Consider the following 112,250-nt stretch of genomic DNA (forward strand, 5'->3'; position numbering starts at 1 on the left):
CGCGTTTCGGGTAGCTCTGCACGGCTGAGCTTTTTGCGCACGCGCGCATGAATCTGGTCGACCCAAGCCAATCCCAATCGCCTGATGCGACCTTTCGGACACCTTAAGAGGAGAAAGTGTTCGATGCGAGACACCACAAAAAGCAGAAGGCGGATCCGAAGTGGCGGAGGCCAATGCGATAGTTGATTACTCATTGTTTTGCGTCTCCTTTGAGAAAATCTGCCACGGCTTTTTTTTGTTCGATGAATCTCAGGCGCTGGCACGCTATCCTGGCGTGCGCTTCGGCGGCCAGATCAACATGTTTGGAAGTGTCGGATAAAGGCGCAGACGCTCAAACGCCGCGGCTAAAGCCATCTCTCGGCGTCGAGCCGTCCAGCGGATATAATTTGCGATGAGCGCATAGGCGACAACGGGCAGCCTTTCGCCGCGTTGGACAAGGATAGCGATGCAACGTTCTAGTCCGTCATGGAGAGCACGCGTTGCAAAATAATGAAACGTGAACGGATCGCTGCGCGCTTTGGCAAAAGCGATCAGCATAGCGGCGATCAATCCGCAAGCATCGATCTCGCATTGAGAATCGCCGAAACAGCTGTCGACAAAAGCGATAATCTGAAAGCCCTTGGTCTGCTCGACTGAGGTCAGCGAAAAAGAACTACAAGAAGTTGCATCGGAAAGCGCCTGGATGCGTTCGGGAAGAGTCTTGAATTGTTCAGACATGAGGCGCCCCCATCAGCTAGTTAGAACAAAAGAGTTTTGTCTATTCAGATTGTTTCCTTTTCGTTTTGGTTGGCAGGCGACGACGCGGGGTATAGCAACGTCCGCGAGGCTATTGCGGACATGTCGGTGCTCGCGCCCGTGCGTCAACGTCGTCACCCGCCTTCTTGCGTGCTACTTCGAGCCGGTATTGCTTGTAGCAGCGTCGTTGCTGGTTGGCGTTCCGCCGATCTGGGGGATGCTGACCTCGACGCCGGTCGCGGCGACGAAGACCTTGAAGCCGATCAGCGCGACAGCAATCAGAAGATAGCCGCGTAGCACGCCCATCCAGACCTTCGTCATCAACGTCATATGCAGGGCAGGCAGCCGATTAAGCGGCGGCATGCGCCAGTTCCGGCGCTCGAGCATCGTCATCTTGGCGAAGCGGTGATCTTGATCGTTGCCATATGCGGCAGCGGGCACGTCATAACTACGCTTGCGTGCTGCGAACGAAAAGACGAACCCGCAAAGCCCCAGCAAAGAGCCGCCAATCAGTATTTTCAGAATTGTGCTGTCAGCCACATCTGGGAAGACGGTCGCCACGGTGAGGATGATCGAGAGCAACACAAGGGACCAGATTATTGCTCCGGTGAATACATTGAGCTTAGGACCGTTGGACCAGGGGCCGACAACCGCCTTGTCGTTGCAAAGGAGGAGCAGGAAGACCGTGGCACTTGGTAGCAGCACGCCAGCGAGAGCCTGCACGGCACTGACAAAGAGGCCCAGCAGCGCATCACTTGCGAAGGCAACAAGGCCTGCGGCAATGAATATGAGAATCCCGTAAGCAACGTAGAATCCGATGGCATCCGTGACTTTGCGATGCAATGAGTGCCTCACCCTGAGGACGTCGGCGATCGCATAAGACGTCGAGAGCGAGACGGCTGCTGCGCCGATGAGGCAAGCATCCAAAAGAGCGATTGCAAAAATCGTCGCCGAATATGGACCCACATATTTGTCCAGCGCCGTAAGCACCGCACCTGTATCCGTGAAATTGCCGAATTCCGGCCGTCCGGCAAACAATGCGGCACAGAACGCCATCATGGCAACGGCGCCGATTACTACCAGGAGGATCCCGAGGCAAAGATCGACTTTCTCGTAGCCGTTGAAGGCGGGCGTGATCCGCTTATCGACAACATAGCTTTGTTGGAAAAAGAGCTGCCAAGGTGCGACGGTCGTGCCAACGATGCCAATGACAAGCAGCATGACTGCCGCCATGTCGGAGTGAGCGGGCCATTGCGGCACGAGCAGTCCATGGGCGATCTCACCGATTGGTGGATGGATGGCGAGGAGCACAGGTATTAGCAACAGACTGCCAAAGACCAAAACCATCGCGAAGCGTTCAAACCGCTTGAAACTTCCGGTGCTGACGGCGGCCACTATGAGCACCGCCGCGACAATCAGTCCCGGAACTCTTGGCAAACCAAAATATTGGAGTGCGAATACGATGCCGATGAACTCGGTTACAATGGTTAGTCCGTTGAGAAGAACTAGGTCTATAAGGCTGAAGGCACCCCAGAACTTTCCGAAACGTTCGAATATCAGTCGTGCATGGCCAACGCCCGTCACAGCACCTAGCCGTGACACCATCTCCTGATTCACGTAAATCACCGGGATCAAGAGCATCAACGTCCACAGCAGAGAGGTGCCGTAGTTCTGACCTGCCTGCGTATAGGTTCCAAAAGCGCCGGCATCATTGTCGCCGACCATGACAATCAGTCCCGGGCCGACGATTGCCATCAAGGTCGCCAGCCTAGCCCGCCAAGTCTTTCGTACACCGGTGTCGTGCTGCCGGATGGTGCCGAACGCGCCGTGGATGTCGCCAATATGCGCGCTATCCAGGACAGCGGGCGCGCTTGAGGCCAATTCGATTTGTTCAAGCGATGTCGCAGAGGTATCGGACATTTCAAACTCCGTTGAGTTTTGCTCGTTTTTGGGTGAATTCACTGGATCAGAGCGAAGCGGTTGTTGGCTGGCCCCGCTGCGGCGGATGCTTTGCGACTGGGCAAGCTCCAGCCGTGTTGGGCGGAATGGCGAGCACGGCGAGCCCGACGTTGATTGCCCGTTGGACGAGATCGGCGGTGTGGCGCCCCCCTGGGAAAGCCACGACAAAGTCGGGTCGGCTGTCTGTCAGCATGAAATCGCTGCGCAGCCCTTCGGCCTTCTTGCCGTAAAACTCCCAATTTGGCGGGTAACGCACCACAGCGATCCCATGGCGACGCGCCCACGCCTCAGCGATGATGCCGACGCCTGCAATGCTGCCGTGGACCACAACGCTGATTGGCTTTCGCCAATGCAGTGCAGTTAGTTCGTGATGCACCATCTCGGCGTCCTCGAAGTGACGTCCTCCACAGACTAGGAGGCGCATGGCCGTGTCCTTTCGGGCTGCTCTTCGGGACACGGTGCTGGTGCGCGCGAGTTGGCGGTGATGCAGGGCGCAGGTACGCGATTTCCTTCCGAGCTGTCGTTGACCGGGGCGGGATCAGTCGTTCCCCGACGCGGCTTAGGAAGCTTTTCGGCAATGCCCATGCTTTCCACGCGGCGCCGCATCTCGGCCCAGACTTCGCTGGGTTCAATATTGAGTGCGTGCCACAGAACGACCAAGTGATAGAGAAGATCGGCACTTTCGCTGACCGTCTTTTGGGTCCGCTTCCTCAGGTCGTGTCCGTCAATGTGGTGTAAATTCGGGTGTGGCCAGCGGGCGGCATTTTCAGGCGGCCTTTTGTGTAACCTGTAGCGGCTGAGCCTCCTCGATTGTTGGTGTGGCGAGCGCCGCCATGCCCTCGATCTGCATGTAGCGGTGCTGGAGCTGGTATTCGTCGTTTTGCTCGAGCAGGACGGCGCCGACGAGGCGGATGATGCTGTCCTCGTTGGGGAAGATGCCGACGACATCGGCGCGGCGCTTGACCTCCTTGTTCAGCCGTTCGAGCGGATTGGTGCTGTGGAGCTTGACCCGGTGCTGCTCAGGGAAGGTCATGTAGGCCAGCACGTCATGCTCGGCTTCATCCATGCAGGTGCCAAGCTTCGGCCAGCGGGCGCGCAGCTGGTCGGCGACCTGACGCCAGACCTGTGTCGCAGCGGCATGATCGGGCTGGAGGAAGACCTGACGGATGGCGGCGGCAACGACCGTGTTCTGCCCCTTGGGAACGTAGGCCAGCGCATTGCGCATGAAGTGGACGCGGCAGCGCTGCCAGGTGGCGCTGAGCACGCGGGTGATCGCGGCCTTGAGGCCCTCGTGGGCGTCCGAGATGACCAGCCTGACCCCCGTCAGCCCGCGGCGGGCGAGGTCCTTGAGGAAGTCCGACCAGAACACCTCGGCCTCCGAAGGGCCGATATGCAGGCCGACGATCTCGCGCTTGCCTTCGGTGTTGACGGCAACGGCGATTATCGCGGCAACGCTGACGATCCGGCCGCCCTGGCGCACCTTCAGGTAAGTGGCATCGAGCCAGAGATAGGGCCAGTCGCCTGCGAGCGGACGCTTGAGGAAGGCATGGACGCGCTCGTCGATGTCCTTGCACAGCTTCGAGACCGAGGATTTGGAGATGCCGGTCATGCCCATCGCCTGCACCAGATCATCGACGCGCCGGGTGCTGACGCCGGCGATCCATGCCTCCTGGATCACCGCGACCAAGGCCTTCTCCACCGTCTTGCGCGGCTCCAGGAAGCCCGGGAAGTATGCGCCGGTCCGCAGCTTGGGGATCTTCAGATTGAGCGTGCCGAGCCGGGTATCGAGGCTGCGGTCGCGGTAGCCGTTGCGCCAGGTCGTGCGCTCGCAGGAGCGCTCGTGCCGGGCGGCGCCGACCAGGCCCTCGACGTCGGCCTCCATGATGATCTGCAATACGCTCTCGGCAATGGTGCGCAGAAAATCTCCATCTCCGCTCTTCGCCAAAAGCTCGGCAAGCGGTAGTCTGTCTTCGGTCATCGGGATCAACTCCTTGGTTGGTGTGAAGTCTGGAAACTCCACCTTACCAATGAGCCCGGTGGCCACCGAGATCGAAATCGCATGGGGTGGGGCATGCCCCACCCCATGCGATCACCTCAATCTACACCAGAAATTACACCACGAGCGCGGACGCTAGCCTTCCTCACCGCCTCGAGAGCGACCTCGGCAGCCTCCTCGACAACCTTCTGCGAGATCTTCCGCAATCCGGCATTCATCAGCTCTGCCGTGCGAGCATGCTCCGTCAATGTCACATCATTCAGCGCGTTGTAGAGCTGCTCTAAATCGTTGGCGAAGATAGTATTCGCGCAAGTCGTATTAGTGCCTGCGGGGCGCGCAGGCAGCAAAGCCACCACTGCATTCATTAGTTAATCCCTTCGTTTGAACTTTGCTGCCAACAGCAGCGCTACGCTGCGCACGGCATTGCCGTGTGTCGCTATGATCAATCGTCAGGATTCTTCAGAGTGGCGGATGTCTCCAATTGCCAGCCCCTAATCAGCCGGCCATCGGATTCCTGATGCCAATGGGCAAGAAGCTTTGGTCTCGCCAAGTTGCGAGCGCCCAATTTCAAGCCGGGAAACACCCCGGCGAATTGAATATCATCATGGGCGACCACCGGTGGCGCCCGACGTGTGTCGATGTTGAGATGAGCGGCCATGGCCACCTCCGTCTGTTCAAGCAGTTGCTCGAACCCGGGTGGCCTGGACGGACGGTGCTCAGCGTCGAAGTGCTGGCGCAGTTACGTCGGCAGAACCGACCCGAGCGATGATGCAACCCAGCGGAGCGTCGATAGCAGGTGACTGACGCCTACTATCTCCCTCCGAGGGGTCGTTGCTAGATCGCGGGTTCATATGATCCTCTGCTGTGCCAATCCGGATCCAATTCACGACGAACTGGACCACGACGCGAACAACCCTGCCGGTCTTCACTTCGCGCGACATTCATATATACTCTGGGGGGTATATTACAACTATACCCGGGTATAGCGGAGGGACGCGATGGCGCATGCGGTGGCTGAGAAGCAGAAGCTGCTGAATAGGGTCCGACGCCTTCGAGGTCAGGTCGATGCGATTGAACGGGCCCTCATCGCGGATGAGAGTTGCGGCGACGTGATGCGGATAGTCACGGCCACGCGCGGTGCGATCAACGGAATCATGGCCGAAGTCGTCAATGGGCACATTCAAGCGCATATGGTCGATGCGAACCGCACGCCCACAGAAGCTGAACGTAATGCCGCGCTCGAATTAGTCGACGTTTTGCACACCTACATCAAGTGAACTGCGATGGCTCCACAAAAAACACCAGTCAATCAGCCTGCCCACGTCGATCCTATAGATCACGAGGCAAACTTGACGCATCGATACCCGCTCGGCACCCGTTCAAGGGAACTACTGACGTTCATCGATGGGCTATGGCGCCTCGTTAGGTCTGGAACGCTTCCCTTGCTGATCGGCATCCTCACTATCGGCATCTTCATCATCGACACCATAACCCCTTACGAGATATCCGCTGCGACGTTTTATGTGATTGTCGTTCTATTGTCGGCTCGCTTCAGCCACACGCGGGGCATGGGCACGGTCTCTGGAATATGCATCGCGTTGACGATCGCGAGCTACATCCTGACGCCGAGTGGAAGCTTCGGAACCGGAGTCGTCAACACCTCGATCAGCCTGCTGGCGATCGCGGCAACGACCTATCTCGCTGTCAAGATGGAGACCGCTCGTGTGGCGGCCGAACAGGCGCAGACCCGCCTTGCGCACGTCGCTCGGATCACGACTCTCGGCGAGATCGCTGCCTCAATCGCCCATGAGGTCAATCAGCCGCTCGCCGCAATCGTGACCAACGCCAATGCATGTACACGCTGGATTCACGGAGATCCCGCGAACCTAGAAAAAGCCGCGTCTTCGATAGATAGCATCGTCAGCGACGCAAACCGAGCAAGTGAAATCATCAAGCGCGTCCAAGCGCTGTCTATGCGTGCAGAACCAAAGAGGTCCTGGATTGAGATCAACGTCGTAATCAGAGAGGTGCTGGGGCTTTTGCAAAGCCGTTTCCGAGAAAGCCGAGTTTCCGTTTATACGAACCTGTCGAGTGATCTGCCCATGATCTTCGGTGATCGTATTCAACTTCAACAGGTTGCACTCAACCTTCTCGTGAACGCGATAGATGCGATGGGTACGCTGCAGAGCAGTGTTCGTGAGATTCGAATAAACTCCGCTAAATCAAGCGCGTCCGGCGTGATGATCACGATAGAAGACACGGGAGGCGGTATCGATCCTGGCTTCGTAAGGCATCTTTTCGATGCCTTTCACTCCACCAAGAGCGATGGCATGGGAATTGGACTTTCAATATGCCGATCAATTATTGAATCTCACGGCGGTAATATTTGGGCTGAGCCGACCAATCCGCGCGGCGCTACCTTTTGTTTTACTCTGCCTGGCGACAGGGAGAAAATACTATGAGACAGTCGAAACAGCCCGTCGTTGTGGGCGGCACGGTAGCCGTCGTCGACGATGATCTTTCCGTGCGTGAAGCGCTCAGAAATCTCCTGAGTTCTGTCGGACTTGATATTCACACCTTTGCGTCTACGCACGAGTTTTTGGCGTGGTCGATTCCTGATACGCCGATTTGCTTGGTATTGGACGTTAGAATGCCGGGTCAGAACGGCTTGGATTTCCAACAAGAGCTTTTCAGAACGCGTGTGGAGATCCCGGTCGTGTTCATTACGGCGCACGGGGATATCCCGATGTCGGTCCGGGCTATGAAGTTTGGCGCGATCGAATTTCTGACCAAGCCGTTTAGGGACCAAGACCTACTTGATGCGATCTATCTCGGTCTCCAGACTTCGCAAATCCGACGAAACGAGAAGACAATGACAGCTGATCTTCGCGCGCGGTACGATTCGCTTTCTGTTCGCGAGCGCCAAGTTATGGACATGATACTTGATGGAAAACTCACAAAGCAAATTGCTGCGAAGTTTGCACTCAGCGAAATCACGGTGAAGGTGTGTCGGGCGCAGATCATGCGGAAGATGGAGGCGGCATCCTTGCTTGAACTCGGGCGGATGTCCGAGAGATTGGAAAGAATAAGGGATTGAGAGGCAGTCGATTATTGCTGACTTCAATGCGGCCTTGGAGAGCAGCTTGGGCTCACGCAGGAGCGTGCGCGATCTGACGAGCTATTCTGCCTCGCCATCAACGTCCTCAGAAATCTCCTGATGAAGCTTCGGGCCCTTCGCGAGACGGCGGCCGAGAGCTGTGACAAACTGATCATAGCGTTCGCCAGCTGGAGACCCGCAAAAACCGGTAGCGTTTGGACGGCTATAATGATTCACTGAGGGCGCGCGATCACGGAGGCCAGCTATGGATCCCAAGTCCCTGTTCAGTTTGAGCGATCACCTTGAGGCATTGAGCAAGGAGGGCGATCCGCTTGAGGTTTTGCAGGAGACGGTGGATTTCGAGTATTTCCGGGCGTGGCTGGTCGAAGGACTTGGTTATGGCGATGGAGCCAAAGGCGGACGCCCACCCTTCGATCCGGTGATGATGTTCAAGGCCCTGATCCTGCAGGCGCAGCATAATCTATCAGACGCCCGGATGGAGTTCATGATCCGCGATCGGCTGAGTTGGCTACGGTTTCTGGGACTGTCGCTTGGGGATCGCACGCCGGATGAGAACACGATCCGGCATTTTCGCAATCGCCTGACCGAGACGGGAACGCTCAAGCGGGTGATGAAGGCCTTTGACTGGCAACTCCAGAAGAAGGGCTACATTCCAATGTCCGGGCAGATCGTGGACGCCTCGCTGGTGCCTGCACCAAGACAGCGGAACACCGAGGGCGAACGTGAAGCGATCAAGTCGGGCAAGAGCGCCAGAGATATCTGGCCGGACGAGCCGAACAAGGCAGCACAGAAAGATACCGACGCCCGCTGGACCCTCAAGGTCGGCGGGAAAGTTCGGTATCGGGCGGATGGGACGCCGCTCCCCATGATCGCCCTGCCGGTCTTCGGCTATAAATCTCACATCAGCATCGACCGACGCTTCGGCTTCATCCGAGGCATGGCGGTGACTTCGGCGTCAGCGGCGGACGGGCGTCTTCTCCGACAGGTCGTCAGCACGGACAATACCAGTTCCGAGGTATGGGCTGACAGTGCCTATCGATCCAGGCGCAACGAGAAGTGGTTGTCGGATCAGATGCTCACGTCCCGCATTCATCGCCGCAAACCCATGGGCAAGCCGATGTCGAAGGCAACCGCACGGGCCAATGCCGCCAAATCCTCGATCCGTGCACATGTCGAGCATGTCTTCGCGCATCAGAAGAACCGGTTCAACCTGTTCATCCGCACCATCGGCCTGGCCCGCGCTGAGGCAAAACTGACCCTTTGCAACCTGGCCTACAACTTCAACCGCCTGATCTTCCACGAACGCCGGGAATGCAGGGGCTGACTCTGTCTGCAAGCCAGCCAAACCGGCGAAAACAACGCCAGGCATCGTGGAAATCGCTCCGAACGATGCCGTTCTTGCGCCCCGAAGCCTCGACGTCATCAAACCAGCCCGCTTCGCCAGAAATTACCCGGTTTTTGCGGGTCTCCAGCTTTGGCGCGCGCGGCCTGCGCAGCAGGTTCTGGCAAACTCGGTGTGGTGGTCACCCAGAAGCGCACGAAGACTGCGAGCATCTCGACCGATATTCCGATATCGCGCTCCATCCGCGACATGCGTCGGTCGAGCTGGTCGAGGCGTTTCGTGATGACGGCCTCCTGGCGTTCGGCGGCATCGGGTGAGAGGAATGACTCGATCGCCGCCTCCGCGACCAACGATCGCGAATGGTCGCGGCGCGCGGCGTGATCTGCGAGCCGGTTCATGACAGAGGGGTCGAGATAGACGGAGAGGCGTTGCTTGCGGGGTGGTTTCGTCACGGGCGTCTCACAGCTCCATGCCGTCACCGGGGTCGAGCGAGACCTGGCGCGCGACGCCCTGCATGAGCCGGTTCATACGGCTGGTGCGCACGGCATCGTCGTCAGACTCGTCCCGATCGGTATCGATCTCGAACGGGTTGTCGATTGGCACTTTCTTCTCGACGGGGTTCACCCGATTGAGTTCCGGTTGCTGGCGGCGTTCCGACTCGGTTGGATCTTCATCGGCGGGCTGCGCTAGCAAGGTGGCCTCGGCAATCTGTGGTCGGGCTGGCAACTGGTGCGTGGTCCAATCGTCGGGCTGTCCTTGCTGCGACGTTGTGAGCGCGGGCGGCGGCAGCAGGCGTTCCTTGAACCGAGCATCCTCGTAATAGCGCGCCTTCTTCGCACGAATCGGCGGCGTGCCCGCCGCCATGACGATCTCGTCGGTGGGAGGGAGCTGCATGATTTCGCCAGGTGTGAGCAGTGGCCGAGCTGTTTCCGAGCGCGAAACCATCAGATGGCCAAGCCAGGGGGACAGCCGGTGGCCGGCATAGTTCTTCATGGCCTTCATCTCGGTGGCGGTGCCGAGGGCGTCCGAAACGCGCTTGGCGGTACGCTCGTCGTTGGTCGCGAAGCTGACGCGCACATGGCAATTGTCGAGGATCGAATTGTTCGCCCCGTAGGCCTTTTCGATCTGGTTTAGGGATTGCGCGATCAGGAAGCTCTTCAGACCGTAGCCGGCCATGAAGGCCAGTGCTGACTCAAAGAAGTCGAGCCTCCCCAGCGCCGGAAACTCGTCCAACATCAGCAGGAGACGATGGCGTTCGCCCTTTGCTTGCAGATCCTCGGTCAGGCGTCGGCCGATTTGATTGAGGATCAGTCGGATAAGCGGTTTGGTGCGGTTGATGTCGGATGGTGGCACGACGAGATAGAGTGTTGCCGGGTATTTTCCGCCCACGATATCGGAGATCCGCCAGTCACAGCGCCGCGTCACTTCGGCGACGACGGGATCGCGATAGAGTCCCAGGAACGACATGGCGGTAGAGAGCACGCCTGAGCGTTCGTTGTCGGATTTGTTGAGGAGCTCGCGTGCGGCGCTGGCGATCACGGGATGCGGTCCGGCGTCGCCGAGATGCGCCGTCTTCATCATCGCATCGAGGGTGGATTCAATTGGTCGCTTCGGATCAGAGAGGAACGCCGCGACGCCGGCCAGAGTCTTGTCCTTTTCCGCATAGAGGACGTGGAGGATCGCGCCGACTAGCAGCGCATGGCTCGTCTTTTCCCAATGGTTCCGCTTGTCCAACGACCCTTCTGGGTCGACCAGGATGTCGGCGATGTTCTGGACGTCGCGAACCTCCCATTCGCCGCGGCGCACCTCGAGCAGAGGATTGTAGGCAGCGGATTTTGTGTTGGTCGGGTCAAAGAGCAGCACGCGGCCGTGCCTGGCGCGGAAGCCGGCGGTGAGCTGCCAGTTCTCGCCCTTGATGTCGTGAACAATCGCCGAGCCCGGCCAGGTCAACAGCGAGGGCACAACGAGGCCAACACCCTTGCCGCTTCGGGTGGGCGCGAAGCACAGAACATGTTCAGGCCCATCATGGCGCAGATAAGCGTGCTCGTAGCGTCCCAGCACGACACCATCGGGACCGAGAAGGCCGGCCGTCTCCACCTCCTTCTTCTCGGCCCAACGCGCCGAGCCATAGGTCTCGACCTTCTTGGCCTCGCGTGCACGCCAGACCGACATGCCGATGGCGACGGCGATCGAGATGAAGCCACCGGACGCCGCGATGAAAGCGCCTTCGACGAAGATCGCGGGTGCGTAGGCGTCGAAGCCGTACCACCACCAGAAGAAGGAGGGTGGCAGATAGAAAGGAAAGCCGAACAGCGTGAACCACGGCGCGCCCAACTCCGGCTGGAACGCCAATCGCCAAGCCACCCATTCCGTTGCGCCCCAAGTGGTGGCGAGGACGATCAGGAAAACGGTGAGGATCTGGCCCCATAGGATCTTCGTGGCGGACATTGGAACGGTCCTTTCGGAGAGAGGTTAGAGGCCGAGCCCTCGTTTGCGGCCAAAGCTCCAGTCGATGCCGCCATCATCGCGGGCGACGCCGGAAACATGCTTGCCGAGGTGCTTTTCCAGAGAGGGTGACCAGGGCACGAGTTGGAAGCCGAGGCCGTCGTCCAGCATGGCAAAGCGGCCGGAGGCGAGTGCCAAACGCTGGCGGTAGGTGCCGGCAACATACTCGCCGCTTCCCGCGCGATTGAACGGCTGGCCTGTTTCGGCGGAGAGTTTTTCGCCGGCCGCTTCCAGCTCGCGACGGCGCAGCGTGTCGATCAGCCCGCGATTGAAGGTGACACGCTGGCCGTGTCGCTCGCCGAAGCCCTGTCCGACCAGATGATCCGCGCGTCGATCCAGCGCCTGCCGTACCTCGGCGCCGAAGCCGGCCTCGGACAGGGCGGCAGGTTCGCGCGCGATGTTCTGCCGATCGAGCCAAGTCGCGCCGGTTGCCGTGACCTGACGATCGATATCGAGATCGGAGCGGACGGCGATTGCGACCCGGCGCTGTCCCTGTGCATCATCGAACGCACGCAACTCGACGATCGAACCCGCCGCGCTGTCACCGGCGGCTTCGAGATCGGGCAGCTTGATGTGATGGGTGCGGCCGTCGACGCCGTCGACCACGGCGTAGGCGGAGCCCTTCAGCTCGTCATCAAGACCGCGATCGACCAATCGGCCGATCACGGGCGCATCGAGGCTTTCGGCCGCGAGCACATAGCCCGCCGAGCCGCGTTCGATGCCGCGATCCGTCAAAGCCCGGTGCATGCGTTTGATGATGTCGCCGCGCTCGCCGAGTTCACGCAGAGTCGCCTCGGCCTTCGTGTCGATCGCCCATTGACCGGGGCCGACCTGCTCGGCGAGGCCGAGTGTTTCCAGCTTGCGGAGCCGTCCGACCTTCAGCGCATGAAATTCGTCGAGCCGGACGTTCGGATCGATCGCCGTCTCGATGACGCCCGTGGCATGGCCATCGCGGATAAGCTGGCGGTCAAGCTGCGTGAAGCGCTCGGCATCGACCTGGCGTTTCAGGCTGCGCTGGATGTCGAGGTCGGTGCGCGGCCCTAATTCCTGCGTGATGAGGTCACGCGCGCGGTCGCGCATTCCTTCCTTGATGTAGTCGCGTGAGATGACGAGGTCCTGCCCGTCGTCACGGACCCCGCGCACGATCAGGTGGACATGGGGATGCTCGGTGTTCCAGTGGTCGACCGCCACCCAATCGAGGCGGGTGTCGAGATCCTTTTCCATCTGCGTGACGAGATCGCGGGTGAAGGACCGCAGGTCGGCCATGTCGGGCGCATCGTCGGGCGAGACGATGAACCGGAAATGGTGGCGGTCGTCCTGGCACCGTTCCGCAAAGGCCTTCGGATCGGCGTCGTCGCCCCCGGGACCGAAGAGATGGGCCTTCTCCCCATCGCGGGTCACGCCTTCGCGGCGCAGATAATTGAGGTGGGTCGCGAGCGGCGCCGAGCGCGATGTCTGGCGCACGACGCGCGCCTTGATGACAGCGCCGCGCGTTCGCGCGGTGAGCAGCCGGTTCGCCTGGATGCTCGCACGCTGGCCCCGCCCGAAGCGCGAGCGGTTGCCGGACACGATCCGGCCGGAGCGTGAGACGCCGGCCCCGGCCTTCTTCGCCGCGGCGAGAGCCTGCGCGATGAAGGGACGAGCCTGCTGCGCACGGGTCGAGCGGATGCGGCCCGGCCGGATGCGGAAATCACTGTCGCCGGTCATGGCTGATGCCTCGCACATCGCGCCAAGCACAGGAAATCGCAGGAAAATCGGCGTAGTCGTGAGGTGCGGGGAAATCCCGCACATCGCGAAATCGCCTCATAACCTATTGAAAAACCACAACCGACCCAAGCCGCACCTCGCGGCCTTTTATCCTGCCATCGTCCGGTCGTGTTGCCTGCCTCTACCCTCAACGCACACCATGACGCGCTTGAGCACGCTATCGTGCGATCAGGAACCGGGCTGCTCATGGCGCATTCCTTTGGCCCGAACGCGGGACAAACAGCCCGCCCGACTGCGGCTCGATGGCGGAAACATCGCGCACGGACGATGTCGTCATCGCGGCATCGGAAGCGCGCTCGGCCGGTACGGGAACGGGTATCGATATGCGCTCAGCTTGCGCGATGAACAGCGGCGCGCGTGTCCAGGCGAGTGCATCGGCCGCGGCGGCCACGATCGGCCAAGTCGCATCGCCGCTGGTCACCGACGGCGCGACGATGGCGACATAGGCGCGCGTTTCCGCGGGCAGCGCCCGGCCCTTCAGCGAGTCCTCGTAACGACCAGGACCGGCATTGTAGGCCGCGATCCAGCCGGGCGATCCGTAGCGATCGAACAGCTCGCGGATGTAGCCGGCGCCGGCGATGATGTTGTCATGCGGATCATAAGGATCAGCGCCGAGACGGTGGCGAAGGCGCAAGCCTGCCCAAGTGGGCGGCATGATCTGCATCAGGCCCATCGCGCCCTTCGGCGAAAGGGCGCGTGGATCGCCTGCACTTTCGGCACGCATCACCGCCCTGATCCATGCGATCGGAACGCCGAAGCGCCGCGAAGCCTCGGCGATATGATCGCCATAGGGATCGCGTGGCGACGGTCGATCGGCGCCCAAGTCCTGCGCCATCGTGATCGCCGGCATGATGCTCGCGAGGCTAAGGCCGGAAAGGAGGAGGAGAGCCATGCGCCGGGCAGCGCAGCGCGGCCCGGACGCAATCGAACGGCTCCTCGGTTGACGAGAGCCAAGCATCGCTCAGTCCTTCTCGCCGCGATCGCGCGGACGCGACCAATGCAGCGACCAGGCCGAGCCGCCATCGTCGTCGCGGAACATGTTGGCGCGGATCGGGTGCGGGAATGTCGGATCGTCGATCAGCAGCGCGACGTATTCGCCGGCCTTCTCTCCGGAGCGTTTCCATCCGGCGCCGATCTCCGCGCCCGGCTCATTGTTCATGCCGTCGAAGACATGCACGCGATACTGCGGTGCGTTCTCAACCTCGGTCGGTTCGGCTGCGATGATTATGACGTCCTGGTTCAAAACCAGCGTCGTCAGATGCCCGACGAAGCCGGTCTCGTCGCGCGTGAATTCGCCAATCTGGGGCATGTCAGTCTCCTTCGCGGTGGGGATTGGGACAGCCATCGGCGAGCACCGCTCCCGCCGAATGGGAAGGCGGTCAGCGTGTCGGCGCACGCCATTCGAAGCGGCCGGTGCCGTCTTCATCGGTCCACAGTGGGACGGCACGGCCGATGATCTGGTCGGTCGAGATCAGGCCGAAGTAGCGGCCGTCGAGGCTGTCGCGGACCTGCCAGTTCATGAGGAAGACTTCGCCAGTCTGGACCCGGCGGCAGCCTTGCCAGACGGGAAGATCGCGGCCTGCGCGATCGCGCTCCAGTGCCGCACCGACCTCCACACCATCGACGGTGATAGTGAGGTTCGAACGGCAAACGGTCTGCCCGGAGACGGCGAGGATGCGCTTCATCAGCGGCACGCCCTTGGGCAGGTAGCCGCGCTCGGCGAGGAATGTCGCGAGCGGCTCGGGCGCATCGACCGCAACGAGATCGGTAACGTCGAGCGGCCCGTCGAAGTCGATCGAATAGAACCCGATGGGCGCGCTCGCCGATGCGTTCCAGATCAGCTTGATGGGCATCGGCGTGAGGCCGGGATAGCCGACGCTGAGCGCGGCGAGCGTCGTCGCCAGGAGAAGTCCGGCGCGGCTCACGACTCGGCCTTTCGGCGCAGCAGGAATGCGCGATGATGGTCGAGCGTGTAGGTGCGCGGCTCGTGTCCAGCAGCGAGCCGGTTGTGGACGTGACGCCAATGATCGGGCGAAACCGCTTCGGGATCGATGCCGATGCGCTCGATGGCGTCGATCGCCTGCAGCACGCGCTCGACCCTGGGCCAGCTCTCGACCTTCAGCAGGATTTCGCCGCCAGGACGAACGAAAGGCAGCGTCTGGTACGTCTCGCCGCGCGCAACCGAGCGCACGACGTCGATGCGCGAGATGATCGTTCCGAAGTCATTCGAGGCCCAGCGCACGAAGGCGAAGACCGCGCCGGGGCGAAAAGACAGGACACGCCGACGGCGATCGAGAATCTGTTCGTGGGCGTGCGTGCCGAAGCGGATCCAGTTCTCGATCTTCTTCTCAACCCAGGTCAGTTCGACATGGGTGAGATTGTCTTGGTGGCGTGCGGTCGGCGTCGGGCCGCCGCGCGCGCGGGGGGCCGCGGCGCCGGTCATGAGGGGTCTCCTTCGATGTGTGGGAATTCGCGCGCGAGCATCTCGCGCAGCATGTCGGCAACGGTAACGCCGCGCCGGAAGGCAGCGATCTTGATCCGTCCACGTAAGGCGGGCGTGACGTCGATCGTCATGCGGGCGGTGAAGGCTTCATCGTCCGGCGCGCGCGGCGCGGTGGCATCTGCGGCCTTGATCCAGGCCTCTTGATTGGTCGGACGTGCCGCAAAGCCGCGCCGTTCGGATCGCTCGCTCATGGTGAGATCCTTTCGAGCTCGGTGACGAGCGCCGCGATCTCGCGCGCGGCGGGTCCGTCGTCGTCGATCTCGAAAGCGAGCCGGCCCGATTGCGCGGCGTCGGCGTAGATGACGCGCTGTCCGATCGCCGTGCGCAGCACTGGCGGATCGTGGTCGGCGAGCGTCTCGGCCGTCTCGCGGGCGATCACGGTGCGCGCGCCGCAGCGATTGAGGACGAAGCGAGCGCGAAGCTCCGGCCGATAGATGCGCGCCTCCGACAGGAGCGCCAGCATCTCGGCCGAGGCCCAACCATCGAGCGGCGACGGCTGCACGGGGATCAGCACGAGGTCGGCGGCGAGCAGCGCGGATCGCATCAGCCCGGCGACGCGCGGCGGCCCGTCGATCACCACATGATCGACATCGCGCGCCAGCTCGGGCGCCTCACGGTGGAGCGTGTCGCGCGCCAGGCCGACGACGCCGAACAGGCGCGGCGCGTGCTCGCGGGCGCGTTGCTGCGACCAGTCGAGCGCCGAACCCTGGGGGTCCGCATCGACGAGCGTGACCCGCTTTCCCCTACCGGCCCATTCGCCGGCTAGGTGCAGCGCCAGCGTCGTCTTGCCGACGCCGCCCTTCTGGTTGAGGAAGGCCACGATCATCGGCGGCCTCCCGGGCGTGGACCGAAGGGAAGCTGCGGAGGGCCGGAGGTCCCGTTTCTCGCCGCGCCAGCGTTGGTAAGAGCGGCGCTGCTGGTGCGCCGCTTGCCAGCGGCGCTTAGCGCGTTCGCGGCCTGCCGGACGAGGTTTTCCACCTCTCGCGCGCGCTCTTCAAAGTTAGATTCTCTGTTAGATTCTAAGTTAGCGAGGCGATTTTCGGTTCTGCTGTCGTGGGTTAGGCCGTGTTTCGGTTCCCGTTGGCACGAGGGGCCGGTTCCTGATGGCACGCGCTTTCGGGTTCCCGATGGCACGAAGCCTTTCACAGCTTTTCCACAGGGCGGCGTCCGCTCGAAAGCGAGCAACGTTCGGCCGCCGGCCTCGATCTCGAGGAACAGCGTGTAGCCGGGAAGCGGCTGGCGACGGATGATGTCGCGCAGCTCGAAGGCGAAGCGTTTGTACGGTGACAACGCGCCGGATTTCTGGTGGAGGTGGCGAAAGTCGAATCGCCAGCCATTGCGCTGGCGCCCGCCGTGCTTGCGCACCAGGCGATAGAGCCAGCGATCGAGCCCGCCTGTGAGATCGAAATAGGCCCGGTCGATCGTCAGCACGAGCGCATCGTCGAGAACGGCCTGATAAAACCAGTCCGGGACGATCATCTCGATCCCGTCCGGCTTGCCGTTGCGGTTGGTGCGCTCCTTCCACTCGTTGATCCACGAGAAGCGATGACGCCGGCCCTCGGCGGATTGGCGGATCGAGGTGCAGACCGTCGTGGATTGCAGACGATCGAGCGCGGCCTTCAAGCGCTGATAGTCGCGTAAGGACGTGCCGCGGCCGATGAATTTGAGAATTTCATAGGGCGTGGCGACCATCAGGCGCGACGTGCGCAGGCCGGCGTCACGCGCCTCGACGATCTGGCTCGCCGCCCAGATCAGGATGTCGGCGTCCCAAATGGTCGCCATGCCGTGATCGGGCACGGCCTCGACGCGGATCGACACATTGCCGGCGGCGAAGTCGATCGGCGCGACGCGGTGCGATTTGGAGAGGGAGAAAAACGGATAGGCCATGAGATCCTGTGCGTCTCGTGCTGCGAACTCGCCGGGGAGCGCACGGAACAGATCGAGCTGCCCGCGCTCCGAGAGGGACTGGTGTCGCGCCGCCATTCGGGAATCCGGGGGCGATCAGCGCGCGTATCGTCCGGCATGTGCCGGCGGCGCAGGCGTATGGCGCTTGGCCGGAAGCACGCTGCCGCGCGGATCGGAGGTGGAGGTGACGGCGCCGCGCTCGGCCCAGGCCTCAAGATCGTCGACCGCATAAACGACGCGACCGCCGAGCTTGCGATAGGCCGGACCCGTTCCGTAAGTCCGATGCTTTTCGAGGGTGCGGGCCGATAGGCTGAGGAATTCGGCGGCTTCCTTGGTGCGCAGGTAGCGCGGCGGGAGAACGGCGAGATCAGGTCGCATGGGAGGGCCTCCGTGGGTTCGTTGGGGCCGCCGGGAAGCGGCGGGTAACGAAGGCCACGTTGGCGAAGCAGGGCCGGCGAGATGCAGGGCGAATTCAGGGGGGCCTAAATTCGCCCACCAAGAGTCGGATGGAGATCGGCTAAAGTTGCCGCCGATGACGAAGCAACGTGCGATACCCACCCACCATCATCGCGCGGGCATCTCGAAGCAGGGCTTTGGTGGCGTGGCGGGCGGAAGATGCCTGCCAGTCGTCGCGACCGAGAGCGCCGATCCGAAATATGACCTGCGCAATTTCTTGCTGGGTCGCGCCCGCGCGATGACCGTCGAAGGCCTGCAGCATCCGGAACAGCCGAGCACGTTGCTGCCGTGTCAGTCGGGTGTCGGGCGGTATGGCGCGGCCATGGAGGGCGGAGAGCAAGCGGGCGACCGATTGGAGCCGGTCGAAGCCTTCCAGGCCGAGCGGGATGAAGGCGCCAAGAGATTTGGCGGGTCGTGTCTCGGACGGATGAACAAGCGCTACGCGCTGACCGTTTCCGAGATCGAGAACCAGATGGGTCTCGCTGCCGACATCGACGCTTACGGCGGCGTCGATCGTCGGTTGGGGATCAGCGCTTGCGGACGGAATATCCGGAGGTGGGCCAAGAACGATGGCGCTTGTGTCTTCCTGGGGAAGCCAGATCACCTGCGCTTCGGGAGGTGCCTGCATCGGGTCTACGGGGAAATCGCAACCCCCACCGCTGCCCGATCCCGTCGGTCAGCGTGCGCAGATCACTTTCGCTGTCGCCGAGCGCTTGAAAATCCCTGTCGTAGGTTTCGTTGCGGCGCAGCCATTCCCACGCGACGTCGGACGCGGTCATGTCGGCGACGTGCGCATAGCGTTCCGATGAACGCCAGCCGGAAGCATCTGGTGTCATCGCGATCCTCCCTAGTCTTTGAATTTGTGGGAGAGTCAGGATTCCCGGCTGGGTTGTTCAGTGGAAGTCAGAGGGCCGGCAAAGGGTGGTGCCGAAACGGCATCGCGGCGATCACTGTGCGGAGCGGACCAAGTCTCGATAGCCGTGCTCGGTCATCCACTGCGCGCGGGCGAGATGCGTGTCATGGACCTGGCGGCACCGCTGCGGCTCACGTGCCGTATCGAGGCCAAAGAGAATCTGGACGGCTTCGCGCCAATCAGCTCCGTCGCGCGAGGAATCGAGCAGGCGCAGATAGAGAACCATATGCTCGCGGTCATAGGCCGTGAGGGTCTGGCTGATCGGAGGCGCATCGAGAAACGGCGGCATCGCGGATTCCATCAGGCGACTATATTCGCGCGGAAAGCATTCGTTAACACTCGTGCCCGGCATTACTGTGACAACGTGCGATGGATGGTGTGCGCCACGCGATCACGGCGCTGCTAACGCCTCGTCGGCCGGTCGTCCCGCTCATGGAGCAGCAGCACTCCTTCGCCCTTGTCGGTGGAAAGCAGGACGATACCGGCTGTTTCAAGCGCCCTTCGCACCTGATCGCGCGTCGACTCGTACACCTCTAATCCACTTTCGGACTCAAGGCGCTTGAGCGCGGTTAGCGATGTCCGGGCCTTGTCAGCGAGCGTCTCCTGTGTCCACCCCAGCAACGCGCGTGCGGCCCGCGATTGTCGGGCGGTGATCATGCATGATCACCTCCCACCGACGGACACACGCTTGCCAGAACTACGACTATAATAGTCGTTCTTTGCGCCCATTGCGAGGGTAATCGGCGTCTCAGGGCTGGCGGTGCCCTCGCCGGGCGGCCGAAGTGATTCGCGCTAGCAGTGGAAAGGCCCCGGCCTGTTCGGCCGGGGCCTTGCTCGGGGCTCAGTCGCCGCGGCGGGTCGGGCGGGACCAGATCAGCGAGTGGGTGTCGCCGTCCTCGTCGTCGAAGAGGTTGGCGTAGATGGGGGCGTTGAAGCTCGGATCGTCGAGCTTGAGGCCCAGATAGTCGCGGCCCTCGTTGGAGCGCTTGGACCAGGCGGCGCCGATTTCCGCGCGGCCGACCAGAACCCGGTGGCTGGGGGCGTTCTCGCCGGTGGCGCGGGTGTCGGGGACGATGCGCACGCCCTTGGCTTGGACGCTGAGGGTTACGATTTCGCCGGTGAACTCGTTCGAGCCGGTCTTCTTGAAGGTGCCGATGGTCGCCATTGTAAGTCTCCGTTTCGTTTTCGGGACCGCTCCATTGCGGCCTCGATGGCGATCGACAGGCCGGAGGCGACCGACGCCGCATCGCTTGCGACCGGAGCAACGCGGAGGATGGCAGGAACGACTTTGTTGTTTCGCGAGGAATGACGGCCTTGGCCGGCAGGGGAAGAAAGTCGGGACGCGCCGTTGCGGCATAGGCGGTCGAGGCGCAGCCGTCCTTCGGTCAGATCAGGCCATTGGAGAGGCCGTTCGGAGCGGTCTGGAGACAATCAGGAACGGAAGATCATGGCGACCCGGTCGCAACCAGCAGACGGCGCAAGCTGAAGATCATCTGCGACCCGTCCTCCCCTTGTACAGGCGAGGGTCGAGCTTTCGTTTCGAAGTCGGCCAGTGGAGATGACGCCCTCGACTTCGTGTTGCACCGTTCCCGCGCACAGAGGCGCCGAGCAGAAATCCGGGCGCTGTTGAGGCGGCCGCACGATGGGCTTCAGTCAGGTTCCGGTGACGCGGCTCCCTCTCCAACTGCACAACGCTGAGGGCTGAAACCCCCGACTGGTCGTCCCGGCGACGGTTCCGTCGTGGTGTCAGGCTGGTGCAATGCCCTGGCTGGACGGGCCGGTGCTTGCCATCCCAGCGACGCGCGCGAACGCGGTGACGCCGACCGCGACCGCACCGATGACGGAGAACACGAGCTGCCAGGTCTCCGACGGCATGGTGTGTTTCACGATGCCATGCGTGGCGTGGAAGCCGGCGATCGCCGCGGGTGCGACAAATGCCAGCGCGATCAGCAGGCGTGCCCAGAGCGGGCGGACAATTCCAAGCAAGAGCTGCCCCACGCCCAACGTCAGGCCGGCGCCGAGCATGCCGATAAGGATGGCGCCGAGCCAGCCCGCGCCAGTGTCATAGGCCCAGGTGCCGGCGGTCACGCCCGCGAAGAATGGCAGTGCGAACACCGCGAGCGTGAACAGCAACCAGCACAAGATGCCGATGGCTGCGAAGGATAGGACAATGCCGAGGATAATCATGGTGGTGTCTCCGAAAGAGCAAATTCTGACGGTCGCGCCTTCCACCACCACCACGGCGCATTCGGGAGCATAGCAAAAGCTGTGCTCCGTCGGGAGCGGAAACCGCAGGGGTCTCCGCGTCGCCTGGAAGGGTGGCGCGCCGTCATGGCGCGAAGGGATCGACCTCGTGGACGATCTCCGAGACGTCGCCGTCGTATTCGTTTGCGGGTGTCACCGAGAGAGTGCCGTCGCCCGCGCGGAAGATGACGATGACGGCCATCAGCGTGGTGGCGAGGCTGAAGGCGAAGGCGTGTGCGTCGGGGAAGGACATCGATCCGGCTCCTGTTTCGAGCGGAGGACCATCCCCCCGCTGACAGGCGCCCGATGTGTTCGGCCGATGGCCGCAATCACCGCGCAGGCAACGCCGGCGCGGCGGCACGCTATGCGTAGTCCGACCCTTTACGGGTTGATGGCGTCAGGCCATCGGCTGGACCAAGGACCAGCGCCATTCAGCGGGGAGTGGTCTTCTCCGGGCTGGAAGCCGAGTCGATGTGGCCGTGACGTTGGTGAAGCCGTACTGTCTGCGCGAGCTGCCGTGCGACCTCACCTGCGTCATCCGCAAAGCCTGGTGGCCATTTCCTCGACGGCTCGCGCTGAAACCCGCCACGCTGAAAATGCGGATGGAGGTGGCTGATAATCCACTCGATGCGTGAAGGAGGCACCAAGCCGGCTTGAGCCGAATAATGGAGTGCCTTGGCGAGATCGTGCCCGATGTTCGCGCGGTTCCAAACATCATCGGTCGCGACGTTAAGCAGATAGGATTTGAGGAGGAGTTCGATGGCAATTGCAATCGCATGAAGGGCTTGATTGTCGAATCCTTGATCCGCCGCCCATTCGGCGGCTGCAGCCTTCACGGTGGCATTCTCCAGGAAAACCGCAGCGAGAACGGCGTCCGAACGTGCCGGTTTCGGGAGTGGCTTCAGTCGCTGCATTCGTTGCGTTATGCCATAGGCTTGGCCGTTTAGCAGGTGCCCGATGCGGCGGCGCTTACGCGCCGCCGAATTTCCACACCGGGATGCCGAGCTTCTTGGCTTTGTCGGCGAGGTTGTCATTGATGCCGGTGCCGGGGAAGTGCAGCACGCCCTTCGGCAGGATTTGCAGCATCTCGTCATTGCGTTTGAAGGGTGCTGCCCGGCCGTGCTTCGTCCAGTCGGGTGCAAAGCCGATCTGTGGGACATTGCGATTCCTGGCCCAGAGAGAAGCGATCTTCTCGGCACCCTTCGGCGACTTGCCGTGGATCAGCACCATGTCGGGGTGCTTCTCGTGAACCTGGTCGAGCTTGGCCCAGATGAGGTGATGGTTGTCGAAATCGAGCCCGCCGGTGACGGCGATCTTCGGTCCAGGCGGCAGGAGCACTTCCTGCTCGGCACGCTTCTTCGCCATGATGAAGTCGCGGCTGTCGATCATCGCCGAGGTGAGGTTGCGATGATTGACCTTCGATCCTGACCGCGGGAGCCAGGCTTTGCCGACCTGGCGTTCGTAGTGCTCGGCGGCCTGGTCGCGCATCAGTTCGAAGGCGGTCTGGCGTTCGACCTGTGTCTTGCCCTCGGCGATCAGGCGCTCGAGATCGACCGACTTCACCTCGCTGCCGTCCTGTTCGCGTTGGGAGCGCTTTTGGGCCTGCTCGTTGTCGTCGAGCTCGCGGTTGATCCGTTCGGCGGCGCGATGAAAGACGTTCACGGTCGACCAGAGGAGATCGTCGAGGTCGGGTTCGAGGCGCGTGTCCTCCAGGGTCACGATCAGGGCGTCGAAGATGTCGGCGACCGCGCCCGCGACCGCGTTGCCGTCCGGCAGAAGCCGCTGATCGGGTTCGTCGGCGAAAGGCCGGTAGCCGTGGAGCTGCAATTCGTTGAGGACGTGGTCAGTCGGTGAGGATTCGTGGTGCGGTTCGTAGTCGTCGAGATCGCGCATCGGATGCTCCGTCGGATGGACCGCGACCGTCGCGGCCTTCATGGCGACGAAGCACACCGGCGGGGCGGCCCTGCACCCGGAGCGCGAGCGAGGGCCGGAGCGTCAGCGGAGGATGGCGGAGGCCGGCTATTTTGTTTCGCGATGGAAAGCGGCCCCTTGGGGCCGCGCCGGAAAATAGTCGGCCGCAGCCATTGCCGGGCCGGCCTGCCTGTGGGCCGATCGCCCTCTCGAAGGCCGAGGCGCGGTCCTCTCCGATCCGCTGCGTCTGAGCGAGTACGGCGGCGGGGCCGCTGCCGCTTCCTTACCGGCTATGCCGCCAGCGCCATGAAGCGTGCGACGTCCTGCGGCCCGAGCTGTACCCGAGTCTGACTGCGCAATGTCGCGATGCCGAGGGTGCGGAGATCCTCGTTGAAGTCCCCGAGCTGTGGAGAGATCACGATCGCCTCGATCCCGGCCGCGTTCGCCCGTTCGATCAGGCTGTCACGCGCACCATCGCCTGCCGGATCGTCATCGCGCAGGATGTAGAGCCGCCGCAGCGTGTCCGGGAACAGGATGGCGGCGAGATGTGCCGCGGAGAGCGCCGCCACCATCGGCATGTTGGGCACGACCTGGCGGATTGAAAGGACCGTCTCGATGCCTTCGCCGGCTGCCATCACTTCGCCACCAGCGCCAAAGCGGACCGCGTTGCCGAGGAGATCGCCCATCGCCCGGCGCGGGGTTTCGAATGGCGCCTTGTCGTGGCGTCGTGAGTCGAGCCAGGTGCGATGCGCCCCGGTGATCATGCCGTCGAGGTCAGTGACAGCGGCGATCATGGCCGGCCAAGTCTCGGTCGGCGCATGCTCGTCCGGGCGATAATAGCAGTGCGGGTGGAAATACAGATTTCCGGCTCCACGGAGATCCGTAATGCCGCGTTGCCGGAGATACGCCGCGACGATTGTGCCCGCAATCGGCTGCGACATGCGGATGAGGCGCCGTGCGGCTTCGGGCGATCCATGTGGTGCGGGCGCCAGCGGCTGGAAGGCGGAGGGTTCCGGCGCTGGTGGTGGCATGCTGAGGAAGAGCCGAGCCTCGTCGGCGACATCCTTGAAGTCGATGAGGCCGCAGCTCTCGCGGATGACGTCGAGGAGGTCTCCATGCTCGCCGGTAGCGGCGTCAGTCCATTTCCCGGCGGGGCCTTTGGGCGAGTCCTTGAGCCGGACGTACATCGAGCGGCCCTTAGTGTTACGGGCGTCGCCCACCTGCCAGTAGTTGCCCTGACGGTGGCCATTGCTGAGATAATGGCGGCACACCGCCTCGGCCTGTCGGCCGAGACGTTGCGCGAGATCGGATGCGTCGAGACGGGCCATCACGCTGCCTCCCGCTCGCCGACGCGCTGGATCGGGTAGGTGCCGATCAGCTTGCCGATGATGGTCGCGCCGTCCGCGCCGACGGGCACGAAGAAGCGGAGCTTCCACGAGATGATCTCGCTGAAGAGGCCAAAGGCGCGCAGGCGCTCGCGCATCGCGTCGGTGAAGCCGGAGAGTTCGATGCGATCGGCGCCCATGACGCGCACGCGACGGAGTTGGAGGCCTTCGGCGAGATCGAGGATTGTCTTGCCCTCGATGAGCGCGGCATAGGCATGGTCGGCGGACAGGTTCGTCGTTCCGACTGTCGTGGCGTTGGCGACCCATGCGGGCGACACGCGGCGGCCGATGATCCGTTCCCCGTCATCGGTCTGGAGCCGATAGACACGGCTCGACTCGTTGGGCAGCCGCTTCCAGATCGGCAGCAGCAGGCCAGCGACGATGTGGATCGTGGAATCGGAATAGGCTGGCACCTCCGCGATCTCGGCGTTCCAGGCGGCGGTGAACTCGGCGCGACTGGCGGCGATCCAATGGCTTTCGTCCATCATGCGGATGGAGGCGTGATGCTGCTCCATCGGCCGGATCAGCCGCACGCGGCGTTCGATCTCCCCGTCGTCGAGCATCAGCGAAGGCGCTGGAAGCTGAACCGCGGCGCGGTGGGAGCGCTCGTTGACCAGCAACTTGGCGACCGGATCGTCGAGCCAAGCCATCGCCTCCTCGGCGGTCATCGGCCGGTTGCGCTCGCGCTGTTGGATGGTCAGCAGGCTGGTTTCCGCGCCGGTGCCGGGATGGGTGTAGATGGTCTGGCGATCGGTGACGACGAAGCTCTCCGCGCGCAGCGTCTCCAGTCCGATGTCGTAGATGCCGGCGGCGATCGCGCCCTCGACCTTGGCGGTCAGAAGCTGCTCGAAGGCGGCGAACAGGACGTCCTGCAGGTCGATGGTGAGCGCGAGCAGGCGGTTGAGAAAGGTTGTGATCGGCGGGAGCTCGTCCTTGATGCCGTTGTCGTCCATCAGCTTCAGGCCGGTCGTGTCCTCGAACCGCTGGAGCGAGCACCCTTCGATCTTGCCGCGGACGATCAGGATGTAGAGCTGGCGAAGCGCATCGCGCGCATAGTGGCTCTCCAGATTGTCCTCGGGTCGGAACAGGCCCTGGCCGCCGGTCTGGCGCTGTCCGCGCGTGATCGCGCCCAGCGTGTCGAGCCGGCGCGCGATGGTCGATAGGAAGCGCTTCTCCGCCTTCACATTGGTCGCGATCGGACGGAAGAGCGGCGGCTGCGCCTGGTTGGTGCGGTGGGTGCGGCCGAGGCCTTGGATCGCGGCGTCGGCTTTCCAGCCCGGCTCAAGCAGATAGTGGACGCGAAGCCGCGTGTTCCGTGCCGACAGCTCCGCATGGTAGCTGCGGCCCGTACCGCCGGCATCGCTGAACACGAGCACGCGCTTCATGTCGTCCATGAAGGCCTGGGTCTCGGCGAGATTGGCGGACGCCGCGCGGGTCTCGACCACAAGGCGCTGTCCCTTGCGCACGATACGACGCGAGCGGCCGGTGACTTCGGCCACCACGTCCGCGCCGAAATGCTGGACGATCTGGTCGAGCGCGCCCGGCACCGGCGGAAGGCTCGCGAGTTTCTCGATCAGCTCGGTGCGGCGGGCGACCGCCTCGCGGCTCTCGACCGGCTGGCCGTCGCGAAAGACCGGACGCGAGGACATATTGCCCTCGCCGTCGCTGAAGGGCTCGTAGAGCTGCACCGGGAAGGAATGGGCGAGATAATCGAGGACATATTCTTTGCAGTCGCAGTTTATGTCGAGCGTGGCGGCGAGAGACGCAGGTTTCCTTCGGTTTTCCATGATTTCACTCCAGATAATTACGGTTCCCTCGACCTGAACAAGTCGAAGGAACCAACATGCGATCAAGATCATTATTGTCGTTTCGAGCGGCCCGGCTCCGGGTCGAAGACCCGCCCAGTCACGACGCTCTACTCACCGCATTCCTCTCCTCTCTGTCGCTCGACGAGAGGTCAGGCAGTGCGATTCTGTTTGGCGCTGCGGCCCGTCATTTCCTGCATTGGATGGAACTGCATGGGATCGCGATCCGCACGATCGACGATCGGACCGTTCGGCGGTTCGAGAAGCATCGGTGCCGTTGCCACCGGTATTCGGCGCAGCAGCCAGTCTATAAGGCGGACATTGCAGCGCGAGTCAGGCGCTTCGTCCGCTTCCTGGAGGATCAAGGCTACGTCGGTGTCGACGACGGGATCGACGATCTGCCACGGCACCTCGCCGACTATTTCGATGGGATCGATCGCTTGCAACTCGCGCAAGGACCGGCCCAGTCCTATCGATCCGAGGCCGAGCATTTCGCGGCCTGGCTTCGCATTGCGCGACGACAATGGGCCGATATCGATGACACGATCATCGACCAGTACGGCGCGCATGATTGTCGATGTCCGGTCTGGCGCAAGCGAGGCAAGCTTGTTGCCTCGGGCGCGAAGCGGCGGCGGCGAGGCGCTCGGCACTTCGTCGAGTTCTTGCGCGACCGCGGTGTCATCCCTTCAGTCGAACTGGTGTCGGATGACGACCCGCACATGGCGGCATATCTGGCATGGCTCAAGCAACACCGCGGCGCGACCGATGAGACGATCCGGCGCTACCGGGCCGATATCAGGCGGCTCGCGCCTATGCTCGGCGAGCCTTCACAATGGGATGCAGCCGTCCTCAGACGGGCGTTTCAACAACGAAGCAAGGAGACGCCGGGTTCGGCATCACTGCTCGTCACGATAATACGGAGCTATATTCGGTTCCTGGTCGTGCAGGGTATTTGCCGTCCAGCTTTGTTGCACGCGATCCCATCAGTGCAACGCTACCGTCTTTCGACGCTGCCCCGGCACGTTAACCCGGCAACGATCGAGCAGATCATCGGCGCATGTCCGACTGATCGCCCGGTGGAAGTTCGGGACAAGGCCATCATTCTCCTGCTCGCCCGGCTTGGCCTGCGTGCCGGTGATATTCGGGATATGCACCTCGACGATATCGACTGGCGCTCGGGCCACCTGACGGTCAAGGGCAAGACGCGTCGGCCTGATCGCCTGCCATTGCCTCAGGACGTCGGTGACGCGATCCTGGACTACATTGCCACGGCGCGTCCCAAGACCGCCGATCCGCATCTGTTCGTGCGCGCGCAAGCCCCGTTCCGTTCGTTCCGCTCATCGGCGGAGATCGCCGGCATCGTTGCACGCACGCATGAGCGCGGCGGGATCGAAGGCGTGCCGACCGGATCGCACATTTTCCGGCATTCGCTTGCCACCAACTTGCTGCGCGCGGGCGCAGGGCTGGAGTCCGTTGGAACGATCCTGCGCCACAGCTCGCCCGAGACCACCGCCATCTACGCCAAGGTCGACCTGCCGATGCTCATGAAAATCGCGCAGCCATGGCCGGGAGAACCGTCATGCTGAGCACGCAGATTGCCAGATACGTCTCGCTGTATCGCAGCTTGGGGCGGAAGTTCTCGGAACAGGAACGACTGCTGCGCCAATACGCCGCTTTCGCTGAACGCTTCGGTGACCGGCACACCCGAGTGCAGCGCATCTACGACTGGTGCCACACGGCAAGCTCGCAAAACGTGGCTCGCCATAGGTACGACGCTGCTCGTAACTTCAGCCTTTTCGCTCATGCCGAGGACCCAGACAACGAAGTCCCGCCTGTCGGCGTTTTCGGCCGGGGGAAGCGGCCACGTCCCACTCCGACCATAATCGAAGCGGACCAGGTGCGGGCGATCATGGCGGCGGCATTGAACGTTCCGCCCCATGGCACGATTAGCCCATACACGTACCATTACCTGTTCGGCCTGCTCGCGGCGACAGGTCTCCGGATTTCCGAGGCTCTCGCGCTACAGTGCAACGATCTGGTCGAGGATGGGCTGGTCGTCCGCAACGGCAAGTTCGGCAAGCAGCGACTGATCGCCTTGCAGCCATCGACGCGCCAAGCACTCGAAGCCTACATTGCGATCCGCGCGAAGCACCCGGCCAAGTGTAATGACCTGTTCGTCACTATCCGGGGGCGGGCGCCGCACAAGGTGCGCGCCCACGTCGTGTTCGTCAGGTTGGCCCGGCTTCTCGGATATCGTGGAGCAACCGGTACGGCAGGCATGCGACTCCACGATCTGCGACATACGTTCGCTGTTCGCTCGCTTGAGTCCTGCCCGCGTGACAGGGAGGCCATTGCCCACCACATGGCCGGTCTCAGTGTCTACCTGGGGCACGCGTCGATCGCCAACACGTACTGGTATCTCGAAGCCACGCCAGTGCTGCTGCGCGACATTGCGGCTGCAAGCGAGCAACTTTTTCAAGGAGAAGCGGCATGACGGCGCTTGCTCCCCATCTCTCGGCATATCTGCGGGAACATCTGCCGCGCGAACGCGCCGTCAGCCCGCACACGGTGAAGACCTATGCCAACTGCTTCGTCCTCCTCGTCCAGTTCGCTGCCGATCGGCTGAAGCGCCGACCGACCGATCTCGAGGTTGAGGATCTCGGCACAGACATGATCATGGCCTTCCTCGATCATGTGGAGATCGGCCGCGGCAGCTGCGTGCGGACCCGCAATGGCAGGCTCGCCGCGATCCGATCCTTCTTCCGATACATCGAGTACCGGATTCCAGCCTGCCTCGATCAGGCACTCCGTGTCAGAGCAATCCCGACCAAGAAGACAGACAAGGCGCTGATCGATTACCTCGACCGGGCCGAGATCAAGGCTTTGCTCGATACACCCGATCCCCGGACACGCCTCGGCACCCGTGATCGCGCGATGCTGCATCTTACCTATGCTGGCGGACTGAGGGTGTCGGAACTCGTAACGCTGCAACTGGGCGATTTCCCGGACCGCTCCCTGTCCACCATGCACATCATGGGCAAAGGGCGACGTGAACGGGTCCTGCCGCTGTGGAAGGAGACCCAGATCGCATTGCGCGCATGGCTTGCGATCCGGCCTCAAGTTGAGGTCACCGAGATTTTCCTCAATGCCAACGGGCAGCCGATGACCCGCGACGGATTTGCGTTCCGATTGGCCGAGCACGTCAAGACGGCAGCGACGAAGCAGCCGTCGATCCTTGGGAAGCGCGTCACACCCCACGTGCTTCGTCATTCTTGCGCGATGCACACGCTCGCGGCGACGGGGGACATTCGCAAGGTCGCATTATGGCTCGGCCACGCCAGTATCCAGAGCACCGAGACCTACTTGCGCGCCGATCCCGAAGAGAAGCTGCAGATTCTCGCAGCCCACGGTGCCCCTGCGATCAAGCCGGGGCGCTTCAAGCCGCCTTCCGACGCCTTGATCACAATGCTCACCGACGTTCGAAGGCGGGCCTGACCCGTCTTCGAACACTCCCTCTAACCCGCATATTATCTGGAGTGAAATCATGGAAAACCGAAGGAAACCTGCGTCTCTCGCCGCCACGCTCGACATAAACTGCGACTGCAAAGAATATGTGTAATGTGGAGCTCCACATTACACGTATTCGCGGGGCGTGATGTCGACGCGAATGTCATTCCACTCCTCGGTCGGAACTTCGGCCAAGCGCCGTTCCATCAGCGCCTCGCCGGTCGAGACGATCTGGATGACCGCGGAATGCCCGGCCTCCAGGTCCGCCGCGATCGAGCGGATCAACGTCGGCGTCTTCATCGATGTTAGCAGATGACCGAAGAAACGCTGCTTGGCGCTTTCGAAGGCGGAGCGCGCGGCGGATTTGGCCTGGCGGTTCAACGTCCCGGTCGAGCCGGTGATGTTGGCCGCCTGCATGGCCGCATCGAGATGGTTGTGGATGATGGCTTATCGCGAGGTCGCGATAATGCGCAGGAGCGCGGCGCGGCCCCGCAAAGCGGCGGCACACTTCGCCACGTCCTTCGCATTATTTCACAGGGTGTCGAGCCATTCCATCAGGCTGGCATCGCGTTTCCACGATGGTGGGACGTTGCTCGCCGCCGGCGCGCCTACCTGTTCAAGCGCCTTTCGTTTGGTCTCCAGATTGGCCTGTGCGTAGTGGTTGGTCGTATCGAGGCTGACGTGTCCAAGCCAACTGCGGATGACGGTGATGTCGACCCCGGCAGCGACAAGGTGAACGGCGGTGGCATGCCGGAAGCTGTGCGGCGTCACATGTTTGGACCGAAGCGTCGGCATGGATTTGGCGGCTTCCTCAACATAGGCGGCCAACTTGAACCGCACCCCGGAGGCGCCCAGGGGCTCACCGTATCGATTCACGAAGATTCGCTCTTCTGCCCCACGTGGTTGGCGTTCCAACAACTTCCGGAGCAACGTCACTGTTTCTGGCCAGAGCGGACAGATGCGTTCCTTGCGCCCCTTGCCGTAAAGACGCACGAAGTTCGGTGCGTCGAACCGGATCGCGTCGGTACAGAGGTCGAGAGCTTCCTGGATGCGCGCGCCGCTGTTGTAGAGGAACGAGAGCAACACATGGTCGCGCATCCCCTCGATTGTCGATCGGTCGGGCTGAGCAAGGATCGCCTCGACCTCCCCCGTCTCGAGATAGCAGGGTGCAGCGGTGGGCTCCCGCTTCAGCGGGACGGTCAGGACCTCGGCGCATTGCGCAATGTATTCGGGATCCTTGTCCGCCACGTAGCTGAAGAAGCTGCGGATCGCTGCGAGCCGGCAGTTTCGCGTGCCGATTGTGCTTTTGCGCCCATGCTCGGTATGATGGAGGAACGCGCGCACCTCGCCGGCCGAGACATCGGCCAGCGTGATCCGCGCAACCCCGCCGCCTTTTCGCTCCGCGATAAACCGAAGCAACAATCGCCAGGTGTCGCGGTAAGACCGGATCGTATGAACCGAAGCACTGCGTTGCTCGGCCAACCATTCCTGGAAGAACGCCCGCAACAACGCGGGGAACGGATTGCTCTTCGTCATGGCCGCGCCTCCATTGTGAGGCATCGGACGCCAACGGTACGGAACCGCTCGCTTGCCTCATGCAGCAGGTCCTGCGTGACAGTGATGTAGACCAGCGTGGAGTTGATGTCCCGGTGCCCCATATAGGTGGAGAGAAAGCGCAGTTTGTCCTGCGGATTGACGCCGGATCGATACCATTGAAGGATTCGGTTCACGACCATCGAGTGGCGCAGGTCATGAACGCGTGGTCCCGCCCGCCCCGTCGGGGGCTTGAACCCGGCGCGGCGCATGACGTTGGTAATCATCGTTGAGACCGTCACGGGGGTATAGCGATCATTGAAGTGCTCGTGCCAGAAGAGCCCGGACCGCGGATCCTGCGGGGCGCCGGCGCGCCGCCTTGCATCGATATAGGCCCGTAATTCGGCCATGACGCTGCCGGTTAGCGGCAAGATCCTGGTCTTGTAGAACTTCGTTTCCCGGATCGTGATCGTGTCCGATTGAAGGTCCACGTCACCCAGATCAAGCCCGGCGAGTTCACTACGGCGCAGTCCGGCACAATAGGCCAGAACCACCATCGTGTAGAGGACCATAGGCCGCAGCGGAGCATCCGGCGACGGATACGAGCGGGCAACATCGAGCAACCGCCGGACGTCGGCCGGACTGAAGATATGCGGCCGTCGATGCTCGCGCGCCACTTCCCGCTCTGGCCGGGCGTTGAAGCGTTTTGGCGGGATTCTGGGATCAAGGCGATACCGCGCCTTGGTCAGGATGCGCCCCAGCTTCTGACATTCAGCCGCGTGATTGCGGGTCGGCTTGGCAGTTGCCCAGCGCGCCAGCATTGTCTCAAGCGATGCCCCGGCAAGTTCGGGGTTCGCCTGGAGGAACCGATCGAACCGCAATAGCCAGTGAGCCTGGGTCTCATACTGATAGCCCCGGCTGCGCATCAACGCGACATGCTCGCGCATGAAGTCCCCCAGCACGCTGCCGTAGGGCGCGGGCCGTCGCAATGCGGCCAGGGCTTCGTCGGGATTGGGGGAAGCGAGAGCCCGCCAGATCGGCTTGTTTTGTTTGGCGTTGTACTGACGACGAAGCACAGCAACGGGATTCTCGGCGATCAGCCCGATTTCGACGAGGTGTTCGAGGAAGCGATCGACAATGCAGACCTGGTTGAGCAGCGTCGGCATTCGCCAACGTTTTTCCATTTCCTTCAGCCAGACGTCGAGCATCTGCCGGTCAACCGCGGGATGACGTCGGGCTACATCCTCGAAGCTGCGAAGGAACCAGCGATAAGTCGGTCTGCTTCCCGGCCGGAACTGCGATTTTTCCAGGAAGGCGTCAACAACGGTGCAATCGGGATCGTGCCAGGCGCTCATGACAGCATCTCCGAGCCGGGTACCTCGAGCGCCACGGCTCGGAGATCATCTGTCGCCAGCTTGAGATAGGCATTGGTGGATTCGATTGATCGATGCCCGAGCACGTCGCCGATGATCTTTTGCGGGACCGACGCCCGCAGTAGTTCGACCGCTCGCGCGTGGCGGAAGACATGCGCTCCTCGCTTTCCCGGCGGCTCGACGCCTGCGGCTGCTAACCGCCCGCGGATCATGCCGTACAGGTTTGTCATTGCGATGTAGGGCGCGCAGGATCGGATGAAGATTTCCCGCCCCTCGACCTGGGGGCGCCCATGACGCAGATAGTCGAGCAGCGCCTCACCAACCGGCGCCAATAGCGGCATGTAGGAGTACGCATTGGTCTTGGTGTGACGGATACGCAGGGATTCTCCGCGCCAGTTCACGTCTTCAAGCCGAAGGCGGCATATCTCACCTTCGCGCAACCCATATGTGGCAAGCAGTTGAAGTACCGCAAAATCGCGCATTCCTCGCGGCGATCCGTCCTTCTTCGTCGTCGCCAACACCGCGGCGATTTGGCTCTTGTCCAACGTCGAGGGCACATCTTCATAGGCGTAAAGCATGGGGCCGATGATGTGCGGCGTGAGATCAGTCGGGATGCGTCCCGTCCGATGCAGATAGCGCACCACCGACCGGAGCCGCTCAGCGACATCGGCCAATGATTTGCGCCTTAATCCAGGCGCGCGCATGTCCATGTAGAGATCGACTTCCACGATGCTCAACGTGTCGAGGCTGGCAGCACCGCTCCGTTCGAACTGCCATCGCAGGAAGTTCCGTGCCTCCCACATAAGCGCCGCGATGGTAGCGCTTGCCAGACCGCGCTCGTCGCGCAGCCATGCCTCGTATTCGCAGCAGATCGCCTGCCGGTACACAGTTTCCGGTTCGATTATCTCCGGCTCGGGCGGCCATTTGCCTTGAGCAAGCCGGAGGAGCTTGTTGATTGACGTGCGGGGCAACATGTGCCACCGCGGACAGGGAACTCGGCCATACTGGGCCTGAAAATCCTGGATTGCATAGCAAAAATACTGGTCGACCTGCTGAGGCGTCACAGTCTCGACCTGCATGTCGCACTCGGCCAGATAATCGAGAAATGCGCGCGCGTAGAGTCGATGGTTCGCCACAACCACCGGGTTATAATTCTGCGCCGTGAGCAAATTCGAGAGTTCGGCGATCAATTCGTCGTGCGTCTGCAACATGATTGTTTCCTCAGCTGGTCCAGAGACCACCGAGGTTCGCAATCAAAATAATGTGCAGCAAGATCGCACGACAGTGCAGGAATTCAGCGACTATGCCGCGCTCCTGCGCATTATCGCTACCTCGCGATAAGCTGTCTTATGCGCAGCTGCGCATAAGACCGCGAAGGCGCCGGCATAAGCATCGTAGATGCGCCGCTGCTCGGCGGTCAGCTCGTGCTCGACCAGCTCATATTCGACGCCGTCGAACGACAGCGATCGGGCGGTGTAGAGGCCGAGCGCGCGAAGGTCGCGGGCAAGCACCTCCATCGCCGCGACGCCGCCGGCCTCGATCGCCTCGACAAACTCGGCGCGGGTCGAGAAGGGAAAATCGTCGCCACCCCACAGACCGAGGCGCTGCGCGTAGGCAAGGTTCTGGACCGTGGTGGCGCCGGTGGCGGAGACATAGACGACGCGGGCATTGGGCAAGGCGTGCTGCAGGCGAAGCCCCGCGCGCCCTTGCTGCGAGGGCGTGACATCGCCCCGTTCTCCCTTGCCGCCGCCAGCGTTCTGCATCGCGTGCGCCTCGTCGAAAATGATCACTCCGTCGAAATCGGAGCCCAACCATTCGACGATCTGCTTGACCCGCGAAACCTTCTCGCCGCGGTCGTCGGAACGCAGCGTGGCATAGGTTGTAAATAGGACGCCTTCCGGCAGAGCGATCGGCTTGCCCCGCGGGAAGCGCGAGAGCGGCGTGACCAGCAGGCGCTCCATGCCGAGTGCGGACCAGTCGCGCTGCGCATCCTCAATCAGCTTGTCGGATTTGGAGATCCAGACCGCCTTGCGCCGGCCCTGCATCCAGTTGTCGAGCACGATGCTGGCCGACTCGCGCCCCTTTCCGACGCCGGTGCCGTCGCCGATGAAGAAGCCGCGGCGGAAGCGGACGACGCCGTTTGCATCATCGGCGGCGGCCGCCACGACATCGAAAGTGTCGTCGATGGTCCAGGAACCTGCGAGAAAATCGGAATGGGCTTCGCCCGCGAAGATCAGGGTTTCGAGCTGGGAGTCTGAGAGCGAGTCCATGATGGTCGCTGGCAGCGTCGGCCGATAGCTCGGCTTGGGCGGGGCGACCGAGGCCATGGCGGCGGATTGCACGAGCTTGGTGGGATGGGCCTGAGAGCCGGGAATACGGATCGTCTGCAATCCGTATTGCTCGTAGATCGCGTCGCTGAGGCGGGCGCCCTCGGCCGGGGTCCAGTCGACGGTCTCATAGGCGAGCGGCACGCCCTCGGGATCGGCGAGGCCCACGCGGGTCGCCGATGTCGCCGCGGTGCGCGCGAGATAGCCGCGAACGGTGCGCGGCGTGGCGCCGGTCGGCATGACCTGAACAGCAGGCGCGACAGCCAGGCGCGGCGGCACATGCTCGGCGATCCACGTCATCAGCGTGGCGATGTCGGGAGCGGTGCCGGGGGACGCCGGAAATGCGGATGGCTCGTCGGCCGGGATCTTGTCGATCACGGTCAGCCGGGTTTCGACGGTCGTGCCGTGCTTGGCATAGACTGAGCCATGGACGGCGGCGGTGAACACGACGCGGCCCCTCTCCTGCAGGCGGACGAAGGCGTCGCGCCAGGCCGGTATGTCGGGGCCGAAATTCGCGCCGGTGATCGCGACCAGGCGCCCGCCATCGGCGAGCCGCGCGAGCGCGGATGCGAGATGGCGATAGGCTGCGTCGGCGACACGCCCCTCGACATTGGCGAGGACCGAGAATGGCGGGTTCATCACCACGATTGTTGGGACGGTCGCCGGGTCGAGATGATCGTCGATCTGGGCTGCGTCGAAGCGGGTCACGGGAATGGCCGGAAAGAGGGAGGAGATGAGTGCGGCCCGGGTTTCGGCGAGTTCGTTGAGGACAAGCGTGCCGCCGGCGATCTCGGCGAGGATGGCGAGCAGGCCGGTGCCGGCCGATGGTTCGAGCACGCGATCGGCGGGTGTGATGGCGGCCGCAGTGATCGCGGCCAGGCCGAGCGGGATCGGCGTCGAGAATTGCTGGAAGGCCTGCGCCTCCTCGGAGCGGCGCGTGTGGGTGGGCAGAAGTCCCGCGATCTTGCCGAACAGAGGAACCGCCGCAGCCGGAGACCCGGCTTTGCGCAAAAGCGCCTTTCCGTATTTGCGGAGCATGAGGACGGTTGCGGCTTCGCAGGCGTCATAGGCGTCCTTCCAGTCCCAGGCGCCGGCAGTATCGGACGCGCCGAAGGCGGTCTCCATGGCGGTGCGCAAGACCGCGGCGTCGATGCGCTCGCCGCGCTCGATGTGAGGAAGGAGGAGAAGTGCCGCGGCATGGATGGCGGCAGCGTCGGTCGGCTGATCGGCGGCGGTCGGCAGCGCCGCCGCAAGGGTGTGAGCATTCATGGGAGACGTCCTCGGGAGAGCGGAGCGGGAAAGCCCGCCGGCGCTCTCTCTCGGACCGGACGGGCTCAAACCCGTCCCGGCCTTCCTCTCGCTCTCAAGGGGCGCGGCCCGGCCGCGCCATCAAGCGACAGACAATGGTCTCGATGATGTCAGGCACCATCGCCGCCATCGATCACCTCGGCGAGCCAACCGTTGGTATAGATCCACGCCACAGTTTCGCCGGTCGCGAGATCGAGGACATGCGCGCCGCCACCGAAGCCATCGAGACGCGGCCGGGAGCAGGTGTTGGCGTACTGAAAGCCCCATCGGCCGGTGAGGTGGAATTCGGCGGCGCAGCGTATGACGAACTGGATCAGCCGTTCGGGATCGCCGGTGACATCGTCGCGCATCCAGAGTTTGGAGCCGCCATGCTCGGGCTGGATGGACAGGAGGAAGCCATCGGACGGCGGTTCCTCGGATGCTCCGTCCTCGGACAGTTGGTTGTAGAGATCGAGCGCGCGGGCTGCGGTCTCGGGCGTGCCGACATCGAGCAGGCATGAGAAATGGGTGAAATAGTCGGCCATGAGGCCACTCCCGGAGAGCAGGGAACGGGAGAGCCGGCAGGCGCTCTCTCCTCCATGTCCGGCTCGCCACGTCCGGGCCAAACTCTCCCTCTCGATCGGCGCGCATGAAAAAAGCCCGACGCCCCCGAAGGGACGCCGGGCTCGTCAAGTCAGATGAGGACCGCCGTCACTCCGCGGCGGCGAGGTGCCGTTCCTCCTCATCATCGGTGTTGGTCTCCTCGTCATCGCCGTCGAGGAAGTCCGGCAACGCCTCGTCGCCCTCGCCAGAGTCCGCCTCGGTGCTTTCGGCATCGGCGCCGGAATTGCGCAGCGGTTCGGGCAGCCAGCCCGTCTCGGCGAGGAGACGTTCGGCTTCGGTCGCCATGTCGCCCTTCTTCAGATGTGCGATGAGTTGGGCGGCGCGCTCGCCGGCGCCTTCACGCACCGCTTCGAGGATGCGGGGCTTGGTGACGCGGCCGAGATAGTTGGCGACGGTCGGCCGCCACCCGGCTTCGGCCATGTCGAGCCCGACCGCCAGCGACAGGCGATCGGCTTCGGCGATGCGCTGTTCGACACTATGCGCCGAGACACGGCCACCGTAGCGATCGGCCCGCTCATAAAGCGCATTGACGCCGAACGAAGCGCAATGGGCGAAGAGTTCGGCCTGTTCGGGGCCAGTCAGTGCGGCCAGCCCATCCCAGAGATCAGCGACTTTGGCCGGGAGCCGTTTGCGCCAGCTATCGTGCCGGGCCTCGATCGCCTTGGCATAGACGCTGTCACGAAGCCCTTCGGGCTGCGAATGGAAGGTCGTGCCCCGCACGCTGACCTCCATCGCGAAGCCGTACTGGCTGCCGCCGTAGAACACGTCCTGGCAGAACTTGTGCAGGACGGCGACGAAGGCGACCGAGGGATCGGTGGCGAGCTTGTCGCGGAGCGCGAGGGTGCGATCGGCGGTCAGCTCCGTGATCAGTCGATCGGGGAGCGGCTTGATCGTGTCGTCCTCGTCCTCCTCCTCGGGCTCGGCAGGTTTGCCGCAGATGGTGATGACCGCGCGCTGGACCGAAGGCGACGCCGGATAGTCAGCGTCATCGTCGCCGCCATCCTGCTCTTCACCCTCGCCATCGCCCGCCTGGTTGGCGATCTCGTCCTCGGGTCGGACATAGCCGCGGTCGATCGACAGCGTGCCGTCGGCGTCCAGGCTGACGAAGACCCCGGCGATCGCGATGTCGGCGGGTTCGTAGTGGACCGGCCGCTCGTCGAAGCTGGCGAGCGCGGTTTCGATTTCGCCAAGGCGCTGATCGATCTCGTCCGGCAACTCGTCGGCGTTCTCATATTCGGCCTCCAGCTTGGCGCACTCGGCGTTGAGCGCCTCGATGGTCGCCTGTTCGTCAGCCGTCAGGTCGAGCGGCGTGCCCACGATCTCGCGCAGGCCGTGGGTGGCGCCATAGGGGAAGCTCATCGCCACCTCGATCCATTTCCAGCCTTCGCCGGCGATCGCTTCGGCGGAGGCTTTCAGCTTGTCGGCGACCAGGCGATCGAGCAGCGCAGGATCCTGCAGCCAGCCGCCGTCGTCATCCTGGAAGAGATCGCGCAGCACGCAGCCGCCGTTGGTTTCATAGGCATCGATGCCGACGAATACGGCCCGCTTGTCGGATGCGCGGACGGCGGTCTCGGTCAGCATGCGCCGGATCTGGTAGGGTTCCCTCTGCCAGCTATTGCGAACCGACTCCCAGACCTGCTCCTGACGCGCATGATCGTTGGTGACGGTGAAGGCCATGAGCTGTTCGAGCGTGATGCCGTCCTCGGCATAGATATCGAGCAATGACGGCGAGACGGCCGCGAGGCGAAGCCGCTGCTTCACGACCTGGACGGACGCGAAGAATGCAGCCGCAATCGCCTCCTCGGTCATGCCCTTCTCGCGCATCGCCTGGAACGCGCGGAACTGGTCGAGAGGATGCAGCGGGGCGCGTTCGATATTCTCGGCCAGCGACACCTCGTCGACGAGGATGTCGGCATTGGCGTCCGACACCACGCACGGCACCTTGGAGGTCTTGGTGAGGCGCTTCTGCTTGACGAGGAGCTGCAGCGCGCGGAAGCGACGCCCGCCCGCCGGCACTTCGTACATGCCGGTTTCCTGGCCGTCGGCATCGAGCACCGGCCGGACGTGGAGGGACTGGATGAGACCGCGCCGGGTGATCGACTCGGCCAGCTCGTCGATCGAGACGCCAGCCTTGACGCGGCGGACGTTCGACTGGCTCAGCACCAGCTTGTTGAAGGGGATGTCCTGCGCCGACGACAGGGTGATCTTCTGAATGGCAGTTGCCATGAGACTTACTCCGCGACGGGCGCCGAAAGCCTCTCTCTCGACCCTAAACCCGTCACGAAGCGAAGCACCGCCCTCTCACTCTAGGAGGGCAGCGACACCATCAAACGCCATCGGTAAGGTCACTGCCAGAACCGGCGATGATCCCGCGCCAGTCCTTCGTATTCGCCCATGACGGCTTGATGCCGCCCTAGAAATTCGAGCGCGGTTCGATGCCGAGGAAGCGGATCATGTTGTCGGGCGCGACGAAGTTGACACCCGAACCCAAGCTGCGGTCGCCTGTTGCGACGAGGCGGCGGAAAATCGCTACCTTGTCAGGATGCATGGGGGCGCCGCCCCACACAGCGTCCTGTACATATCGCGCGATGAAACCGGCGAGGACGTCGGCGACCTGAATGCCGATAGAATCGTGCGATCGCTGGAATTGCAGGTCGGCCGCCTGCGAGAATTCGAAGTCGGCCGTCTGCAGGGGCAATTTCACGCCAAGCTGCGCCAGGTCCTCTGCGAGCTTCTTGTTGTGCAGAAGAATGTCTCCGAACTGCAATTGCTCGTCGTGGAACAGCGTCACGCCGGAAACCTGCTTTCGCGCGAAGCGATTGATCCGGGCGTAGATGTTGGTGAACGATGTCAGGTTCGGCAGAACCCAGAGCAGCTTCCCGGCGGGATTCTTGTCGGGAATCGGTAATGCCCGCTCGACGGCCTTGGCTTTCGGCAGCTTGCGGAAGTCCTTCAAGCTGTCGCGCGCAAAACGGATGATCCCCGCCGCCACGTCAGTAGGCGGAACTCCGCTTCCCTGCGCCCACCGAATTATTTGCTTGTAAAGTTCGCGTATTTCCGCGTGGTCTCTGCTTTGGCAACATGCGGCAAAGGCGTGAGCCAGCTCGGGAGGTGCATATAGCGCCATGTAGTTCGCCATAACGCCCTTCATCCAAAGGGCGCCAGGTTGAGTGTCGCATTCCCCCACATAGGGCACCACCATTCGCTCGATGATGTTCACGACAACGAAGAAGTGCTTGTCGACAAGCTCGATAAAGATTGGGGCGCGGCGCGTCTCAAGGAGGTCCAGAAGATCAAAGATGAAGCGCGGCTTGTCATAAGCCTGTTTTGATTTGAGCTCCGACGACTGGATGCGGTGCGCCTTTTTTAGTGCGCCCAATTTATCGGTGAAGTCCTGGTCGAGCGTGCAGCCGAATGCAGCCAAGGCGAACATGCGCTGTTCGACGAAGTAGGAGTCGATTTTGACCGTGCTCAGGTCGCCGGTATTGCCGCTTTCATCGATGTAATATTCCGCAGGCGCCTGCTCTAGCATTCTGTATCCAGTCGCTCGTTTGGCGATTGTGCTCCATGCCGCACCACTGAATAGGTGACCTGGATCTGGGCCACAAGACAGCCCGGAAACAGTATGGCTAGGGGACGCAAAGCCGGAGACACGGACAACCGCATCTCCGGCATTGCGGGGATCAGGCGGCGCGATCGAGCAGCTTCTTGGCCTTGCCTTCGAGCTCGAGCCGCGCGTCCTGGTGGGGCTTGTCGCGCGCGACGGCGGTGATGCCCTGGACGAAATCGAAGATGCTTTCCGGCGGGCGGCCTTCCTCGGCCAGCACCGCGTCGATGATTTTGCCCGTCTCGGCTTTCGAGAAGCCGCGGCGGCGCAGGAATTCGGTGCGCTCTTCGTCCTTGTGCGCGACGATGCGTTCGCGCGCCGCCTTGATGCCGGTGATGAACGGCTGCGGTGAGGAGTCCGCGAAGCTGAGCAAGGCCGGCGCCGCCTCATGGGCGAAGCGCGAAGCGGCGTATTTGGAATGGCGGATGGAGATCTCCTCGAAATCTTCGACGCCCCACAAATTGCGATTCTGGCACACGGCCCTGAGATAGAAGGACGCGATACCAAGGGTCTTGGCGCCCACTTCGCTGTTCCAGGCATAGAAGCCCCTGAAATAGAGATCGGGCGATCCATCCGCGAGCTTGCCGGCTTCGATCGGATTCAGATCGTCGACGAGGAAAAGGAAGACGTCGCGATCGGAAGCGTAGAGCGTCGTGGTGTCCTTGGTGATGTCGACGCGCGGATTATAGACGCCGGTCGACCAGTCGAGGACACCGGGCACTTTCCAACGGGTGTCGCCGGTGCCGTTGCCGGCGATGCGCTGCACGGCTTCGACCAGCTCGTGGTCGTAGATCCGGCCGTAGTCGGGGCCGGTCACGGCGCGCAGCTCGACGCGGCCGTCGTCGGTCTCGAGGGTCTTGATCTGCTCGGCGCGGTGGGCGGTCAGCCCATATTGCAGGTTGATGCCGGCGAGCGCGGCGGGGAGCTGCCGCAGATAGGCGGCCGGCGCGCCGACCTGGCTCGCGAGCTGACCGAAACTCCAGTGCGTCGGAGCGATGGGCTTGTCGGCGCCTGGTAGGATCAGGGCAAGCCGTTCGGGATCGGTGCGGCTGGCTTCGACATGGATAAGCGCGGATTCGACAACGCGCGTTCGGCTGCGCTCGGTGCGCTCGCGGACGGTCCGGCCGAGTTCGGCGAGCGAGAGATAGCGCTCGTCGTCGGGTCGCGAGAACCACTCCGAGGAAACCCGACCGATGCGCTCGCCGCGGTTGATGTCCACCTTCCAGCCGCCACTCACGTCGCGCCGGGCATCGAGAACCTGCATGTTCATGGGATCAAACTCCATGACGGGCGCCGGAAGACTCTCTCCCGACCCTCAACCCGTCACGGAAATCCGGTCCACACTCTCACTCTAATGAGGGCGTTGCGGGGTCTCCCCGCAGAAGGGGTCGGCCGAGACCCTGGGCTCGGCCGCAGGGGAAGGCTTTCCCCTCCAGGCCCCCTCTCAATCGCTGGCCCTTCCAGTCGGTTTGGGGGAGATTGAAAACTGTCAGAAAACCGCATATATTTCTGACAGGAGAAGTGCCGTGCAACGACTGACCGAACAGATTCTGGCGCACACCGAGGGCTTGCCCGAGGGCGCTCCGATCGCGGCGAAGAGCCTGCTCCATCTCGGCAATCGCGCCGCGGTGGATCAAGCCTTGTCGCGACTGGCTGAACGTGGCCGGCTGATGCGTGCCGGGCGCGGCGTCTATCTGCGCCCGGTTTCGAGTCGGTTCGGCGTCCGCGCGCCCTCCGTCGAGAAGGCCGTCGAAGCCCTCGCGCTCCAGCGCGGCGAAACCATCGTGTCGAACGGTGCCGCGGCCGCTAACGCGCTCGGCCTCACGACACAGGTGCCGGTCCGGTCGGTCTATCTGACATCGGGCCGTAGCCGGACGATGAATCTGGGCCAGCAGGTCGTCGAGCTGCGGCATGCGCCGCGCTGGCAGTTGGCGCTGGCCGATCGGCCCGCCGGACAGGCGGTGCGAGCGCTCGCCTGGCTGGGGCCGGAAAAGGCAGAAGCCGCCTTGATGACGTTGAAGCGCAAGTTGCCGTCTTCCACGTTCGGCGAACTCGTCGCGGTCGCGCCCCAGCTACCGAGCTGGCTCGCCAGGACGGTCGGCAAAGTTGCATACGGCCGAAGGAGCCATTCTCAGGTGGGCGGCCTACCTATTTAGATTGTCCGAAATTTGTATATTTATTTCGGACAATCCACTTGGTTCGCGTCCGAAAAAGGACTACAATTTTCGGACATGAACACCGACTCGCCCGATCTGAAGAAAGCCATGCTCGAGCGCATCCGTGCGGATGCGCCACGCAAGGTCTGGACGCCCAGTGACTTCGTCGATCTCGCCTCGCGGGACGCGGTCGATAAGGCGTTGCAGCGGCTGACGAAGGTCGAAATCCTTAGGCGGATTGATCGTGGGCTCTACGATCAGCCTGGCTTCAACAAACTCACCCAGAAACCCAATCCGCCTGATCCGCGCTCAGTCATCGACGCCGTCGGGCGACGTGACCAAACCCGGATGCTTGTCGACGGCATGACCGCGGCGAACGATCTGGGCCTAACTGACGCCGTCCCCGCCAAAATCGTGGTGCACACCGACGCTCGGCGCCGCGCGATCAAGCTCGGCAACGTAACGATCACCTTCCGTCCAACCGCGGCCAGCAAGCTATTCTGGGCCGGACGACCAGCGATGCGCGTCGTCCAAGCGCTTCACTGGCTGCGCGATCTCCTGGTTCGTGAAGGAGAAAGTGATCAGGTTAGGCGCAAGCTCGCCAATCTTTTCGAAGATCCCACGGTGGGACCGCCCCTCAAAGCGGATCTCACTGCCGGTATGACAGCTCTTCCGACATGGATGTGGGTGTTTCTCAAGCCGCTCGTTGAAAGCGACGCCGGCGTTCGTCGTCGGCACGTCGATGATGATCGTGATGATGCTGATCATGATCGTCATCAACAAAGAACGGCGGACGATGCCGATGATCAGCGTCATGCTGCCGTCGCCCGGCCCAAGCGAAAGCCGCTCTCCCCGCAGAAGGCACAAACTGCCAAGCGCGGTGCAGCCCGGGCGGTGAAGACATGAATCCGGCTTTCGACGAGGTTCTCGCGGCCGGGTCGGACGCGATGTTGAGCGCCTTCGATACGACGGCGCTACGCCTCGGCACGGCGTCTCAGAATATCGAGAAGGACTTCTGGGTCTGCTGGACGCTGGATGCCTTGTTCAATGGCTTGAAAGAGGGCGGACCCCGCCTCCTCTTCAAAGGTGGAACCTCCCTGTCCAAAGGGTTTGGTTTGATCAATCGCTTCTCCGAAGACATTGATGTCACGGTGTTTCGGGACGACATCGGCGAGCCGGCGACCATCGAGGAGCTCGAAGCGCTGAGTAGCAAAAAGCGCCGGGCGCGCCTCGATGCGATCAAGGACGCCTGCCAAGCCTACATCAACGGCCCGCTGCGGGCTGAGTTGACGCAGATCCTGCAGGACCGGCTTCAGGCTGCCGGCCTCGATGCCGGCGCGGCCCGAGTGGAAGCCGATGACGCTGATCCCGACGGGCAGACGCTTCTGATCTGGTATCCCGCGGCGACGCCGCGATCGGATTATGTGCGGGCAGCGATCAAGATCGAGTCGGGCGCGAAATCCGCGCTCGATCCGAACAGCGAAGTGCCGATCAAACCCTATGTCGATGATGATCTGCCGGCGCTCGACCTGACCGTGCCGGCCGTCCGCACGGTCGATCCGGAACGTACCTTCTGGGACAAGGTTGTCATCCTCCATGGGCTGCGGCGCTGGTTCGACAAGCGCGGCGAGCTGCGCGGGGGCGGCCAACGCGTTTCCCGTCACTATTATGACCTGCACCAGCTCGCCGCGGCCCGCGTCGGCGCCGCCGCCATCGCTGATCCGGCGCTCGGTGCGGATTGCGTCGCGCACGCCCGGATGTTCTTCAATCGACCGGACTTCGATCTCGCGAGCGCTGCGCCTGGCTCGTTTGCACTCGCCCCGCATGACGCGATGATCGAGCAACTGCGCGTCGACTACAGGGCCATGCAGGGCATGATCTTTGGCGATCCACCGGATTTCGAGGCGGTGCTCGACAGCATCGGCTCGCTCGAGACGCGTCTCAACAAGAAGGGCGATACGGGAGGCGGGGCCGCGCGATGAACCAGTTGGAGGGAGCTTTCGACACCGGGCAAAAGGCAGACGCGCGTGGCGCGGGCGAAGCGATCGTAACCCCGCTGCGCAAACGCCGCCTCAGCGGCGAACTCTACGAGCGCGACCCGAAGATAGAAGCCCTCATCGCCGAATTGGCAGTCCTGCCGCGTGATGGCTTGATCGCCAGGGCGGAAATCACCAAGCGCTCGGACCCGGGCTACGTCCCGAGCGAATGTCTCGTTTACTTCATTCGCGCGAGCCGTCGCGACAACAACGAGGTGTGGTTCGAGCGCCTCTATCGGATCTTGACCGAACGGGTGCTGCGCAGTTTGCCCAGGGCGGAAAGCTCCGATGGAAAGACGGAATCGCTGACGCGCGGGGTCGTGCGCGACAAGGTGTTCGGCCGGTTCGTCGAGCTCTTTTCGGCGGACCGCGCCGCCTACGACGAAAAGGTCGACTACTTCGAGGTGCGCTTCGATGGCGCGCTAGCGAGCCTGCGGCGCGATGCGCAGGAAAAGGCCTGGCGCGACGAAAACCGTTCCCAGCCCCTCGAATATGACGAGGAGAGCGGAGAACTGTCACCGGAGGTCGAGGCGGCCGCAGGGACCCACGATCCCTTCGCCGTGTCGGATTTCGACGACCCGTCTTACCGGTCGCGCCTGGATGCAGCGATTGAAGCTCTACCGACAGAACAAAGCAGGATCATTCACATGTTGAGACAGGGCTTCCCCATCGACTCCAAGGAGCCGGACGTCATGACCATCGCCAAGGCTTTGGGCCGCTCCGAAAAGACCGTCCGAACCTACCGCGACAAGGCCTTCGCCGCCCTGCGAGCTGCCATGGCCGACGGAGACGAGCGGTGAGCCCCGGCGGCGGACGTCCATCCCGCGAGGCCGTGCTCGACGCGTTCGCGGTCGAGAGCGAGCCTGGCCGGTCGACCTTGGAACGCTATCTGCGGCTATACCCGGAATATGCCGGGGAGCTCATCGACCTCTCGCGCGAACTCAGCCGCGAGGCTTATGAAGATGCCGCACCCCTCTCTGCTACCGATCGGGCGCTGATCGACGCTGCCTGGTCGCAACACGCGAAGGTTATGCCGGCGGCAGCAGCCGACCCTTTCGCGGCGCTGACGGTCGATGACTGGCGCGCCGTCGCGCAGCGTCTGGACGTGCCCCGGCAGGTCGTGACCGCACTGCGCGAACGGCGGGTCTCTCTCGTCAGTATCCCGCGACGCTTCCTGGCGATATTGGCGGATGCGATGCGCAGCTCTGTCGCACAGTTGGAGTCGTCCTGGGGGCCAGCGCACCTGATTGTCGCGCGCAGCTATAAGGCCGACAGCAAACCGGTGGCCGGCGAGCAGGTCACCTTCGAGCAAGTGCTGATCGATGCCGGCGTCCCGGCCGAGAAGCGCGCCCGGCTGTTGGCGGAGGCGGACTGACATGGACAGTGTGGAGCTCGCCAGGCAAGTCGCCGCCGAGCTTCACGCTCGCCTCGTTGCATCCGGCGCCGATCCCTGGTCGCCCTATGACTTTGCTGTCGCCGAGGCCAAGCGGCGGGGGATTGATGTCGAACGGACTGCCGCCGGCGCAGCCGTCCTCAATGGCGGCCGCGCGACTTTCGTCGCCGCCGACGATCTGATTCTTCACGAGAATATGGGCTCTCCGTTCGAGCAAGCTTTCCTCGTGGCGCATGAGATCGGCCATGTCGAGCTGGGCGACGATCCTGGTGGCGAAGCGGCGCCGATGATTGATCCGGCACGCCCGGCCGAGCCCTCACCAGTCGGAATGGATCGGGTTGTCGATTATGGACGCCGGCAACGCCGCGAAGTCCAGATGGACCTGTTCGCGCGCGAACTGCTGCTTCCGCGCACCGTCGCGCGGGCGCTCCATGTCGACCAAGGGCTCGCCGCGTCCGCCATCGCCGCGAAGCTCGGCGCGCCGTTCGAGGTCGTCGCGCAGCAGTTGTTCGATGCTTTGCTGCTGCCGCCCGTGCCTCCCGCCGCGACTGCGGCGCATGTCGAACGGCCGCTCAATCCGCTGCAAGCGGCCGCTGCGGCGCATCGCGGCGAAGCCTATCTGCTTGAGGCGGGGCCTGGCACCGGCAAGACGCAGACGCTGATCGCGCGCGTCGAGGGCCTTCTAGGCGAGGGCGTCGATCCACGGCGCATACTGCTGTTGACCTTTTCGAACAAGGCAGCGGGCGAGATGGCCGAGCGGATCGCGCGCAAGCGGCCCGAGGCTGCGGCCGCGATGTGGATCGGCACGTTCCATGCCTTCGGCCTCGATATCATCCGTCGTTTCCATGCGGAGCTCGGCCTGCCGAAGGACCCGCGGATGATGGACCGGACCGAAGCGGTCGAACTCCTCGAGGGGGAGTTCCCGCGGCTTAGGCTCGCGTACTACCGCAATCTTTACGATCCGACCCAGATCATTGCCGACATGTTGGCCGCCGTATCGCGGGCGAAGGATGAGGTGGTCGACGCCGAAACCTACGCCGCGCTCGCCGACGCCATGCAGGCGAAAGCCCAGGACTCGGATGCGCGCGAGGCGGCGGAACGCGCCGGCGAGGTTGCCCGCGTCTACGCGGCCTACGAACAGCTCAAGCGCAACGCGCATTGCATCGACTTCGGCGATCTTGTCGCCTTGCCGGTGCAACTGCTCGAAAAGGAGGCGGCCATCTGCGCGGCGCTGCAGGCGCAATATGATCATGTCCTGGTGGATGAGTATCAGGACGTGAACCGCAGCAGCGTGCGGCTGCTGAGCGCACTGCGGCCCGACGGCCGCAATCTCTGGATGGTCGGCGACGCCAAGCAGTCGATCTACCGGTTTCGCGGTGCCTCATCCTTCAACATAACCCGGTTCGGCAAGGAGGACTTCGCCGGTGGCAATCGCGGTCGATTGAAGCGTAATTATCGTTCGGTGCCGGAGATTGTCGCCAGCTTCTCCAGTTTCGCGATCACGATGCGCGCCGGCGATGCGGATAGTGGCCTCGACGCGGACCGCGACGCCAATGGACATAGGCCCGAGTTGCGCACGGTCCAGCGCGCCGAGCAGCAGCAGGTCGCCCTGGCCGACGCTATCGAGGAGCTGCGGCGTGACGGCTACGCCTATCGTGACCAGGCGGTCCTGTGCACCGGCAACGAAAAGCTGTCGACGATCGGGCAGGACCTGGAACGGCTCGGCGTGCCGGTCCTCTTCCTGGGAAGTCTGTTCGAGCGGGGTGAGGTCAAGGATCTCCTGGCTCTCCTCTCGATCCTGGTCGATCGGCGCGCCATGGGCCTGGTGCGCATTGCCTGCTGGCGAGACTTCGCCACCTCCTTTGCCGATGTGGTCGCGGTCTTCGACCATCTGCGGGCGGCCGAGCACGCGCCGGCGGGCTGGCTGCGGCATGGCGAGGCGATCCCCGGTTTGAGCGACAGGGGGCGGCAGACCGTTGCCAAGCTCGCGACTGCGCTCGATGGTTTCGATCAGACGGCCTCGCCCTGGACCGTGCTCGCGACGCTGTTGCTCGATCGCACACGCATCGCCGCGCGCCTGGGCGCGTCGGAGGATCTCGCCGACCGCACACGGGGCATCGCGATCTGGCAATTCCTCAACTTTGTGCGGGTACAACCGGCCGGACGCGGGCTGCCCATCACGCGCCTGCTCGATCGTGTGCGCAGGCTCGTGCGGCTCGGCGACGACCGCGACCTGCGCCAATTGCCGGCGGCCGCCCAGCATCTCGACGCCGTGCGGCTGATGACCATCCATGGCGCCAAGGGCCTAGAGTTCGGTGGCGTCCATATTCCTGGGCTTAACAGCGACACGATCCCACGCACGCCGCCGGCGCCGCCCTGTCCGGCGCCCGACGGGATGATCGCGGGGGCGGAGGGCAGTGCGCTGGAGGCGTTCCGCGCAGGTCAGGCCGAGGAGCAGGAGTGCCTATTTTACGTGGCGCAGTCGCGCGCCCGCGATCGCCTGATCCTTTATGCGCCGACCGAGAAGAGTAACGGCCACAACCGACCGCTTTCGCCATTCCTCGACCGTCTCGGGGCGACCTTAACACGCCGTTCGCTCGTGCCGGCACGGCCGCTTCCCGTGGCCGCGGAAGCTCGGGATATCGATTTGGTGGTCGACGGACGGCTGCGGTTAGGCGCCCCGCAGATCGCTCTTTATGAATCCTGCCCGCGTCGCTTCTTCTACACGCATGTCCTGCAGGTCGGCGGCCGGCGAACCGCGACCGCCTTCATGCATCTGCATGAGGCGGTTCGCGTGGTGGTCGAGGCGGTGATCGCGTCGGATGGACCCGTGTCCGAGCAGGCGCTGCAAGATCGCATCGATGCGGCGCTCGCCGGCGAGGGGCTCGGCGAGCACGGCTATCGCGCGGAATTCCGCGATCTGGCGCTGGCAATGCTGCGCTTCTTCCTGGCGAACCGCGCCGAAGCAGTCCCCGAAGCGCCGGTCGCGCTCAGCCTCAGTTTCGGCGGCGAGGAGATCATCGTTCGGCCGGACGAGGTGCTGGTGCGGCCGGACGGCATCCGCGCCGTGCGCCGCATTCGCACGGGTCACATGCGGTCGGCCGAGGGCAAGGATGTCGGCGCGGCGGCGCTGATGCTGGCGGTCAGGCAGTCCTTTCCCGGCGCGGTCGCAGAGCTCGTCCATCTTTCCGACGGCGAGGCACATGCGCTTGCCTTGTCCGATCGGGAGCTGAAGGGGCGCAAGGACAAGCTCGCAAAGTTTCTCGGCGACATCCGCGCCGGACGGTTTCCGGCCGAGGTTTCGTCGCGCACCTGCCCGAACTGCCCGGCCTTCTTCATCTGCGGGCAGACCCCCGACGGCCCCTTGCAAAAAAAGTTCGTCTGACCTTACCGGTCGGCCTCCCTCGCTCCGATTGGACCCTTAGAGCCGCGGCGCTGCCTCGGCCGAACCTAAGGACCCAATCTTATGAACACCGAAGAACTTCTTGATTACGACGATCTCGGCAACGCCCTGCGCGAAGGCCGGGCGTTGCGTCCGGCGCGGGGGTATCGCTTTCTCCTCGCGCAGGGCGATCTCAACTTCCAGTCCCGTGTGGTGAGCGATCCCGTGCCGCTCGGCCGCCAGTTGCTGGAAGCCGCGGCACTCGACCCGCGGGACGGTTACAGCCTCATCGCGATCCTGCCCTCGGGCGATTTCGAGGATGTGAGGCTCAACGAGCCGTTCGACCTGCGTGAGCGCGGCGCCGAGCGGTTCATCGCCTTCCAGACCGACCGCGACTTCAAGCTGACCCTCAACGACCACGAGCTGCTCTGGGGCAAGCCGGTCATCAGCGGCACGGTGCTCTACGGCCTCGCCAAGCCCGGCGAGGGGGAGGCCGTCTTCCTCGAGGTTCCCGGCGGTGAAGATCGCCTGATCGAGCATGGCGAGCTGATCGATCTGGTCCAGCCCGGCATCGAGCGGTTCATCACCGCGCGGCTGACGTTCGAGATCATCGTCAATTCGCGGCCGCGCACGGTGAACGCCCGCACGGTGACGTTCGAACAGATCGTCCAGCTCGCCTTCCCGGGCCAGCACGAACCCAACGTCGTCTTCTCGATGACCTATCGGCACGCGGCGTCGACGCCGCCCGCCGGTGAGCTCGGGGTTGGCGGCTCCGTCGACGTCAAGAAGAAGGGCACGGTGTTCAATGTCACGCGCACTGTTCAGTCGTAATCCGGACCTCAAGCGGCTGCGGGACGAAGGCTACTTCGTCCAGCAGCAGGGCGGGTATCTCGTTATGCGCGAGGTGCCGTATGTCGATGCGCGCCGGGAGGTGCGCATCGGCACCCTCATCTCCAGCCTCACGCTGGCCGGAGATCAGACGCGCCCGCCCGACACCCATGTCATCCACTGGGACGGCGATTTCCCGTGCCACGCCGACGGCAGGCCCATCCAGGGCATCTCGCATGCGGCCGGCGCCTTCGATCTCGGCCACGGCCTGAAGGCGACGCACAGCTTCTCCAGCAAGCCAGACGGCGGCTACTCGGACTACCACCACAAGATGACGAGCTACGCGAATATCCTCGCGGGCCCGGCCGCAGTGCTGAAGTCCGGCGCGACGCCTCGCACCTTCCGCGAACCGGAAGAGGAGGAGGACAGCGTCTTCAACTATGTCGAGACCGCCTCCGACCGTGTCGGGATCGGCGTCCTGACCGAGCGACTCGTCAACGAGCGGGTCGCCATCATCGGCGTCGGGGGGACCGGCGGCTACATCCTGGATTTCGTCGCCAAGACGCCTGTCCGGGAAATCCGGCTGTTCGACAGCGACGAGTTCCTGACCCATAACGCGTTTCGCGCGCCGGGCGCTCCGAGCCTGGAGGAATTGCGGGAAGCGCCCAAGAAGGTCGAATACCTGAAGCGCATCTACAGCCGGATGCACCGGAACATCGTGGCGCACGATGTCGCGCTCGGCGTCGACAACATTCACCTTCTCGACGGCGTCACCTTCGCGTTCCTGTCCCTCGATGCGGGTGACGCTAAGCGGCTGATCGTAGAGAAGCTCGAGGCGATCGGCGCCGCGTTCGTCGATGTTGGCATGGGGCTCGAGCTCGACGAGGGGTCGCTGGGCGGCATCCTGCGCGTCACCGCCAGTACGCCGGAGAAGCGCGATCACGCGCGGCAGCGCATTTCCTTCGTCGGCGGCGGCGCCAAGGACATCTACGCCTCCAACATCCAGGTCGCGGATCTCAACGCCCTGAATGCTGTCCTCGCGGTCGTCAAGTGGAAGAAGATTCGCGGCTTCTACCGCGACCTCGAGCGCGAGCATCACTGCACCTACACCACCGACGGCAACATGCTGATCAACGGGGATCTCGCGTGATACGGCACAAGCGACTCGAACATCGTTTCGTCGAACACATCCCTGAGCGCCTTGAGGCAGGCATTCTCTATGTTTCGATGGAATATGCCACATCAGCCCACAGCTGCTGCTGCGGTTGCGGCGAGGAGGTCGTCGCCCCCTTCACGCCGACGGACTGGAAGATGACGTTCGATGGCGAGACCGTCTCCCTTCGGCCGTCGATCGGCAATTGGACGCTGAAATGCCGGTCACACTATGTGATCGACCGCAGCAAGGTGATCGAGGCCGGCCCCTGGAGTGACGAGCAGGTCGAAGCCGAGCGTCGTCGTGACCGCGCTGCCAAAGCGCGCTTCTACGGGCAGACGCCAGCGATCGAACTTGCCGTTCAGCCCGCTCCCGTCAAGGCGGCTCCCGGCTTCTGGCGCCGCGCCTGGCGTTGGCTATCTGGCAGATCGTGACGATAGGCCCGACGGCAGGTTGCCGTCGGGCTATCCCGCTTCGGAACGCAGCGCAGCCCTAAGAGACAAATCAAGAACATCTATCAGGAGCTTACACGGTCTTCGCCGAAATCCTTGTGCAAGGAATGACCGACACACCATATATTGATGTTAGGCATGGGGCGATCTCCTAGCACGTGCGCGTCTCCACTCATGGTGGTGGGGACGTGGGCGAGCTTCTTGCGACCTCCTCCGGTGCCTGGCGAGGACAGATAGGCATCGAGAAGGAGCGTGGAGAATGGATGCTACCGAATTCAAGCCCGGCGATCTTGTGCGGGTGAAGTCAGGCGGGCCGATCATGACGGTCGAGCAGGTCGGGAAGACGGCCATGCTGGAGGAGGATGCCGTCTGGTGTGTCTGGTTCGAGAAGGTGGGCAACAAGCAGGTCGCGCGGAAAGACACGTTCGCGCCGGTCGTGCTGGAGAAGGCTGAGAAGCCACGAGCCGCGTTCTCCGTCGGCGTCGTTCGGGCGTAGCGTGGTGCCTCATGCCGTTTCGCGGCCTGTTCATCGGCATCGACCGTTATAGCTCGACCGGCATTGATGAGCTGACCTGCGCGCGTCGCGACGCGACGGCGCTGGAGGCACTGTTCTTCGACACGCTGGGCGGCAGCACAGTCTTGCTGGCAGATGCGGAGGCCACGCGGCAGCGGATTGAGGACGCATTTGCCGACCTGGCCGGCTGCGGCCCCGAGGATACGGTGGTGATCGCGTTCTCCGGCCATGGGTCGGAGACACATGAGCTCGTCACCCACGACGCGAATCCAGATGATCTCGCCGGCTCCGCGATCCCGCTCGAGCTGTTGCAGGAATGGTTCTCGCGGATACCGGCAAAGCGCCTGATCCTGTTCCTCGACTGTTGTTTTTCCGGCGGCATTGGGGCGAAGGTTCTGCACGTCGATGCGAAGCCGCGCAGCCTTTTGTCCGCCGAAGCGCGCCTGGCTCAGCTTGGCGGCGCTGGTCGGATCATCTTCACCGCCTCCGCGGCGACCGAGCCCGCCTATGAGCACCGCCGGTTCGGGCACGGCTTTCTGACCCACTTTCTGCTTGAGGCGCTATGTGGCGCCGAGGAAGTCGTGAGCGGCGGCAAGCTCTCGCTCTACCGCCTCCTCGAGCATGTCACGAGCCGCGTCCGGGCGGCCGCGCTGCAGGGCGGCAAAGAGCAGAACCCGACCATGCGCGGGAGCATCGACGGCGATGTCGCGTGGCCCGTGTTCGTGCCGGGCGCTAAGTATCGGGCGGCCTTCCCGGCGCGTCTGCCTGCCAAGGTGACGTCCGATCTTGCCAGCCTCTCGTCGGCCGGTTTCCCCGACGCGCTTGTCACCGCCTGGGCTGGAGCGATCCCGTCCTTGAATGCGCTTCAGATCTCCGCCATCACCGACTTCGGCGTGCTGGACGGCGAGAACCTGGTGGTGTCGGCCCCGACATCCTCGGGCAAGACGATGGTGGGCGAGCTCGCGGCGCTCCGGAACGTGCTGGATCGCAAACGGGCTTTGTTTCTGCTGCCGCTTAAGGCCCTTGTGGCAGACAAGCGGCGGCACTTCGAGAGCGTCTATGGCGGTTTCGGGGTCCGCACGGTGGAAGCGACGGGCGAGACGGACGACATCGCGCCTCTGCTGCGGGGCCAATACGATGTCGGTCTCCTGACCTATGAGAAGTTCGCCGCGATCGCGCTGACATTCCCTCATGTGCTGGCGCAGGTCGGCGCGATCGTGATCGACGAAGCGCAGATGATCGCCGACCGTGGCCGCGGCGCGAATCTGGAGTTCATTTTGACGCTCATCCGGATGCGCCGGCGTGAGGGGATCGAGCCCCAACTGATCGCGCTTTCGGCTGTGATCGGGGACACGAACGGCCTTGAGCAATGGCTCGGCGCGCGGCTCTTGCGGCGCACGGAGCGGCCCGTTCCGCTTGAGGAGGGCTTGTTGCTCGGCACCGGGCATTTCCGCTTTCTTGACCCGGAGAATGGCAATGAGCAGGTTGAGGGGCCGCTCGTTCGGCGTCTTGTCGGCGGCAAAGGATCCAGCCAGGATTGGATCATCCCGCTGGTGCGCAAGCTTGTCGCCGAAGGCCAGCAGGTGATCGTGTTTCGCGAAACCAAGGGCGAAGCCCGCGGCTGCGCCAACTATCTCGCAGAGTCGCTCGGATTGCCTCCGGCTGCCGAGGCGCTGACGCAGATGCCCGGCGGCGATCCCTCGCAGGCCAGCGCCGACTTGCGGAGCGCGCTGGGGCGCGGCGTCGCTTTCCACAACTCGGATCTCGACCGCGAAGAGCGGCGCGTCATCGAGGAAGAATTTCGCCGTAGCGGCTCGGGCCTGCGCGTCATCGCAGCCACGACGACGCTGGCGATGGGCGTGAACACGCCCGCGTCATCGGTCATCATCGCCGGCTTGAATCATCCCGGCGACGAGCCCTATTCGGTAGCCGAATACAAGAACCTAGTCGGTCGCGCGGGAAGGCTTGGCTTCGCCGAGAAGGGAGCTTCGTATCTGCTGGCGCTCGATCCGCGCGCCGAGCATGATCTGTGGTCGCGATACGTGACCGCGGAGCCGGAAGACTTGGTGTCCCGCTTCCTCGACGGTACAACCGACCCACGCTCCCTGATTATCCGCGTCCTAGTCGCGGCACAACGAGCGGCCGGCGAAGGCGTGCCGAGCGAGGAGATTGTCGAATTTCTGGAATCGAGCTTCGGCGCGTTCCAAGCCCGGCGCGCCCATAGCGCGTGGCAGTGGAGCCGGCCGGATCTGCTTTCGGCCCTAGCGGATTTGGAACGCCACGGCCTGGTGCAGAAGAACGCTACAGGCGCGTATGAATTGACCAAGCTGGGCCGTCTCGCTGGCGAAAGCGCGGCAGAGGTCGGGTCCATCGTCGCGCTCGTAGATTGCCTCGGCTCGCTTCAGCCCCAAGAAATCAGCGATCCCGTCCTGATTGCCGCAGCTCAAACGACGGTCGAGGTCGATCAACTCCTTTTTCCGATCAACCGAAAAAGCACGCAGAAAGAGCCTCAGCTATGGCCCAACGAGCTGCAGAGGCAGAATGTGCCGTGGCACGTCCTGAACGCGCTTCAGCGCGGGACAACAGAAGATCATCAGGCGACCCTGCGTGCGAAGAAGGCGGTCGCTTGTCTTTTGTTCGTGTCCGGTCGTGCCATGAGCGAGATCGAGCGCGTGCTGACGCAGTTCGGTGGTGCGTTTGGCGGCGCCGCCGGCCCCATACGCGCGGTCGCAGCGCGGACTTGCGATCTGATGCCGGTCGCGGCTCGCGTCGCCGAGATCCTGCACCCCACGCTCGATCTCGGTGACCGTGTGAGACGTCTGGCGATCCGGTTGACATATGGCGTGCCCAGCGCCGCCGTCGACCTCGCCCAATTCGCTGGAGCCGATTTGCTGCGGGGCGACTATTGCCGCTTGGCCGCCGCGCAGCTCTGTGAGCCCGAACAGATCGACGCCGCAACTGATGACCAAATTCTGGCATGCGTGGACAAGGACAGGCGCAAGCTTGCACTTGTCCGCGATGCGGCGAAGCGCGTTGCCAAGCGTCGGGCCGAAGCGGTGGCGCCTTCCGCCCCGATCCTTGAAGTATATGTGCCCTAAATTGCGCGCAACGGGGGCGTGAGGCGATTGCGTCAGATGCCCCCTCTGCGAGACGTTCCTGCCTCAGAAAGTCTCCAATGCTGGCGGAGCCAATGCGGCAGCGGGCGATCAAGCGGTCGAACGAGACAACGCGCCGCTACGGCTGCGCTCGGTGTGCAGGAGTGTCAGGATGGTCTGCCGGTTCGGAGCAAATGACCTGGTCGCCGATGGCGCCAAACCGAAGATCGTCGATTTCTTCAAAAAGCTTTTTCGACTGCATCGTGGGCGGCGATGAATTGCTCGCCGACCAGTGGCTGATCGCAAGCCTCAAGCTGCCAAGCGACGCTCCTCGTCCTCGGCTTCGTTCCCCGGCTCTCCAACCGCTTTGGTCAGGAAGAGGTCAAGCGCAGCTCGACGAGAATCACGATCCAATGCGTAGGCCGTCTGTTTGAATTCGATCCCCTCGAGTAGCCCTTGGATGTAACCGGAGATCGTGTCGGCGGCCATGATGAGCGCAGTGTCGAGCGTGTGAATGTATTTGCTCGTCACCGAGCCCTTGGAGTGGCCGACGAGCGCCGCGATGGTCACCTCGGTGAAACCGAGATCGTTGGCGATGCTGGCAAAGCTGTGACGCAGGACATGCGGGGTGACGCCGGCGAGCGGACTGTCGCTGAAAATCTGTTCCCAATGGTTCGGGAAGCTGCCGAACGCATGGTCCTCGCCCTGACCTGGGAAGACATAGGTGCCCGCTGCGGTCTTGCGCCGTTCCTCCAGATACTCGACGACGGGCAATCCGATTGGACGAATGGACTCACCTTCCTTGCTGTCCACCAGGCGCATGCAGCTCGCGTCGGTGTCAGCTTCGATCCACATTAGCGAGATCATTTCCGAGCGGCGGCAGCCGGTGAGCGCGATCTGCCGGATGATGTCCACGGTCATGGCGTATTTTTCGTTCGCCGCGGCATCGCGAAGCATTTGCCCGAGGGTGCGATACTCCGCCTCGGTCAGCCTACGATTCCGAACATTGTCCTTGGGCTTCTTGATGCCGTGCGCCGGATTGACCTCTATAATCCCAGCATCGACAGCGTAGGTGAGGATTCCGCCCAATAGGCCGACGGTGCGCGTGGCGGTGCCCGCGCCACCACGAACAATGGCCTTTCCTCGCAGCTTTTTCGTCTTGACGGCGACGCGCGTCTTGCCGGCCATGATGTCCTTCAAGACCTTGTTGATGTCGGCCTTGGTGAGATCCTTGACCCGGCGCGCGCCGATCAGCGGGATGATGTGCCGCTCGATACGGCCAGTGTCGGTGACGATGGTGGTGGGCTTTTTCGGTCGCCCGCCCTTACCCAGAATGAGGCCCGCGTTCAGATCAGCGGTATAGAGGGCGCAAAGCTCCTTGACCGTGATGGCCTTGTGATCGAGCTGACGTTCTTCGGAAGGGTTGTCGCCGCGCGCGACGCGCCCGAGTTGGACCTTCGCTTCTTGCCGGGCTGTCTCCGGCGTCCACACGCCATGCAGGCCGATGGTGTAGCGTCGCGTGCGTCCAACAGCGCGATATTGGATGAGGTAGCTGCGCTTGCCGGAGGCGAACACGCGGAGGCCGAAACCGGGCAGTTCGTCGTCCCAGATAAAATAGTCCTTCTCGCGAACATCGGCAGCGTCCACGATCCGCTTGGTCAGCTTTGCCATGAGGTGTTCCCCTCGCTAGTGAGGGGCTGCTTCCGCGGAAGCACCACGGAAGCAACCGGATGGATATCGGAGCGAAATTCTGGATAGACAGTTCGGCGCGGAAATACGAATTGTCTAGTATCTTCAGTTACATATCGCATTGTAGCGTGCCCTGTCGTGCATTTAGGATAGGCAGGCTAAATTGCTCCGAAGGCAAAGGCCAGAGGTTCGAATCCTCTTGGGTGCGCCATTTTTCAAATGGTGGCGAACAATCCTCCTTCCAGTCCGAGCAGATATTGCTTGGCCTGTAGACCACCTGCGAAGCCGGTAAGCGCTCCATTGGCGCCCACGACGCGGTGACAAGGCGCAATGATCGAAATCGGATTGCGTCCGTTCGCGGCGCCCACGGCGCGGCAGGCGGACGGCTTCCCGATCTGGATCGCAATGTCGGCATAGCTGCGCGTTTCCCCAAAAGGGATGGTCAGCAATGCCGCCCAGACACTCTTCTGGAAATCCGTGCCCTTGAAATCGAGCGGCAGGTCGAAGGCCTTCCGCCGCCCGGCGAAATATTCTCCCAATTGCCGAACGGCCTCATCCAGCACATCATGCTCGACGGCCTCCGCGCGCGGTTCCAGCCGGACGCGCATGGGATCGTCATTTTCCCAAAGGACCGCGGCCAGTCCCCTTTCATTCGCCACCAGCGTCAATTCGCCGACGGGCGACGCCATCGTCCGATATGCGTTGCTCATGCCATAGCCTTTCCATCATTTGATGACGAACGCATAGGGCATGATAAGGGGAAAGCCTTCCCGCCCCTTGCGGTCAAAGGTCACCGGAGGCCGCCACCCATGGCACGATAGAGTTCGACCATATTGGTCGCCCGCGTCAGCCGTGTGGCCAGCAGGCTCTGTTCGGCATTGTAAAGGGTCCGCTGCGCATCCAGCGTCGTCAGGAAAGCGTCGATACCCGCCCGGAAGCGCGCTTCCGACAACCGATAGCCTACGCGCGCGGAGTCCCGCAGGGATGTCTGCGCCTCCAGTTGAGCCGTCATCGTGCCCCGCCGGGCCAGTGCATCGGCGACTTCGCGAAACCCGGTCTGCACGCTTTTCTCGTAGGTTGCGAGCATCGCATCATATGTGGCCCGCGCATAACGCAGATTGCCCTGATTGCGCCCGAAATCGAAGATCGGGAGCGTGGCCGACGGCGCCACCGACCAGGTGTCGCCGCCCGACTTGAACAGGTTGGATAGACCCAGGCTCATTGTTCCCAGCGCCGCGGTCAGCGATATTGTGGGAAAAAAGGCCGCGCGCGCCGCGCCGATATTCGCGTTGGCACTCAACAACTGATCCTCGGCCGCCATGATGTCCGGCCGCCGCAGCAAGGCCGTGGACGGCAGGTCGACGGGCAGATTGGCCAGCGTCACATCCCCCTCCGGCATCGCTGTCGGCAGATCGCCCGCCGGCACCGTCGTCCCCGTCAGCAGATTCAGCGCATTCTGGTCCTGCGCCACCAGGGTCGTCGCCTGCGCAATGTCGGACCGCGCCTGGTCGTAGCTGGTCTGCGCCTGCCGCACTTCCAGTTCCGACGCGATCCCCTTGGCGAAGCGCGCCCTGGTCAGGTCCAGCGTCTGGCCGAAGGCCTTTTCCAGATCGCGTGCGATCTTCAACCGCTCCTGATCCGCCGCCATGGCGAGCCAGGCGTTCGCGATCTCGGCGATCAAAGCCGTCTGCGCCGCGTTCCGGTTCTCGACCGACGCGAAATATTGTTCCTGCGCCGCCTGGGTCAGGTTGCGCACCCGCCCGAACAGATCGATTTCCCATGCAGAAACGCCCACCGAAGCGGCATAAATATCGGTCCGTCCCGATCCGGCCTGGGAAAAGGGTGTGTCCTGATAGGTCGCGCTGCCATTGGCGCCGATCGTGGGGAAGATGTCGGCACGCCGCGCCTTATATTGCGCCCGCGCCTGCTCGACATTCGCCACCGCCACGCGCAAGTCGCGATTGTGGATCAGCGCCGTCTCGATCACCCGGGCCAGACGCGGATCGACGAAGAAATCCTTCCATGCCGTCTCCGCCGGAACGATCGCCACCCCATCCCCCACGGCATAGGACGGTCCCTGCGGGCTGGCGTCCGGAACGGGCAATGCCGGCCGCGCATATTTGGGTGCCATATCGCAGGCGGCGAGCGTCAACGCCAAGGCAAGAGCCGGGAAGAGCGTGATCCTGTTCATTATCCTCTATGCCTCCTGCGGAGCGCTGCCGCCCTCAAGCCCGTCTTCGTTCCGGCCGTGATGTTCGCGGAACAGCCGCTTCACCACCGTGAAGAAGACCGGCACGAAGAAGATGGCGAGTATGGTGGCGGACAACATGCCGCCGACCACGGCCCAGCCGATGGCGTTCTGACCGCCCGCGCCAGCCCCCTTCGCCACCGCCAGCGGCAGCACGCCGAAGACAAAGGCGAAGCTTGTCATCAGGATCGGCCGCAGACGCAATTTGCCGGCCTCCAGCGCCGCCCGTGCGGGCGACATCCCCTGCCGCATCTTTTCCTCGGCGAATTCGACGATCAGGATCGCATTCTTGGCCGACACGCCGATCGTCGTGATCAGGCCCACCTGAAGGTAGATGTCGTTGTTGAGCCCCACCAGCATCGCCGCGATCACCGCGCCGAACACGCCCAACGGCACCACCAGCATGACCGCGATCGGCACCGACCAGCTTTCATACAGCGCGGCAAGGCACAGGAACACGATCAGCATCGACAGCGCATAGAGTGCGGGCGCCTGCCCGCCAGAGGTCTGCTCCTCATAGGAGATGCCGTTCCATTCATATCCTACGCCCGCCGGCAGCTTGGCCGCCATTTCCTCCATCGCCTTCATCGCCTCGCCGGTGGACACTCCCGGCGCGGGGGCGCCCATGATCTGCATCGACGGCACGCCGTTGAAGCGTTCCAGCTTCGCCGGACCATGGGTCCATTCGGTCGTTGCGAAGGAGGAGATCGGCGCCATCACGCCGCTGCTTCCCCGCACGTGCAGCGCGCCGATCGAATCCGGCGTGGTGCGGAAAGGCGCATCGGCCTGCACATAGACGCGCTTCACCCGGTCGCGATCGATGAAGTCGTTGATGTAGCTGCTGCCCATCGCCGTGCTGATCGTGTCGTTGATGTCCGCCTGAGCGATGCCCAACGCCCCGGCAGCGGCCTGATCGACATCCAGCTTGAGCTGCGGCGTATCCTCCAGGCCATTGGGCCGCACCTGCGCCAGCCGCTTGTCGCCCATCGCCATGCCCAGCAACTGGTTGCGCGCCTCGAGCATCTTCTGATGGCCCAGATTGCCCCGGTCCACGAGTTGGAAGTCGAACCCCGTCGCATTGCCCAGTTCCTGGACTGCGGGCGGCGCGAAGGCGATCGCCATGCCGGCGGTGATCTGGCGGAAAGCGCCATTGGCGCGAAGCGCAATGGCCGACACCCTGTTGTCCGCCCCCTTGCGTTCCGACCAGTCCTTCATCCGGGCGAACGCGATACCGACATTCTGGCCCTGCCCAACGAAGCCGAAACCGGCAACGGTAAAGACGGCGGTGGCGTTCTTCTTCTCGTCGACCAGATAATGGTCGCGCACCTTGGCCAGCGTCCGCTCGGTCTCCTCCAGCGTCGATCCGGTCGGCAGCGAGACCTGGTTGATGATGACCCCCTGATCCTCATCGGGCAGGAAGCCGCCCGGCAGGCGCAGGAAGATCAGCCCCATGCCCACCACGATCAGCGCATAGACCAGCATGGTCCGGCCCCAGCGCCGCTCCACCTTCTCCACCGTCCGGCCGTAACGTGCGACATTGCGGTCGAAGGTGCGGTTGAACCAGTCGAAGAAACGACCGAAACGCGAACCCAGCACGCCCGTCCACTGATGGCTGTGCCCCTTGGGCTTCAGGATCGTCGCGCAGAGTGCCGGGGTCAGGATCAACGCCACCAACACCGACAGCACCATCGAGGAGACGATGGTGATGGAGAACTGCCGGAAGATCACGCCGGTCGAACCGCCGAAGAACGCCATGGGCAGGAACACCGCCGACAGTACCAGACCGATGCCGATCAGCGCGCCGCTGATCTCGTCCATCGACTTTTTCGCGGCTTCCTTCGGACTGAGGCCCTCGTCCTGAATGATCCGCTCGACATTCTCGACCACGACGATGGCATCGTCGACCAACAGGCCGATGGCGAGCACCATGCCGAACAGGGTCAAGGTATTGATGGTGAAACCCGCCGCATAAAGGATCGCGAGCGAACCCAGCAGCACCACCGGCACAGCGATGGTCGGGATCAGCGTGGCGCGCCAGTTCTGCAAGAAGATGAACATCACCACGAAGACGAGCAGGATCGCCTCGAACAGCGTGTGGATGACCTGATCCACCGACAATCGCACGAAAGTGGAATTGTCGAGCGGGAAGTCATATTTCACCCAGGCCGGAAAAGTCCTGGACAGGTCGTCGATGCGGTTCTTGACAGCGTCGACCGTATCCAGCGCATTGGCGCCCGGCGCCAGCTTGATGCCGAAACCGGCGGCCGGATGACCGTTGAACTTCGCGGCGAACCCATAATTCTCCGCGCCCAGTTCGACCCGGGCCACGTCCGACAGGCGGACCACCGACCCGTCGCTGTTGCTGCGGAGCATGATCTGGCGGAACTCTTCGGGCGTCCTCAGGCGCGACTGCGCCGTCACCGTGGCATTGAGCGCCTGCCCCTTGGGCGATGGCGTGCCGCCGATCTGCCCCGCCGAAACCTGCGCATTCTGCGCCCGGATGGCCGATTTGACGTCGCCCGTGGTGATGCCCAGATTGGCCATCTTATAGGGATCGAGCCAGACGCGCATCGCATATTGCGCGCCCAGCAACTGGGTATCGCCCACGCCATTGACGCGGCTGATCGGGTCCTGAAGCGCCGAAGCGATGAAATCGCCGGCATCCTGCTGATCATGGATGCCATCATCGGCATAGACCGCCATGATCATCAGGAAGGTCGAGGTGGACTTGGTGACACGCAATCCCTGCTGCTGCACTTCCTGCGGCAGCAGCGGCGTCGCCTGGGCCAGCTTGTTCTGGACCTGCACCTGCGCGATGTCGGCGTCGGTCCCCTGTTCGAAAGTCAGGGTGATGGTCAGATTGCCGGCGGAATCGCTGCTCGATGAAAAATAGCGGAGATGATCGATGCCCTTGAGCTGCTGCTCGATGATCTGGGTCGTCGTGCTTTCCAGCGTTTCCGCATTGGCGCCGGGATAGGTGGTGGCGACCGTCACCGCGGGCGCCGCGATCTCCGGAAACTGTGCCACGGCCAGCGACCGCAGCGCCAGCAGGCCCGCCAGCATGACGACGATGGCGATGACCCATGCGAAGATGGGCCTGTCGATGAAATAGCGGGCCACGGCTTAATTCGCCCCGCCCGAACCGGCTTGCCCACGGGATGCCGTCACCTGCTGCGGCGCGCCTGGCTTCACCACCGTTCCGGGATGCAGGTTGACCAGACCTTCGACGATCAGCCTGTCGCCGGCCTTCAGCCCCTTCGTGACGATCCACCTGTCGCCTACCGGCCGGTCGGTTTCGACCTGGCGCACCTCCACCTTGTCGCCTGCGCCGACCACCATCGCGGTCGCCCGGCCACGCGGATCGCGGGTGATGCCCTGTTGAGGCGCCAATATGGCCTGCGTCCGCTGCCCCTCGACCATTCGGGCGCGGACATACATGCCGGGCAGCAGCAGGCCGTCGGGATTGGGGAAGGTCGCGCGCAATGTCACCGCGCCAGAACTCGGATCGACCGTCACTTCGGAAAATTGCAGCCGGCCCTCGATCGGATAGACGGTGCCATTAGGCAACAGCAACTGCACCCGCGCGCCCTGATCCGCGCTGACGCCGCCCGCCTTCATCGCCTGCTTGAGGTCGATGATCTGCGCCGCCGACTGGGTGACGTCGACATAGACCATGTCGGTCCGCTGGATCGTCGCCAGCGCGTCGGCCTGGCCCGCCTGCACCAACGCGCCCGGCGTGAACAGCGATCGACCGATGCGACCGGAAATCGGTGCCCGGATCCGGGTGAAATTCTGGTTCACCTGCGCCGCCTGCACCGCCGCGCGCTGGGCCGCAACGTCCGCGCGCGCCTGCTGCGCGGACGCAGCGGCATTGTCCGCTTCCTGACGGCTCACCGCATTGATGCCGACCAGTTCCTTGTAGCGCTGCGCCTGCAAACCGGTCGCGTGAATGGAGGCCTGCGCCCGCGCCAGCGCGCCCTGCGCCTGGCCCAGGGCCGCTCGATAGGGCGCATCCTCGATCTCGTAGAGCAATTGTCCGGCGCGGACATCGGCGCCTTCGGTAAACAGGCGGCGGCGGATCACACCGCTGATCTGGGGCCTGACTTCCGCCGTTTCCGCGGCTGCGATGCGTCCGGGCAATTCGTTCATCAGCGGCGCCGTCTCGACCTTCATCGTCACCACGCCGACGACAGGCGGCGGTGGCACCGGCTGCTGTTTTTCGCCGCAGCCGCCCAGCGCCACCGTCGACGCGCAGGCGAGCAGCGCCACAAAAATCCCCTTTTGCATCGGCCGATGCTCCATTTCGCAGAGTCCAGAAACGGAATGAACGTTCATTCCGCTTGCGCCGCAGGTAGGAACCTGCCACAATTTGTTCAAGAGTAAAAAACAAGAGGCGGCATTTTGGTTGCGTTGCAACATGAACCGAGCGGTCGGGATCGTATCCTGGGCGCTGCGCGCGACCTTTTCGCCGCCCATGGCTTTCACCAGACGTCCATGGCCGAACTGGCTGCCGCCGCCAAGGTGTCGGTCGGCCAGATCTACCGCCTGTTCAAGGGCAAAGAGGATATTATCGACGCGATCGTCGCCAATGATACCCGCGACCGCGAGGCCATGATCCTGGCCCTGCAACGACGGCTGGACGCTGGCGAAATCAGCATCGAGCGCACCTTCGAATTGCTGTTGCTGGAAATGATGGACAATCCGCATGAGGCGCTGTCCTTCGATATATTGGCCGAAGGATTCCGTAATGAACGGGTGGCCCAGATCATTGCCGACATGTGCGCGCATTTCCGCAAGTCGCTGGGCGATTTCGCCACCATAGCCAATCCTGCCTTGTCCGGCAAAGCGCTGGAAGGTGCGGAGGAGATCATTCTGGCTTGCATGTTCGGCCTCGGCCATCGCAGCCTTTCGGGATCTGCGTTGAGCGCCGAATGCACCGCTCGACAGGCTGCCGACATGCTGGTCGCGGCCTTGCGCGCCATGAGCTGATCGGCCGGACGCGGCTTCCTTTCGTTCCGCCGCTTTGCAGCATGAAATGATGTGCATTGCCGCAACCGGAGCGGGAATGGCGCATTATGCCGCGCAGATCATTTCGGGAGGCAACATCTTGATTTCCGGTACATCTTTCGACCGCAGCTATTTCGAGGCGCGGCTCGACCGCAACCGCAGGCTGGCGGCGCGCTCCCGCAATCCCGAAATCCGGGCGATCCATCTGGAATATGTCCGCCTGTACAGCCAATTGCTGGAACTGAAGGACGGCGTTCCCGTCTGAACCCCGGTTATTTCGCGTCGCCCCGGACCTGATCCGGGGCGAGAAACCGGCTCCGTCAGCATGGCACGAAGCTCTATTGCGCGGCGACGCCTTCCGGCAGGACGACCGCCGACCAGCTCTTGCCGGGCAGCAGATATTTGGCCGCGAGCGCCTGGATGTCGGTTGGCGTGACGGTCAGCATGTCCTGCGCCATGCTCTGCATGGCCTGGACATAGCGAGGATCGTGGGTCGCGCCCTCCATCTGGTTCATCCAGAAGGCATTGCCCGTCCCGGCCCGCATCAGCAACTGCCGCATCGGCGCGACGGCGCGCTGCAATTCATCCTCGCTCACGGGATTTTTGGCGAGATCGGCGGCCGTATCCTTCACCACGCTGTAGAAATATTTGATCCGGTCCGGCCGCACCTGGCTGGTGACGAGGATGTACCCTCCGCTGTCATAGGAAAATGGCCAGTTGTTCTGGACACTGGGCGAATAGGCCGCCCCCTCGGTCGAGCGCAGCTTGTCGAACAGCCGGTCGTTGAATATCTGCGTCAGGATTTCGAGCTGCCGCGCCTCCTTCGTCAGTGCAAAGCCACCCGCCGTGGGCCATGCCATCACGGCCGCCGCCTGCTCCTTGTCGCCCTTGTGGCGCAGGACCACCGGAACTTCGACATGGGCCGGGAAGCGCATCAGCCTGTTCGCCGCCGGGACCGCCACGTCAGGCCGCGCCGGCAAGGCACCGAAGGTCGCCGCAACGGCCGCGATGGCGTCGTCCGCCTTGACCTGTCCGAAAATCTGGATCTCGATCGGCCCCGAAGCCAGCAACGGCTCCCAGGTCGCGCGGAACGCCTGCGGCGTCAGCCCGTCTATCTCGGCGCGAGAGGGTGTACGGAACCGCACATCCTTGTCATGCAGCAGCCAGTTGAGATCGCGCGCCAGCACGGAATCGGGCGCCCGCGCCATGGCGTCATAGGCAACCCCCGCCCCGGTCTTGACCCGCGCGATCGGCGCCGGGTCCCATCCGGGCGCGAACAGCTTGGTCGCGAAAAGCTGCAACTGATCCTTGTAGTCGGCGGGTCGTGTCACCGCCTGCAATTCGAAAGCGTCGTCGTCGATGGAGAAATCCATCCCCATGCGCCGCCCATTGGTCAGGTCATCCAGTTCCCGCTGGCCAAGCTTGCCGATCCCGCTCGCCACCAGCGCATAGTCCGCCGCCCAGCCCGCCACCGGCCTCGTCGGCGAAAAAGCCTGCTGTCCATGGCCGAAGCGAACGTTGATCCGCACCTTCTCGGTCTCGGCATCGTTGGCGAACAGGGTCAGCCTGACGCCGTTGGAGAAGGTGATGCTCTCCATCCCCGGCAGGCCGATGGGGGCGCGCGACACGACTTTGCCCGGCGCACCCAACTTCGGCAGGTCGGCCATGGTCACGACCTTGTCGCCCAGCCGCGCATTGGTCGCTGCCTTGACCGGCGCCGCGACCGCCGCCGCCAGCTTCGCGTCGACGCCGGGCAGGACCTTGCCGGTGATCAGCATCGCCCGGAACACCCCCGCCGAAAACAGCCGTTGCGTCGAATCCAGTATCTTCTGCGGCGTCATCATGGGCTTGCCGGAACGGAAGATGTCAAGCGCCGCCTGCGGACTGACCGTGGTTTCGCGGATATCGACCGCGCTCACCAGATCGCTCGCCTGCTTGGCACCCGCTTCCGTATCGGAATTTTCGACCTGGATCGCGAGCGCCGTATCCATCTGCGCATATTCGCGGTCGATTTCGATCTGGCTTGGCGGCGTACCCTTGGCATCCTCGATGATGGCGCGGACGTCGGAAAGCGCCTTTTCCCAATTGTCGCCGGTCGGAACCAGGGTGATGAAGGTGCCGTCCGCCGACCGGCTGACATCCTGCTGGTCCGCGCTTGCCTGAAGGAAGCTGCCGCCCGCCCGCGCCGCCTGCTCCAGACGGCGGTTGATGATCTGCAGGGCCAGCATGTCGGTCAGCTTGTCCTGGTTGTAGACGATGGTGTCGGCACGCGGTTTCCATGGCCGCAACCACGCCATGGTGAGCCCGGTGGGCACGCCGGGTTCCACCGTCACCCTGGTCGCGGGCGCCTTGGCATCGGGCTCGCCGAAATCGGGCAGCGGCACACCCTTGCCGGGCACCGTCCAGCCCGCGAAATTATCCTTGAGCAATTGTTCGGCCAGCGCCGGATCGATGTCGCCCGCGATCGAGATCACCGCATTTTCGGGCCGATACCAACGTTGGTGGAAAGCCTCCATCTTCGCCGCCGTCACGGCATTCAGCGTCGCCACCGTGCCGATGGGACTATGATCGGCCAACGGCTGCCCGGCGAAGAAATGCTGGCGCGTCGCGTCGGAAATCCGCATCTGCGGCCCATCGCCCTCGCGCTTCTCGGCCAACACGACCGCCCGCTCGGCGTTGACGGCGCTATCCACGATATTGGGATCGATCATCATGCCTGAAAGGATCTTCAGGCTCTCCCCCAGGCTCGCCTGCGTCGCCTGCGGCAGATCGAGCGCGTAGGTCGTGCCGGTGGGCGTCGTCTGCGCATTGCTATCGCTGCCGAAGGTCACGCCCAGCCGCTGCCAGATGCGCTTGGATTCGCCGTCAGGCACATGGCGGGAGCCGCGGAAGGTCAGATGCTCCATGAAATGAGCATAACCCAGTTCATCGGGCCGCTCCATCAGCGACCCGGCATCAATCCGCAACCGCACCGAAACCTGCCCCGGCGGCACGCCATTGCGCCGGATCGCATAGCGCAATCCGTTGGACAGCTCGCCAAATCGCCAGGCCGGATCGATCGGCACATCGCTGTTCTGGTAGAGCCAGGGCCTGACCTGCGCCTTGGTGGAACCGGGGACGGCGGGCGCAGCAGTCGGATCCACCTTCGCCGCCAGAGGCGTGGAAACTCCCGATAGCAACAGGGCCAGGACGGAAAGCGAAGCGGCAGAGCGCCGGAAGGAAAAGCTCATGAGGCCCTAGCCTAAAGAGATTTTCCTGAATGACCACTGACAAAGAAGGCCACCGGCAAAGGCAGGAGGAGCGAAGATCATGATAGGACATGCTCCTCCCAAAGCGGGAACCAATTCAGACGGCGGCCCCGGGTTCCTGCTTTCACAGGGGAAGGGCGTACCACTCCTTCAAAAGGAGGGCAGCTTACCGCCCGCCGGTCTTCTGCACCGCGCCCTTATGCGCGCCGACACCGCCGCCGCCGCCGCGCCGCCGCCGGAAATTCTTCTTCGCCGGCTGGGCCTCGCCATCGGGACGATGCGCCCGCTCGGCATTGCCGCGCTGCTGCTTCTGCTGGTCCTGATAACGGCGCTGGCCATCGGCGCGCTTGGCCTTCTGCTCCGGCGTCTGCTCGCGCCCCTTGCGCTGCGGCGCGGCCTTGGGAAGGTTGCGCACGGCCTCGACGAAATTCTCGGGCAGCGGCACGACGTCCAGCTTCACCTTGGTCGTCCGCTCGATTGCCTTCAGATAGGGCCGTTCATCATCCGCCACGAAACTGATCGCGACGCCCTCGGCCCCGGCCCGCGCGGTTCGGCCGATACGGTGAACATATTGCTCCGGCACATTGGGCAGCTCGAAATTGATGACGTGGGACACGCCCGAAACGTCGATCCCGCGCGCCGCGATGTCAGTCGCCACCAGCAGCTTCACATGGCCATGACGGAACGCCTGCAAGGCGGTGGTCCGCTGCGCCTGGCTCTTGTTGCCGTGGATCGCCACGGCCTGGATGCCCGCACCCTCCAGGAAGCGCACGACCCGATCCGCGCCATGCTTGGTCCGGGTGAAGATCAGGGCGCGATCGATATCCTCGCTCCTGATCGTGAGGTTGAGCAGCGCCTGCTTCTCCATCTGGTTGACGAAGGTCGCCTGCTGACGCACCCGCTCGGCCGTGGTCGACTGCGGCGCGACGCTCACCTTCACCGGATCGTTGAGGAACTGCGCGGCCAGCGCCTCGATCTCGCCCGGCATGGTCGCGGAGAAGAACAGGTTCTGCCGTTCTCTGGGCAGCAGTTTGGCGATCCGCTTCAACGGATGGATGAAACCCATGTCCATCATCTGGTCGGCTTCATCGAGGACGAAAATCTCGGTATCCTTGATCGTGAACGCCCGCTGGTCGATCAGGTCGAGCAGACGCCCGGGCGTCGCCACGACGATATCCACGCCACGCCCCAAGGCGCGGATCTGCCGGTTGATCGGCACGCCGCCGAACACGACTTCGACGGAAAGCTTCAGGAAGCGCCCATAGTCGCGAAAGCTCTGCGCGATCTGCGCTGCCAGCTCGCGCGTCGGCGACAGCACCAGCATGCGGCAGCCCTGAAGCGGCGTCGGCTTCGGGTTACGGGCGAAATGGTCAAGGCTCGGCAGCGCGAAGGCCGCCGTCTTGCCGGTGCCGGTCTGGGCGATGCCGCACAGATCCTTGCCCTGCAAAAGGACGGGAATGGCCTGACTCTGGATCGGCGTCGGCGAAGCATATTTCTTGGCGGCGAGCGCTTTCAGAATGGGCTCGGAAAGGCCAAGGTCGGTAAATTGCATAAATTGAACTCACAAGTCGGCCCACGCGCCGACTTGAACTGCACGGACGCAGCAAGGGCGCAAGGCGGGTTACGAAACGACCCGCGTGAAAAGGGAAGCCTCAAAGCTTGGCGCAGACTTTCATTGGCCGGCCCCAATGCCTGTCCGGCCGGAGCGATCACGCTGCCAATCGCTGATAAGGGCAAAGCCCAACTGCTGCGCTGCGGCGCATATGATGGGAAAAACAGGAAAAAGCAAGTGGATGCTGGAAACCCGCCTACAAAGGGCCGATTTCTGTGGATTATCATCACGCCCGGCCTCGTCATCCCGGATCAAATCCGGGGTGACGGGAATGGCAATGCCTTGAACCGCGCGCCCCTAAAGCGACACTTCGACATGTTTGCCGCGCATCTCCTCGCGCACGTCGCCGCCGAACATCTGTTTGAACATTCCACCCAGCGACATGTCCGCCCGCCAGATTTCCGCATGCCCCAGATCGAAGCGCAGCATCAGCAGGTGCGGGTCCTGCCGCCCGCCGGGATACCAGCTCGCCACATCATGGGTCCAATAGCGGTCGATCACCGCCGGGTCCGTTTCCTCGACCAGCGTCCCGTCGATGCAGGCGAACAGGAAATGCCCCTTGGCGACAAATTGCGCCATCGCCGGCCCACCCGCCGCCAGCCGGTTCTCCCGCGTAGTGTAGAACCAGAAGCAATGGCTCGCGCCCGGATCAAGCTGCGCCGTCATCGGCATGCTATGTGCATGCGATCCCTGAAGTCCGACCATCAGAAAGGGGCTTTGGGACAATTCGGTCCAGAAACGGCGGCGGATGTCGGACTCGTTGCTCATATCTTCTCTCCATCGTGTCTTCGCGAAAGACTCAATCGACGGCACCAAGCGAAGTTCCGACAGGCAATTTAGCACGAAAGCTTGATCTTGCGCACTCTTCTCTCCACATAGCGCGCATGTTGATCGAGACCGAACCGACGCCCAATCCGGCCACCGTCAAGTTCCTTCCCGGCCGCGTGGTCATGGGCATGGGCACTCGCGATTTCGCGACGCCGGAGGAAGCGGAAGCCTCTCCGCTGGCCGACGCCCTCTTCGGCCTGGGCGACGTGACCGGCGTGTTCTTCGGCGGCGACTTCATTTCCGTGACCATCGCACCGGGCGCGCAGTGGAGCGATGTGAAGCCGGATATCCTGTCCGTCCTGCTCGATCATTTCTCGGCCAACATGCCCCTCTTCACGCCGGGTTCGGCCGGCGAGATCTTCGTGCCGGCAGAGGAGGAATTCGCCGACGATCCGGAAGATGCGGAAATCGTCGCCCAGATCCGCGAACTGATCGACACCCGCGTCCGCCCGGCCGTAGCCAATGACGGGGGCGACATCATCTATCGCGGTTTCGACAAGGGAACCGTGTATCTGCGGATGCAGGGCGCCTGCTCGGGCTGCCCCTCCTCCACCGCGACGCTCAAGAACGGTATCGAGCAACTGCTCAAACATTATGTCCCCGAAGTGACCGAGGTTCGCGCCGTCTGAACGCCGAGATCAATCGGGAACGGCCAATTGGCAAACCGGTCCTGATCGATTAACCGCTGAACCAGGCGCCCCGTCGGGCGAACGCATTACAGGGGTCTTCTTTGCGTATCTTGGTCATCGACACCGCGACACAGGCGCTGTCCGTCGCGCTGCTCGATGATGGTGCGCCGATCGGTCATTTCCATGAGATCGTCGGGCGCGGCCATGCCGAAGCCTTGCTGCCCGCCATCGCCTCCATGCCCGACGGCGGCAAGGCCGACGCCATCGCCGTCGATGTCGGACCGGGCAGCTTCACGGGCGTGCGCATCGGCATCGCCGCGGCCCGCGCGCTGGCGCTGGCCTGGGGCGTTCCGCTGCACGGCTATGGCGCGCTCAGCCTGATCGCCGCCAGGGCGGCGGCCAGGCATGAGGGCGGCCTCCTCACCGTCACCATCACCGGCGGCCATGGCGAGTTGTTCTGGCAGAGCTTCTCCCCGGACGGATTGACATCGCTCACGCCCCCCGCTTCCACCCCGATCGCGACGCTGGCACAGAAACTCGACCAACCGCTGCTCTACGGTACGGGCGCCGAAGCGCTGGTGACGGCGCGCGGCCATGGCACGGCGATCAACCTGTACCCCGATGCCGCCGACTATCCCCTGATCGCCGCCCAGCCCGCACTGCCGCCTTCGCCCGTCTACTGCCGCGGCGCCGATGCCCGCCCGATGGCGGAACGCGCGGCGCCATGATCCCCGGTCTCACCCTCCACACCTATGACGACGGCGAGCGCAACGCCATGAGCGACGCCATGGACGTCATGGGCCGCGCCTTCGATCCCGCTTATGGCGAGGCATGGACCCTGCCGCAGCTTGCCGGCGTGATGACGATGCCCGGCACCTGGCTCACCATCGCCCGGATCGACGCCGCGCCGCTGGGTTTCGCGCTGGTGCGTTCCGTGCTGGACGAATGCGAATTGCTGCTCCTGGCGGTCAGTCCGCTCTGGCGCGGGCGCGGCATTGGCGAGGCCCTCCTGGTCGACAGCCTCAAGACGGCGCGCAGACGCAACATTACGTCGATGAATCTGGAAGTTAGGGCATCCAATACAGCGATCAGGCTGTATGAAAAGATCGGCTTCGAATATGTACACCGCCGCCCTGGTTATTATCGCGGTAACGACGGACAACTTCACGATGCGCTAAGCTTCCGTATCGACATGCTTCGGTAATCTAAATCAACGCTTGCCAAAAAGAAACCGGGGGTATAGCTGACCCATACCGCCCCTGAAATGATTTTCCTGGTGCGGGTCGCATCACCAATAGCCTTCACAGGAAAAAGAAATGGAAACCGAATCGGCCCAGAGCGAACTGCTCATTACTTTGACTTCGGACATTGTGGCGGCTCATGTCTCCAACAACAGCGTCGCCGTCTCCGACGTATCTACGCTGATCCAGAATGTGCATGCCGCGCTTTCGGGGCTTGCCACGCCGGCCGCCGCGCCGGAAGTGAAGCCGGAACCCGCGGTGTCGGTCCGCTCGTCGATCAAGCCCGACTATATCATCTGCCTGGAAGACGGCAAAAAGCTTAAGATGCTCAAGCGCCACCTGATGACCCACTATCAGATGACGCCGGAGGATTATCGCGCCAAGTGGAGCCTGCCGGCCGATTATCCGATGGTCGCGCCCAACTATGCCGAACAGCGCCGCAGCCTGGCGAAGAAAATCGGCCTGGGTACCAAGCGCCGCCGCACCCGCGCAGCCAAATAATCCGGCCCCCTGTGGGCAAAACTCATGCAAAAGGGGGCGTGCTGATGGCACGCCCCCTTTTACGCTATGGCAAAAGCCGCTAGGCTCGCGCCGATTGACCGCAAATTCCAGCAAGTGAGCCTGCATGAACCGCAAGATCGACGTAGAGGCCCTTTGCCATGAAAAGGGCCTGCGCATTACCGAACAGCGCCGCGTCATCGCCCAGGTGCTGAGCGACGCCACTGATCATCCCGATGTGGAGGAATTGCACAGGCGCTCTTCGGCGATCGATCCGGGCATTTCGATCGCCACCGTCTATCGTACCGTCCGCCTGTTCGAGGAAGCGGGCATTCTCGACCGTCACGATTTCGGCGACGGCCGCGCCCGCTATGAAGCGGCGCCCGAATCCCATCACGACCATCTGATCGATGTCGAAACCGGCAATGTGATCGAGTTCGTCGATCCTGAACTGGAACAGTTGCAGAAGCAGATCGCCGAAAAGCTCGGCTTCCGCCTGGTCGACCATCGCATGGAATTGTACGGCGTCGCGCTCGATCGCAAACACTGAGGCAGCTTGGCCAGACTTCGCCGCATCACGCGCACCGGGGCGCTCGCCGCCAGCCTGCTGTTCTGCCTGATCCCCCATCTATTCTGGCGCGCCGCCCATGCACGCTCCCCCTGGCCGAGGCGCTTTCTGGGGCTGGCCGCGCGCTCGGTCGGCGCCCGCGTCGCCATAGAAGGCCATCCCTTTCAAGGCGACAGCTTCATCATCGCCAATCATGTGAGCTGGGTCGACATATTGGCGCTGGGCGGCGCGACCGGCACGGCCTTCGTCGCGCATGACGGCATAGCGGGCTGGCCGATCATCGGCTGGCTCGCCGCACAGAACAACACGCTGTTCGTCGCCCGCAACCGGCGCGGCGCCCTCTCCTCGCAGCTCGAGGCGCTACGCGCCGCACTGGCCGGGCACCAGCCGGTGACGCTGTTCCCGGAGGGCACCACCAGCGACGGCACGGGCCTGCTGCCCTTCAAGCCCTCCCTGCTTGCGGTCCTGCTCCCACCGCCGCGCTCCGTCCGTATCCAGCCCGTGCATATCGATTATGGCACGGCGACCCCGGAAATCGCCTGGCACAGCGGCGAACCGGCCGGCGCCAATGTGAAAAGGCTGCTGGAACGCAAGGGCCGGCTCGACGTCACCTTGCGTTTCCTGGAACCGTTCGACCCCGCCATCTGCCCGGATCGCAAGGCGCTCGCGACGATGACGCAGGAAAGGATCGCCGCCAGCATCGCAAGCTTCCCCTCGCAACCCAGGCCCTGTATAGCTGGACCGCATGAATCGTAACGACGCCCCAAAGACTCCAGCGACTTTCCACGTCAAATCCTTCGGCTGCCAGATGAACGTCTATGATGGCGAGCGCATGGCCGAAATGTTGGGCGAGCGCGGCATGACCGCAGCGGCGGAGGGCGCCGAGGCCGATCTCGTCATTTTGAACACCTGCCACATCCGCGAAAAGGCGGTGGACAAGGTCTATTCCGACATCGGCCGCATGACGCGGGAGGACGGCAGCCGCCCGATGATCGCCGTCGCCGGCTGCGTCGCGCAGGCGGAGGGCAGCGAAATCCAGCGCCGCGCCCGCAATGTCGACATCGTCGTCGGTCCGCAGGCCTATCATCGCTTGCCCGACCTCATCGACAAGGCCGGTCGGGGCGAGGCCGCCGTCGACACCGACATGCCGCTGGCCTCGAAATTCGGCGCCCTTCCTGCCCGCACCAAGCAGGCTCGCCCGACCGCCTTCCTGACGATCATGGAGGGCTGCGACAAATTCTGCACCTATTGCGTCGTCCCCTATACGCGCGGCGCGGAAATCAGCCGGACCTGGTCCGCCATCCTCGATGAGGCAAAGGCTCTGATCGACGGCGGTGTGCGCGAAATCACCCTGCTCGGCCAGAACGTCAACGCCTGGGAAGGCCAGGATGACAAGGGTCGCACGCAGGGCATGGACGGCCTCGTCCGCGAATTGGCCAAGATCGATGCGCTGAAACGCATCCGCTACACCACCAGCCATCCCAACGACATGAACGACGGCCTGATCGCCGCCCATGGCGACGAACCGAAATTGATGCCGTTTCTCCATCTGCCGGTCCAGTCGGGCAACGACCGGGTGCTCAAGGCCATGAACCGCAGCCACAGCGCCGACAGCTACCTCCGCATCATCGACCGCGTCCGCGAAGCGCGCCCGGACATCGCGCTGTCGGGCGACTTCATTGTCGGCTTCCCCGGCGAAACCGATGCCGAGTTCGAGGATACGCTGAAGATCGTCGAGCAGGTCCGCTACGCGCAATGCTATAGCTTCAAATACAGCCCGCGCCCCGGAACCCCCGCCGCCGACATGGATCACCAGATCCCTGCCGCACTGATGGACGAACGCCTCGCCCGCCTTCAGGCGGTCATCAACCGCCATCAGGCCGAATTCAATGCCGCGACCGTGGGCCGCCGCACGGAGATATTGCTGGAGCGCAAGGGCCGCCATCCCGGCCAGCTCATCGGCAAGTCGCCCTGGCTCCAGTCGGTCGTCGTCACCGCCCCGGACCTGTCCATCGGTGACATGGTCGAAGTCGATATCATCAGCGCCGGTCCGAACAGTCTGGCCGGGCAACCCAGCAGGAGGAAGGCCGCTTGAACCCAAAACCAGTCGTTCCCGTGACAACGGGAACCCATCTCCGAACCTGTCCGCCAGGCGCAACGAGAAGGAGATGGATACTCGCCCATGCGAGTGTGACAGGTGAACAGGGAGGCCGCTGAATGTCGAAGAAACCGAACCAGAACCATCGTACCGAACTGGCTGAACGGTCCCGGGCCGAACGCGCCCGTCTCGAAGTCACCTTCGACCGCCCGCACCTTCTGGGCGCGCTGTTCGGCCAATATGACCAGAATCTCGTCGCCATCGAAAACCGCCTCGGCGTCTATATCGCCGCGCGCGGGAACAAGCTCCAGATCGAGGGCGACGCCGAAGCCGCCGCCCGCGCCCGCGACGTGATGACCGGGCTCTACAACCGCATCGTCGCCGGACAGGAAATCGACGCCGGGGCGGTCGAAGCGGTCATCGCCATGTCCGCCGAACCGACGCTGGACGGCATCATCCGCCATGACGTGGCCGAACCGCCCAAGGTGATGATCCGCACGCGCAAGAAGACCATCGTCCCGCGTTCCGCGACGCAGGTGACGTATATGGAAGCGCTCACCCGCAACGACATCATCTTCGCGCTCGGCCCGGCCGGCACCGGCAAGACCTATCTCGCCGTCGCCCAGGCGGTGAGCCAGCTCATCACCGGCAGCGTCGACCGCCTGATCCTCTCCCGCCCCGCCGTCGAGGCGGGCGAGCGCCTCGGCTTCCTGCCCGGCGACATGAAGGAGAAGGTCGACCCCTATCTCCGCCCGATCTACGACGCGCTCTACGACACGCTCCCCGCCGAGCAGGTCGAACGCCGCATCGCGAGCGGAGAGATCGAGATCGCCCCCCTCGCCTTCATGCGCGGCCGCACATTGTCCAACGCCTTCATCGTGCTGGACGAAGCGCAGAACACGACGATCGCCCAGATGAAGATGTTCCTCACCCGCTTCGGCGAGGGCAGCCGCATGGTCATCTGCGGCGACCCGCGCCAGGTCGACCTGCCGCAGCCGGGCATTTCGGGCCTGGCCGACGCCGTCACCCGGCTGGAGGGTGTGGAGGGCATTTCGGTGGTGCCCTTCGGCATCAGCGACGTCGTCCGCCACCCGGTCGTCGGCCGCATCGTCCAGGCCTATGAAGGCCCGGATGCCTGATTTCGTGGAGTTTCCGGAAAATGATTGAAGTCGCCGTCCTCCATGAACAGGGCTGGCCCGATACCGATTGGGAATTGCTTGCCCAACGCGCCGTGGTTTCGGCCATCAGCCACAGCCCCTATGCCAATTTCACCACGGACGAGGCGCTGTACGAGGTCGCGGTCAAACTCACCACCGACGAGGAGGTCCATCAGCTCAATCGCGCCTATCGGGACAAGGACAAGCCGACCAACGTCCTGTCCTTCCCGATGGTGCAGTCCGACCTGCTGGAGGCCACAGCCAACACCGATGATGGTGAGGTGATACTGGGCGATATCGTGCTGGCGGAGGGGGTCTGCGCCGCCGAGGCTGCCGAAAAAGGCATCTCCATTGCCGACCATGCGACGCATCTCATCATTCATGGGACTTTTCATTTGCTGGGATATGATCATATGGAGGACGCCGAGGCCGAAGCGATGGAAGCGCTTGAAACGCAATCGCTGTTCAGCCTCGGCATTTCCGATCCTTACGGGGATCGCTAACAGGGATAATGGACGAACATGGCTGAAGGCAGTCCGAAGGACGGCAACGGTTCCAAGGAACCGGACAGTAGTAGCCACGAAGGCGGTTTATGGAGCGGCCTGAAATCGCTGCTCTTTGGAGAAGAAGAGAGCCATAGCCTCCGCCAGGAGCTGGAGGATGCGCTCGACGAATATGATGAGGAACAGCAGGATGAGGGCACGTCCCATCCTGCCAAGGGCGACCTGTCGGCGATCGAGCGCCAGATGGTTCGCAACCTCCTCCATTTTTCCGAACATACGGTCGACGACGTCGCGGTTCCCCGCGCGGACATCATCGCGATCGAGGAAAAGGCGAGCTTCGCCGATCTCGCCGCCTTGTTCGCGGAGGCCGGCCATAGCCGCATCCCCGTCTACCGCGACAATCTCGACACCATCGTCGGCATGATCCACATCCGCGACGCCTTCGCGATCATGGCCGGCAAGGCACCGGTCCCGGACAGCCTCGAACCGCTGATCCGCCAGCCGCTCTACGTGCCCGAAAGCATGGGCGCGCTCGACCTGCTGGCGGAAATGCGCGCGAAACGCACCCATCTCGCCATCGTGCTGGACGAATATTCGGGCACCGAAGGCCTGCTCACCTTCGAGGATCTGGTCGAGGAAATCGTCGGCGAGGTCGAGGATGAGCATGACGAGGAGCCGGAGGCCATGCTCGTCCCGCTGGAAGGCGGCCTCTGGGAAGCCGATGCCCGCGCCGAACTGGAGGATGTCGCCAAGGAAATCGACGAAAAGCTTGCCGACATCGAGGAAGATGTCGATACGCTGGGCGGACTCGCCTTCGTGATCGCGGGCCGCGTGCCCGAACCGGGCGAAATCGTCGAGCACGGGCAAAGCGGCTGGAAACTCGAAATCCTGGCCAGCGACGGCCGCCGCGTCACCCGGCTGCGGCTCCATCCGCCAGCAACGAAGGAAATCGAGGAAGAATCCTGAAAAGCCTGAACCTCGGCGACGGCGGGCCCTTCCGTCGCTTCCACTTCCCCTTGTCACCCCGGGCTCGACCCGGGGTCTTGCCGCCTTTCAGCCCCGTCGCCTTTCAGGAAAGTCTTTCGAACCGCGAAAGCATGAAAGATGCCCGGAACACCGCGCCTCGCTCGACCTGAGCCGCCTTGTCCTCCAGCAACCATATCAACGCCGGCCCGGCGAGCGCCAATATCCGTAAATGAACCGCTCGGGATCGGCATTGGCTGGGAAATATTAAGGGCTTGGCGCTAGAGCGCCCTGATGCGGCAGGAAAGACGGACATCCCCCCAGGCGCGGCGCGCGACCTTGATCCCAGGCCCCTGGACGGCCATGGAAAAGTGGCTGCTGGCGCTGGTCTGCCTCGCCACCCTGTTCTTCGCCTGCATTACCCCGCCCTTTCAGGCGCCCGATGAAAATCAGCATTATATGAAGGCGCTGATGCTGTCGGAAGGCCACATCCTGACCGAACGGCGCGGCGCAAAGATCGGCGCCGAATTGCCCGCCGCCGCCATCGACCTGCACGATGTCCATTTCCCGACCGGCGCCTCTCCCAAACCGCGTCGCTTCGACCGGACCATGCTGACGCGGGCATGGACCGCCGGGCAAGCCGAGCTCGGCCAGCGCCGCTTCGCCGATTTCCCCAATGTCGCCAGTTACGCGCCCTCGCTCTATGCTCCGGCGGCCTTGGGCCTCGCCATTGGCGACAATATGGGCCTGCCCCGCCTCGGCGCCTTCTATGGCGGCCGGATCGCCAATGCGCTGTTCGGCCTGGCCATGCTCGGCCTGGCTCTCCGCCTCATCCCCTTTGGCCGTCCTGCCTTACTCGCCATCGCGCTGTTGCCGACCTTTTCCTATCAAGGCGGATCATTGTCGCCCGATGCGGTCATCAACGGCCTCGGCTTCCTCGGCCTCGCCCTCGCGCTGCGCGCCGGTTTCACCGGCTGGACCGAAAGGCGCGGCCTGGCGCTGATCGTGACCGCGCCGCTGCTGGCGCTCGCGAAGGGAGTCTATCTGCCGCTCATGGCCGCCGGCCTGCGCTGGCCCGAGGACCGCCGCGACCTGCGCCCGCTGCTCCTGTTGAGCGCCATGGTCCTGGGTGCCATCGCCTTCATCCTGTGGATGAAACTCTCCGGCGGCAGCCAGGCGCTCTATCATATCGTCTCGCGCAAGACCGGCGAAATGGTCACCACGGCGCCGCTCGCCGACCAGCTGGCGGTCATCACCCACTCGCCGCTCGCCTATCTGCACGTCCTCGCCACCAGCGTCACGGAACGCGCGCCCGTCTATGCGCTCCAGACCGTCGGCCGCTTCGGCTGGAACGCCATCCTGCTGCCGCTGCTGGCCTATCCGCTCGCCGTGCTCATGCTCATCGGCGCGCTGTTCAGCGGATCGGAGATGCGCTTTTCCCTGGGTCAGCGCCTCTGGTGGCTGACGATCGCGATCGGCACCGCGCTACTGATCGAAACCGCCATGTACCTGACCGGCACGGCGCTTGGCGCCGACTATATCCAGGGCACGCAGGGGCGCTATTTCCTGCCGATCCTGCCGCTGGTCCTGCTCGCGCTGATGCCCGCCGATCCGATATACGGCGCCCGCGCGGTCTTTGCGGCGGGCGCAAGCCTGCTGCTGCTCATCGCAGCCGCCACGGCCTTCGACAGCTTCTGGGTCCATGGCTTCGTCACCGCCGACGGCATGCCGCCGCATCGCAGCCTGGAACGCGCGCTAATCCTGCCCTCGCCGCGCTGGTAGCCAGACCGCGCAAAGCGCCAGCCAGCCAAGCCCCTCGATCCATCCCGCCAGCACATCGCTCGGCCAATGCACGCCCAGCCACACCCGGCTGACTCCGATCAGCGCGATCGCCAGCCCGGCACCGGCATAACCCGCCCGCCGCCCGAACAGCAGCGCCAGCGCCCCGAAGAAGATCATGTTCCCCGCCGCATGGCCGCTGGGGAAGCTGTAGCTGTTCACCATGTCGAGATGCGGCAGAAGATCGGGGCGGGGCGCCGCGAATATCTGTTTGAGCGCAAGGTTGAGCAACGTGCCCCCGGCCATCACCGACAGCAGCCACAATGCGCATCGCCGCCGCCGGCCCCAGAGCATCGCGCAACAGGCCGTCAGCAGGACAAGCCGCCCCGCCGTTCCCCCGACCGCGGACGCCCCCTGCATGAGCCAGGTGACGCTCCCCCCTATCGCACTGTCCCGCGCCCGGCCCGCCATGCCCATCAGCCCATGGTTCATCGCGTCCAGCAGCCCCTGCCGCTGAACCAGCGCGATCCCCAGAACGCAAAAAAGCGCGAGGGCCAAAGCTCCCGCGCCTTTTGCCATGGCTTTGCGCCGGTCAGATATGGAGCGCACGCCCATAAGCGGCCAGCACGCTTTCATGCATGGATTCCGAAATGGTCGGATGCGGGAAGACCGTGTGCATCAGTTCCGCTTCCGTAGTCTCCAGCGTCTTGCCGATGGTATAGCCCTGGATCATCTCGGTCACCTCCGCGCCGACCATATGCGCACCCAGCAATTCGCCGGTCTTGGCATCGAACACCGTCTTGGTGAAGCCTTCCGCCTCGCCCAGCGCGATCGCCTTGCCATTGCCGATGAAGGGGAACATGCCGACCTTCACCTCATGACCCGCTTCCTTCGCCTTGGCTTCGGTCAGGCCGACACTGGCGATCTGCGGATGGCAATAGGTGCAGCCAGGAATATTGCGCACGTCCATGGCGTGCGGATGCACATCCTTGTTGCCCAGCGCCTGCGCGATGGATTCAGCGACGATCACACCCTCATGGCTCGCCTTGTGCGCCAGCCATGGCGGCGCGGTGACGTCCCCGATCGCCCAGAAACCATCGACATTGGTGCGGCCATAGGCGTCCGTCTTGATATGGAAACGCTGGTCCGGCTCTATGCCGACATCCTCCAGGCCCAGATTTTCGACATTGGGGACGATGCCGATGGCGACGATCACATGGCTATATTCGTCCGTGACATCCTTGCCATCCTTGCCCTTGATGGTCGCGGTCACGCCCTTGTCGCCGGTCGCGATCTTCTCGATCTTCGCGCCGGTGTGGATGGTCATGCCCTGCTTCTTCAACGCCTTTTCGAGGAAGTTGGAGACATCGGCGTCCTCGACCGGCACGATGCGGTCCATCATCTCCACCACCGTCACGTCCGCGCCCATATCATTGTAGAAGCTGGCGAATTCGATGCCGATCGCGCCGGAACCCACGACCAGCAGCTTGGTCGGCATTTCCGGCGGCGTCATCGCATGGCGATAGGTCCACACCCGCTTGCCATCGGCCTTGAGCTGCGGCAGGTCGCGGGCGCGCGCGCCGGTCGCGATGATGATATGCTTGCCCGTCAGTTCCTCGGCCTTGCCGTCCTTGGTGACGGACAGCTTGCCCTTCGCGATCAGCTTGCCCTCGCCCATATGGACGGTGATCTTGTTCTTCTTCATCAGGTGGGTGACGCCCTGATTGAGCTGCTTGGCCACCCCGCGCGAACGCTTCACCACCGCCTCGATGTCGGCGCTGATCTTCTCGGCCGCCAGGCCATAATCCTTGGCATGCTGCATATAATGGTAGATTTCCGCCGAACGCAGCAGCGCCTTGGTCGGGATGCAGCCCCAGTTCAAACAGATGCCGCCCAGATTCTCGCGCTCGACGATGGCGGTCTTCAGCCCCAGTTGAGCAGCCCGGATCGCCGCCACGTAGCCGCCGGGCCCCGAACCCAGGACAATGACATCGTAATTCTCAGCCATGATCAAACTCGCTTCTCAATGAAATTAGGTCACGCCGCCGGAGGGGTGAAGGGCGGCACCGAACGAGGCTGGCGATCCTCACCGATCGCCACGAAGGTGAAGGTCGCCTGCGTCACGCGATAGGACCGGTCGTCATGACGCGTCCGCCGCCAGGCTTCGACGGCGATATGCATCGACGTGCGGCCGACCGATTTCAGCGTTGCGAACACCGACACCTCGTCACCCACGACGACGGGACGCAGGAAGGTCATGCCCTCGACCGCGATGGTCACGGCCCGGCCCTTGCTGTGGCGCGCCGCGACCGAACCGGCCGCCGAATCCATCAGGCTCATCAGCCAGCCGCCGAAAATATCGCCATAGGGATTGGTATCGGCCGGCATGGCGATCACGCGAACCGCCGGGCTTTCCTGCGGTGGCAGCTCGTCGACCTTGCTGGACATCAGGCCAGCATGCCGATCGGATTTTCGACCAGCTCCTTGAAGACCTGCATGAGGCGGGCGCCGTCCGCCCCGTCGATGGCGCGATGGTCGAAGCTGCCGGTCGCCGACATGACGGTCGCGATCTGGAGCGAGTCGTCGATGACGAAGGGCCGCTTCTCGCCCGCGCCGATCGCCATGATCATGGCCTGCGGCGGGTTGATGACGGCTTCGAACTGCTTGATGCCGAACATGCCCATGTTGGAGAGCGAGGCGGTGCCGCCCTGATATTCCTCGGGCTTGAGCTTGCCGTCCTTGGCGCGGGCGGCAAGGTCCTTCATCACGGTCGAGATCGCGGCGACGCCCTTGCTGTCGGCTTCGGTGACGATCGGGGTGATCAGGCCGCCGGGGATGGATACCGCCACCGAGATGTCGGCGCGCTGGAATTTCAGCATCTGGTCACCGGCAAACTGCACGTTGCACTCGGGCACCTGGATCAGCGCGACGCCCAGCGCCTTGACCAGCAGGTCGTTGACCGACAGCTTGACACCCCGGGAGGCCAGCCCCGCGTTCAATTCGCCCCGCAGTTTCAGCAGCTTGTCGAGCTGCACATCCACGGTCAGGTAGATATGCGGCACCTGCTGCTTGGATTCGGTCAGGCGACGGGCAATGGTCTTGCGCATGCCACTAAGCTTGATGACCTCGTGCGGAATGCCGAAATCCTGCGCGGCGGCGGGCGCAGCCACGGGCGCGGCGGCCGGAGCCGAAGCGGCGGGAGCCGAAGCGGCCGAAACCGGTGCAGCAGCCGGGGCAGCCGCCCGGGCCGCGGGTACGGCACCCTCCAGGTCAGCCTTGACCACGCGGCCATTGGGGCCGGTCCCTGATATGGTCGCCAGATCGATGCCCTTCGCCTCGGCAAGACGGCGCGCAAGCGGACTGGCCTTCACCCGGCCATCGGACGCCGCCTTCGCTGGCACGGAGTCGGCTTTCGGCGCGACGGTGGCGGAGACAGGTGCGGCAGAAGCAGGCGCGGCTTGCGCCTTGGCAGGAACCGCATCGGCCTTGGGTGCTGGGGAAGCGCTGCCGGCGGCCGCTGCCGACACGTCCTCACCTTCTTCAGCGATGATGGCGATAATGGTGCCCACCTTCACCCCCTCGGACCCTTCGGCGACCAGAATCTTGGCGACGACACCTTCATCGACGGCCTCGAATTCCATCGTCGCCTTGTCGGTCTCGATCTCGGCCAGCAGATCGCCGGACGAAACCGTGTCGCCCTCCTTGACCAGCCATTTCGCCAGCGTCCCCTCCTCCATGGTCGGGGACAGCGCAGGCATCTGGATCGTCTTGCTCATGAACTGGGGGCCTCTCATCTTTATCGCGTGTGGGGCAATGACAGCCGTTTCGGCGCTTTAGCCGGGGCGGTCAAGGCCATGCCTTGCGCAAAGCCCGATATTGGGCCACATTTCACCAGACTGGTTCGCGTGTAACCATATAGGTTCAACAAACCAGACTTAACGCTCCGGTAAAGGGGCTTCGAACTGCGGAAACGGGCAAGCCATGCGGACATATCTGGTTGTCGTAGACGAATCGGCCGAGGCGGAAACGGCACTCCGTTTCGCCGCCCGCCGCGCCGCCAAGACGGCTGGCGCGGTTCGTATCCTCGCCCTCATCCCCCCTGCCGAGTTCGTCCAGTGGGGCGGGGTCCAGGCGACCATGGAGGATGAAGCCCTGCAACGCGCCGAAGCACTGGTCACCAGTGCAGCCGGTACGCTGACCGACGAATCCGGCATCCGCCCGAGCATCACCGTGCGCCAGGGCGATCCGGTGACGGTCGTGCGCCATACGCTGGAGGAAATGGACGACGTCGCCGCCCTGGTATTGGGTGCCGCCGCCAGCGGCCATCCCGGCGTCCTCGTCTCGCACTTCGCGGGCGCCGATGCGGGCAAGCTGCCCTGCCCGATCATGATCATCCCCGGCGGCCTGGATGCCGAAGCCATCGATCGGCTGAGTTGACGCCCCATGCGAACCTGAAACGCCCTACCGCCGGTGTTTTCCCCGCTTCGCCCCGATATGGCGGATATTGGCCGGTCGCCCCCGCTTGATCCCCGGCCGCGCCCGGTCCTTCCTGAAACTCGGCCGTTGCGGCAACGCATCGGGCAATTCGAACCGCAAGGCCCCGTTGATCGGGTCCGCCTCAACCAACCGCAACTGCAACCGCTGCCCGACCGTATAGCGGTCCCCGCTCTCCACGCCCTCCAGCGCGCGCCCGGCCTCGTCATAGAAGAAGCGCTCGTCGCCCAGCGTCGACACCGGCACCAGCCCGTCGCCGCCCAGCCCCTCGACCGTCGCAAAGAAACCGAAACTCTGCACCCCGGTGATCCGCGCCTCGACCAGATCGCCGACATGCGCCGCCAGGAAAGCCGCGACATAGCGGTCGATCGTCTCGCGCTCCGCCTCCATCGCCCGCCGCTCATGCTGGCTGATCATCTCGCCGACGCGGCCCATATTCTCCATATCCTCGCCGGAGAGCGAAGTCCGGTCGGGGATGGTGCCGCCCTTGGGCGCGGGCAGTTCCAGCCCATAGGCGCCCACCAGCGACCGATGCACCAACAGGTCCGAATAACGCCGGATCGGTGAGGTAAAATGGGCGTAGGAGCCAAGCGCCAGCCCGAAATGCCCCATATTCTGCGGCGTATAATAGGCCTGGGTCTGGCTGCGCAATATCTGCTCCATGATCTGCGGCTTTTCCTCCGCCTCCCCGACGCGTTCGATCAGGCGGTTGAAGGTGGAAGGCTTCACCACCTGTCCCAGCGCGAATTCGATGTCGAACGTCGCCAGATAATCCTTCAGCGCCACCAGCTTGTCCCGGCTCGGTGGCTCATGGACGCGGTACATGACCGGCGCCTTCTTCTGTTCCAGCGCCTTGGCCGCCGCGACATTGGCGGCGATCATATAATCCTCGATCAGCATATGCGCGTCGAGCCGCTCGCGCACGGCGACGCTGACGATCTTGCCAAATTCGTCCAGCACCACCCGCCGTTCGGGCAGGTCCAGCGCCAGCGGCTCCCGCTTGTCCCGCGCCTTGCGCAGCAGCACCCAGCAGCCCCAGAGCGGCTTCAGCGCATCCTCCAGCAGAGGTTCCTCGCGCGTGCCGTCGATCGCCGCCTGCGCATCCTCATAGGCCAGCACCGCCGCCACCCGGATCACCGCGCGGGAGAAACGCCAGCTCTTCACCTTGCCCGCAGCGTCGAGGACGAGGTGGCAGGCCATCGCCGCCCGGTCCTCCCCCGCCCGCAGCGAACACATGTCGGAGGAAAGCTGATGCGGCAGCATCGGCACGACCAGATCGGGGAAATAGACGCTGTTCCCGCGCTTCCTCGCCTCCCGGTCCAGCGCGCTGCCCGGCCGGACATAATAGCTGACGTCGGCGATCGCGACGATCGCCTTGTAGCCGCCCGCATTGGCCGGATCGTCATCCGGCGCCGCCCAGACCGCATCGTCATGGTCCCGCGCATCGACCGGATCGATGGCGACGATGGGCAAATGCCGCAGATCCTCCCGCTTCTCCTCATGCAGGGCGATACCGGACGCCGACACGGCCTCTTCCTCCACCCGCTCGGAAAAGACATGGGGGATGCCATGTTTGTGAATGGCGATCAGGCTGAAACTGCGCGGCGCGAAGGGATCGCCCAATATGTCGGTGACCCGCGCCGTGATCCGCGGCGGCCGCCCCACAGGTTCCGCCAGCACCAGATCACCCTTTTTCGCCGTCCCCGCGTCCGAAATCGGCGTATCCCGGCGAATCCGCTTGTCGACCGGCCGCAACCACAGCTTGCCGCCCTCGCCCTCCTCCACCACGCCCAGCAATTCCTCGCTGGCCTTGGCGAGCTTCTTCATCGGATGCGCGACCCAGCCGCGCCCGGCCTCCTCGGTTCGCGCCAATATGCGGTCCCCGATGGTCAGGGCGCCGCGCTTGCCCCGCTCGACGACCCGCAACCGGGGCGCGGGCTGTCCCTCTGCCTCCCACCGCTCGGGCGTCGCGATCAATGTGGTGTCGTCGACATCGACGATCCGCAGCACCGTGACCTTGGGCACGCCACCCATCTTGTGAAAGGCGCGCGCCGGGCCGATGTCGATCAGCCCTTCATCCGCCATGTCCTTGAGCAGCGCCTTGAGCGCGATCTTCTCCGCGCCTTTCAGGCCGAAGGCTTTCGCGATTTCCCGCTTGCCCGCGGGCTGGTCGGAAGAGGCAATGAAATCCATGACCTGCTCGCGCGTCGGAAAACCGGCGGGCCGCACCTTGGTTCGGGAAGATGCGGATTTCTTCTGTTTTTCGGTCGATGCCATGGACCAGCTATAGGGAGACCCGCCGGACCGCGCCAGTGCCTGCGGAATGTTCGGGCGGTGGATTTGGGTGGAAAAGAGATGGTCCGCTGTTGAGCGAGGCATGGTGGTAAGCTGACGCAATTCGCTGTAGGCCCGGACCTATGACGAAGCCATGGATTATCGCGCTTTGGGTTTTTACACTCGCATTGGCAGGTTGGTTGCTGTTTGATGGCCAACGCCTTGCAGCAGCGGGAGTAATGGGCACAGCGTTATTCTGGGAAGCGATCCACCGCGTATTCGGCAGCAAGGACACCGAATAAACGCCCTCAGGGGCGTTCAGGGTGGGTTCGAGACGGTCGGGTTTCGGAGCAGGCGCACCGAAAAGCGGTCATGCTGTAATTTAGCTAGATCGGGGTCGAGCGGTTTTCGTCGTTCGAGGCGCTACCGTCTGTGCGCCACTCGATCATTGTGGCACCAATAGATCGAAGCCAGGCGTCAACGAGCCATGCGAGGCCAACCAACGCATTCTTCGACTTGAGGGTTGCGATCATAGCCCGTTCCCTTTGAGCGTATTCAAATCTGACCGAATGAAATTGGCGCCCATACCAAGACAATCGAACAGTTTTGCGGCCTAAGAAGGCGGGCAGAACAATGTTTCCTTCTTCCCTCAGATGGCGGCGGAACGGCTCCGCAATCGTAGCGGCTACGGTTGTTTCGACAAGGGAGGCTGGTGGAATGAATGTAACGCGATCCCGTTTCAGGGGTACGGCTTCGGCTGCTCTCAGATCATCAGCATATCCCGACATCCCTGCTTTACCCAACCTCTTGAGGATCAGTTCATCTGTCCCGGAGTATCGGATGCAACCCACTTCACTAGACCACATAGCACGCACCATTTTATCAATCTCGGCGGCATTCGCGGGCTGGCGCTTCACGGTACAATATTGTTCTCCCGTCTCGAAGAGTTCGGGTGCGATCGACTCTGGAACGCCGCACAGCAGGCAGCAATCCGGTTCGACGTAAAACGATTTTCCTGCACTGCCAGGTATCATTGAGCACCGCGTTTCAGTATCCATGACGAGACGATAACGGCGATTGCAAACGGCAGCTATCGGGAATGCTGGAAGCTCGCCAGTTTGGCCGTCATTGGTCGCTGGCTGACCGGCAGCTCTTACCGATGCATACCTGTCATTGCCTACGCGAAAGGCTCTGGCTCATCAGCATGCTTAGTATACCGCTGCTGGCGATTACAAAGCATATGCTGACGAAGAGCAACTGGGTGGCTGGCCTCATGCCAAACGCGTCGTCCGCTCCGCTCTGAATGTCAAAATAGTATCCGGTTGCAACGGCAAGCGCAGGCGTCAGCGAGCAGATTGCCCAAAACAGCATCCGCTGCCTCCAAGCCAGTCGAAATATAATAATGGCCCATATGGCAAACAGGATCATACCGACGCCCATTGCGCGAGCATATCAGGGAAACAGTGGGTCGAGAATATCCGCTTTCGCGCAGGGGCAGGCCGACGTTGAGCGGCGAAAAATGGTCGTTAGCTGCGCGTCTCAATAACATGCAGAGTAAAATCCTCGCCTGATATTTCTCGGCGGCATGTCCATGTCCGTTCGGCACCTGATACGGGTTCAGGCCGCATTCGCATGAGGTTGCCGAACGCCGGTTTGAGGTTAGGAAAGGCCTCCGCAATCGGCGTGAGCAGAAACCCCGAATAATTGCTATGCTTATGCTGGGACACTTTGGTCGTGCCTATGTATGACATGACATAGGTGTAGAGGGGCACTGCGTTATCCTTTCGAGCCGCACCTTATCCCTATAATCTGCCCTATGAATGGCTGCAATTGGGGGCGGCGAAGCTGATCCCCAGCGGCAAGAAATGGTCGAAACCCGTCGACCGATCAGGCCAACTTCCGCGCCCGGTCCCGCCAGGCCTCGGCCAGCACGGACATCCCGGCCAGCGCGCGCACCGCATCCGGCTCGCCCTTGTGCCCGCCCCCGATCAGCAACCGGAACACCCGCGCGATCGGCCACTCCGGCAAGGGCCGCTCCAACAGGTCCATCCGCATCCCGGCCTCCGCCTCACCCTCGCGGACCACGCGAACATAAATGCCGCACCGCGCCGTCTTCACGATCGTCGCCATGACATCCCGCCCGCCGAAGCGATGGTCGAGCTTCCAGCAGGGCTGCCGCCCATGGCTCACCTCGACCACCGCGCTGCCCAGGGAGAAGCGATCGCCCAGGCAAATCTCCTCCTCGGTCATTCCGCGTGATGCGATATTCTCGCCAAAGGCCCCCGGCGCATCGAGCAGCGGATGCCCCGGTTTCCGCTCGCGCCACCAGGCATAATGATCCTGCGGATAGAGATGGATGGCTTTGTCCCAGCCGCCATGGTGCAGGCTGTCCGCCACCGCATCGCCCGCAAGGCCGAGCCAGCCGATCCGCACCGGCCCTTCGACCGGTTTCTTGGCGATGGCGCTATAGTCCCCATCGCGAAAGGGGACGGGCGTGCCGGTCAGCAAGGCATCGACGGTCATGGATATCATGGTCATGACCTCCCTTGCCACGAAGGCGGGCCATTGACCAAGTCCAGTGGAATGAAAGCGGCTTCAGGCCGGGGACAATTCGGACTCCAGCTTCAGCACCTCGCTGCCGCTGTCGGTCGTCACCAGATAGGCCGGATTGCGGCTGGACCCGTTGCGACGGATCAGCGCACCCTCAATGGTCCGTTCGACATGCCGGTCGAACCGTTCCGCGACCCTTCCGCGGCCGACGCCCTGCCCCCAATTCCATTTGACCCTCGCTCCTTTGCGAAAGCTTTCGGTCATCAAGCATTCTCTCCTGTAGGGAACAACCGCACCGGCCGGCCATCATTGCTGCCGATACGCAAAAATCCCGAATAGCTTCGCGGTTCCCTTGGGTTTTGCGATTGTCTGCGTTAAGGGCGGCGGATGGATGTTAAGGGCCTTCGCGTCGCGCTCTTCAGCGGCAATTACAATTATGTCCGCGATGGCGCGAACCAAGCGCTCAATCGCTTCGTCGGCTATCTGCTGCGGCAGGGTGCGGCCGTACGCATCTATTCCGCCACCACCGACACCCCGGCGTTCGAACCGACCGGCGATCTTGTCAGCGCGCCTTCGATTTCCGTCCCTGGCCGCCGCGAATACAGGATTCCCTACCGTATGTCGGGCGCCGTGCGCCGCGACCTCGCTGCGTTTCGCCCCAATCTGGTCCATGTTTCCAGCCCCGATCCGCTTGGCCATCGCGCCGTTGCCTGGGCACGCAAACACGGCCTTCCCGCCGTCGCATCGGTCCATACGCGCTTCGAAACCTATCCGCGCTATTACGGCCTCGCCTTTCTGGAGCCGGCGATCGAATCGCTGCTCCGCCGCTTCTACCGCCGCTGCGACGCCATCGTCGCACCGTCCGATTCGATGGCGCAACTGCTGCGGGAACAGCGGATGAGCTATGATGTCGGCATCTGGACCCGCGGCATAGACCGGGACATCTTCAATCCAGGCCGCCGCGACACGAACTGGCGCCAGTCGCTCGGCATAGCGGATGACGAACCGGTGATCGGCTTCATCGGCCGGCTGGTGATGGAAAAGGGCCTCGACGTCTTTTCCGACACGATCGACCATCTGACCGCGAAGAATGTACGCCACAAGGTGTTGATCGTCGGCGAAGGCCCCGCGCGGGAATGGTTCGAGAACCGCCTGCCGAACGCCGTCTTCACCGGTTTCCAGAAAGGCCCCGATCTCGGCCGCGCGGTCGCCAGCATGGATATGCTGTTCAACCCCAGCGTCACCGAAACCTTCGGCAATGTGACGCTGGAGGCCATGGCCTGCGGCCTCCCCACCGTCGCCGCCCGCGCCACCGGCAGCGAAAGCCTGGTCTCCGAAGGCGTCACCGGCCGCCTTATCCGCCCCGGCGCGATCACCGCCTTCGCCGACGCACTGACCGCCTATTGCACCAACCCGGCCGCCCGCGCCGCCGCCGGGGCAGCAGCCATGGCGGAGGCGGATCATTATGGCTGGGATCAGGTGAACCAGGCACTGGTCGACACCTATGTGCGCGTGATCCGCCAGCGCGAACATGGCGCGATCGTGCGCTCGAGTCCTGTTCCCTGAAAGCAAATCCAACCCTATATCGCGGGTGATGGCTGACCTTTTCGCTCCCGACGACCTGCCTGCATCCACCCCGGCCGATGCCCCGCTCGCGGACAAGCTGCGCCCGCACGCGCTGGCCGACGTCGTCGGGCAGGATCATCTGACCGGTCCCGAAGGCGCGATCGGCCGCATGGTCGCGGCAGGACGCCTTTCCTCGATCATCCTCTGGGGCCCGCCGGGCACGGGCAAGACCACCATTGCCCGCCTGCTCGCGGATGCCGTGGGCATGCGCTTCGAGCCGATCTCCGCCGTCTTCTCCGGCGTCGCGGACCTCAAGAAGGTCTTCGCCACTGCCAGGGAACATGCCCGGCGTGGCGAGAAGACCCTGCTCTTCGTGGATGAAATCCACCGCTTCAACCGCGCCCAGCAGGACAGTTTCCTGCCTTTCGTAGAGGACGGTACCGTCACCCTGGTCGGCGCGACCACGGAGAATCCCAGTTTCGAACTCAATGCCGCGCTTCTTTCCCGCGCGCAGGTGCTGATCCTGCGCCGGTTGGATGCGAGCGCCCTCGAACAATTGCTCGACCGCGCCGAAGCCCTGACCGGCCGCCCCCTGCCACTCGACCCGGCCGCCCGCGAAGCCCTGCTCGCCAGCGCGGACGGCGACGGCCGCTTCCTGCTCAACCAGGTCGAAACCCTCTATTCCATCGACATTCCCGAACCGCTCGATCCGGCGGGCCTTTCCGCCCTGCTGCACCGCCGCGTCGCGGTGTACGACAAGGATCGGGAGGGCCATTACAACCTCATCTCCGCGCTTCACAAAAGCCTGCGCGGCTCGGATCCTCAGGCGGCACTCTATTATCTCGCCCGCATGCTGACGGCGGGCGAGGAGCCGCTTTACGTCCTGCGCCGCCTTGTCCGCTTCGCCGTGGAGGATATCGGCCTCGCCGACCCGCAAGCCGTCGTCCAATGCCTCGCCGCCAAGGATACATATGAATTTCTCGGCTCTCCCGAAGGCGAACTCGCCATCGTCCAGGCCTGCCTCTACTGCGCCACCGCGCCCAAATCCAACGCCGCCTACAGCGCCATGAAGTCCGCCTGGAAATCCGCCCGCGAGACGGGCTCGCTGATGCCGCCGCAGAATATCCTGAACGCTCCGACCAAGCTCATGAAGACGATCGGCTATGGCAAAGGCTATCAGTACGACCATGACGCTGCCGAAGGCTTTTCCGGCGACGATTACTGGCCGCAGGAGATGCAACCCCAGACCTTCTATTCTCCCACCGAACGCGGTTTCGAAGCGCGCATCGCCGAACGTCTGGCCTATTGGGACCGCCTGAGAGCCGAACGCAGCGGGAAATGACGCCGCGCTTCACCCGCTACGCCGTCATCGATTGGTCCGGCGCCAAGGGTTCGCGCCACAAGGGCATAGCCGTCGCCCTTTGCGAAGCCGGAGACGCAGTTCCCACGCTCCAGCAACCGAAGGGCGGCGGCTTCTGGTCGCGCCGCGCCGTCGCGGACTGGCTGATCCGGACCGCGCGCGAAGCGCACACCCTCTTCGGCTTCGATTTCAGCTTTGCCCCGCCCTATATCGCACGGCAGAGCTACCTTCCCGGCGACGAAGTGCCGACCGCCGGCCCCGCCTTCTGGGCCTATGTCGACAGCGTCTGCCAGGATGAGGATCTGGGCGCCGCCAGCCTGCTGGAACATACCCATCGCCGTCATTTCTATTTCGGCAAGGCGGACGGCATCAAGGCCGACTATATGCACAACCGCGCCTGCGAAGGCCATTACAATGCGCAGGGCGGCGGCAAACCCTCCACCGTCTATGACGCGATCGGCGCGGCGCAGGTCGCCAAGGCGAGTTTCGCGGGAATGCGCCTGCTCCATCATGTCCACACCCATGTCCCGGTCTGGCCCTTCGACCCGCCGCCCAAAACCGGCTCGCTGGTCGTCGAAATCTACACCAGCATAGCCGCCCGCGCCGCCGGCCGGCCCAAGGGCAAGGCGAAGATGCGCGACCTCGCGGCGCTGAACGACGCCCTGATCGCGGTCGAATCACAACCGCATGTCGGCCTGCCGCCGGACGATCACGGCGCGGACGCGATCCTCACCGCCGCCTGGCTCCGCCGCGCCGCGCCGCGCCCCAGCCTGTGGAACCCCGCGCCCCTCGATGAAAAAATCGCGGCAACAGAGGGCTGGACGTTCGGCATCATCTGATAGTAAGGCGCTCCCCACCAGAATGATGGGCCGGATTAGCACAGCGGTAGTGCAGCGGTTTTGTAAACCGAAGGTCGGGGGTTCGATCCCCTCATCCGGCACCATGCGTTTCCCATATTTGCAGCAGGGTGATCTTCCCCTAAAGTCACAGCATGGCACTTCAACGCCTGAAAAGCTGGGCGCGGGAACTGAAGGTCGACATCATCGCGCTGTGGATCGCCGCCCGCGCCAGCCGCACGCCCCTGACCGCCAAACTCGTCGCCGCCGGCGTCGCGGGCTATGCGCTCAGCCCGGTCGACCTTATCCCGGACTTTGTCCCGATCCTGGGCTATCTGGACGACCTGATCGTCCTTCCCCTGGGCATCATGCTGGCGATCCACCTCATCCCGCCCGCGTTGATGGCCGATTTCCGCACGCAAGCGCAGGACATGACGGACCGGCCGAAAAGCCGGATCGCCATGACGCTGATCGTCCTGCTGTGGCTGGGCCTGACGCTTCTGGTCGGCCTTTGGGCACTGCGCCGCTTCGCCTGACGCCCCAACGCAAAATGGGGGCCGGCATTTCTGCCGGTCCCCACTTCCGTCGTGTCTCTCGATCCGCTTCTCTTTCAAGATGCGATCATCGGACTCGGCGCGCGATAGGTCCGCCTCAAAGGCTTTGCTATCGTGTCGGCTCCGTTTGCCCGGCCGGTCGGCCGTTCTCCCGCAGCCTGTCCTCTCTATTCGATACCCGACGTTCACTTTCGCGCGTGCACGGCATCGTCTATTGAGAACCATCGGATTTCCGCATTTTCCTTCCGGTCCATGCTTCTTTCCCGACGCTCGAAAAGTTCTTCAAGTCACTGATTTCTCACTGACTTTGGCATCCAGATTTCTCTGTCTCCCGTCCTTTCCGATAAGAGAATGCTCTCACCAAAAGCGAGTCGCTCAAAGCGGAATCTTGCCCTCCTAAGACGGCCTCCCCCTAAAGCTGTGGATAAATGTGGATAATTTTTCCATGAGGTTCAGTCGGCCGGCGACCACCCCTCCGGCGCCAGCGTAAAACCCGAAAATTCAAAGCCGGGGACCACGGTGCAACTTACGAGGGTCCAGCCTCCCATGGGGCGCGCCGCTTGCCAATGATGTGCCGGGACCAGCCCCTGGGGCCGCTGCCCGGCGATCACATCACCGCCCAGCAGCCACTCCCGCACCGGACCGCCCTCTTCGGCGACGGAAAGGATCAGCGGCGCACCGGCGTGCCAGAACCAATGCTCGTCGGCGTCGACCCGATGCCAATGCGACTGCTGGTGCGCTTCCAGCAGGAAATAGATCGCCGTTCCGGATGCGCGCGTGCCCGGCCCGGCGTCCGCCCGCCAGGTCTCCCGATACCATCCCCCTTCCGGATGGGGTGACAGGTCGAGAGACCGGATCAACGCCCTTGCCGCCGCTTCATCCTGTCCGATCATCGCTTCACCTCAAATTTTATCTATTCAAAAACAATAGGATGTGTCGTTGTCACAGGTTCATGCAACCTCGATCAATATGGGCGAGTTGAACGACCAAAGCACGTCTTTTGGAGGAGATAAAATGCGCAAGACCCTTATGGCCCTGGCCGCCGTTTCCCTGGCCATCCCCGTTTCGATGGCTGTTCCCACGGACGGCGCGAATGCCCGCCGCCATTATGAATATCGCGAATGGCGCGGTCGCGACGGCCGCACCTATTGCCGCAAGTCCGACGGAACCACCGGCCTGATCGTCGGCGGCGTCGGCGGCGCCCTGGTGGGCCGCGCCATCGATACGCGTGGCGATCGCGCCACCGGCACGATCCTGGGCGCCGCGGGCGGCGCGCTGCTCGGCAAGGAAATCGACAGCAAGCGTCGCTGCCGCTAACACAAGAAATGAAAAAAGGGCGGCTTCCCGGTCGGGAGCCGCCCTTTTTTAACTGAAGCTTCCGAAAAGCTTATTCGGCGGAGGTTGCCGCGCCGCGGGCATCCTCGACCTTGAAGGTCACGGCCTGGCCACCCGAAACGCCCGAAACGCGGCCGTTCTTGACGGACAGGTTGAAGGCGACGGCGTCGGGGTAACGACGGCCGGAAATCACCTTGCCGGTCTTGGTGTCCTTGACGTCATACACATAGGTATAGCCTTCGTGCGTGAACTTCTGCTTGGCAGCCTCTTCGGCATGGGCCGGAGCGGTCGCGGCACCAGCGGCCAACAGGGCGGACAGGACAAACTTGGACAGCATTCGCATGGGTCAACTCCTTGTGAATGCCGATCAAACACCTCTGGAATATTCTTTTCTGTTGGGACCGATTTATGGTGCACTGCGGCAAAACGACAATCGCAAACAAAGGCGAAACGATTGCATTTCCCGCAACCGCCTTCTCAAGCCTTTGATAAAGATATGATATGTTTGAATTCCGCTTCCGTCAGCGGGGACACGGACAGGCGCGATTGGCGGATCATCACCATCTCGGCCAGCGCCGGATCGGCCTTCATCGTCTTCAATGTCACCGGCTTTTCGAACTTTTCCTTCGGCCCCACATGGACGGCGATCCACTTGCCCGTCTCGTCGGTGCTGTCGGGGGCCGCTTCCTCGACGATCTGCATGATGCCGACGGCCTCGACCCCGATGTTGCTGTGATAGAAGATCGACAGGTCGCCTTTCTTCATCGCCTTCATATTGTTCTGGGCGGCATGGTTGCGCACCCCATCCCATTCCGCCTTCCCCTTTTCGACCAGATCGTCATAGGAGAAGACATCGGGTTCGGATTTCATCAGCCAGTAGTTCATGGCTTCTCCTTGCATCAGCCGTCGAGGACGATCAAGGATGGGAGCATGTCCGCGTGACGCCCCGATGGCGTACCGGGCCGATCCTGTTGATCTTGGAGAATGAAGTGTCGCAATCGGTGCTCGACCAGGTGCCCGTCCTGTCCCTGGGCCATATGACGAAGGCCGATTTTTCCGCCGCCTTCGGTGGTTCCTTCCAGCGTTTCGGTTTCGCCATGGTGAAGGATCATGGCATGGACCAGGCGCTGATCGACAAGGGCTGGGCGCTCGCCCGCCAATTCTTCGCCCTGCCAGATCAGGCGAAGCGCCGCTACGACGCCAAATATAATGGCGGCCAGCGCGGCTATACCGCTTTCGGCGTGGAGATCGCCAAGGGCGCGAGCGAGAACGATCTCAAGGAATTCTGGCATGTCGGGCGCGACCTGCCCGAGGGCGACCCGCTCCGCGAGTCCATGCCCCCCAATATATGGCCGGACGAACTGCCCGAATTTCGCGAGACCTTCGGACGCCTCTATGCGGAGTTCGACCGCGTCGGCGCCGAACTGCTCTCCGCCATCGCGCTCTATCTCGGCCTTCCGGAACGCTGGTTCGACAAGCCGATCGAGAACGGCAATTCGATCCTGCGCCTGCTCCATTACCCGCCGGTCTCCGCGGAAGCCCCCGGCATCCGCGCGGGCGCCCATGAGGACATCAACCTCATCACCCTGCTGCTGGGTGCGGAGGAAGGCGGGCTGGAGCTCAAGGACCGCAACGGCAACTGGCTGCCGGTCGTGCCGCCGCCGGGCGCGCTGGCCATCAATGTGGGCGACATGCTCCAGCGGCTGACCAACCATCATCTGCCCTCGACCAGCCACCGCGTCGTCAATCCACCGCCGGAACGGCGCGGCTATTCACGCTATTCCATGCCCTTCTTCCTGCACCTGCGTCCGGATTTCCTGATCGATGCCCTGTCCCAATGCGTGGACGCGGAGCATCCCAGGCGCGAGGCTCCTATCACCGCGCACGACTATCTGACGGAACGGCTGCGGGAAATCGGGCTGATCAAGGGGTAGGCTCACCGTGCTCCTGCGCAGGCAGGAGCCCAGTTCAAACGGCGGGACTGGGCTCCTGCCTGCGCAGGAGCACGAAGCGCTTCGATCGAAACGAAGCGCACCCGGAGATCAGGAACCTACCTCCGTCCCCGCCCCATGGTGATCCCGATCTCCTCGCCCTTTTCACTCAGGGCGAGTTTCACGATCTTCACCTCGACATGGCTGACCTTGTCGTCCTGGAGGAAGATCGTCTCGATGATATGGTCGGCCACCGCCTCGATCAGCGTGAAATGCTGCCCTTCGGGCAGCGCCGTGGTCGCCGCATGCTTCAGGTCCATATAGTTTTTGGACCGCGACAGCGGCGTATCGGGCTCATAATGATCCGCGATCTTCAGCTTCGCACGGATCGAGATGCGCAGCGGCTGCGGCAGGTGCGTCTCCTCCGAATAGATGCCGGTCAGGACATCGACATCCAGATGATTGACCTCCAACGTCAGAAAATCGTCAAATCCGCTGTTCATAGCTCGCCACATTCGGCCCTTGTCGTTGCGGCCATGGTCTGCCGCGGATGGGTCCAGTTTAGACTTTTATTTTGCGAGCCACGCGCTAAAGCCCGCCGCTCTCGGCGCGTCCATGCGCCATTGAGGACGGATCGGCAAGACGTGTCTGTGATAGTGCCCCTCAACATCATGTCGCAGGACGCCGTCGAGCGGTTGCTCGACGCGGCCTTCGGCCCCGACCGGCACGGCCGCACAGCCTATCTGATTCGCGATCATATGCCCTGGCTTCCCGAACTGTCCTTCGGGATCGAGGATGAGAAGGGCAGGCTCATCGGCTCGCTGCAAAGCTGGCCTGTCGCCCTCACCCATGAAGACGGCAGCCAGACGCCCCTCATCATGGTCGGTCCCGTGGCCGTCGATCCGACTGTGCAGGGCACCGGTCATGGCCGCGCGATGATGGACGCCGTCGTCACCGCCGCCCGCGCGCAGAAAAGCGACCCGCTGATGATGATCGGCGATCCCGAATATTATGGCCGCTTCTGGGGCTTTTCGGCGGAAGGCACCGCCGGCTGGAACTGTCCCGGCCCGTTCGAGCCGCGCCGCCTGCTCGCCCTTTCGGTCGACGGCCGCCCGATCGGCGGCCTGGGCATGCTCGGCCCCCGCATCAGCATCCGGGCCTGAAATTTCCCTTTTGCCTTCGCGCCCGAGCGATCCTATCTCGACCTCATGCCGATGGAGCCGCCCCCCGATCTCGCCAGCCTGTCCCTGACCGACATCGCCCGCCTGTTGGCGGAAAAGCGCCTGCCTCCGGTCGAAAATTGGAACCCCGCCCATTGCGGCGACAGCGACATGCGCATCGCCCGCGACGGCACCTGGTTCCATCAGGGCTCCCCCATCGGCCGCGAAGCCATGGTCCGCCTCTTCTCGACCATCCTGCGCCGCGAATCCGACGGCAGCTACGTCCTCGTCACCCCGGTCGAGAAACTCTCGATCGAGGTGGAGGACGCCCCGTTCGTCGCGGTCGAACTCAAGACCGAAGGAGAGGGCCGAACACGCAGCCTGGCCTTCCGCCTCAACACCGGCGATCTGGTCGCCGCCGGCCCCGACAACGCCCTCATCCTGCGGGAAACACCCGACGGACCGCATCCCTATCTCCACGTCCGCGCCGGGCTTGACGCGCTCATCGCCCGCAGCGTCTATTATGAACTCATGAACCTCGCGCTGGACGAAAGCGCCGATCCCATCGGCCTCTGGAGCAACGGCGCCTTCTTCGCGCTGGACGGATCGGCATGACCCTGGCGGATCGTCTGCGGATTGCCTTGAAGGAAGGGCATGAGCGCGAAGTCGGCCTGCTGCCGTCCGACACCCGTGATCCGCGCATAGAAGGCGAACTCATCCTGGCTCCGGCCGCCGTGCTGGTCGCCATCACCGACCGCACCGAACCCGGCCTCATCCTCACCCAGCGCTCGGCCAGATTGCGCAAGCATGCAGGCCAGGTCGCCTTCCCCGGCGGCCGTGTCGACGACAATGATCCCGATGAAATCGCCGGCGCCCTGCGGGAGGCGCAGGAGGAGATCGGCCTCATTCCTCATATGGTCGACATCATCGGCACATCGGACCGCTATCATACCTTTACCGGCTTCGACATCATCCCCGTGCTCGGCGTGATCCCGCCCGACCTCCCGCTCCATCCGCAGGAGGCGGAGGTTGCCGAACTGTTCGAACTGCCCCTCGCCTTCGCTCTCGACCCCCTCAACAGAATAAAGAAATCATTGGAATTTGAAGGATCTGAAAGGCATTATTACGAAATCATGTGGGAAGGACGCCGCATCTGGGGGATTACTGCCGCCATCCTCGCCAATCTGTCGCGCAGGCTCGGCCATGACCAGCTTGCTACCTGACGCCGACTGGCGCCACCGACCCGGCCTCGACGCCCTGCTCGCGGCACTTGGCGCGGCCGAGGGCCATGCCCGCTTCGTCGGCGGCGCCGTACGCGACGGCCTGCTGGGCCTGCCGGTCAGCGATCTCGACATCGCCACCGACCTGACGCCCCAGTCCGTCATCGACCGCCTCAAGACCGCGGGGATCAAGGCGGTCCCCACCGGCATCGACCATGGCACCATCACCGCCGTCATCCATGGCTGGCCGGTCGAGATCACGACGCTGCGCCGCGACGTCAGCACCGACGGCCGCCGGGCGACCATCGCCTATACCGGCGACTGGCGGGAGGACGCCGCCCGGCGCGATTTCACCATCAACGCCCTGTACGCCCACCCTGTCACTCACGAAATCACGGATTTCTTCGACGGCGTGGCCGACCTCCAGGCCCATCGCGTTCGCTTCATCGGCGACCCCCGCGCCCGCATCGCGGAGGATCATCTGCGCATATTGCGCTATTTCCGCTTCCTCGCCCGCTTCGGCGATGAGCAACCCGACGACGAAGCCTATGCCGCCTGCCGCACCGCCGCCAAAAGCCTGATGGCACTGTCGCGCGAGAGGATCGCCGACGAGCTGCTCAAATTGCTGGCCGTCGCGGCCCCGCTGGCCTCGCTCCAGCTCATGGTCGACGGCGGGATATTATTGCCGGTCATGCCGGAGGTCGACCAGAACAGTCTCGACCAGCTTTCGACCCTGATCGTCCGCGAAACCGCATCGGCCACAGCGCCTTCAGCCCTGCGCCGCCTGGCCGCGTTGCTGCCGCGCGACCCGCGCATCGCCGATCAGGTCGGCGCCCGGCTCAAACTGTCCAACAAGGCCCGCAAACGCCTGACAACCGCGCTGGAAGCTCCGGCCTCAGGCATCCCGCCCCGCGCCCTTGCCTTCACCATCGGCATGGAGGGGGCCATCGATCGCATTCTGCTCGATCCCGCCGCGCCGCTCGACGGCTTGGCCATGCTGGAGAACTGGACCCCGCCCCGCCTGCCGCTCGGCGGTGGCGTGCTCATCGCGCGCGGCCTTCAGCCCGGCCCCGATGTGGCAAAGGCGTTGGCGGAGGTTCAGGCCGTATGGGTGGCGGAGGGTTTTCCCGACGACATCCGCCTCGCCGAAATCGCGGATCAGACCGTCTCGAAATTCCAGCGCGCACGCCAATAGTCGAAGGCGTCCGCCTCCGCCATCGGCCGCGCGAAATAATAGCCCTGCCCCTGCCAGCAGCCCAGATTCTGGAGCGCATGGGCCAGTTGCTGCGTCTCGATCCCCTCGGCCGTGACATGCAGGCCCAGCGATTCGGCCAGCGACAGGATGGTCCGGACCATGATCTCCTTGTCGCGATCCTCCAGCATCGAACTGACGAAACTGCGGTCGATCTTCAATATGTCGATCGGCAGGCTGTGCAGGCTGGCCAGGTTGGAATAGCCGGTGCCGAAATCGTCCATGGCGATCGGCATGTGCAGGTCCTTGAGGGCGAAGAGCAGCTTCTTCGCCTTCTCCGGATCGGCGACGATCGCGCTTTCCGTCAGTTCGGCGGTCAGCCGATTGCCCGAAATCCCCGAATAACGCAGCGCTTCCTCGAACATGGAGGCCACATCATCCCGCGCCATCTGGATGGGCGACAGGTTCACATTGACGCCTACCGGCAGAGGCTGTCCGAATTTCGCGTCCCAACGGCTAAGCGCCTGTGCCGCCTCATAGGCTGCCCAACGCCCCAGCGGGGTGATCAGGCCGCTTTCTTCGGCCACCGCGATGAATTCGGTGGGCGACACATCGCCCAGTTCATCGTCATTCCAGCGCGCCAACGCCTCGAAGCCGGTGATCTCGCCGGTCTGCAAATGAATGAGCGGCTGGAACGCAAGCGTCAGCCCCCCCTGCGCCAGCGCATCGCGCAAACGGCTTTCCACGGAAAAACGCCGTTGCGCCTCCTTCAGCACACCGTTGCGATAGATTTCCACCTTGCCGCTGCGCTTGGCGATCTTGACCGCTGCCTGCGCCTTGCGAACCACATCGTCCGGGTCCTCCGACAGGCTGAGCGACAGCGCGCAGCCAATCGCGCAATCGACCCGAATCTGCAGATCGCTCAGCCGAATCGGATAGCTGAGCGAATCGCGAATACGCTGAACGATGTGAAGAGCATCCGACAAGCCATTGTTCAAACGAGCAAAAACCGCAAAATCATTACCGCCGATGCGTGCCAGCACATCTCCCTGGCGCAGGCTGGACTTCAGCCGCTTGGCGACCGTGATCAGCAATTCGTCGCCCGCCATCGGCCCCAGCGATTCATTGACCCGGCTGAACCGGCTGAGATCGATGGCGATGATGCCGAACTGGGCATTGTCGGGCCAGGGTGTGTTCCTCAGCCGGTCGTCGATCTCCTCACCGAAACCCGTACGATTGGGCAGGGCGGTCAGACCATCGGACAGCAATTCCCGACGCAGATTCTTCTCGATCGCGCGGTCGCTGGTCCGGTCGAGCGCCGTGAACAGAAACAGATTCGGCCGCCCTTCCAATTCGGGCAGCCGTCCCAGCGTGCAATGGAAATATTCCGGCCCCAGAACGCCGTCGCGCCGCAATTCGAAACTCTCCGAATCACGCGCCGACTGGACATATTGCACGATGCGGTTCCGCCATTCGGCGGCATGGGCCGGCTTCACAGCCTCATCCATCGTCGGATCGAAATATCTGCGAAAAGATGAATTGATAGCAACGATGGATAAAATATTGTTTTCGAACGAAAATGTCGCAGATGGATGAGGCAGGGCGGCCAGCCACTCGCTCATCGTCACCGGGTGCACGGGATGCGCGTCATCGACCCCGGGCAGGAGCTCGACTTTCGGCATATCATCGGGCCGATCACGCATCGACGTGGATTCCATGGGACCCGGCAATAGGAGCAATCGGTAAATATTCGGGAAACGACATTTCCCGATTCCGATACATAATAGATAAAATATCAGCCGATCAGAAACGGTTATCCCGCGGGAATCCGGTGGGCGGCATCCGGCCCGCGGCACCGCGGGCCACACGCCATGGCGTCATGTCCGCCTCCGTCCGCGTCCGCCCCGTCTCGCCACCCATGGTCCAGCTCAGGCCATCGGACAGGCGGAAGGCGATCGCATCGGACAGGCCGCCATCGCGATAACGCTGCATCTGCACGCCCTGCCCGCGCGCCATGCGCGGCATTTCGATCAGGGAAAACACCAGCAGCTTGCGGTTCTCGCCCACCACCGCGACGCTATCGGCTTCCGACGCGATCGGGTGCACGACGCTCAGCTTCGCGCCCGTTCGCACATTGACGACCTGCTTGCCCTTGCGCGTTTCGGCGATCACATCGGCCACCGCTGCCACGAAGCCGCGACCGTCCGACGACGCCAGCAACAGTTCGCCGCCCGTCCGCGCGGGCATCAAGGCAACGATATTGCCGGTCCCGTCCATATCGACCAGCGACCGCACCGGATCGCCGAAACCGCGCCCACCCGGCAGCTTGTCCGCGCCCAGGGTGAAGATGCGCCCCGTCTCGGTCGCCAGCAGCAGCTTGTCGGTCGTCTGCGCGTGGAAGGCGATCATCGGACCGTCGCCTTCCTTGAACTTCAGCGTATCGGCCGAAGCAAGGTCACGATGCCCGCTCATCGCCCTGATCCAGCCGCGCTCGGACAGGATGACGGTGATCGGTTCCTTCTCGATCATCGCCTCCAGCGGAATTTCCCGCGCCGGCGCCGCCTCCTCGACCAGAGTGCGCCGCTTGCCGAATTCGCTCTCCGGCGAATAGCGCTTGCGCAGGTCCGCCAGATCCTTCTTCAGCCGCGTCCGCTGCCGCGCCGGGCTTTCGACCAGCTTGGTCAGCTCGTCGCGTTCCTTGAGCAATTCCGAATGTTCGCGCCGCAGCTCCATTTCCTCCAGCTTGCGCAAGCTGCGCAGCCGCATGTTGAGGATCGCCTCGGCCTGCCGGTCGTTGAGGCCGAATTCGGCCATCATCACTTCCTTCGGCTCATCCTCGGTCCGGATGATCTCGATCACCCGGTCGAGGTTCAGATAGGCGATGATATAGCCGTCGAGCAGCTCCAGCCGCGCCGCGATCTTCTCCAGCCGGTGCTGCGCGCGCTTCACCAGCACGTCGATCTGGTGCTTCAGCCATTCGACCAGCACCGTCTTGAGGCCCAACACCCGTGGCGTGCGCGTCGCGTCCAGCACGTTCAGGTTCAGCGGGAAACGGTTTTCCAGATCGGTCAGCCGGAACAGGCTGTCCATCAGCACATCGGGATCGACAGTGCGGGCGCGCGGTTCGATGACGATGCGGATGAGTTCATCGCTCTCGTCGCGCACATCGGCCAGGATCGGCAGCTTCTTGTCGTTGATCAGCGCCGCGATCTGCTCGATCAGCTTGGATTTCTGCACCTGGAAGGGGATTTGGGTGACCACCGCGACCCAGGTGCCGCGTCCGCCATCCTCCTTGTGCCAGCGCGCGCGGGTTCGAAACGATCCCCGCCCCGTCGCATAAGCCTCTGAAATAATGGAAGGACTGTCCACCAGGACGCCGCCGGTAGGAAAGTCCGGCCCACGCACGATCTGCATCAGGTCGGCATGTTCGGCATCGGGATTGTCGATCAGCAGGCTGGCCGCATCGATCAGTTCCGACACATTATGCGGCGGGATGCTGGTCGCCATGCCGACCGCGATGCCGCTGGCGCCGTTGGCCAGCAGGTTGGGGAACAGGCCGGGGAAAACCTCCGGCTCCTGGTCCTCGCCATTATAGGTCGGGCGGAATTCGACGGTGCCCTCGTCCAGCCCCGCCATCAGGTCGGCGGCCGCCTGCGTCAGCCGCGCCTCGGTATAGCGCATCGCCGCCGCATTATCGCCGTCGATATTGCCGAAATTGCCCTGCCCGTCGACCAGCGGCGTGCGCAGCGAGAAATCCTGCGCCAGGCGCACCATCGCGTCATAGACCGACGCGTCGCCATGCGGGTGGTATTTGCCGATGACGTCGCCCACGACGCGGGCGCATTTCTTGTAGGAGGTGGTGTTGCGCGCCGGATTGGCGACCAGCACGTCGGGCGACGCACCGCCCGGCTCCATCCGCAGCAACCGCATCGCCCAGAGCAGCCGGCGATGCACCGGTTTCAACCCGTCGCGCAGGTCCGGCAGCGATCGCGCCGTGATCGTCGACAGCGCATAGACGAGATAGCGCTGGGACAGCGCATCGTCGAACGGGTGATCCTTGATAGCGTCGAACGGGTCGCGAAAATCGGTCATCGGGATCGGAATAGCAGCGCCGCGACAAAACGGAAACGAAGTTTAGCGCGGCAGGTAACGCCCGTCCGGATCGGCCGCGATTTCCCGCGCGAACTCGGCGCTGATCCAGTCGCGAAAGGCCTTCACCTTGGGCGTGTTGCGCGCATGGGGCGGATAGGCCACCCAATAGCTTGCCCGTTCCCGTACATAGGATGGCACCGCTTCCACCAGCAGGCCCGCCTCGACCTCCGCCTTCCAGAGGAACAGGTTGACGATGGCGACGCCCTGCCCCGCCATGGCCGCGCGCCCCTCCATCACCTGGGAATCGAGCGCGATCCCCGGTGGCAGCGCGTCGCCATCGCCCTCCACCGCCATCGCGGCAAACCATTCATGCCACCACATGTCGTCGGGCGAGAGGCGCAGCATGGCATGAAGCGCCCGCGCATCGTCGATCGGTCCATTTTCGGCCAGCCAGCCCGGACTGCACAGCGGCGCCAGCCGGTTATGGGTGAGCAGCTTCGCCTCGACGCCCGGCCAGTCGCCCTGCCCGCCCCGCACCGCGACATCCACGCCGTCGCGGGCGAAATCCACCACCCGGTCGGTCGCATCGATCCTGACCGCCAGCCCCGGCTGCCGCATCTGGAACGCCCCGATCCGCGGCGCCAGCCAGAGATGGGCGAAACTGCTGGAACAACTGATCGTCAGCACCGTGGAATGATCCTGCGTCAGCGCAGCGAAACCCTGCCGCATCTGGTCGAAGGCACGGGTGAGGACGGACGCGATCTCCCGCCCCTTGTCGGTCAGCGCCACCTTGCGCCCCGCCCGTTGGAACAGGCTGAGGCCCAGCCGCTCCTCCAGCAACTTCACCTGATAACTGACGGCCGCCTGCGTCATCCCCAATTCCTGCGCGGCGGCGGTGAAATTCTCCAGCCTTGCCGCGGCCTCGAACACGCGAACGGCGGAAAGCGGGGGCAGCTGGCTCATGCGCTTTTCATAAGCCAGCCTTATATGTCTCGTCCAGCCTTTTATTGGCATCCGCTACGGAAACACGGCAAAAGCATAACAGCGAAACGACAATCAATTCGCGATTACATTCATGGAAAAAGGACCCCGTCATGCGTTCGTCTGACGATGCTCGTCTGCGCCAGCAATTCCACGCCGAAAGTCATGAACGACCCTTCGGCATCCTCGCCGCCATCATGCAGCCCTTCTGCACCCTTCACCGCATCGCCTGGTCCGCGCCATGGGCAGAGCAACGGCGATGAAGTCCCGGAAAAGCGACGAGGCGCAATCGAGGGGACTTGCACAATCCACGGCATCCGCCACTTTGCGCCCGTGCCCGATTCCCATCTTTCCCCTCTTCCCGATCTACCCGTTCCGCCACCCGCGCTCTTGAAGGGGGCGGCGCTGTTCCTCGATTTCGACGGCACGCTCGCTCCCATTGCGGATACGCCGGACGGGGTGGTCGTGGACGAAGAATTGCTCGTCCTGCTCGGCCAGCTTCGCGATCGCCTGGACGGGCGCCTGGCCATCGTCAGCGGTCGTTCGGTGGCAACGCTGCGCGACCTCGGTTTTGCGGCCTTTCTGCTTGCGGGAACGCACGGCCTGGAATTCGCGGAGCCGGACGCCCCCGTCGAAGCACCCGCCCGCCTGCCCGCCATCAACGAGGCGGAAGCCGCCTTCCAGACCTTCGCCGCGGGCAAGTCCGGCGTCCTGGTCGAACGCAAGACGATCAGCGTCGGCCTTCATTTCCGTGGAGCCCCGCAATGGGGCACGGCCGCCGGCGACCTGGCCACGGCATTGGCGGAACAACTCGGACTGGCTGTGCAACCCGGCAAGATGCTTTACGAATTGCGTCCCGGCGGCGCCGACAAGGGCAGCGCCGTCCAGGCCCTCATGCAACGCCGGCCCATGGCCGGCGGCACACCGGTCTTCATCGGCGACGATATCACGGATGAGGAAGGTTTTGCCGCGGCGCGCGAACTGGGCGGCGCGGGCATTCTGGTCGGCGTGCCCAGACCGACGCTCGCCGCATTCTCTTTGGAACAGGTTGCCGCCGTCAGGCATTATCTTGCGCAGGGGGTCGCTGCGACCGGCTGATCGGATGGTCCGGCGTCCTCTGTCGTGCACGAACAAGGGGGATTGACCGATCACCACGCAGAAGAAAGAAATTCCCGCCGGGAATGAGCGCACGCTCGACCTGTGGCCGATCGGCAATTGCCAGGCCTCCGCGCTGATCGATCGTGCCGGCCGCATGGTCTGGGCCTGCGTCCCGCGCGTGGACGGCGACCCGGTTTTTTCCGCCCTCCTCGACGATGAGGCTTGGGAAGCCCCGGATGCGCGTGGTTTCTGGGCGATCGAACTGGAAAATTGCGCGAAGATCGAGCAGTATTATGTGCGCAACACCCCGGTCCTGGTTACGCGCCAGACCGATGCGCAGGGCAATGCCGTCGAGTTCTACGATTTCTGCCCACGCCATAAGCATCAAGGGCGCATGTACCGCCCCGTCGCCTTCGCCCGGGTGGTACGCCCCGTGGCGGGCAGCCCGCGCATCCGCGTCCGGCTGCGCCCCACGACCAGTTGGCATTCGGAAAAGGTGCCGATCAGCTACGGCTCCAACCATATCCGGCTGGTTCTGTCCTATATGGCGATGCGCGTGTCGACCAATGCGCCCATCGGCCTCATATCCCAGGAAAGCTGGTTCCGTCTGGAACATGACATGCATTTCTTCATGGGACCGGATGAGAGTTTTTCCGATGCCCTGCGCCCCGCTGTCGAGCGGATGCTGGACGACACGATCCATGAATGGCAGGTCTGGGTGCGCGGCCTCGCCATACCCGCCGAATGGCAAGAGGCCGTCATCCGCTCCGCCATCACGCTCAAGCTCTGCCAGCATGAGGAAACCGGCGCGATCGTCGCGGCGCTGACCACCAGCATCCCCGAACATGCGGATTCGGGACGGAACTGGGACTATCGCTACTGCTGGATCAGGGACGCTTACTACACGGTCGAGGCACTCAACCGGCTGGGCGCCCTCGACGTGCTGGAAAGCTACCTCGTCTATCTCCGCAATATCGTCGACGGTGCCAGAGGGGGGCATATCCAGCCACTCTACGACGTACGCGGCAATGCCACGCTGGAGGAACGCGAAGCCGCCTGCCTGCCCGGCTATCGCGGCATGGGGCCGGTGCGTGTCGGCAATGCCGCCTATTCCCAGGTCCAGCACGACGCTTATGGCCAGATCGTCCTGTCCTCCGTCCAGGGCTTCATAGATCAACGCCTGCTGCGCATGGCAGGCCTATCGGATTTTGAAGCGCTGGAGGTGGTGGGCGAACGCGCCTGGCAGGTCTATGACCAGCCCGACGCGGGCCTGTGGGAATTGCGTACCCGCGCCCATGTCCACAGCTACAGCGCGGTCATGTGCTGGGCGGCCTGTGATCGGCTGTCCCATGCCGCCGCCGCCATGGGCCTGGCCGAAAGGGAGACCTATTGGCACGAACGGGCAGAACTGATGAAGGCCCGCATCCTGCAATCGGCCTGGCGGTCCGGCAGCAACGCCATCTCCGCCACCTTCGAGGATGACGCCCGCGATGCATCACTGCTCCAGCTGCTCGACCTGCGTTTCCTGACCGCCGACAATCCCATGTTCGTGGGAACGCTGAAAGCGCTGGAGAAGGACCTGCGGCGCGGCAACAACATGCTCCGATACAGCACACCGGACGATTTCGGGGAGCCGGTCACCGCCTTCAATGTCTGCACCTTCTGGCTGATCGAGGCATTGCACCGCACGGGTCGCACCGAAGAAGCCCGTTCCCTGTTCGAGGAAATGCTCTCCCGCCGCACCGCCGCTGGTCTGCTGTCCGAAGACATCGACCCGGTCAGCGGGGAATTATGGGGGAACTATCCCCAAACCTACTCATTGGTCGGCATCATCAACTGCGCCGTGCTCTTGAGCAAACCATGGAGCGTGATGCGATGAATTGCTTGGCGTGGAGGTGCTTCGCATGAGCCGGCTGATAGTCATTTCCAACCGGGTCAGCCGCCCCAGCAAGACGGGTGCCCAGGGCGGCCTGGCCGTGGCGCTGTCGCAGGCGCTGCGCGAAAGCCGGGGCATCTGGGTCGGCTGGTCGGGCGAGGTCACGGAAAATTTCACCGGCCAGATCGGATTTGCCGAGGATGATGGCGTCAAGACGGCCACCATCGATCTGGAAGAACAGGATGTCGACGAATATTATAATGGCTATGCGAACAAGACGCTCTGGCCGCTGTTTCACTTCCGCATAGACCTGGCCGAATATGAACGCGATTTCGAGGGTGGTTATAATCGCGTCAACCAGCGTTTCGCCGACACCACCAGCCCGCTGATCGAGCCGGAAGATGTCATCTGGGTTCAGGATTATCACATGATTCCCCTGGGTCAGATGCTGCGCGACCGGGGGCATCAGAACCGGATGGGTTTCTTTCTGCACATCCCCTGGCCGCCGACGCGCCTGCTGGTATCGTTGCCCCACCACAGCAAGCTGGTGCAGACGCTGTTCGCCTATGATGTGGTCGGGTTCCATACGGAGGAATGGCTGGAATCCTTCCGCCATTATATTGAGCGCGAAATGGGCGGCAGCGTCGACGGCGACTATGTGACGCTGGGCGATCGGACGATCCAGGCGGTCGCCTGCCCGATCGGCATCAACGCGCAGGAATTCGCCAATGCCGCGGTCAGCGACCCGGCCAAGGACATGTATGAGAAGGTCCGCCGGTCGCTTCAGGACCGCTCGATGATCGTCGGCGTCGATCGGCTCGACTATAGCAAGGGGCTGGAGGAGCGGTTCAACGGCTATGCCCGCTTCCTGAAGGACCATCCCGAACAGCATCGCAATGTCGTGCTGACCCAGATCGCACCGCCTTCACGCGGCGAGGTGGAGAGCTACCAGCAGATCCGCGCCACGCTGGATGCGATCGCAGGCCGTATCAACGGCGAATATAGCGATGTCGACTGGACCCCGATCCGTTACGTCAACCAGGGTTATCCGCGCGACAAGCTGGCGGGCATCTATCGCGCCGCGCGGATCGGACTGGTCACACCGCTGCGCGACGGCATGAACCTGGTCGCCAAGGAATATGTCGCGGCGCAATCGCCGGAGGACCCAGGCGTCCTCATCCTGTCGCGCTTCGCTGGCGCGGCCATGCAGCTCAAGGACGCGCTGCTCATCAATCCCTATAGTCCCGAAGAAATGTCCGACGCCATCAACCGCGCCTTGTCCATGCCGCTCGACGAGCGCAAGCGGCGTTGGCGCGCGATGATGGACTGCGTCGAGGCGCAGGACATCAGTTGGTGGCGGGAAAGCTTCACGTCCCGGCTGATGGCGGTGGATCGCAATGACGAGAAGAAACCGCAGGCGGAGCCGGCATAAGACCGGGCTTCCCTTTCCGTCGCCCGCCGTTACCATGGCCTCATCATGGAAGATGAGGATGAACCGCGCGGCCCGATCGCCGCCCTCCGTGCCCGTTCAGGGGTGATTTTCGGCGTGATCGGGTTGGCGGCCTGGCTGGTGATGGTCTGGTTCATGTTCAAGGACGTGCTGTAGCCCGGCGCTTCCGCCATCCATTTGCACCCCCGCCCCTTTTGGTCTAAGGGCCAGCCCAAGCAGCCCCGGCACCCGCTGATCCTTTCCGATTCGCGTTTGCCGGGGCACATTTCTTTCTTGGGAAGACAGGAACCGCGCATGGCCCGTCGCCGCCAGATCTACGAAGGCAAGGCAAAGATCCTTTATGAAGGCCCCGAACCGGGCACGATCATCCAATATTTCAAGGATGACGCTACCGCCTTCAACGCCCAGAAGAAGGGCACGATCTCTGGCAAGGGCGTCCTCAACAACCGCATTTCCGAGCATATCTTCACCCTGCTCGGCCAGATCGGCGTGCCGACCCACTTCATCCGCCGCCTCAACATGCGCGAACAGCTCGTCCGCCAGGTCGAGATCGTGCCGATCGAGGTCGTCGTGCGCAACGTCGCCGCCGGTTCGCTCAGCAAGAAGCTGGGGATCGAGGAAGGTACGCAACTACCCCGCACGCTCATCGAATATTGCTACAAGGACGATGCGTTGGGCGACCCGCTGGTGTCCGAAGAGCATATCGCCTGCTTCGGCTGGGCCAACCAGGACGAGATGCACGACATCGCCGACATGGCGATCCGCATCAACGACTTCATGTGCGGCCTGTTCGCGGGCATCGGCATCCGCCTCATTGACTTCAAGCTGGAATTCGGCCGGCTGTGGGACGGCGAATATAGCCGCATCATCCTGGCCGACGAGATCAGCCCGGACGGTTGCCGCCTGTGGGACATGGCGACCGGCGAGAAGCTGGACAAGGACCGTTTCCGCCGCGACCTGGGCGGCGAAGTCGAGGCTTATCAGGAAGTCGCCCGCCGCCTCGGTCTCATGCCCGAAGGCGCGGACACCACCGTTCTCGACCTCGACACCCACCGCAAGAAGCGCGGCAAGGATTGACGGTTCGACGCGCTGCTCAGGCGAGCAGCGCGTCCGCCATCAGCTTGATCCCCAGCAACACCATCAGCACATAGATGAGTGTATAGAAACGCGCGGCGTCAACCCGCCGGACCAGCACCACGCCTGCCAAGGTCGCTGCAATGGCCACCGGGATCAACATCGCCGTCGCCATCAGATTGGTTCTGGTGAACTGCCCCAGGGCGGCATAGGCGGGCACCTTCATCCAGTTCATCATGGCAAAGGCGATCGCGGTCGTTCCGACCAGCGTGTCACGGGGCAGGCGTTTCGGCAGCACCCACATCTGGAAAGGCGGTGATCCGGCATGAGCGATCTGGCTGGTGAAACCGCTTGCCACGCCGAACAGCACACCTACCCATCCCGGCGAACCGGACGGCAGCACGATCGCGCCGCCGCGCTCGATCCAGAGACGCTGGAGCCCGAACAGCGTCGAAATCAGCCCCAAAACGCCCAGCACCGCCACTTCGGACACCTGGGCCGCGAAGAAATAGCCGATGGCGACTCCCATAGCCATTCCGGGCAGCATGACCTTCAGGATGTACCGGTCCCAGCTGTGCCGGAATGACCAGACACTGACGACGTCCTGAAGGATCAGGATGGGCAACAGGATCGCCGCTCCCCTGACCGGATCGACTCCCAGCGCCATGATCGGCATGGCCAGCGCGCCGACCCCGGCAAAGCCCCCCTTGGCAAGGCCGGACAGGATCACCGCCGCGATGGCGCAGGCATAATAGAGATATTCCGGATTCATCGCGCCCGGCCTAAAGCAAGACAGGCCGCTGCGGGAGCCGGTTTTTCTGCTGGCCGATGCCGTTCGCCGATCAGCTGTTCGCGCGATAGCCGATCAGTACGCCGAAGGTGAAGGTCGCCAGAAGCGCAAGCTGAACCCGGCCATGGGGATCGTCATAACCCACGATCTGCTGACCGAAGGCGAACAGCCCGACAAACATCGCCAAAGCAAGACCGGCCATGAAAACCCTTTCCTCCACCGGCAGGATAGCGCGCTTGTCGCTAACAAAAGCATAATGCCTTGCTTGCGGGAGCCGAGGATATTAGGGGGTGCGCGAAAGCCTGATTACGGAGTTCCTCGTCCCATGAAAGCCCGCATCTTCGTCACCCTCAAGGGCGGTGTCCTCGACCCGCAGGGCAAGGCGATCCATCATGCGCTGGAAGGCCTTGGCTTTGGCGGCGTCAATGACGTGCGCGCTGGCAAGCTGATCGAGCTGGACCTGGCCGACGGCACCAGTGACGAAGAAATCGACGCCATGTGCCGCAAGCTGCTGGCGAACACGGTGATCGAAAACTAC

At 63.5% G+C, this 112,250-nt stretch carries 110 protein-coding genes, 1 tRNA gene and 3 pseudogenes (1 of these 114 only partly in view); 50 read left to right on the forward strand and 64 right to left on the reverse strand.

Annotated features, from left to right (window positions below; genetic code table 11):
* Positions 1-264: 264 nt before the first annotated feature.
* From CAF53_RS00285 to CAF53_RS00315, 7 genes are all read right to left on the reverse strand, one after another.
* Positions 265-717, reverse strand: coding sequence for a hypothetical protein (locus CAF53_RS00285; RefSeq protein WP_006022590.1), 453 nt, complete (start codon positions 715-717; stop codon positions 265-267).
* A 171-nt stretch (positions 718-888) separates the two neighbouring features.
* The gene (locus tag CAF53_RS00290; RefSeq protein ID WP_006022591.1) at positions 889-2,655 is read right to left on the reverse strand and encodes an NRAMP family divalent metal transporter; all 1,767 of its coding nucleotides are present in this window, start codon (positions 2,653-2,655) and stop codon (positions 889-891) included.
* Between the two features lie 46 nt (positions 2,656-2,701).
* On the reverse strand, positions 2,702-3,118 hold the full coding sequence (locus CAF53_RS00295; protein WP_006022592.1) for a DUF2493 domain-containing protein: 417 nt from the start codon (positions 3,116-3,118) through the stop codon (positions 2,702-2,704).
* Entirely contained in the window at positions 3,106-3,423 is a 318-nt protein-coding gene (locus tag CAF53_RS28990) for a hypothetical protein (RefSeq protein ID WP_100238636.1), read from the reverse strand. Before CAF53_RS28990 ends, CAF53_RS00295 begins: the two co-directional genes overlap by 13 nt.
* A 37-nt stretch (positions 3,424-3,460) precedes the next feature.
* Entirely contained in the window at positions 3,461-4,672 is a 1,212-nt protein-coding gene (locus CAF53_RS00305) for an IS256 family transposase (protein WP_086619578.1), read from the reverse strand.
* A gap of 116 nt (positions 4,673-4,788) precedes the next feature.
* Positions 4,789-5,055, reverse strand: coding sequence for a hypothetical protein (locus CAF53_RS00310; RefSeq protein WP_100236966.1), 267 nt, complete (start codon positions 5,053-5,055; stop codon positions 4,789-4,791).
* 77 nt (positions 5,056-5,132) lie between these two features.
* Positions 5,133-5,348 (reverse strand): hypothetical protein, encoded by a 216-nt coding sequence (locus CAF53_RS00315; protein ID WP_006022594.1) that lies wholly within the window; start codon positions 5,346-5,348, stop codon positions 5,133-5,135.
* 340 nt (positions 5,349-5,688) lie between these two features.
* Here CAF53_RS00315 and CAF53_RS00320 point away from each other — a divergent pair, with 340 nt between their 5' ends.
* The 3 genes from CAF53_RS00320 (at position 5,689) to CAF53_RS00330 (ending at position 7,787) form a co-directional block, all read left to right on the forward strand.
* Positions 5,689-5,967 (forward strand): metal/formaldehyde-sensitive transcriptional repressor, encoded by a 279-nt coding sequence (locus CAF53_RS00320; RefSeq protein WP_006022595.1) that lies wholly within the window; start codon positions 5,689-5,691, stop codon positions 5,965-5,967.
* Between the two features lie 165 nt (positions 5,968-6,132).
* Positions 6,133-7,152, forward strand: coding sequence for an ATP-binding protein (locus CAF53_RS00325; RefSeq protein ID WP_197057830.1), 1,020 nt, complete (start codon positions 6,133-6,135; stop codon positions 7,150-7,152).
* Positions 7,149-7,787, forward strand: coding sequence for a response regulator (locus CAF53_RS00330; RefSeq protein ID WP_006022597.1), 639 nt, complete (start codon positions 7,149-7,151; stop codon positions 7,785-7,787). Before CAF53_RS00325 ends, CAF53_RS00330 begins: the two co-directional genes overlap by 4 nt.
* Positions 7,788-7,868: 81 nt before the next feature.
* Here CAF53_RS00330 and CAF53_RS27935 read toward each other — a convergent pair.
* Positions 7,869-7,982, reverse strand: a pseudogene (locus CAF53_RS27935) (CopG family transcriptional regulator); the annotation flags it as partial.
* 70 nt (positions 7,983-8,052) lie between these two features.
* Here CAF53_RS27935 and CAF53_RS00340 point away from each other — a divergent pair.
* A complete protein-coding gene (locus CAF53_RS00340) occupies positions 8,053-9,132 on the forward strand; it encodes a transposase (protein WP_100236968.1) in 1,080 nt (359 codons plus the stop codon).
* Positions 9,133-9,230: 98 nt separating this feature from the next.
* Here CAF53_RS00340 and CAF53_RS00345 read toward each other — a convergent pair whose 3' ends face one another.
* The 22 genes and pseudogenes from CAF53_RS00345 to CAF53_RS00445 all read right to left on the reverse strand — a co-directional run.
* Positions 9,231-9,602, reverse strand: coding sequence for a CopG family transcriptional regulator (locus CAF53_RS00345; RefSeq protein WP_100236969.1), 372 nt, complete (start codon positions 9,600-9,602; stop codon positions 9,231-9,233).
* Between the two features lie 7 nt (positions 9,603-9,609).
* Positions 9,610-11,598 carry a conjugal transfer protein TraG gene (locus CAF53_RS00350; protein WP_006022599.1) on the reverse strand — a complete coding sequence of 663 codons (1,989 nt, stop codon included), beginning with the start codon at positions 11,596-11,598 and terminating at the stop codon, positions 9,610-9,612.
* 24 nt (positions 11,599-11,622) lie between these two features.
* Positions 11,623-13,362, reverse strand: a complete 1,740-nt coding sequence (locus tag CAF53_RS00355; RefSeq protein ID WP_033965849.1) for a VirD2 family relaxase/mobilization nuclease — start codon at positions 13,360-13,362, stop codon at positions 11,623-11,625.
* 244 nt (positions 13,363-13,606) lie between these two features.
* Complete coding sequence (locus CAF53_RS00360; RefSeq protein WP_063830810.1) at positions 13,607-14,272, reverse strand: lytic transglycosylase domain-containing protein; 666 nt, start codon at positions 14,270-14,272, stop codon at positions 13,607-13,609.
* 111 nt (positions 14,273-14,383) lie between these two features.
* On the reverse strand, positions 14,384-14,731 hold the full coding sequence (locus CAF53_RS00365; RefSeq protein WP_006022602.1) for a DUF736 domain-containing protein: 348 nt from the start codon (positions 14,729-14,731) through the stop codon (positions 14,384-14,386).
* A gap of 70 nt (positions 14,732-14,801) precedes the next feature.
* Entirely contained in the window at positions 14,802-15,326 is a 525-nt protein-coding gene (locus CAF53_RS00370) for a S26 family signal peptidase (protein WP_210323756.1), read from the reverse strand.
* Between the two features lie 17 nt (positions 15,327-15,343).
* The gene (locus CAF53_RS00375; RefSeq protein WP_006022604.1) at positions 15,344-15,865 is read right to left on the reverse strand and encodes a DUF2840 domain-containing protein; all 522 of its coding nucleotides are present in this window, start codon (positions 15,863-15,865) and stop codon (positions 15,344-15,346) included.
* Complete coding sequence (locus CAF53_RS00380) at positions 15,862-16,116, reverse strand: hypothetical protein (protein WP_006022605.1); 255 nt, start codon at positions 16,114-16,116, stop codon at positions 15,862-15,864. Before CAF53_RS00380 ends, CAF53_RS00375 begins: the two co-directional genes overlap by 4 nt.
* A complete protein-coding gene (parA, locus tag CAF53_RS00385) occupies positions 16,113-16,751 on the reverse strand; it encodes a ParA family partition ATPase (protein ID WP_006022606.1) in 639 nt (212 codons plus the stop codon). Before parA ends, CAF53_RS00380 begins: the two co-directional genes overlap by 4 nt.
* Positions 16,748-17,908, reverse strand: coding sequence for a replication initiator protein A (locus tag CAF53_RS00390; RefSeq protein WP_006022607.1), 1,161 nt, complete (start codon positions 17,906-17,908; stop codon positions 16,748-16,750). Before CAF53_RS00390 ends, parA begins: the two co-directional genes overlap by 4 nt.
* Before the next feature lie 18 nt (positions 17,909-17,926).
* A complete protein-coding gene (locus CAF53_RS00395; protein WP_006022608.1) occupies positions 17,927-18,208 on the reverse strand; it encodes a helix-turn-helix domain-containing protein in 282 nt (93 codons plus the stop codon).
* Positions 18,209-18,347: 139 nt separating this feature from the next.
* Positions 18,348-18,890 (reverse strand): DUF2285 domain-containing protein, encoded by a 543-nt coding sequence (locus CAF53_RS00400; RefSeq protein ID WP_242443340.1) that lies wholly within the window; start codon positions 18,888-18,890, stop codon positions 18,348-18,350.
* On the reverse strand, positions 18,814-19,122 hold the full coding sequence (locus CAF53_RS27940; protein WP_006022609.1) for a DUF6499 domain-containing protein: 309 nt from the start codon (positions 19,120-19,122) through the stop codon (positions 18,814-18,816). The genes CAF53_RS00400 and CAF53_RS27940 overlap by 77 nt, the downstream gene beginning before the upstream one ends.
* A gap of 111 nt (positions 19,123-19,233) precedes the next feature.
* Positions 19,234-19,500, reverse strand: coding sequence for a DUF2285 domain-containing protein (locus tag CAF53_RS00410; RefSeq protein WP_024343455.1), 267 nt, complete (start codon positions 19,498-19,500; stop codon positions 19,234-19,236).
* Between the two features lie 101 nt (positions 19,501-19,601).
* On the reverse strand, positions 19,602-19,856 hold the full coding sequence (locus tag CAF53_RS00415; RefSeq protein WP_006022611.1) for a hypothetical protein: 255 nt from the start codon (positions 19,854-19,856) through the stop codon (positions 19,602-19,604).
* A 184-nt stretch (positions 19,857-20,040) separates the two neighbouring features.
* The gene (locus CAF53_RS00420) at positions 20,041-20,364 is read right to left on the reverse strand and encodes a DUF736 domain-containing protein (RefSeq protein WP_006022612.1); all 324 of its coding nucleotides are present in this window, start codon (positions 20,362-20,364) and stop codon (positions 20,041-20,043) included.
* Between the two features lie 581 nt (positions 20,365-20,945).
* Positions 20,946-21,386, reverse strand: a complete 441-nt coding sequence (locus CAF53_RS00425) for a hypothetical protein (RefSeq protein ID WP_006022613.1) — start codon at positions 21,384-21,386, stop codon at positions 20,946-20,948.
* Between the two features lie 142 nt (positions 21,387-21,528).
* Positions 21,529-21,696: a hypothetical protein gene (locus tag CAF53_RS27445; protein ID WP_006022614.1), complete on the reverse strand. Its 168-nt coding sequence runs from the start codon at positions 21,694-21,696 to the stop codon at positions 21,529-21,531.
* 178 nt (positions 21,697-21,874) lie between these two features.
* Positions 21,875-22,279 carry a hypothetical protein gene (locus CAF53_RS00430; RefSeq protein WP_137903083.1) on the reverse strand — a complete coding sequence of 135 codons (405 nt, stop codon included), beginning with the start codon at positions 22,277-22,279 and terminating at the stop codon, positions 21,875-21,877.
* 133 nt (positions 22,280-22,412) lie between these two features.
* Entirely contained in the window at positions 22,413-23,336 is a 924-nt protein-coding gene (locus tag CAF53_RS00435; RefSeq protein WP_006022616.1) for a DUF2493 domain-containing protein, read from the reverse strand.
* A 308-nt stretch (positions 23,337-23,644) separates the two neighbouring features.
* Positions 23,645-24,682 carry a toprim domain-containing protein gene (locus CAF53_RS00440; RefSeq protein ID WP_006022617.1) on the reverse strand — a complete coding sequence of 346 codons (1,038 nt, stop codon included), beginning with the start codon at positions 24,680-24,682 and terminating at the stop codon, positions 23,645-23,647.
* Positions 24,682-26,466, reverse strand: a pseudogene (locus CAF53_RS00445) (strawberry notch C-terminal domain-containing protein); the annotation flags it as partial. The pseudogene CAF53_RS00445 and the gene CAF53_RS00440, both read right to left, overlap by 1 nt.
* Positions 26,467-26,582: 116 nt before the next feature.
* On the opposite strand from CAF53_RS00445, the gene CAF53_RS00450 reads away from it, so the two are divergent.
* The 3 genes from CAF53_RS00450 to CAF53_RS00460 are packed head-to-tail and all read left to right on the forward strand — an operon-like array spanning position 26,583 to position 30,039.
* Entirely contained in the window at positions 26,583-28,130 is a 1,548-nt protein-coding gene (locus CAF53_RS00450) for a tyrosine-type recombinase/integrase (RefSeq protein ID WP_011540750.1), read from the forward strand.
* On the forward strand, positions 28,124-29,038 hold the full coding sequence (locus CAF53_RS00455) for a tyrosine-type recombinase/integrase (protein WP_011540751.1): 915 nt from the start codon (positions 28,124-28,126) through the stop codon (positions 29,036-29,038). The genes CAF53_RS00450 and CAF53_RS00455 overlap by 7 nt, the downstream gene beginning before the upstream one ends.
* The gene (locus tag CAF53_RS00460) at positions 29,035-30,039 is read left to right on the forward strand and encodes a tyrosine-type recombinase/integrase (RefSeq protein ID WP_024310637.1); all 1,005 of its coding nucleotides are present in this window, start codon (positions 29,035-29,037) and stop codon (positions 30,037-30,039) included. The genes CAF53_RS00455 and CAF53_RS00460 overlap by 4 nt, the downstream gene beginning before the upstream one ends.
* Before the next feature lie 138 nt (positions 30,040-30,177).
* On the opposite strand, the gene CAF53_RS00465 is transcribed toward CAF53_RS00460, so the two are convergent.
* The 9 genes and pseudogenes from CAF53_RS00465 to CAF53_RS00505 form a co-directional block, all read right to left on the reverse strand.
* The gene (locus tag CAF53_RS00465; RefSeq protein ID WP_197707319.1) at positions 30,178-30,468 is read right to left on the reverse strand and encodes a hypothetical protein; all 291 of its coding nucleotides are present in this window, start codon (positions 30,466-30,468) and stop codon (positions 30,178-30,180) included.
* Between the two features lie 114 nt (positions 30,469-30,582).
* Positions 30,583-31,587 carry a tyrosine-type recombinase/integrase gene (locus tag CAF53_RS00470; RefSeq protein ID WP_066704306.1) on the reverse strand — a complete coding sequence of 335 codons (1,005 nt, stop codon included), beginning with the start codon at positions 31,585-31,587 and terminating at the stop codon, positions 30,583-30,585.
* Complete coding sequence (locus CAF53_RS00475) at positions 31,584-32,939, reverse strand: tyrosine-type recombinase/integrase (protein WP_066704304.1); 1,356 nt, start codon at positions 32,937-32,939, stop codon at positions 31,584-31,586. The genes CAF53_RS00470 and CAF53_RS00475 overlap by 4 nt, the downstream gene beginning before the upstream one ends.
* Positions 32,936-34,168, reverse strand: coding sequence for a site-specific integrase (locus CAF53_RS00480; RefSeq protein WP_066704301.1), 1,233 nt, complete (start codon positions 34,166-34,168; stop codon positions 32,936-32,938). The genes CAF53_RS00475 and CAF53_RS00480 overlap by 4 nt, the downstream gene beginning before the upstream one ends.
* Positions 34,169-34,321: 153 nt before the next feature.
* A pseudogene (locus CAF53_RS00485) lies at positions 34,322-36,553 on the reverse strand (strawberry notch-like NTP hydrolase domain-containing protein); the annotation flags it as partial.
* 149 nt (positions 36,554-36,702) lie between these two features.
* A complete protein-coding gene (locus tag CAF53_RS00490; protein ID WP_006022619.1) occupies positions 36,703-37,116 on the reverse strand; it encodes a hypothetical protein in 414 nt (137 codons plus the stop codon).
* Positions 37,117-37,282: 166 nt separating this feature from the next.
* Positions 37,283-39,421 carry a ParB/RepB/Spo0J family partition protein gene (locus tag CAF53_RS00495; protein ID WP_006022620.1) on the reverse strand — a complete coding sequence of 713 codons (2,139 nt, stop codon included), beginning with the start codon at positions 39,419-39,421 and terminating at the stop codon, positions 37,283-37,285.
* Positions 39,422-39,608: 187 nt separating this feature from the next.
* On the reverse strand, positions 39,609-40,727 hold the full coding sequence (locus tag CAF53_RS00500) for a DUF3800 domain-containing protein (RefSeq protein ID WP_006022621.1): 1,119 nt from the start codon (positions 40,725-40,727) through the stop codon (positions 39,609-39,611).
* 151 nt (positions 40,728-40,878) lie between these two features.
* Positions 40,879-42,072 carry a hypothetical protein gene (locus CAF53_RS00505; protein WP_024338475.1) on the reverse strand — a complete coding sequence of 398 codons (1,194 nt, stop codon included), beginning with the start codon at positions 42,070-42,072 and terminating at the stop codon, positions 40,879-40,881.
* 256 nt (positions 42,073-42,328) lie between these two features.
* On the opposite strand from CAF53_RS00505, the gene CAF53_RS00510 reads away from it, so the two are divergent.
* The 11 genes from CAF53_RS00510 to CAF53_RS00560 all read left to right on the forward strand — a co-directional run bounded on the left by CAF53_RS00510 (position 42,329) and on the right by CAF53_RS00560 (position 55,814).
* Positions 42,329-42,958 (forward strand): DUF6088 family protein, encoded by a 630-nt coding sequence (locus CAF53_RS00510; RefSeq protein ID WP_006023614.1) that lies wholly within the window; start codon positions 42,329-42,331, stop codon positions 42,956-42,958.
* Between the two features lie 75 nt (positions 42,959-43,033).
* On the forward strand, positions 43,034-43,864 hold the full coding sequence (locus CAF53_RS00515; protein ID WP_006023613.1) for a DUF6088 family protein: 831 nt from the start codon (positions 43,034-43,036) through the stop codon (positions 43,862-43,864).
* Positions 43,861-44,940 (forward strand): nucleotidyl transferase AbiEii/AbiGii toxin family protein, encoded by a 1,080-nt coding sequence (locus CAF53_RS00520; protein WP_006023612.1) that lies wholly within the window; start codon positions 43,861-43,863, stop codon positions 44,938-44,940. Before CAF53_RS00515 ends, CAF53_RS00520 begins: the two co-directional genes overlap by 4 nt.
* Positions 44,937-45,794 (forward strand): response regulator transcription factor, encoded by an 858-nt coding sequence (locus CAF53_RS00525; RefSeq protein ID WP_006023611.1) that lies wholly within the window; start codon positions 44,937-44,939, stop codon positions 45,792-45,794. Before CAF53_RS00520 ends, CAF53_RS00525 begins: the two co-directional genes overlap by 4 nt.
* On the forward strand, positions 45,791-46,369 hold the full coding sequence (locus tag CAF53_RS00530) for a hypothetical protein (RefSeq protein ID WP_006023610.1): 579 nt from the start codon (positions 45,791-45,793) through the stop codon (positions 46,367-46,369). Before CAF53_RS00525 ends, CAF53_RS00530 begins: the two co-directional genes overlap by 4 nt.
* Before the next feature lies 1 nt (position 46,370).
* The gene (locus CAF53_RS00535; RefSeq protein ID WP_006023609.1) at positions 46,371-49,772 is read left to right on the forward strand and encodes a UvrD-helicase domain-containing protein; all 3,402 of its coding nucleotides are present in this window, start codon (positions 46,371-46,373) and stop codon (positions 49,770-49,772) included.
* 81 nt (positions 49,773-49,853) lie between these two features.
* Positions 49,854-50,600 (forward strand): multiubiquitin domain-containing protein, encoded by a 747-nt coding sequence (locus CAF53_RS00540; RefSeq protein ID WP_006023608.1) that lies wholly within the window; start codon positions 49,854-49,856, stop codon positions 50,598-50,600.
* The gene (locus CAF53_RS00545; RefSeq protein ID WP_006023607.1) at positions 50,575-51,747 is read left to right on the forward strand and encodes a ThiF family adenylyltransferase; all 1,173 of its coding nucleotides are present in this window, start codon (positions 50,575-50,577) and stop codon (positions 51,745-51,747) included. Before CAF53_RS00540 ends, CAF53_RS00545 begins: the two co-directional genes overlap by 26 nt.
* Positions 51,744-52,184 carry a DUF6527 family protein gene (locus CAF53_RS00550; protein ID WP_006023606.1) on the forward strand — a complete coding sequence of 147 codons (441 nt, stop codon included), beginning with the start codon at positions 51,744-51,746 and terminating at the stop codon, positions 52,182-52,184. Before CAF53_RS00545 ends, CAF53_RS00550 begins: the two co-directional genes overlap by 4 nt.
* Before the next feature lie 277 nt (positions 52,185-52,461).
* Positions 52,462-52,698, forward strand: a complete 237-nt coding sequence (locus CAF53_RS00555; protein ID WP_006023605.1) for a DUF2158 domain-containing protein — start codon at positions 52,462-52,464, stop codon at positions 52,696-52,698.
* A gap of 11 nt (positions 52,699-52,709) precedes the next feature.
* Positions 52,710-55,814, forward strand: a complete 3,105-nt coding sequence (locus tag CAF53_RS00560; RefSeq protein ID WP_006023604.1) for a DEAD/DEAH box helicase — start codon at positions 52,710-52,712, stop codon at positions 55,812-55,814.
* Between the two features lie 306 nt (positions 55,815-56,120).
* Here the strand turns inward: CAF53_RS00560 and CAF53_RS00570 are convergent, their stop codons facing one another.
* The 5 genes from CAF53_RS00570 to CAF53_RS00590 form a co-directional block, all read right to left on the reverse strand.
* Positions 56,121-57,482 carry a site-specific integrase gene (locus CAF53_RS00570; protein WP_006023603.1) on the reverse strand — a complete coding sequence of 454 codons (1,362 nt, stop codon included), beginning with the start codon at positions 57,480-57,482 and terminating at the stop codon, positions 56,121-56,123.
* 233 nt (positions 57,483-57,715) lie between these two features.
* Positions 57,716-58,210 carry a methylated-DNA--[protein]-cysteine S-methyltransferase gene (locus tag CAF53_RS00575; RefSeq protein WP_046763045.1) on the reverse strand — a complete coding sequence of 165 codons (495 nt, stop codon included), beginning with the start codon at positions 58,208-58,210 and terminating at the stop codon, positions 57,716-57,718.
* An 80-nt stretch (positions 58,211-58,290) separates the two neighbouring features.
* Positions 58,291-59,691, reverse strand: coding sequence for an efflux transporter outer membrane subunit (locus tag CAF53_RS00580; protein WP_100236971.1), 1,401 nt, complete (start codon positions 59,689-59,691; stop codon positions 58,291-58,293).
* Between the two features lie 6 nt (positions 59,692-59,697).
* Entirely contained in the window at positions 59,698-62,868 is a 3,171-nt protein-coding gene (locus tag CAF53_RS00585) for an efflux RND transporter permease subunit (protein ID WP_100236972.1), read from the reverse strand.
* A 3-nt stretch (positions 62,869-62,871) separates the two neighbouring features.
* On the reverse strand, positions 62,872-64,035 hold the full coding sequence (locus CAF53_RS00590) for an efflux RND transporter periplasmic adaptor subunit (protein ID WP_046763291.1): 1,164 nt from the start codon (positions 64,033-64,035) through the stop codon (positions 62,872-62,874).
* A gap of 114 nt (positions 64,036-64,149) precedes the next feature.
* On the opposite strand from CAF53_RS00590, the gene CAF53_RS00595 reads away from it, so the two are divergent.
* The gene (locus CAF53_RS00595) at positions 64,150-64,737 is read left to right on the forward strand and encodes a TetR/AcrR family transcriptional regulator (RefSeq protein ID WP_046763048.1); all 588 of its coding nucleotides are present in this window, start codon (positions 64,150-64,152) and stop codon (positions 64,735-64,737) included.
* A 76-nt stretch (positions 64,738-64,813) separates the two neighbouring features.
* Complete coding sequence (locus CAF53_RS00600; RefSeq protein ID WP_046763049.1) at positions 64,814-65,020, forward strand: hypothetical protein; 207 nt, start codon at positions 64,814-64,816, stop codon at positions 65,018-65,020.
* Positions 65,021-65,093: 73 nt separating this feature from the next.
* Here the strand turns inward: CAF53_RS00600 and CAF53_RS00605 are convergent, their stop codons facing one another.
* From CAF53_RS00605 to CAF53_RS00615, 3 genes are all read right to left on the reverse strand, one after another.
* A complete protein-coding gene (locus tag CAF53_RS00605) occupies positions 65,094-67,985 on the reverse strand; it encodes a M16 family metallopeptidase (protein WP_100236973.1) in 2,892 nt (963 codons plus the stop codon).
* Between the two features lie 184 nt (positions 67,986-68,169).
* Positions 68,170-69,555, reverse strand: a complete 1,386-nt coding sequence (locus CAF53_RS00610) for a DEAD/DEAH box helicase (protein ID WP_100236974.1) — start codon at positions 69,553-69,555, stop codon at positions 68,170-68,172.
* A gap of 357 nt (positions 69,556-69,912) precedes the next feature.
* Positions 69,913-70,383, reverse strand: a complete 471-nt coding sequence (locus CAF53_RS00615) for a pyridoxamine 5'-phosphate oxidase family protein (RefSeq protein ID WP_046763051.1) — start codon at positions 70,381-70,383, stop codon at positions 69,913-69,915.
* A 116-nt stretch (positions 70,384-70,499) separates the two neighbouring features.
* Between CAF53_RS00615 and CAF53_RS00620 the strand changes: the two genes are divergently transcribed.
* The 11 genes from CAF53_RS00620 to CAF53_RS00670 all read left to right on the forward strand — a co-directional run bounded on the left by CAF53_RS00620 (position 70,500) and on the right by CAF53_RS00670 (position 79,882).
* Positions 70,500-71,072 (forward strand): NifU family protein, encoded by a 573-nt coding sequence (locus CAF53_RS00620; protein WP_046763052.1) that lies wholly within the window; start codon positions 70,500-70,502, stop codon positions 71,070-71,072.
* A 101-nt stretch (positions 71,073-71,173) separates the two neighbouring features.
* Positions 71,174-71,800 (forward strand): tRNA (adenosine(37)-N6)-threonylcarbamoyltransferase complex dimerization subunit type 1 TsaB, encoded by a 627-nt coding sequence (gene tsaB, locus CAF53_RS00625; RefSeq protein WP_100236975.1) that lies wholly within the window; start codon positions 71,174-71,176, stop codon positions 71,798-71,800.
* Positions 71,797-72,276 carry a GNAT family N-acetyltransferase gene (locus CAF53_RS00630; protein ID WP_046763054.1) on the forward strand — a complete coding sequence of 160 codons (480 nt, stop codon included), beginning with the start codon at positions 71,797-71,799 and terminating at the stop codon, positions 72,274-72,276. The genes tsaB and CAF53_RS00630 overlap by 4 nt, the downstream gene beginning before the upstream one ends.
* 112 nt (positions 72,277-72,388) lie before the next feature.
* A complete protein-coding gene (locus CAF53_RS00635; protein ID WP_046763055.1) occupies positions 72,389-72,814 on the forward strand; it encodes a MucR family transcriptional regulator in 426 nt (141 codons plus the stop codon).
* Between the two features lie 124 nt (positions 72,815-72,938).
* Positions 72,939-73,361, forward strand: coding sequence for a Fur family transcriptional regulator (locus CAF53_RS00640; RefSeq protein WP_046763056.1), 423 nt, complete (start codon positions 72,939-72,941; stop codon positions 73,359-73,361).
* A gap of 6 nt (positions 73,362-73,367) precedes the next feature.
* Complete coding sequence (locus tag CAF53_RS00645; RefSeq protein WP_100236976.1) at positions 73,368-74,135, forward strand: lysophospholipid acyltransferase family protein; 768 nt, start codon at positions 73,368-73,370, stop codon at positions 74,133-74,135.
* Positions 74,125-75,474 (forward strand): tRNA (N6-isopentenyl adenosine(37)-C2)-methylthiotransferase MiaB, encoded by a 1,350-nt coding sequence (miaB, locus tag CAF53_RS00650; protein WP_100236977.1) that lies wholly within the window; start codon positions 74,125-74,127, stop codon positions 75,472-75,474. Before CAF53_RS00645 ends, miaB begins: the two co-directional genes overlap by 11 nt.
* A gap of 122 nt (positions 75,475-75,596) precedes the next feature.
* Positions 75,597-76,616, forward strand: coding sequence for a PhoH family protein (locus CAF53_RS00655; protein ID WP_100236978.1), 1,020 nt, complete (start codon positions 75,597-75,599; stop codon positions 76,614-76,616).
* 20 nt (positions 76,617-76,636) lie between these two features.
* Positions 76,637-77,137: an rRNA maturation RNase YbeY gene (gene ybeY / locus CAF53_RS00660; protein ID WP_046763060.1), complete on the forward strand. Its 501-nt coding sequence runs from the start codon at positions 76,637-76,639 to the stop codon at positions 77,135-77,137.
* An 18-nt stretch (positions 77,138-77,155) separates the two neighbouring features.
* On the forward strand, positions 77,156-78,103 hold the full coding sequence (locus CAF53_RS00665) for a hemolysin family protein (RefSeq protein WP_046763061.1): 948 nt from the start codon (positions 77,156-77,158) through the stop codon (positions 78,101-78,103).
* 360 nt (positions 78,104-78,463) lie between these two features.
* Complete coding sequence (locus tag CAF53_RS00670; protein WP_242443342.1) at positions 78,464-79,882, forward strand: DUF2142 domain-containing protein; 1,419 nt, start codon at positions 78,464-78,466, stop codon at positions 79,880-79,882.
* Here the strand turns inward: CAF53_RS00670 and CAF53_RS00675 are convergent.
* The 4 genes from CAF53_RS00675 to CAF53_RS00690 are packed head-to-tail and all read right to left on the reverse strand — an operon-like array spanning position 79,856 to position 83,655.
* Positions 79,856-80,494 carry a phosphatase PAP2 family protein gene (locus CAF53_RS00675; RefSeq protein ID WP_100236980.1) on the reverse strand — a complete coding sequence of 213 codons (639 nt, stop codon included), beginning with the start codon at positions 80,492-80,494 and terminating at the stop codon, positions 79,856-79,858. The genes CAF53_RS00670 and CAF53_RS00675 overlap by 27 nt on opposite strands.
* Positions 80,472-81,887: a dihydrolipoyl dehydrogenase gene (lpdA, locus tag CAF53_RS00680; protein ID WP_100236981.1), complete on the reverse strand. Its 1,416-nt coding sequence runs from the start codon at positions 81,885-81,887 to the stop codon at positions 80,472-80,474. The genes CAF53_RS00675 and lpdA overlap by 23 nt, the downstream gene beginning before the upstream one ends.
* A 29-nt stretch (positions 81,888-81,916) precedes the next feature.
* Positions 81,917-82,327, reverse strand: coding sequence for an acyl-CoA thioesterase (locus CAF53_RS00685; RefSeq protein ID WP_046763062.1), 411 nt, complete (start codon positions 82,325-82,327; stop codon positions 81,917-81,919).
* Complete coding sequence (locus CAF53_RS00690; RefSeq protein WP_100236982.1) at positions 82,327-83,655, reverse strand: pyruvate dehydrogenase complex dihydrolipoamide acetyltransferase; 1,329 nt, start codon at positions 83,653-83,655, stop codon at positions 82,327-82,329. Before CAF53_RS00690 ends, CAF53_RS00685 begins: the two co-directional genes overlap by 1 nt.
* Positions 83,656-83,860: 205 nt before the next feature.
* Between CAF53_RS00690 and CAF53_RS00695 the strand changes: the two genes are divergently transcribed.
* Entirely contained in the window at positions 83,861-84,316 is a 456-nt protein-coding gene (locus CAF53_RS00695; RefSeq protein ID WP_046763064.1) for a universal stress protein, read from the forward strand.
* 24 nt (positions 84,317-84,340) lie between these two features.
* Here the strand turns inward: CAF53_RS00695 and rnr are convergent, their stop codons facing one another.
* The 4 genes from rnr to CAF53_RS00715 form a co-directional block, all read right to left on the reverse strand.
* A complete protein-coding gene (gene rnr / locus CAF53_RS00700) occupies positions 84,341-86,650 on the reverse strand; it encodes a ribonuclease R (RefSeq protein WP_100236983.1) in 2,310 nt (769 codons plus the stop codon).
* Between the two features lie 383 nt (positions 86,651-87,033).
* Positions 87,034-87,705, reverse strand: coding sequence for a ferredoxin (locus CAF53_RS26935; RefSeq protein WP_197707321.1), 672 nt, complete (start codon positions 87,703-87,705; stop codon positions 87,034-87,036).
* 829 nt (positions 87,706-88,534) lie between these two features.
* Entirely contained in the window at positions 88,535-89,185 is a 651-nt protein-coding gene (locus CAF53_RS00710) for an MOSC domain-containing protein (RefSeq protein WP_100236985.1), read from the reverse strand.
* Positions 89,186-89,242: 57 nt separating this feature from the next.
* Positions 89,243-89,461: a DUF2945 domain-containing protein gene (locus tag CAF53_RS00715; protein ID WP_100236986.1), complete on the reverse strand. Its 219-nt coding sequence runs from the start codon at positions 89,459-89,461 to the stop codon at positions 89,243-89,245.
* A gap of 123 nt (positions 89,462-89,584) precedes the next feature.
* Here CAF53_RS00715 and CAF53_RS00720 point away from each other — a divergent pair, with 123 nt between their 5' ends.
* The 5 genes from CAF53_RS00720 to CAF53_RS00740 all read left to right on the forward strand — a co-directional run bounded on the left by CAF53_RS00720 (position 89,585) and on the right by CAF53_RS00740 (position 93,495).
* Positions 89,585-90,763 (forward strand): glycosyltransferase family 1 protein, encoded by a 1,179-nt coding sequence (locus tag CAF53_RS00720; protein ID WP_100236987.1) that lies wholly within the window; start codon positions 89,585-89,587, stop codon positions 90,761-90,763.
* A 28-nt stretch (positions 90,764-90,791) separates the two neighbouring features.
* Complete coding sequence (locus tag CAF53_RS00725; protein WP_046763070.1) at positions 90,792-92,105, forward strand: replication-associated recombination protein A; 1,314 nt, start codon at positions 90,792-90,794, stop codon at positions 92,103-92,105.
* Entirely contained in the window at positions 92,102-92,962 is an 861-nt protein-coding gene (locus CAF53_RS00730; RefSeq protein ID WP_100236988.1) for a hypothetical protein, read from the forward strand. The genes CAF53_RS00725 and CAF53_RS00730 overlap by 4 nt, the downstream gene beginning before the upstream one ends.
* A 29-nt stretch (positions 92,963-92,991) precedes the next feature.
* Positions 92,992-93,066 (forward strand) — tRNA-Thr (locus CAF53_RS00735).
* A 48-nt stretch (positions 93,067-93,114) separates the two neighbouring features.
* Complete coding sequence (locus CAF53_RS00740) at positions 93,115-93,495, forward strand: YkvA family protein (RefSeq protein WP_046763072.1); 381 nt, start codon at positions 93,115-93,117, stop codon at positions 93,493-93,495.
* 470 nt (positions 93,496-93,965) lie between these two features.
* On the opposite strand, the gene CAF53_RS00745 is transcribed toward CAF53_RS00740, so the two are convergent.
* On the reverse strand, positions 93,966-94,406 hold the full coding sequence (locus tag CAF53_RS00745; protein WP_100236989.1) for a cupin domain-containing protein: 441 nt from the start codon (positions 94,404-94,406) through the stop codon (positions 93,966-93,968).
* Positions 94,407-94,527: 121 nt separating this feature from the next.
* Between CAF53_RS00745 and CAF53_RS00750 the strand changes: the two genes are divergently transcribed.
* Positions 94,528-94,830, forward strand: a complete 303-nt coding sequence (locus CAF53_RS00750; protein ID WP_046763074.1) for a glycine zipper 2TM domain-containing protein — start codon at positions 94,528-94,530, stop codon at positions 94,828-94,830.
* A 70-nt stretch (positions 94,831-94,900) separates the two neighbouring features.
* Here CAF53_RS00750 and CAF53_RS00755 read toward each other — a convergent pair whose 3' ends face one another.
* Together CAF53_RS00755 and CAF53_RS00760 are read right to left on the reverse strand one after the other, a co-directional pair.
* Positions 94,901-95,191, reverse strand: a complete 291-nt coding sequence (locus CAF53_RS00755; protein ID WP_232307485.1) for a hypothetical protein — start codon at positions 95,189-95,191, stop codon at positions 94,901-94,903.
* Positions 95,192-95,325: 134 nt separating this feature from the next.
* On the reverse strand, positions 95,326-95,733 hold the full coding sequence (locus tag CAF53_RS00760) for an EVE domain-containing protein (protein ID WP_046763076.1): 408 nt from the start codon (positions 95,731-95,733) through the stop codon (positions 95,326-95,328).
* A 104-nt stretch (positions 95,734-95,837) separates the two neighbouring features.
* Between CAF53_RS00760 and CAF53_RS00765 the strand changes: the two genes are divergently transcribed.
* Entirely contained in the window at positions 95,838-96,782 is a 945-nt protein-coding gene (locus CAF53_RS00765; RefSeq protein ID WP_100238637.1) for a 2-oxoglutarate and iron-dependent oxygenase domain-containing protein, read from the forward strand.
* Between the two features lie 116 nt (positions 96,783-96,898).
* On the opposite strand, the gene CAF53_RS00770 is transcribed toward CAF53_RS00765, so the two are convergent.
* Complete coding sequence (locus tag CAF53_RS00770; protein ID WP_100236990.1) at positions 96,899-97,282, reverse strand: dihydroneopterin aldolase; 384 nt, start codon at positions 97,280-97,282, stop codon at positions 96,899-96,901.
* Positions 97,283-97,423: 141 nt separating this feature from the next.
* On the opposite strand from CAF53_RS00770, the gene CAF53_RS00775 reads away from it, so the two are divergent.
* From CAF53_RS00775 to CAF53_RS00790, 4 genes are read left to right on the forward strand one after another with little or no spacing between them, the layout of a single operon-like run.
* The gene (locus CAF53_RS00775) at positions 97,424-97,942 is read left to right on the forward strand and encodes an N-acetyltransferase (RefSeq protein ID WP_100236991.1); all 519 of its coding nucleotides are present in this window, start codon (positions 97,424-97,426) and stop codon (positions 97,940-97,942) included.
* Positions 97,943-97,987: 45 nt separating this feature from the next.
* A complete protein-coding gene (locus CAF53_RS00780) occupies positions 97,988-98,554 on the forward strand; it encodes a DUF1285 domain-containing protein (protein ID WP_046763079.1) in 567 nt (188 codons plus the stop codon).
* Entirely contained in the window at positions 98,551-99,162 is a 612-nt protein-coding gene (locus CAF53_RS00785) for a CoA pyrophosphatase (protein WP_046763080.1), read from the forward strand. The genes CAF53_RS00780 and CAF53_RS00785 overlap by 4 nt, the downstream gene beginning before the upstream one ends.
* Positions 99,143-100,354 (forward strand): CCA tRNA nucleotidyltransferase, encoded by a 1,212-nt coding sequence (locus tag CAF53_RS00790; RefSeq protein ID WP_100236992.1) that lies wholly within the window; start codon positions 99,143-99,145, stop codon positions 100,352-100,354. The genes CAF53_RS00785 and CAF53_RS00790 overlap by 20 nt, the downstream gene beginning before the upstream one ends.
* Here the strand turns inward: CAF53_RS00790 and CAF53_RS00795 are convergent.
* The 3 genes from CAF53_RS00795 to CAF53_RS00805 all read right to left on the reverse strand — a co-directional run bounded on the left by CAF53_RS00795 (position 100,318) and on the right by CAF53_RS00805 (position 105,406).
* Positions 100,318-102,069 carry a bifunctional diguanylate cyclase/phosphodiesterase gene (locus CAF53_RS00795; RefSeq protein WP_100236993.1) on the reverse strand — a complete coding sequence of 584 codons (1,752 nt, stop codon included), beginning with the start codon at positions 102,067-102,069 and terminating at the stop codon, positions 100,318-100,320. The two genes, CAF53_RS00790 and CAF53_RS00795, sit on opposite strands and share 37 nt — an antisense overlap.
* A gap of 85 nt (positions 102,070-102,154) precedes the next feature.
* Positions 102,155-104,443: a DNA topoisomerase IV subunit A gene (parC, locus tag CAF53_RS00800; RefSeq protein WP_100236994.1), complete on the reverse strand. Its 2,289-nt coding sequence runs from the start codon at positions 104,441-104,443 to the stop codon at positions 102,155-102,157.
* A 42-nt stretch (positions 104,444-104,485) separates the two neighbouring features.
* Positions 104,486-105,406 carry a LysR substrate-binding domain-containing protein gene (locus CAF53_RS00805; protein ID WP_197707322.1) on the reverse strand — a complete coding sequence of 307 codons (921 nt, stop codon included), beginning with the start codon at positions 105,404-105,406 and terminating at the stop codon, positions 104,486-104,488.
* A 131-nt stretch (positions 105,407-105,537) separates the two neighbouring features.
* Between CAF53_RS00805 and CAF53_RS27450 the strand changes: the two genes are divergently transcribed.
* From CAF53_RS27450 to purC, 6 genes are all read left to right on the forward strand, one after another.
* Positions 105,538-105,687: a hypothetical protein gene (locus tag CAF53_RS27450; RefSeq protein WP_197707323.1), complete on the forward strand. Its 150-nt coding sequence runs from the start codon at positions 105,538-105,540 to the stop codon at positions 105,685-105,687.
* A gap of 70 nt (positions 105,688-105,757) precedes the next feature.
* Positions 105,758-106,522: a trehalose-phosphatase gene (gene otsB / locus CAF53_RS00810; protein ID WP_100236995.1), complete on the forward strand. Its 765-nt coding sequence runs from the start codon at positions 105,758-105,760 to the stop codon at positions 106,520-106,522.
* A 100-nt stretch (positions 106,523-106,622) separates the two neighbouring features.
* Complete coding sequence (locus tag CAF53_RS00815; protein WP_277949204.1) at positions 106,623-108,401, forward strand: glycoside hydrolase family 15 protein; 1,779 nt, start codon at positions 106,623-106,625, stop codon at positions 108,399-108,401.
* A gap of 25 nt (positions 108,402-108,426) precedes the next feature.
* Positions 108,427-109,830: an alpha,alpha-trehalose-phosphate synthase (UDP-forming) gene (otsA, locus tag CAF53_RS00820; RefSeq protein ID WP_100238639.1), complete on the forward strand. Its 1,404-nt coding sequence runs from the start codon at positions 108,427-108,429 to the stop codon at positions 109,828-109,830.
* Positions 109,831-109,875: 45 nt separating this feature from the next.
* The gene (locus CAF53_RS28995; protein WP_269748631.1) at positions 109,876-110,004 is read left to right on the forward strand and encodes a hypothetical protein; all 129 of its coding nucleotides are present in this window, start codon (positions 109,876-109,878) and stop codon (positions 110,002-110,004) included.
* A 138-nt stretch (positions 110,005-110,142) separates the two neighbouring features.
* Positions 110,143-110,925, forward strand: coding sequence for a phosphoribosylaminoimidazolesuccinocarboxamide synthase (gene purC / locus CAF53_RS00825; protein ID WP_046763085.1), 783 nt, complete (start codon positions 110,143-110,145; stop codon positions 110,923-110,925).
* Positions 110,926-110,941: 16 nt separating this feature from the next.
* On the opposite strand, the gene CAF53_RS00830 is transcribed toward purC, so the two are convergent.
* Together CAF53_RS00830 and CAF53_RS27455 are read right to left on the reverse strand one after the other, a co-directional pair.
* On the reverse strand, positions 110,942-111,694 hold the full coding sequence (locus CAF53_RS00830; RefSeq protein ID WP_100236997.1) for a sulfite exporter TauE/SafE family protein: 753 nt from the start codon (positions 111,692-111,694) through the stop codon (positions 110,942-110,944).
* Positions 111,695-111,764: 70 nt separating this feature from the next.
* Positions 111,765-111,914: a hypothetical protein gene (locus CAF53_RS27455; RefSeq protein WP_197486278.1), complete on the reverse strand. Its 150-nt coding sequence runs from the start codon at positions 111,912-111,914 to the stop codon at positions 111,765-111,767.
* Between the two features lie 123 nt (positions 111,915-112,037).
* On the opposite strand from CAF53_RS27455, the gene purS reads away from it, so the two are divergent.
* Positions 112,038-112,250: the 5' portion of a phosphoribosylformylglycinamidine synthase subunit PurS gene (gene purS, locus CAF53_RS00835; protein ID WP_100236998.1), read on the forward strand. It continues 18 nt past the right edge of the window; 213 of the gene's 231 nt are visible here — the first part of the coding sequence; its start codon is at positions 112,038-112,040; its stop codon lies beyond the right edge, outside the window.

The sequence above is a fragment of the Sphingobium sp. LB126 genome (assembly GCF_002795205.1).
In the GTDB taxonomy this organism is placed as follows: Bacteria; Pseudomonadota; Alphaproteobacteria; order Sphingomonadales; family Sphingomonadaceae; genus Sphingobium; species Sphingobium chungbukense.

What these genes read in the sequence shown, in the direction of transcription:
- CAF53_RS00465 (WP_197707319.1), bottom strand. Translation starts at nt 30,468, where the DNA reads ATGCAGGCGGCCAACATCACCGGCTCGACCGGGACGTTGAACCGCCAG.
- CAF53_RS00410 (WP_024343455.1), bottom strand. Translation starts at nt 19,500, where the DNA reads ATGGAATCCGCGATGCCGCCGTTTCTCGATGCGCCTCCGATCAGCCAG.
- CAF53_RS00495 (WP_006022620.1), bottom strand. Translation starts at nt 39,421, where the DNA reads ATGGCAACTGCCATTCAGAAGATCACCCTGTCGTCGGCGCAGGACATC.
- CAF53_RS00590 (WP_046763291.1), bottom strand. Translation starts at nt 64,035, where the DNA reads ATGCAAAAGGGGATTTTTGTGGCGCTGCTCGCCTGCGCGTCGACGGTG.
- CAF53_RS00600 (WP_046763049.1), top strand. Translation starts at nt 64,814, where the DNA reads ATGGCGCATTATGCCGCGCAGATCATTTCGGGAGGCAACATCTTGATT.
- CAF53_RS00295 (WP_006022592.1), bottom strand. Translation starts at nt 3,118, where the DNA reads ATGCGCCTCCTAGTCTGTGGAGGACGTCACTTCGAGGACGCCGAGATG.
- CAF53_RS00480 (WP_066704301.1), bottom strand. Translation starts at nt 34,168, where the DNA reads ATGTTGCAGACGCACGACGAATTGATCGCCGAACTCTCGAATTTGCTC.
- CAF53_RS00475 (WP_066704304.1), bottom strand. Translation starts at nt 32,939, where the DNA reads ATGAGCGCCTGGCACGATCCCGATTGCACCGTTGTTGACGCCTTCCTG.
- CAF53_RS00715 (WP_100236986.1), bottom strand. Translation starts at nt 89,461, where the DNA reads ATGACCGAAAGCTTTCGCAAAGGAGCGAGGGTCAAATGGAATTGGGGG.
- CAF53_RS00655 (WP_100236978.1), top strand. Translation starts at nt 75,597, where the DNA reads ATGTCGAAGAAACCGAACCAGAACCATCGTACCGAACTGGCTGAACGG.
- CAF53_RS00375 (WP_006022604.1), bottom strand. Translation starts at nt 15,865, where the DNA reads ATGACCGGCGCCGCGGCCCCCCGCGCGCGCGGCGGCCCGACGCCGACC.
- CAF53_RS00640 (WP_046763056.1), top strand. Translation starts at nt 72,939, where the DNA reads ATGAACCGCAAGATCGACGTAGAGGCCCTTTGCCATGAAAAGGGCCTG.
- CAF53_RS27455 (WP_197486278.1), bottom strand. Translation starts at nt 111,914, where the DNA reads ATGGCCGGTCTTGCTTTGGCGATGTTTGTCGGGCTGTTCGCCTTCGGT.
- CAF53_RS00290 (WP_006022591.1), bottom strand. Translation starts at nt 2,655, where the DNA reads ATGTCCGATACCTCTGCGACATCGCTTGAACAAATCGAATTGGCCTCA.
- CAF53_RS00520 (WP_006023612.1), top strand. Translation starts at nt 43,861, where the DNA reads ATGAATCCGGCTTTCGACGAGGTTCTCGCGGCCGGGTCGGACGCGATG.
- purC (WP_046763085.1), top strand. Translation starts at nt 110,143, where the DNA reads ATGGCCCGTCGCCGCCAGATCTACGAAGGCAAGGCAAAGATCCTTTAT.
- CAF53_RS00720 (WP_100236987.1), top strand. Translation starts at nt 89,585, where the DNA reads ATGGATGTTAAGGGCCTTCGCGTCGCGCTCTTCAGCGGCAATTACAAT.
- lpdA (WP_100236981.1), bottom strand. Translation starts at nt 81,887, where the DNA reads ATGGCTGAGAATTACGATGTCATTGTCCTGGGTTCGGGGCCCGGCGGC.
- CAF53_RS00390 (WP_006022607.1), bottom strand. Translation starts at nt 17,908, where the DNA reads ATGGCGGCGCGACACCAGTCCCTCTCGGAGCGCGGGCAGCTCGATCTG.
- CAF53_RS00555 (WP_006023605.1), top strand. Translation starts at nt 52,462, where the DNA reads ATGGATGCTACCGAATTCAAGCCCGGCGATCTTGTGCGGGTGAAGTCA.
- CAF53_RS00380 (WP_006022605.1), bottom strand. Translation starts at nt 16,116, where the DNA reads ATGAGCGAGCGATCCGAACGGCGCGGCTTTGCGGCACGTCCGACCAAT.
- CAF53_RS00795 (WP_100236993.1), bottom strand. Translation starts at nt 102,069, where the DNA reads ATGGAATCCACGTCGATGCGTGATCGGCCCGATGATATGCCGAAAGTC.
- CAF53_RS00750 (WP_046763074.1), top strand. Translation starts at nt 94,528, where the DNA reads ATGCGCAAGACCCTTATGGCCCTGGCCGCCGTTTCCCTGGCCATCCCC.
- CAF53_RS00350 (WP_006022599.1), bottom strand. Translation starts at nt 11,598, where the DNA reads ATGTCCGCCACGAAGATCCTATGGGGCCAGATCCTCACCGTTTTCCTG.
- CAF53_RS00710 (WP_100236985.1), bottom strand. Translation starts at nt 89,185, where the DNA reads ATGACCATGATATCCATGACCGTCGATGCCTTGCTGACCGGCACGCCC.
- CAF53_RS00500 (WP_006022621.1), bottom strand. Translation starts at nt 40,727, where the DNA reads ATGCTAGAGCAGGCGCCTGCGGAATATTACATCGATGAAAGCGGCAAT.
- CAF53_RS00630 (WP_046763054.1), top strand. Translation starts at nt 71,797, where the DNA reads ATGATCCCCGGTCTCACCCTCCACACCTATGACGACGGCGAGCGCAAC.
- CAF53_RS00460 (WP_024310637.1), top strand. Translation starts at nt 29,035, where the DNA reads ATGACGGCGCTTGCTCCCCATCTCTCGGCATATCTGCGGGAACATCTG.
- miaB (WP_100236977.1), top strand. Translation starts at nt 74,125, where the DNA reads ATGAATCGTAACGACGCCCCAAAGACTCCAGCGACTTTCCACGTCAAA.
- CAF53_RS00415 (WP_006022611.1), bottom strand. Translation starts at nt 19,856, where the DNA reads ATGATCACCGCCCGACAATCGCGGGCCGCACGCGCGTTGCTGGGGTGG.
- CAF53_RS00685 (WP_046763062.1), bottom strand. Translation starts at nt 82,327, where the DNA reads ATGTCCAGCAAGGTCGACGAGCTGCCACCGCAGGAAAGCCCGGCGGTT.
- CAF53_RS00570 (WP_006023603.1), bottom strand. Translation starts at nt 57,482, where the DNA reads ATGGCAAAGCTGACCAAGCGGATCGTGGACGCTGCCGATGTTCGCGAG.
- CAF53_RS00360 (WP_063830810.1), bottom strand. Translation starts at nt 14,272, where the DNA reads ATGCCGGCGATCACGATGGCGCAGGACTTGGGCGCCGATCGACCGTCG.
- CAF53_RS00575 (WP_046763045.1), bottom strand. Translation starts at nt 58,210, where the DNA reads ATGAGCAACGCATATCGGACGATGGCGTCGCCCGTCGGCGAATTGACG.
- CAF53_RS00740 (WP_046763072.1), top strand. Translation starts at nt 93,115, where the DNA reads ATGGCACTTCAACGCCTGAAAAGCTGGGCGCGGGAACTGAAGGTCGAC.
- ybeY (WP_046763060.1), top strand. Translation starts at nt 76,637, where the DNA reads ATGATTGAAGTCGCCGTCCTCCATGAACAGGGCTGGCCCGATACCGAT.
- CAF53_RS00395 (WP_006022608.1), bottom strand. Translation starts at nt 18,208, where the DNA reads ATGCGACCTGATCTCGCCGTTCTCCCGCCGCGCTACCTGCGCACCAAG.
- CAF53_RS00670 (WP_242443342.1), top strand. Translation starts at nt 78,464, where the DNA reads ATGGAAAAGTGGCTGCTGGCGCTGGTCTGCCTCGCCACCCTGTTCTTC.
- CAF53_RS00665 (WP_046763061.1), top strand. Translation starts at nt 77,156, where the DNA reads ATGGCTGAAGGCAGTCCGAAGGACGGCAACGGTTCCAAGGAACCGGAC.
- CAF53_RS00305 (WP_086619578.1), bottom strand. Translation starts at nt 4,672, where the DNA reads ATGACCGAAGACAGACTACCGCTTGCCGAGCTTTTGGCGAAGAGCGGA.
- CAF53_RS00745 (WP_100236989.1), bottom strand. Translation starts at nt 94,406, where the DNA reads ATGATCGGACAGGATGAAGCGGCGGCAAGGGCGTTGATCCGGTCTCTC.
- CAF53_RS00690 (WP_100236982.1), bottom strand. Translation starts at nt 83,655, where the DNA reads ATGAGCAAGACGATCCAGATGCCTGCGCTGTCCCCGACCATGGAGGAG.
- CAF53_RS00545 (WP_006023607.1), top strand. Translation starts at nt 50,575, where the DNA reads ATGTCACGCGCACTGTTCAGTCGTAATCCGGACCTCAAGCGGCTGCGG.
- CAF53_RS28995 (WP_269748631.1), top strand. Translation starts at nt 109,876, where the DNA reads ATGGAAGATGAGGATGAACCGCGCGGCCCGATCGCCGCCCTCCGTGCC.
- CAF53_RS00505 (WP_024338475.1), bottom strand. Translation starts at nt 42,072, where the DNA reads ATGAACATGCAGGTTCTCGATGCCCGGCGCGACGTGAGTGGCGGCTGG.
- CAF53_RS00580 (WP_100236971.1), bottom strand. Translation starts at nt 59,691, where the DNA reads ATGAACAGGATCACGCTCTTCCCGGCTCTTGCCTTGGCGTTGACGCTC.
- CAF53_RS00450 (WP_011540750.1), top strand. Translation starts at nt 26,583, where the DNA reads ATGCGATCAAGATCATTATTGTCGTTTCGAGCGGCCCGGCTCCGGGTC.
- CAF53_RS00310 (WP_100236966.1), bottom strand. Translation starts at nt 5,055, where the DNA reads ATGAATGCAGTGGTGGCTTTGCTGCCTGCGCGCCCCGCAGGCACTAAT.
- CAF53_RS00525 (WP_006023611.1), top strand. Translation starts at nt 44,937, where the DNA reads ATGAACCAGTTGGAGGGAGCTTTCGACACCGGGCAAAAGGCAGACGCG.
- CAF53_RS00535 (WP_006023609.1), top strand. Translation starts at nt 46,371, where the DNA reads ATGGACAGTGTGGAGCTCGCCAGGCAAGTCGCCGCCGAGCTTCACGCT.
- CAF53_RS00515 (WP_006023613.1), top strand. Translation starts at nt 43,034, where the DNA reads ATGAACACCGACTCGCCCGATCTGAAGAAAGCCATGCTCGAGCGCATC.
- CAF53_RS00615 (WP_046763051.1), bottom strand. Translation starts at nt 70,383, where the DNA reads ATGAGCAACGAGTCCGACATCCGCCGCCGTTTCTGGACCGAATTGTCC.
- CAF53_RS00470 (WP_066704306.1), bottom strand. Translation starts at nt 31,587, where the DNA reads ATGACGAAGAGCAATCCGTTCCCCGCGTTGTTGCGGGCGTTCTTCCAG.
- CAF53_RS00605 (WP_100236973.1), bottom strand. Translation starts at nt 67,985, where the DNA reads ATGAGCTTTTCCTTCCGGCGCTCTGCCGCTTCGCTTTCCGTCCTGGCC.
- CAF53_RS26935 (WP_197707321.1), bottom strand. Translation starts at nt 87,705, where the DNA reads ATGGATACTGAAACGCGGTGCTCAATGATACCTGGCAGTGCAGGAAAA.
- CAF53_RS27450 (WP_197707323.1), top strand. Translation starts at nt 105,538, where the DNA reads ATGCGTTCGTCTGACGATGCTCGTCTGCGCCAGCAATTCCACGCCGAA.
- CAF53_RS00755 (WP_232307485.1), bottom strand. Translation starts at nt 95,191, where the DNA reads ATGCGAATGCTGTCCAAGTTTGTCCTGTCCGCCCTGTTGGCCGCTGGT.
- CAF53_RS00315 (WP_006022594.1), bottom strand. Translation starts at nt 5,348, where the DNA reads ATGGCCGCTCATCTCAACATCGACACACGTCGGGCGCCACCGGTGGTC.
- CAF53_RS00420 (WP_006022612.1), bottom strand. Translation starts at nt 20,364, where the DNA reads ATGGCGACCATCGGCACCTTCAAGAAGACCGGCTCGAACGAGTTCACC.
- CAF53_RS00635 (WP_046763055.1), top strand. Translation starts at nt 72,389, where the DNA reads ATGGAAACCGAATCGGCCCAGAGCGAACTGCTCATTACTTTGACTTCG.
- CAF53_RS00610 (WP_100236974.1), bottom strand. Translation starts at nt 69,555, where the DNA reads ATGCAATTTACCGACCTTGGCCTTTCCGAGCCCATTCTGAAAGCGCTC.
- CAF53_RS00490 (WP_006022619.1), bottom strand. Translation starts at nt 37,116, where the DNA reads ATGGCCGACTATTTCACCCATTTCTCATGCCTGCTCGATGTCGGCACG.
- otsA (WP_100238639.1), top strand. Translation starts at nt 108,427, where the DNA reads ATGAGCCGGCTGATAGTCATTTCCAACCGGGTCAGCCGCCCCAGCAAG.
- parC (WP_100236994.1), bottom strand. Translation starts at nt 104,443, where the DNA reads ATGACCGATTTTCGCGACCCGTTCGACGCTATCAAGGATCACCCGTTC.
- CAF53_RS00620 (WP_046763052.1), top strand. Translation starts at nt 70,500, where the DNA reads ATGTTGATCGAGACCGAACCGACGCCCAATCCGGCCACCGTCAAGTTC.
- CAF53_RS00435 (WP_006022616.1), bottom strand. Translation starts at nt 23,336, where the DNA reads ATGCGCGATCTCGACGACTACGAACCGCACCACGAATCCTCACCGACT.
- CAF53_RS00830 (WP_100236997.1), bottom strand. Translation starts at nt 111,694, where the DNA reads ATGAATCCGGAATATCTCTATTATGCCTGCGCCATCGCGGCGGTGATC.
- CAF53_RS00560 (WP_006023604.1), top strand. Translation starts at nt 52,710, where the DNA reads ATGCCGTTTCGCGGCCTGTTCATCGGCATCGACCGTTATAGCTCGACC.
- CAF53_RS00340 (WP_100236968.1), top strand. Translation starts at nt 8,053, where the DNA reads ATGGATCCCAAGTCCCTGTTCAGTTTGAGCGATCACCTTGAGGCATTG.
- CAF53_RS00760 (WP_046763076.1), bottom strand. Translation starts at nt 95,733, where the DNA reads ATGAACTACTGGCTGATGAAATCCGAACCCGATGTCTTCTCCTATGAC.
- parA (WP_006022606.1), bottom strand. Translation starts at nt 16,751, where the DNA reads ATGATCGTGGCCTTCCTCAACCAGAAGGGCGGCGTCGGCAAGACGACG.
- CAF53_RS00790 (WP_100236992.1), top strand. Translation starts at nt 99,143, where the DNA reads ATGACCAGCTTGCTACCTGACGCCGACTGGCGCCACCGACCCGGCCTC.
- CAF53_RS27940 (WP_006022609.1), bottom strand. Translation starts at nt 19,122, where the DNA reads ATGACACCAGATGCTTCCGGCTGGCGTTCATCGGAACGCTATGCGCAC.
- CAF53_RS00785 (WP_046763080.1), top strand. Translation starts at nt 98,551, where the DNA reads ATGACCCTGGCGGATCGTCTGCGGATTGCCTTGAAGGAAGGGCATGAG.
- CAF53_RS00730 (WP_100236988.1), top strand. Translation starts at nt 92,102, where the DNA reads ATGACGCCGCGCTTCACCCGCTACGCCGTCATCGATTGGTCCGGCGCC.
- CAF53_RS00355 (WP_033965849.1), bottom strand. Translation starts at nt 13,362, where the DNA reads ATGACCGGCGACAGTGATTTCCGCATCCGGCCGGGCCGCATCCGCTCG.
- CAF53_RS00440 (WP_006022617.1), bottom strand. Translation starts at nt 24,682, where the DNA reads ATGGCCCGTCTCGACGCATCCGATCTCGCGCAACGTCTCGGCCGACAG.
- rnr (WP_100236983.1), bottom strand. Translation starts at nt 86,650, where the DNA reads ATGGCATCGACCGAAAAACAGAAGAAATCCGCATCTTCCCGAACCAAG.
- CAF53_RS00695 (WP_046763064.1), top strand. Translation starts at nt 83,861, where the DNA reads ATGCGGACATATCTGGTTGTCGTAGACGAATCGGCCGAGGCGGAAACG.
- CAF53_RS00330 (WP_006022597.1), top strand. Translation starts at nt 7,149, where the DNA reads ATGAGACAGTCGAAACAGCCCGTCGTTGTGGGCGGCACGGTAGCCGTC.
- CAF53_RS00455 (WP_011540751.1), top strand. Translation starts at nt 28,124, where the DNA reads ATGCTGAGCACGCAGATTGCCAGATACGTCTCGCTGTATCGCAGCTTG.
- CAF53_RS00285 (WP_006022590.1), bottom strand. Translation starts at nt 717, where the DNA reads ATGTCTGAACAATTCAAGACTCTTCCCGAACGCATCCAGGCGCTTTCC.
- CAF53_RS00320 (WP_006022595.1), top strand. Translation starts at nt 5,689, where the DNA reads ATGGCGCATGCGGTGGCTGAGAAGCAGAAGCTGCTGAATAGGGTCCGA.
- CAF53_RS00425 (WP_006022613.1), bottom strand. Translation starts at nt 21,386, where the DNA reads ATGATTATCCTCGGCATTGTCCTATCCTTCGCAGCCATCGGCATCTTG.
- CAF53_RS00540 (WP_006023608.1), top strand. Translation starts at nt 49,854, where the DNA reads ATGAACACCGAAGAACTTCTTGATTACGACGATCTCGGCAACGCCCTG.
- CAF53_RS27445 (WP_006022614.1), bottom strand. Translation starts at nt 21,696, where the DNA reads ATGTCCTTCCCCGACGCACACGCCTTCGCCTTCAGCCTCGCCACCACG.
- CAF53_RS00365 (WP_006022602.1), bottom strand. Translation starts at nt 14,731, where the DNA reads ATGCCCCAGATTGGCGAATTCACGCGCGACGAGACCGGCTTCGTCGGG.
- CAF53_RS00780 (WP_046763079.1), top strand. Translation starts at nt 97,988, where the DNA reads ATGCCGATGGAGCCGCCCCCCGATCTCGCCAGCCTGTCCCTGACCGAC.
- CAF53_RS00770 (WP_100236990.1), bottom strand. Translation starts at nt 97,282, where the DNA reads ATGAACAGCGGATTTGACGATTTTCTGACGTTGGAGGTCAATCATCTG.
- CAF53_RS00675 (WP_100236980.1), bottom strand. Translation starts at nt 80,494, where the DNA reads ATGGGCGTGCGCTCCATATCTGACCGGCGCAAAGCCATGGCAAAAGGC.
- CAF53_RS00805 (WP_197707322.1), bottom strand. Translation starts at nt 105,406, where the DNA reads ATGAGCCAGCTGCCCCCGCTTTCCGCCGTTCGCGTGTTCGAGGCCGCG.
- CAF53_RS00725 (WP_046763070.1), top strand. Translation starts at nt 90,792, where the DNA reads ATGGCTGACCTTTTCGCTCCCGACGACCTGCCTGCATCCACCCCGGCC.